The organism is Umezawaea beigongshangensis (assembly GCF_016464305.1).
In the GTDB taxonomy this organism is placed as follows: Bacteria; Actinomycetota; Actinomycetes; order Mycobacteriales; family Pseudonocardiaceae; genus Umezawaea_A; species Umezawaea_A beigongshangensis.
This window is the reverse complement of the sequence record NZ_JAEIOJ010000014.1, coordinates 1-97,722: the sequence shown is the minus strand read 5'-3', so window position 1 is coordinate 97,722 and position 97,722 is coordinate 1. Positions and strand designations below refer to the sequence as shown.

The 97,722-nt window shown below is 69.9% G+C and carries 97 protein-coding genes, 1 tRNA gene and 2 CRISPR repeat arrays; of the genes, 38 read left to right on the top strand and 60 right to left on the bottom strand.

Translation table 11 applies throughout. From position 1 onward, the window contains the following. Positions 1-136 precede the first annotated feature (136 nt). Genes msrB through IMZ35_RS26460 form a run of 3 tightly spaced genes read right to left on the bottom strand, consistent with a single transcriptional unit; the run spans position 137 to position 1,893 of the window. Entirely contained in the window at positions 137-559 is a 423-nt protein-coding gene (gene msrB / locus IMZ35_RS26470; RefSeq protein ID WP_199443905.1) for a peptide-methionine (R)-S-oxide reductase MsrB, read from the bottom strand. A gap of 53 nt (positions 560-612) precedes the next feature. Beyond that, a complete protein-coding gene (locus tag IMZ35_RS26465) occupies positions 613-921 on the bottom strand; it encodes a hypothetical protein (protein WP_199443904.1) in 309 nt (102 codons plus the stop codon). 21 nt (positions 922-942) lie between these two features. Continuing rightward, positions 943-1,893 (bottom strand): asparaginase, encoded by a 951-nt coding sequence (locus IMZ35_RS26460; RefSeq protein ID WP_199443903.1) that lies wholly within the window; start codon positions 1,891-1,893, stop codon positions 943-945. A gap of 75 nt (positions 1,894-1,968) precedes the next feature. Between IMZ35_RS26460 and IMZ35_RS26455 the strand changes: the two genes are divergently transcribed. After that, entirely contained in the window at positions 1,969-2,622 is a 654-nt protein-coding gene (locus IMZ35_RS26455; RefSeq protein WP_199443902.1) for a GntR family transcriptional regulator, read from the top strand. On the opposite strand, the gene IMZ35_RS26450 is transcribed toward IMZ35_RS26455, so the two are convergent. Genes IMZ35_RS26450 through IMZ35_RS26440 form a run of 3 tightly spaced genes read right to left on the bottom strand, consistent with a single transcriptional unit; the run spans position 2,606 to position 5,184 of the window. Next, complete coding sequence (locus tag IMZ35_RS26450) at positions 2,606-2,824, bottom strand: hypothetical protein (RefSeq protein ID WP_199443901.1); 219 nt, start codon at positions 2,822-2,824, stop codon at positions 2,606-2,608. The genes IMZ35_RS26455 and IMZ35_RS26450 overlap by 17 nt on opposite strands. Then, positions 2,821-3,990, bottom strand: coding sequence for an acyl-CoA dehydrogenase family protein (locus IMZ35_RS26445; RefSeq protein WP_199443900.1), 1,170 nt, complete (start codon positions 3,988-3,990; stop codon positions 2,821-2,823). The genes IMZ35_RS26450 and IMZ35_RS26445 overlap by 4 nt, the downstream gene beginning before the upstream one ends. Before the next feature lie 42 nt (positions 3,991-4,032). Further along, positions 4,033-5,184 (bottom strand): acyl-CoA dehydrogenase family protein, encoded by a 1,152-nt coding sequence (locus IMZ35_RS26440; protein WP_199443899.1) that lies wholly within the window; start codon positions 5,182-5,184, stop codon positions 4,033-4,035. Positions 5,185-5,260: 76 nt separating this feature from the next. Between IMZ35_RS26440 and IMZ35_RS26435 the strand changes: the two genes are divergently transcribed. Then, on the top strand, positions 5,261-5,902 hold the full coding sequence (locus tag IMZ35_RS26435; protein ID WP_199443898.1) for a TetR/AcrR family transcriptional regulator C-terminal domain-containing protein: 642 nt from the start codon (positions 5,261-5,263) through the stop codon (positions 5,900-5,902). Here the strand turns inward: IMZ35_RS26435 and IMZ35_RS26430 are convergent. Then, on the bottom strand, positions 5,864-6,079 hold the full coding sequence (locus IMZ35_RS26430; RefSeq protein WP_199443897.1) for a DUF2277 domain-containing protein: 216 nt from the start codon (positions 6,077-6,079) through the stop codon (positions 5,864-5,866). The genes IMZ35_RS26435 and IMZ35_RS26430 overlap by 39 nt on opposite strands. Positions 6,080-6,106: 27 nt before the next feature. Between IMZ35_RS26430 and ligD the strand changes: the two genes are divergently transcribed. After that, a complete protein-coding gene (gene ligD / locus IMZ35_RS26425) occupies positions 6,107-7,102 on the top strand; it encodes a non-homologous end-joining DNA ligase (RefSeq protein ID WP_199443896.1) in 996 nt (331 codons plus the stop codon). Between the two features lie 2 nt (positions 7,103-7,104). Here ligD and IMZ35_RS26420 read toward each other — a convergent pair whose 3' ends face one another. Further along, complete coding sequence (locus IMZ35_RS26420) at positions 7,105-7,593, bottom strand: NUDIX domain-containing protein (RefSeq protein ID WP_199443895.1); 489 nt, start codon at positions 7,591-7,593, stop codon at positions 7,105-7,107. Between the two features lie 208 nt (positions 7,594-7,801). Between IMZ35_RS26420 and IMZ35_RS26415 the strand changes: the two genes are divergently transcribed. The 3 genes from IMZ35_RS26415 to IMZ35_RS26405 all read left to right on the top strand — a co-directional run bounded on the left by IMZ35_RS26415 (position 7,802) and on the right by IMZ35_RS26405 (position 10,042). Further along, on the top strand, positions 7,802-8,461 hold the full coding sequence (locus IMZ35_RS26415) for a lytic polysaccharide monooxygenase auxiliary activity family 9 protein (RefSeq protein ID WP_199443894.1): 660 nt from the start codon (positions 7,802-7,804) through the stop codon (positions 8,459-8,461). Between the two features lie 493 nt (positions 8,462-8,954). Next, on the top strand, positions 8,955-9,167 hold the full coding sequence (locus IMZ35_RS26410; RefSeq protein ID WP_199443893.1) for a DUF8847 domain-containing protein: 213 nt from the start codon (positions 8,955-8,957) through the stop codon (positions 9,165-9,167). Positions 9,168-9,355: 188 nt separating this feature from the next. Further along, positions 9,356-10,042, top strand: coding sequence for a DUF6319 family protein (locus IMZ35_RS26405; RefSeq protein WP_199443892.1), 687 nt, complete (start codon positions 9,356-9,358; stop codon positions 10,040-10,042). 296 nt (positions 10,043-10,338) lie between these two features. Here the strand turns inward: IMZ35_RS26405 and IMZ35_RS26400 are convergent, their stop codons facing one another. From IMZ35_RS26400 to IMZ35_RS26375, 6 genes are all read right to left on the bottom strand, one after another. Then, positions 10,339-11,889: an alpha/beta hydrolase gene (locus IMZ35_RS26400; protein WP_199443891.1), complete on the bottom strand. Its 1,551-nt coding sequence runs from the start codon at positions 11,887-11,889 to the stop codon at positions 10,339-10,341. 80 nt (positions 11,890-11,969) lie between these two features. Continuing rightward, the gene (locus tag IMZ35_RS26395; RefSeq protein WP_199443890.1) at positions 11,970-13,055 is read right to left on the bottom strand and encodes an ATP-dependent DNA ligase; all 1,086 of its coding nucleotides are present in this window, start codon (positions 13,053-13,055) and stop codon (positions 11,970-11,972) included. Between the two features lie 238 nt (positions 13,056-13,293). Beyond that, positions 13,294-13,470: a hypothetical protein gene (locus tag IMZ35_RS26390; protein ID WP_199443889.1), complete on the bottom strand. Its 177-nt coding sequence runs from the start codon at positions 13,468-13,470 to the stop codon at positions 13,294-13,296. Positions 13,471-13,472: 2 nt separating this feature from the next. Beyond that, positions 13,473-13,679 (bottom strand): hypothetical protein, encoded by a 207-nt coding sequence (locus tag IMZ35_RS26385; RefSeq protein WP_199443888.1) that lies wholly within the window; start codon positions 13,677-13,679, stop codon positions 13,473-13,475. A 140-nt stretch (positions 13,680-13,819) separates the two neighbouring features. Next, a complete protein-coding gene (locus IMZ35_RS26380) occupies positions 13,820-14,383 on the bottom strand; it encodes an RNA polymerase sigma factor (RefSeq protein ID WP_307868820.1) in 564 nt (187 codons plus the stop codon). Positions 14,384-14,390: 7 nt separating this feature from the next. Beyond that, complete coding sequence (locus IMZ35_RS26375; RefSeq protein ID WP_199443941.1) at positions 14,391-15,149, bottom strand: pyrimidine reductase family protein; 759 nt, start codon at positions 15,147-15,149, stop codon at positions 14,391-14,393. Between the two features lie 39 nt (positions 15,150-15,188). Here IMZ35_RS26375 and zapE point away from each other — a divergent pair, with 39 nt between their 5' ends. From zapE to IMZ35_RS26360, 3 genes are all read left to right on the top strand, one after another. After that, positions 15,189-16,211, top strand: coding sequence for a cell division protein ZapE (gene zapE, locus IMZ35_RS26370; protein ID WP_199443887.1), 1,023 nt, complete (start codon positions 15,189-15,191; stop codon positions 16,209-16,211). A 114-nt stretch (positions 16,212-16,325) separates the two neighbouring features. After that, positions 16,326-16,571, top strand: coding sequence for a DUF3040 domain-containing protein (locus tag IMZ35_RS26365; RefSeq protein WP_199443886.1), 246 nt, complete (start codon positions 16,326-16,328; stop codon positions 16,569-16,571). A gap of 49 nt (positions 16,572-16,620) precedes the next feature. Continuing rightward, on the top strand, positions 16,621-18,243 hold the full coding sequence (locus IMZ35_RS26360) for an ABC-F family ATP-binding cassette domain-containing protein (protein WP_199443885.1): 1,623 nt from the start codon (positions 16,621-16,623) through the stop codon (positions 18,241-18,243). Between the two features lie 79 nt (positions 18,244-18,322). Here the strand turns inward: IMZ35_RS26360 and IMZ35_RS26355 are convergent, their stop codons facing one another. The 4 genes from IMZ35_RS26355 to rocD all read right to left on the bottom strand — a co-directional run bounded on the left by IMZ35_RS26355 (position 18,323) and on the right by rocD (position 22,633). Beyond that, positions 18,323-19,195 (bottom strand): NAD(P)H-hydrate dehydratase, encoded by an 873-nt coding sequence (locus tag IMZ35_RS26355; RefSeq protein WP_199443884.1) that lies wholly within the window; start codon positions 19,193-19,195, stop codon positions 18,323-18,325. After that, positions 19,173-19,910: a histidine phosphatase family protein gene (locus IMZ35_RS26350; protein ID WP_199443883.1), complete on the bottom strand. Its 738-nt coding sequence runs from the start codon at positions 19,908-19,910 to the stop codon at positions 19,173-19,175. The genes IMZ35_RS26355 and IMZ35_RS26350 overlap by 23 nt, the downstream gene beginning before the upstream one ends. Before the next feature lie 17 nt (positions 19,911-19,927). After that, positions 19,928-21,310 carry a DUF2252 domain-containing protein gene (locus IMZ35_RS26345; protein WP_199443882.1) on the bottom strand — a complete coding sequence of 461 codons (1,383 nt, stop codon included), beginning with the start codon at positions 21,308-21,310 and terminating at the stop codon, positions 19,928-19,930. 87 nt (positions 21,311-21,397) lie between these two features. Beyond that, positions 21,398-22,633 carry an ornithine--oxo-acid transaminase gene (rocD, locus tag IMZ35_RS26340; RefSeq protein ID WP_199443881.1) on the bottom strand — a complete coding sequence of 412 codons (1,236 nt, stop codon included), beginning with the start codon at positions 22,631-22,633 and terminating at the stop codon, positions 21,398-21,400. Between the two features lie 137 nt (positions 22,634-22,770). On the opposite strand from rocD, the gene IMZ35_RS26335 reads away from it, so the two are divergent. The 5 genes from IMZ35_RS26335 (at position 22,771) to IMZ35_RS26315 (ending at position 27,349) form a co-directional block, all read left to right on the top strand. Next, positions 22,771-23,637: a PPK2 family polyphosphate kinase gene (locus IMZ35_RS26335; RefSeq protein ID WP_438816899.1), complete on the top strand. Its 867-nt coding sequence runs from the start codon at positions 22,771-22,773 to the stop codon at positions 23,635-23,637. Between the two features lie 154 nt (positions 23,638-23,791). Next, positions 23,792-24,892 (top strand): lactonase family protein, encoded by a 1,101-nt coding sequence (locus tag IMZ35_RS26330; RefSeq protein WP_199443880.1) that lies wholly within the window; start codon positions 23,792-23,794, stop codon positions 24,890-24,892. A gap of 68 nt (positions 24,893-24,960) precedes the next feature. Continuing rightward, on the top strand, positions 24,961-25,764 hold the full coding sequence (locus tag IMZ35_RS26325; protein ID WP_307868817.1) for a HipA family kinase: 804 nt from the start codon (positions 24,961-24,963) through the stop codon (positions 25,762-25,764). Further along, positions 25,748-26,137: a DUF3037 domain-containing protein gene (locus IMZ35_RS26320; RefSeq protein WP_199443879.1), complete on the top strand. Its 390-nt coding sequence runs from the start codon at positions 25,748-25,750 to the stop codon at positions 26,135-26,137. Before IMZ35_RS26325 ends, IMZ35_RS26320 begins: the two co-directional genes overlap by 17 nt. 84 nt (positions 26,138-26,221) lie before the next feature. Continuing rightward, entirely contained in the window at positions 26,222-27,349 is a 1,128-nt protein-coding gene (locus IMZ35_RS26315) for an LCP family protein (RefSeq protein ID WP_229373280.1), read from the top strand. Positions 27,350-27,377: 28 nt separating this feature from the next. Here the strand turns inward: IMZ35_RS26315 and IMZ35_RS31565 are convergent, their stop codons facing one another. Beyond that, a complete protein-coding gene (locus IMZ35_RS31565) occupies positions 27,378-27,500 on the bottom strand; it encodes a hypothetical protein (RefSeq protein ID WP_267877279.1) in 123 nt (40 codons plus the stop codon). Positions 27,501-27,637: 137 nt separating this feature from the next. Continuing rightward, the gene (locus IMZ35_RS26310; RefSeq protein ID WP_199443878.1) at positions 27,638-28,432 is read right to left on the bottom strand and encodes an IS701 family transposase; all 795 of its coding nucleotides are present in this window, start codon (positions 28,430-28,432) and stop codon (positions 27,638-27,640) included. 604 nt (positions 28,433-29,036) lie between these two features. Between IMZ35_RS26310 and IMZ35_RS26305 the strand changes: the two genes are divergently transcribed. Beyond that, on the top strand, positions 29,037-29,204 hold the full coding sequence (locus tag IMZ35_RS26305; RefSeq protein WP_199443877.1) for a hypothetical protein: 168 nt from the start codon (positions 29,037-29,039) through the stop codon (positions 29,202-29,204). Between the two features lie 49 nt (positions 29,205-29,253). Here IMZ35_RS26305 and secA2 read toward each other — a convergent pair whose 3' ends face one another. Continuing rightward, a complete protein-coding gene (secA2, locus tag IMZ35_RS26300) occupies positions 29,254-31,578 on the bottom strand; it encodes an accessory Sec system translocase SecA2 (protein ID WP_199443876.1) in 2,325 nt (774 codons plus the stop codon). 47 nt (positions 31,579-31,625) lie between these two features. Then, positions 31,626-34,778: a carboxyl transferase domain-containing protein gene (locus IMZ35_RS26295; RefSeq protein WP_199443875.1), complete on the bottom strand. Its 3,153-nt coding sequence runs from the start codon at positions 34,776-34,778 to the stop codon at positions 31,626-31,628. 145 nt (positions 34,779-34,923) lie between these two features. On the opposite strand from IMZ35_RS26295, the gene IMZ35_RS26290 reads away from it, so the two are divergent. Further along, positions 34,924-35,709 carry a sporulation protein gene (locus IMZ35_RS26290; protein ID WP_199443874.1) on the top strand — a complete coding sequence of 262 codons (786 nt, stop codon included), beginning with the start codon at positions 34,924-34,926 and terminating at the stop codon, positions 35,707-35,709. Here IMZ35_RS26290 and IMZ35_RS26285 read toward each other — a convergent pair. Then, positions 35,706-36,293: a TetR/AcrR family transcriptional regulator gene (locus IMZ35_RS26285; protein ID WP_199443937.1), complete on the bottom strand. Its 588-nt coding sequence runs from the start codon at positions 36,291-36,293 to the stop codon at positions 35,706-35,708. The genes IMZ35_RS26290 and IMZ35_RS26285 overlap by 4 nt on opposite strands. A 188-nt stretch (positions 36,294-36,481) precedes the next feature. On the opposite strand from IMZ35_RS26285, the gene IMZ35_RS26280 reads away from it, so the two are divergent. From IMZ35_RS26280 to IMZ35_RS26270, 3 genes are read left to right on the top strand one after another with little or no spacing between them, the layout of a single operon-like run. Next, entirely contained in the window at positions 36,482-37,627 is a 1,146-nt protein-coding gene (locus IMZ35_RS26280; RefSeq protein WP_199443873.1) for an acyl-CoA dehydrogenase family protein, read from the top strand. 20 nt (positions 37,628-37,647) lie between these two features. Continuing rightward, on the top strand, positions 37,648-38,103 hold the full coding sequence (locus IMZ35_RS32335) for a Rossmann-fold NAD(P)-binding domain-containing protein (RefSeq protein ID WP_229373278.1): 456 nt from the start codon (positions 37,648-37,650) through the stop codon (positions 38,101-38,103). Continuing rightward, on the top strand, positions 38,100-38,684 hold the full coding sequence (locus IMZ35_RS26270; protein WP_307868814.1) for a TetR/AcrR family transcriptional regulator: 585 nt from the start codon (positions 38,100-38,102) through the stop codon (positions 38,682-38,684). Before IMZ35_RS32335 ends, IMZ35_RS26270 begins: the two co-directional genes overlap by 4 nt. A gap of 118 nt (positions 38,685-38,802) precedes the next feature. On the opposite strand, the gene IMZ35_RS26265 is transcribed toward IMZ35_RS26270, so the two are convergent. Then, positions 38,803-39,255: a MaoC family dehydratase gene (locus IMZ35_RS26265; RefSeq protein ID WP_199443872.1), complete on the bottom strand. Its 453-nt coding sequence runs from the start codon at positions 39,253-39,255 to the stop codon at positions 38,803-38,805. Positions 39,256-39,263: 8 nt separating this feature from the next. Beyond that, positions 39,264-40,025 (bottom strand): 3-oxoacyl-ACP reductase FabG, encoded by a 762-nt coding sequence (fabG, locus tag IMZ35_RS26260; protein WP_199443871.1) that lies wholly within the window; start codon positions 40,023-40,025, stop codon positions 39,264-39,266. 163 nt (positions 40,026-40,188) lie between these two features. On the opposite strand from fabG, the gene IMZ35_RS26255 reads away from it, so the two are divergent. Further along, positions 40,189-40,983, top strand: coding sequence for an SDR family oxidoreductase (locus IMZ35_RS26255; protein WP_199443870.1), 795 nt, complete (start codon positions 40,189-40,191; stop codon positions 40,981-40,983). A 4-nt stretch (positions 40,984-40,987) separates the two neighbouring features. After that, on the top strand, positions 40,988-41,947 hold the full coding sequence (locus tag IMZ35_RS26250) for a quinone oxidoreductase family protein (RefSeq protein WP_199443869.1): 960 nt from the start codon (positions 40,988-40,990) through the stop codon (positions 41,945-41,947). 60 nt (positions 41,948-42,007) lie between these two features. Here the strand turns inward: IMZ35_RS26250 and IMZ35_RS26245 are convergent, their stop codons facing one another. The 3 genes from IMZ35_RS26245 to IMZ35_RS26235 all read right to left on the bottom strand — a co-directional run bounded on the left by IMZ35_RS26245 (position 42,008) and on the right by IMZ35_RS26235 (position 44,289). Further along, positions 42,008-42,475 carry a DUF6319 family protein gene (locus tag IMZ35_RS26245; RefSeq protein WP_307868812.1) on the bottom strand — a complete coding sequence of 156 codons (468 nt, stop codon included), beginning with the start codon at positions 42,473-42,475 and terminating at the stop codon, positions 42,008-42,010. Positions 42,476-42,619: 144 nt separating this feature from the next. After that, positions 42,620-43,801 (bottom strand): cation:proton antiporter, encoded by a 1,182-nt coding sequence (locus IMZ35_RS26240; protein ID WP_199443868.1) that lies wholly within the window; start codon positions 43,799-43,801, stop codon positions 42,620-42,622. A gap of 5 nt (positions 43,802-43,806) precedes the next feature. Beyond that, on the bottom strand, positions 43,807-44,289 hold the full coding sequence (locus IMZ35_RS26235) for a cation:proton antiporter regulatory subunit (RefSeq protein ID WP_199443867.1): 483 nt from the start codon (positions 44,287-44,289) through the stop codon (positions 43,807-43,809). A 295-nt stretch (positions 44,290-44,584) separates the two neighbouring features. Here IMZ35_RS26235 and cmk point away from each other — a divergent pair, with 295 nt between their 5' ends. From cmk to IMZ35_RS26205, 6 genes are all read left to right on the top strand, one after another. Then, positions 44,585-45,316 carry a (d)CMP kinase gene (gene cmk / locus IMZ35_RS26230; RefSeq protein WP_199443866.1) on the top strand — a complete coding sequence of 244 codons (732 nt, stop codon included), beginning with the start codon at positions 44,585-44,587 and terminating at the stop codon, positions 45,314-45,316. Beyond that, positions 45,313-45,987: a lysophospholipid acyltransferase family protein gene (locus IMZ35_RS26225; protein WP_438816896.1), complete on the top strand. Its 675-nt coding sequence runs from the start codon at positions 45,313-45,315 to the stop codon at positions 45,985-45,987. The genes cmk and IMZ35_RS26225 overlap by 4 nt, the downstream gene beginning before the upstream one ends. Then, positions 45,984-47,390, top strand: coding sequence for a ribosome biogenesis GTPase Der (gene der / locus IMZ35_RS26220; RefSeq protein ID WP_199443865.1), 1,407 nt, complete (start codon positions 45,984-45,986; stop codon positions 47,388-47,390). Before IMZ35_RS26225 ends, der begins: the two co-directional genes overlap by 4 nt. Before the next feature lie 58 nt (positions 47,391-47,448). Next, a complete protein-coding gene (locus tag IMZ35_RS26215) occupies positions 47,449-48,105 on the top strand; it encodes a response regulator (RefSeq protein WP_199443864.1) in 657 nt (218 codons plus the stop codon). Between the two features lie 11 nt (positions 48,106-48,116). Beyond that, the gene (locus IMZ35_RS26210) at positions 48,117-49,241 is read left to right on the top strand and encodes a sensor histidine kinase (RefSeq protein ID WP_307868808.1); all 1,125 of its coding nucleotides are present in this window, start codon (positions 48,117-48,119) and stop codon (positions 49,239-49,241) included. Positions 49,242-49,426: 185 nt separating this feature from the next. After that, positions 49,427-49,500: transfer RNA gene (locus IMZ35_RS26205), tRNA-Pro, on the top strand. An 82-nt stretch (positions 49,501-49,582) separates the two neighbouring features. On the opposite strand, the gene IMZ35_RS26200 is transcribed toward IMZ35_RS26205, so the two are convergent. The 20 genes from IMZ35_RS26200 to IMZ35_RS26105 form a co-directional block, all read right to left on the bottom strand. Next, a complete protein-coding gene (locus IMZ35_RS26200) occupies positions 49,583-50,794 on the bottom strand; it encodes a tyrosine-type recombinase/integrase (RefSeq protein ID WP_199443862.1) in 1,212 nt (403 codons plus the stop codon). A gap of 358 nt (positions 50,795-51,152) precedes the next feature. Continuing rightward, a complete protein-coding gene (locus IMZ35_RS26195) occupies positions 51,153-52,700 on the bottom strand; it encodes a YfjI family protein (protein WP_199443861.1) in 1,548 nt (515 codons plus the stop codon). Between the two features lie 49 nt (positions 52,701-52,749). After that, on the bottom strand, positions 52,750-53,718 hold the full coding sequence (locus IMZ35_RS26190) for a bifunctional DNA primase/polymerase (protein ID WP_199443860.1): 969 nt from the start codon (positions 53,716-53,718) through the stop codon (positions 52,750-52,752). Next, complete coding sequence (locus IMZ35_RS26185; protein WP_199443859.1) at positions 53,715-53,951, bottom strand: hypothetical protein; 237 nt, start codon at positions 53,949-53,951, stop codon at positions 53,715-53,717. The genes IMZ35_RS26190 and IMZ35_RS26185 overlap by 4 nt, the downstream gene beginning before the upstream one ends. 23 nt (positions 53,952-53,974) lie before the next feature. Then, positions 53,975-55,678, bottom strand: a complete 1,704-nt coding sequence (locus IMZ35_RS26180; protein WP_199443858.1) for a DNA cytosine methyltransferase — start codon at positions 55,676-55,678, stop codon at positions 53,975-53,977. Further along, a complete protein-coding gene (locus tag IMZ35_RS26175; protein WP_307868805.1) occupies positions 55,678-56,304 on the bottom strand; it encodes a GGDEF domain-containing protein in 627 nt (208 codons plus the stop codon). Before IMZ35_RS26175 ends, IMZ35_RS26180 begins: the two co-directional genes overlap by 1 nt. A gap of 97 nt (positions 56,305-56,401) precedes the next feature. After that, positions 56,402-57,253 carry a hypothetical protein gene (locus IMZ35_RS26170; protein WP_199443857.1) on the bottom strand — a complete coding sequence of 284 codons (852 nt, stop codon included), beginning with the start codon at positions 57,251-57,253 and terminating at the stop codon, positions 56,402-56,404. 58 nt (positions 57,254-57,311) lie between these two features. Next, positions 57,312-57,806, bottom strand: a complete 495-nt coding sequence (locus IMZ35_RS26165; protein ID WP_199443856.1) for a zinc metalloprotease — start codon at positions 57,804-57,806, stop codon at positions 57,312-57,314. A gap of 46 nt (positions 57,807-57,852) precedes the next feature. Further along, a complete protein-coding gene (locus IMZ35_RS26160) occupies positions 57,853-58,341 on the bottom strand; it encodes a Pycsar system effector family protein (protein ID WP_199443855.1) in 489 nt (162 codons plus the stop codon). A 222-nt stretch (positions 58,342-58,563) separates the two neighbouring features. Continuing rightward, complete coding sequence (traB, locus tag IMZ35_RS26155; RefSeq protein WP_199443854.1) at positions 58,564-60,564, bottom strand: plasmid transfer protein TraB; 2,001 nt, start codon at positions 60,562-60,564, stop codon at positions 58,564-58,566. A 73-nt stretch (positions 60,565-60,637) separates the two neighbouring features. Then, on the bottom strand, positions 60,638-60,994 hold the full coding sequence (gene traA / locus IMZ35_RS26150; protein WP_199443853.1) for a plasmid transfer protein TraA: 357 nt from the start codon (positions 60,992-60,994) through the stop codon (positions 60,638-60,640). A 113-nt stretch (positions 60,995-61,107) separates the two neighbouring features. Further along, positions 61,108-61,980, bottom strand: coding sequence for a hypothetical protein (locus IMZ35_RS26145; RefSeq protein ID WP_199443852.1), 873 nt, complete (start codon positions 61,978-61,980; stop codon positions 61,108-61,110). Further along, positions 61,980-62,258, bottom strand: coding sequence for a hypothetical protein (locus IMZ35_RS26140; RefSeq protein WP_199443851.1), 279 nt, complete (start codon positions 62,256-62,258; stop codon positions 61,980-61,982). Before IMZ35_RS26140 ends, IMZ35_RS26145 begins: the two co-directional genes overlap by 1 nt. After that, positions 62,258-62,809: a hypothetical protein gene (locus IMZ35_RS26135; protein WP_199443850.1), complete on the bottom strand. Its 552-nt coding sequence runs from the start codon at positions 62,807-62,809 to the stop codon at positions 62,258-62,260. The genes IMZ35_RS26140 and IMZ35_RS26135 overlap by 1 nt, the downstream gene beginning before the upstream one ends. Next, entirely contained in the window at positions 62,809-63,258 is a 450-nt protein-coding gene (locus IMZ35_RS26130) for an RRQRL motif-containing zinc-binding protein (protein WP_199443849.1), read from the bottom strand. The genes IMZ35_RS26135 and IMZ35_RS26130 overlap by 1 nt, the downstream gene beginning before the upstream one ends. Further along, positions 63,255-63,656 (bottom strand): hypothetical protein, encoded by a 402-nt coding sequence (locus IMZ35_RS26125; protein WP_199443848.1) that lies wholly within the window; start codon positions 63,654-63,656, stop codon positions 63,255-63,257. The genes IMZ35_RS26130 and IMZ35_RS26125 overlap by 4 nt, the downstream gene beginning before the upstream one ends. Further along, a complete protein-coding gene (locus IMZ35_RS26120) occupies positions 63,656-63,949 on the bottom strand; it encodes a WhiB family transcriptional regulator (protein WP_199443847.1) in 294 nt (97 codons plus the stop codon). The genes IMZ35_RS26125 and IMZ35_RS26120 overlap by 1 nt, the downstream gene beginning before the upstream one ends. Next, a complete protein-coding gene (locus tag IMZ35_RS26115; RefSeq protein WP_229373277.1) occupies positions 63,949-64,176 on the bottom strand; it encodes a helix-turn-helix transcriptional regulator in 228 nt (75 codons plus the stop codon). The genes IMZ35_RS26120 and IMZ35_RS26115 overlap by 1 nt, the downstream gene beginning before the upstream one ends. Before the next feature lie 155 nt (positions 64,177-64,331). Next, positions 64,332-65,099 (bottom strand): GntR family transcriptional regulator, encoded by a 768-nt coding sequence (locus IMZ35_RS26110; RefSeq protein WP_199443846.1) that lies wholly within the window; start codon positions 65,097-65,099, stop codon positions 64,332-64,334. Between the two features lie 67 nt (positions 65,100-65,166). Continuing rightward, entirely contained in the window at positions 65,167-65,589 is a 423-nt protein-coding gene (locus IMZ35_RS26105; RefSeq protein ID WP_229373276.1) for a TIGR03668 family PPOX class F420-dependent oxidoreductase, read from the bottom strand. Positions 65,590-65,959: 370 nt separating this feature from the next. On the opposite strand from IMZ35_RS26105, the gene IMZ35_RS26100 reads away from it, so the two are divergent. Continuing rightward, the gene (locus IMZ35_RS26100) at positions 65,960-67,534 is read left to right on the top strand and encodes a DUF6119 family protein (protein WP_199443845.1); all 1,575 of its coding nucleotides are present in this window, start codon (positions 65,960-65,962) and stop codon (positions 67,532-67,534) included. Positions 67,535-68,223: 689 nt separating this feature from the next. Here the strand turns inward: IMZ35_RS26100 and IMZ35_RS26095 are convergent. Continuing rightward, complete coding sequence (locus IMZ35_RS26095; RefSeq protein ID WP_307868801.1) at positions 68,224-69,072, bottom strand: integrase core domain-containing protein; 849 nt, start codon at positions 69,070-69,072, stop codon at positions 68,224-68,226. A 353-nt stretch (positions 69,073-69,425) separates the two neighbouring features. Continuing rightward, positions 69,426-69,908 carry a hypothetical protein gene (locus tag IMZ35_RS26090; RefSeq protein ID WP_199443844.1) on the bottom strand — a complete coding sequence of 161 codons (483 nt, stop codon included), beginning with the start codon at positions 69,906-69,908 and terminating at the stop codon, positions 69,426-69,428. Positions 69,909-70,090: 182 nt separating this feature from the next. Between IMZ35_RS26090 and IMZ35_RS26085 the strand changes: the two genes are divergently transcribed. Continuing rightward, the gene (locus tag IMZ35_RS26085; protein ID WP_199443843.1) at positions 70,091-70,972 is read left to right on the top strand and encodes a hypothetical protein; all 882 of its coding nucleotides are present in this window, start codon (positions 70,091-70,093) and stop codon (positions 70,970-70,972) included. 124 nt (positions 70,973-71,096) lie between these two features. Here the strand turns inward: IMZ35_RS26085 and IMZ35_RS31125 are convergent, their stop codons facing one another. From IMZ35_RS31125 to IMZ35_RS31105, 9 genes are all read right to left on the bottom strand, one after another. Further along, positions 71,097-71,390, bottom strand: coding sequence for a hypothetical protein (locus IMZ35_RS31125; RefSeq protein ID WP_229373275.1), 294 nt, complete (start codon positions 71,388-71,390; stop codon positions 71,097-71,099). Positions 71,391-72,300: 910 nt separating this feature from the next. Continuing rightward, positions 72,301-74,361: an ATP-binding protein gene (locus IMZ35_RS31965; protein WP_199443842.1), complete on the bottom strand. Its 2,061-nt coding sequence runs from the start codon at positions 74,359-74,361 to the stop codon at positions 72,301-72,303. A gap of 373 nt (positions 74,362-74,734) precedes the next feature. Then, positions 74,735-75,091 (bottom strand): type II toxin-antitoxin system RelE family toxin, encoded by a 357-nt coding sequence (locus IMZ35_RS26070; protein WP_199443841.1) that lies wholly within the window; start codon positions 75,089-75,091, stop codon positions 74,735-74,737. After that, on the bottom strand, positions 75,088-75,576 hold the full coding sequence (locus IMZ35_RS26065) for a hypothetical protein (protein WP_199443840.1): 489 nt from the start codon (positions 75,574-75,576) through the stop codon (positions 75,088-75,090). Before IMZ35_RS26065 ends, IMZ35_RS26070 begins: the two co-directional genes overlap by 4 nt. A gap of 132 nt (positions 75,577-75,708) precedes the next feature. Continuing rightward, a complete protein-coding gene (locus IMZ35_RS26060; RefSeq protein ID WP_229373274.1) occupies positions 75,709-76,101 on the bottom strand; it encodes an integrase core domain-containing protein in 393 nt (130 codons plus the stop codon). 27 nt (positions 76,102-76,128) lie between these two features. Then, the gene (locus tag IMZ35_RS31115; RefSeq protein ID WP_229373273.1) at positions 76,129-76,779 is read right to left on the bottom strand and encodes a hypothetical protein; all 651 of its coding nucleotides are present in this window, start codon (positions 76,777-76,779) and stop codon (positions 76,129-76,131) included. Positions 76,780-77,210: 431 nt separating this feature from the next. Then, positions 77,211-78,656, bottom strand: coding sequence for an ATP-binding protein (locus tag IMZ35_RS26050; RefSeq protein ID WP_199443839.1), 1,446 nt, complete (start codon positions 78,654-78,656; stop codon positions 77,211-77,213). 98 nt (positions 78,657-78,754) lie between these two features. After that, positions 78,755-79,147 (bottom strand): integrase core domain-containing protein, encoded by a 393-nt coding sequence (locus IMZ35_RS26045; protein ID WP_229373272.1) that lies wholly within the window; start codon positions 79,145-79,147, stop codon positions 78,755-78,757. Further along, positions 79,036-79,824 (bottom strand): hypothetical protein, encoded by a 789-nt coding sequence (locus tag IMZ35_RS31105; RefSeq protein WP_229373356.1) that lies wholly within the window; start codon positions 79,822-79,824, stop codon positions 79,036-79,038. Before IMZ35_RS31105 ends, IMZ35_RS26045 begins: the two co-directional genes overlap by 112 nt. A gap of 95 nt (positions 79,825-79,919) precedes the next feature. Continuing rightward, positions 79,920-81,351: direct repeats of the CRISPR family, unit length 28 nt; unit sequence GGAAGACCCCCGCGTACGCGGGGACGAG. Positions 81,352-82,022: 671 nt separating this feature from the next. Between IMZ35_RS31105 and cas3 the strand changes: the two genes are divergently transcribed. From cas3 to cas2e, 8 genes are all read left to right on the top strand, one after another. Continuing rightward, entirely contained in the window at positions 82,023-84,929 is a 2,907-nt protein-coding gene (cas3, locus tag IMZ35_RS26035) for a CRISPR-associated helicase Cas3' (protein WP_307868797.1), read from the top strand. A gap of 385 nt (positions 84,930-85,314) precedes the next feature. Next, complete coding sequence (casA, locus tag IMZ35_RS26030; protein ID WP_438816898.1) at positions 85,315-86,991, top strand: type I-E CRISPR-associated protein Cse1/CasA; 1,677 nt, start codon at positions 85,315-85,317, stop codon at positions 86,989-86,991. A 1-nt stretch (position 86,992) separates the two neighbouring features. Next, positions 86,993-87,565, top strand: coding sequence for a type I-E CRISPR-associated protein Cse2/CasB (casB, locus tag IMZ35_RS26025; protein WP_199443836.1), 573 nt, complete (start codon positions 86,993-86,995; stop codon positions 87,563-87,565). Between the two features lie 53 nt (positions 87,566-87,618). After that, positions 87,619-88,752 (top strand): type I-E CRISPR-associated protein Cas7/Cse4/CasC, encoded by a 1,134-nt coding sequence (gene cas7e, locus IMZ35_RS26020; protein WP_199443835.1) that lies wholly within the window; start codon positions 87,619-87,621, stop codon positions 88,750-88,752. Continuing rightward, complete coding sequence (gene cas5e / locus IMZ35_RS26015) at positions 88,749-89,606, top strand: type I-E CRISPR-associated protein Cas5/CasD (RefSeq protein WP_199443834.1); 858 nt, start codon at positions 88,749-88,751, stop codon at positions 89,604-89,606. The genes cas7e and cas5e overlap by 4 nt, the downstream gene beginning before the upstream one ends. A 3-nt stretch (positions 89,607-89,609) precedes the next feature. Beyond that, on the top strand, positions 89,610-90,371 hold the full coding sequence (gene cas6e, locus IMZ35_RS26010) for a type I-E CRISPR-associated protein Cas6/Cse3/CasE (RefSeq protein ID WP_199443833.1): 762 nt from the start codon (positions 89,610-89,612) through the stop codon (positions 90,369-90,371). Beyond that, entirely contained in the window at positions 90,364-91,368 is a 1,005-nt protein-coding gene (cas1e, locus tag IMZ35_RS26005) for a type I-E CRISPR-associated endonuclease Cas1e (protein WP_199443832.1), read from the top strand. The genes cas6e and cas1e overlap by 8 nt, the downstream gene beginning before the upstream one ends. After that, positions 91,365-91,697, top strand: coding sequence for a type I-E CRISPR-associated endoribonuclease Cas2e (gene cas2e, locus IMZ35_RS26000; protein ID WP_199443831.1), 333 nt, complete (start codon positions 91,365-91,367; stop codon positions 91,695-91,697). Before cas1e ends, cas2e begins: the two co-directional genes overlap by 4 nt. Positions 91,698-91,725: 28 nt before the next feature. Further along, positions 91,726-93,034: direct repeats of the CRISPR family, unit length 28 nt; unit sequence CTCGTCCCCGCGCACGCGGGGGTCTTCC. 422 nt (positions 93,035-93,456) lie between these two features. On the opposite strand, the gene IMZ35_RS25995 is transcribed toward cas2e, so the two are convergent. After that, positions 93,457-94,332 carry a tyrosine-type recombinase/integrase gene (locus tag IMZ35_RS25995; protein WP_307868791.1) on the bottom strand — a complete coding sequence of 292 codons (876 nt, stop codon included), beginning with the start codon at positions 94,330-94,332 and terminating at the stop codon, positions 93,457-93,459. Between the two features lie 774 nt (positions 94,333-95,106). Here IMZ35_RS25995 and IMZ35_RS25990 point away from each other — a divergent pair. Then, positions 95,107-97,401 carry an NACHT domain-containing protein gene (locus IMZ35_RS25990; protein ID WP_199443830.1) on the top strand — a complete coding sequence of 765 codons (2,295 nt, stop codon included), beginning with the start codon at positions 95,107-95,109 and terminating at the stop codon, positions 97,399-97,401. Positions 97,402-97,722: the final 321 nt, after the last annotated feature.

Here is a 97,722-nt window from a genome sequence, read left to right as displayed (position 1 = left end):
CAATCTGTTGGGCCCCGCGCCCCCCCGCCCCCTGGGGGGTTGGGCGTTGATGTGGGGGTGGGTGGGGCGGGCGGCGGGCGGGCGCCTGTGCCCCGCCGCCCCCCCCCCCCCCCCCACGTCCGCGCGTCAGGACTCCTCAGGACTCCTCGACGAGCCTCAGCGAGATGGAGTTGATGCAGTAGCGCTGGTCGGTCGGGGTCGGGTAGCCCTCGCCCTCGAACACGTGACCCAGGTGGCTGTGGCAGTTCGCGCACAGCACCTCGGTGCGGACCATGCCGTGCGCCCGGTCCTCGCGCAGCACGACGCTCTCCGCCGCCAGCGGAGAGAAGAACGACGGCCAGCCGCAGTGCGACTCGAACTTGGTCTCGCTGCGGAACAACTCGGTACCGCAGGCCCGGCACTCGTAGACGCCGACCTTCTTGGTGTCGGTGTACTCGCCGACCCACGCCGGTTCGGTTCCGCCCTGGCGCAGCACGGCGTACTCCGTCGGGGTGAGCTCCTCACGCCACTCCTGGTCCGACCGGACGACCTTGGGGGTGGCGCCGACAACAGGTTCCATGCTTCAACGCTAATCCGAAATCCGCGCGTCGTCAGATCCTGGTGATCGAGCCCTCAGAGCAGCGCGCCGAGGATGTCGCCCAGCGCGAACCAGACGGTGACCAGCACGCCCAGCAGGATCAGCGCCACCACGAGCACCGCCATGAGCCGCCGGTGGCCGCTCGCGCGGTTCGCCGACTCGGCGAAGTCCCGCACGCCGTCCAGGTAGCCCTCGACGGTGAACCCGGGGCGCTGCCGCTCGATGCGGTCCAGGTGCTCGGCGAACGCCTTCGCCTCGGGGTCCGCCGGGTCGAGCCCGACGAGGTCGTCCGCGAAACGGCCCTGCGGTCCGCGAGGGCCTTCGTCGGGGGACTGGGTGGACATGGCGACCAATGTAACTCCGGATCAGCCCCTCAGGCTGGCCGCGGGACGCACCGCGCCCACCGCGCGACCGTGTCCGAGCACGGGAACCGTGGAGAGTTCCTCCACCGGGGTGACGTCCACGCCGAGCGCCCGCAGCGCGGCCACCACGACCACCGGCCGGGCCCGCGCGGAGCCGTCGGCGATCTTCACCGCGGCGGCCGAGCCGTTCGGCAGGCCGATCGCGTAGACGCCCTCCGCGCCGTCCTTGGCGACCGCGCCGGGCAGCCCGCCCATCAGCAGCGTCACGTCCCGGTCCGTGCCGCCGACCCAGCGGGGGTGCCCGCTCATGGCTTCGGCGATCCGCCGCTCCGGCCCGCCGGTCGCACCGGCGATGCGCCCGAACGCCCTGGCCAGACCCACCAGGCTGATGCCGAGCAGCGGTGCGCCGCAGCCGTCGACGCCGACCGCGCCGACCGGCTCGCCGGACAGCTCCTCCAGGGTGGCGGCGATGCCGCGCTGCAGCGGGTGCTCCACGTCGAGGTAGTCCTCGGTCGACCAGCCGTTGGCCACGCAGGTGGCGAGCATCGCGGCGTGCTTGCCCGAGCAGTTCATGTAGACCGGGGCCCTGCCGCGACCGGCGGCGAGGTGCGCGGCCAGCGCGGCCTCGCCGATGGGCAGGTCCGGCGTGCAGCGCAGGGCGTCCTCGCCGAGGCGGGCGCCCGCGAGGATCCGCCGCACGCCCTCGACGTGGAAGTCCTCGCCGGAGTGGCTGGCGCAGGACAGCGCGAGCAGTTCGCCGTCGAGGTCGAGGCCGAGCCGCAGCATCGCCAGCGCCTGCACGGGCTTGTTGGACGAGCGGGGGAACGCGACGTCGCCCGGCCTGCCCACCGACAGCGCGACGGCGCCCTCCGCGTCCAGGGCGACGACCGAGCCGTGGTGCACGGACTCCAGGAAATCGCCGCGCCAGACCTCGGCCACCACTTCGTGGACCACGTCGCCTCCTCTAAGCTGTCAACTGTCGACAGTCAACAACACGGTTCCGCCCGTTCGCCAGCACTGGAGACCCACGTGACACCTCCGCTGCACCTCAGCCTCGCCGGTCAGGCCGTGGAGGCGCTGCGCGAGCTCGTGCTCTCCGGGGAGATACCGGTGGGGGAGCGGGTCAACGAGGTCGAGCTGGCCCAGCGGCTCGGGATCAGCCGCGGTCCGCTGCGCGAGGCCATCCGCCACCTGGCCAGCGAGGGTCTGCTCGTCCTGGTCCCGCACCGCGGTGCCCGCGTTCCGGTGGCCGACGCCGACGAGGTGCGCGCGCTGTTCGAGCTGCGCACCGCCCTGGAGTGCGCGGCGGCCCAGCTCGCCGCCCAGCGGCGCACGGCCGCCGACGTGACCGCGCTGCACGAGGTCGTCGCCGAGTCTCGCCGCAGCCTCCGGGCCGGTGCGCGCTTCCCGCACCGCCTCGACCTGGCGTTCCACCGGACCCTGCTGGCGGCGGCCCGCAGCCCGCAGATCGCCGAGCAGGTGCGCCTGGTGCAGCAGCGGGTCGTGCTGCTGCGCACGACGCTCGACGAGGACCCGTCGCACCAGCACGCGTCGATGGACGACCACGACCGGTTGGTGGAGGCCGTCGAGGCGGGGGACGGCGGACTCGCGGCCGAGGCGATGCGGCTGCACCTCGCCAGGGTGTGCGCCCAGATGCTGGCGGCGGTCACCGCTCGGGGGTGAGCGGCCCCGCGACGGCGTCGCCGATCGCCGCGCGACCGTCCTCGCGCCACGCCGTCACCGCCAGCTCGTCGCCGTGCGGCACGGGCCGTGCGAACGCGGCGTCCGCGCCGTTCGTCCTGAGTGGACGGAGCAGGCCGAGCACCGTCCACGAGCGGTGGACCGGACCGGTCGCCCGGCCCACCGCGTCGAGCGGAACGGTCACCCGAGCGATCCGGTCACCTTCGCGTGTCCCTTGAGCAGGTTGCGGGCGATCGTGCGGCGCTGGATCTCGTCGGTCCCCTCGTAGATGCGCAGCAGCCGCAGTTCCCGGTACCAGCGCTCGACCGGCAGTTCGCGGGTGTAGCCCATGCCGCCGTGGATCTGGAGCACGCGGTCCACGATCTCGTTGGCCTTGACGCCGCCGTAGAGCTTCGCGATCGACTGCGCCTGCCGCGAGTCGGCGCCCTGGTCCACCAGCCACGCCGCGTGCAGCACCAGCCAGCGCAGCGCCTCGATCTCCACCGCGGAGTCGGCGAGCATCCACTGGATCGCCTGCCGCTCGGCGATGGGCTCGCCGAACGTCACGCGGTTCTTGGCGTGCTCGATCGCCATCTCCACGAGCCGTTCGCAGGAGCCGAGCGCACGGGCGGGCAGCAGGTAGCGGCCCTGACCGATCCACTGCATCGCCAGTTCGAAGCCGCGCCCGACCTCGCCGAGGACGTTCTCCTCCGGCACGCGCACCTCGTCGAACACCAGCGCCGCCGGACCCCACTCGCCCATGGTCGGGATCGGCTCTGACTTCCAGCCCATGTCCCGGTCGACCAGGAAGCAGGTGACGCCGCCGTTCGCGCCCCTCTCCCGGTCCGTCACCGCGAAGACCATCGTGAAGTCGGCCTCGTTGCCCTGGGTGATGAAGGTCTTCTCGCCGTTGATGATCCAGTCCGACCCGTCCTTGCGGGCGGAGGTGCGGATCGCCTTGGCGTCCGAACCCGCGCCGGGCTCGGTGATCGCGAAGCACGACACGCGGTCGCCGGCGATCGTCGGGCGCAGGTAGCGCTCCTTCTGCTCCTCGTTGCCGTGGAACAGGATGTTGTCGGCGGTGCCGCCGAAGCGGAACGGCACGAACGTGCGCCCCAGCTCGCCCTCCAGCAGCGCGGCCATCACCGCGCCCAGCCCCATGCCGCCGTGCTCCTCCGGCGTGAGCACGCCCCAGAACCCGGCGTCCTTCGCCTTGTGCTGGAGCTCCTTCAGCTCGTCGCGGGTGAGCCCCGGCTGCCCGGTGCGCTCGCGGCGCAGCACCTCGGGCTCCAGCGGGACGAGTTCACGGCGCACGAACGTGCGCACCCAGTCCCTGATCTCCCTCTGCTCCTCGTCGAGCGCGAAGTCCACGGTCGTTCCCCTCCCAGAATCGGCGTCGAGCGGCTGTACTCGTCAGGCGAAGGCGTTGATCCCGGTCAGCGCCCGGCCGATGAGCAACTTCTGGATCTGGCTGGTGCCCTCGTAGAGGGTGGTCACCCTGGTGTCCCGCAGGTACTTGCCGACGGGGTACTCGTCGACGTAGCCGTACCCGCCGAACACCTGGATGGCGTTGTTCGCCGCGCGCACCGCGGCCTCGCTGGCGAAGAGCTTCGCCATGGACGCCTCGGTGCGGAACGGCTCCCCGCGGTCGGCGAGGTCGGCGACGCGCCAGGTCAGCAGGCGTGCCGCGTCGGTCTCCACGGCCGTGTCGGCCAGGAGTTCCTGCACGAGCTGGAACCCGGCGATCGGCTTGCCGAACTGCTCGCGCTGCTTGGCGTGCTCCACGCTCGCCTCCAGCGCGCCGCGCGCGGCGCCGACGCACCCGGCGGCCACCGACATGCGCCCGAGGTCCAGCGCGGACATCGCGAGCCGGAACCCGCCGCCCTCCTCGCCGAGCCGCGCGGAGTCGGGCACGCGCACGCCGTCGAGCACCAGTTCGGCCGTCGCCTGGCCGCGCATCCCCAGCTTGCCGCGGATCTCGTGGGCCTGGAACCCGGCGCTGTCGGTGGGCACGAGGAAGGCGGTGATGCCCCGCGGGCCGGGGCCGCCGGTGCGCGCGAAGACCAGCGCGACGTCCGCCCACGTGCCGTTGGTGATGAAGATCTTCGTGCCGGTGATGATCCAGTCGTCGCCGTCGCGCTGCGCGCGGGTGATCAGCGACCCGGCGTCGGAGCCGGTGCCCGGCTCGGTGAGCCCGAAGCAGCCCACCGCCGTCCCCGCGCAGATGCCGGGCAGCCACCGCTGCTTCTGCTCCTCGGTGCCGTGCTTGAAGATCGTCTTGCCGACGAGGCCGAGCGAGACGGAGATGATGCCGCGCACGGAGGAGTCGCCGCGCGCGATCTCCTCCAGCACGATGCAGTAGGCGAGGTTGTCGCCACCGGAGCCGCCGTGGGCCTCGTCGATCCCGAGCCCGAGGAAGCCGACCTCGCCCAGCGCGGGGACCAGCGCGCGGTCGATCGCCTCGGCGCGGTCCCACTCCAGCGCGTGGGGGACGATCTTCTCCTCGGTGAACCGACGGGCGAGCTCCCGCAACTGCTCGTGCTCGTCGGAGATGCGCAGATCCACCGGCCAGACCTCCTAAACCGAACGGCGTTAGGTATAACGTAGGCTCGTCGCCGAACCGATGGCAAGGGGAGCGGACGTGCCGCGACCGACCATTCCGAAGCTGAGCGGCTCCCGCATCAGAAGCGCCGCTCTGCTCATCATCGACCGCGAGGGTCTCGACGGCCTGTCCATGCGCAGGCTGGCCCAGGAGCTGGGCGTCCGCGCACCCTCCCTCTACGGGCACGTCGCCACCAAGGACGACCTGCTCCAGGAGGTCGTCGACGAGGTGCTGGAGAAGGTCGACGTCTCCGGTTTCACCGGCGGCGACTGGCGTGGCGGCCTGCTCGACTGCGCGCGCTCCTACCGCGCGGCCCTGTCGGCGCACCCCAACATCGTGCCCTTCCTCGCCTACGGCCCCGCCCGCCGCGAGCACGCCCTGGCGCGGCTCGACGCCGTGCACGGCGGCCTGCTGGAGGCGGGCTGGCCCCGGCGGCACGCCACGATGATCGCCGCGTCGCTGATGTACCTGGTGTTCGGCGCGGCGCTGAGCTCGTTCCGCAGCGGCTTCTCCACCGACGAGTCCGTCTACCGCGACCGGTTCCCGCACCTGGACAAGGCGCACCTGCTGCCCGCCGTCGCCGACGAGCTGGACCGGGACAGCTTCGAGCTGGCGCTCACCGCGTTCGTGGACGGCCTGGAACTACTGAAGGCGTCCGCGAACCTCGATGGTCGCGAGTAGTTCGGCCGTCGCCGCGGCCACCGCCTCGACCGCCCGGTCGAACGCCTCCGCGTTGTGCTTCGCGGGGACGCGGAACCCGGAGATCTTGCGGACGTACTGGAGCGCGGCGGCGTGCACGTCCTGCTCCGTCGCCTCGTCCGCGAACGGCGGGCGGAGCGTCTTGATGCTTCGGCACATGCTCTGATTCTGCTCTAGTCTGCGCGGGTGGCACAGCACATCGAGCTGGAAGTCGGTGGCAGGGCGGTCCGCGTCTCCAGCCCGGACAAGCTCTACTTCCCCGACCGGGGCATCACCAAGCGCCAGGTCGTCGAGTACTACCTGAGCGTCGCCGATCCGCTCCTGAAGGTCCTGCGCGACCGGCCCACCACCCTCAAGCGCTACGTCGACGGCGTCACCGGCGAGGCGTTCTACCAGAAGCGCGTGCCCAAGAACGCTCCCGAGTACGTCGAGACCGCCCGCATCACGTTCCCGTCCGGCCGCACCGCCGACGAGGTCTGCCCGACCGAGCCCGCCGTCGTCGCGTGGGCCGCGAACCTCGGCACGTTCGACTTCCACCCGTGGCCGGTCCGCCGTCCGGACGTGGACCACCCCGACGAGCTGCGCGTCGACCTCGACCCCCAGCCCGGCACGGACTTCCGCGACGCCGTCCGCGTCGCCGGCGTGCTGCGCGAGGTCCTCGACTCGGCCGGTCTGGTGGGCTTTCCCAAGACTTCGGGTGGTCGTGGCGTGCACGTGTTCGTCCGCATCCGCCCGGAGTGGGACTTCGTGCAGGTCCGGCACGCGGTGATCGGCCTGGCCCGCGAGGTGGAGCGCAGGATGCCGACGCAGGTCACGACGTCGTGGTGGAAGGAGGAGCGCGGCGAGAAGGTCTTCATCGACTACAACCAGGCCGCCCGCGACCGCACCATCGCCTCGGCGTGGTCCGTGCGAGGCACGCCGCGCGCCACCGTGTCGACGCCCGTGACGTGGGACGACCTGGCCGCGGTCGACCCGGACGACTTCGACGTGCTGACCGCCCCGCAGTGGCTCGCCGAGCGCGGGGACGCCTGGGCGGACCTGGACGCGACGGCGCACGGCATCGAGCCGCTCCTGGAGTGGTACGCCCGCGACGGCCTCGGTGACCTGCCCTACCCGCCGGACCACCCGAAGATGCCCGGCGAGCCGTCGCGCGTGCAGCCGTCGAAGGCCCGCAAGCCGTAGGTCTACGGGTGGCGGGGCAGCCCGGCGTCGCACAGGACGAGCGTCCCGGAGCGCGCGGCGTGCAGCGCGGCGGTGATCCTGGCGTGCAACGTCGGCTTGAGCAGCGCCTCGGCCTCGGCGAGCGTGCTCAGGGCGACGGAGCGGACCTCGGGGTCGGTGGAGTCGATGCCGTCCACCTCGGTCTGCGCGATGACGCCGCCGTCGAACACGAAGGCCAGTCCCTCGGGCATGGCTCCGCTGGCCCGCACGTGGTCGATCACCAGCAGCGCGCCCAGCGGCCGGGAGATCCCCAGTTCTTCCTCGACCTCGCGGACCGCCGCCGTCCACGGGGCCTCTCCGGCCTCCACGGCTCCGCCGGGGATCTCCCACTGGGGCTTGTAGGTCGTCTCCACGAGCAGCACGCGGTCCCGCTCGTCGCGGAACAGCACGCCCGCCGAGGTCCGCTTGCGATCCAGGCCGGCGACGTACTCGGCGAGCGGCAGCAGGTCCACGGTCGGACAGGCTACTGGGCGGCCGTGCTGCACGAGGTGACCCCACGTGGAATGTCACCGACGGGTTCACACCGGGTGTCCGGCTCGCTACAGTGCTGACCTGGGAGCGCTCCCGAACAGTCCGCAACGACGCGCGACGTGTGCGTTCCGCCCGTTCGCGTTCCGCCGCCGGTGTGGAGAAGATCCGATCCGAAGACTGGCGGTGTTCATGTCCTTCTCACGCAGATCACCGGTGTTCCGCGTGCTGGCGGTGGCGGTGAGCGTGCTCGCGCTGCTGACCTCGGTCGTCGCGGGCAGCGCGTCCGCGCACGGCTCGGCCACCGATCCACCGGCGCGCAACTACGGGTGCCACCAGCGCTGGGGCAGCGATTTCCAGAACCCCGCGATGGCGACCAGGGACCCCATGTGCTGGCAGGCGTGGCAGGCCGATTCCAACGCCATGTGGAACTGGAACGGGCTGTACCGCGAGGGCGTCGCGGGCAACCACCAGGCGGCGATCCCCGACGGGCAGCTGTGCAGCGCCGGGCGCACGCAGAACGGGCGCTACGCCGCGATGGACAAGGTCGGTGCCTGGCAGGCCGTCACGAAGAGCACCAGTTTCACGGTCAACGTCCACGACCAGGCACTGCACGGCGCCGACTACTACCGGGTCTACGTGACCAGGCAGGGGTTCGACCCGACGACGCAGGCCCTGGGCTGGGGCAACCTGGAACTGCGGGCGCAGGTCGGCAGGACGGCTCCCGCGAACAACACCCAGATCAGCGTGACCGCGCCCGGACGCTCCGGGCGGCACATCGTCTACACGATCTGGCAGGCCAGTCACCTGGACCAGTCGTACTACTTCTGCAGTGACGTGATCTTCCAGTAGAACGCTCGGCAGGGCTCCGCGTCGACCGAGGAGGACGTCGGTCGGCGCGGAGCCCTGCCGTTCCTGCCGTGCGCGGCGCGGCCCCGCGGAGCCCACCTCCGGGTGAGCGCAGACGTGCGGCGCTTCGCCGACGGCTCGCTGCCCGCGCACGCGGTCGCCGACCGGTGTCCTCGTCGCTCGCGGTGACCGGGCCGCCCGCCGCGCCCCGCTGGACGCCCGCGGGTGCGACCTCGACGAGGCGCTGCCCCGCCAGCCGCCCGCGCACGCGCTGCCGCACCTCCGCGGCAACCACCTCCGGTACCCGCGGGAGACGCCGGAGCCCTCCGAACGGGCGCTCGCCGCACCGGCCGATCGGCGGTCCCGGTTCGGCTGAGCACGGGGCGGGTGTGGTGCCTGCGCCAACAGGATGGATGTCCGCGCTGATCAGAGCCCTGTGTCGGACGGACTCGTACCATGTACCGAGTCGGTGGATGTCGAAGAAGCGGAGGCCGGGATGACGGACACCTACGTGGTGCGGTTCGTCGGCGGGCCGCTCGACGGCCGGGTGGACTCGCTGGAGCGGGCGCCCGAGGATCCCAGGCCGACGATGACCCACGTGCACCTGCACAGCGGTCCCAAGATCGTGCACCACTACGACCTCCAGTACGCCGTCGAGTACGGCTGCGAGTACCACGTCCGGTCCGACGGCTCGGAGGACGACGCCTGAGTTCCGCGCACCGTCCACACCGGACGCGCGGTCGGCGCGAACGCTCAACCCGTGGTGCCTCAACGCTCAACTCGTGGTGCCCGAACGCTCAACTCGTGCGTTCTGAACGGCTACCGGGCGTGGAACTGTCGGTGTCGTAGGGCATGGTTCACGTCGACGGACGAAGGAACAGTCGACTGGAGGGACAGATGGCGAAGCAGAGCTCGTTGTCACCGCAGGATCTCGAACACCTGCGTGCGGAGCTCGCTGCGGGCCGCCCGCCGACCGTCTGGTTCACCACGGCCGCGGTCGGGGTCGAGGCGGGGAAGTCGGCGAAGGTGATCGCGTTCACCGAGCCGGAGGAGGGGGACTTCATCCAGGTCCGCCCCACCGGTTCGCGGGACGAGATCTCGTTCTCACCGGCCGAGCTGACGCTGGAGAAGCCGGTCCGCAAGAAGCCGGCGCCCGCGCCCGCGCCCGCGCCGGTGAAGCAGCCGGTGCGGGAGGAGACGGTCGTCGAGCACCCGTACGTCCCGGCCCCGCCGCCGGAACCGGTGCGCAAGCTCGCACCGGCGCCGCAGGCGGCGGCTCCCGCTCGCCCGGCTCGTCCGGTGGCGCGCAAGCAGCCGAAGTCGGCCGAGGTGACGGTGACGCTCAGCTCGACCGCGGACGGCGAGTGGACGGCGGACGTGACGCAGGGCACCAAGCGCACCGTGCGCGGGGCGTCGGTGCCCGCCTCCGCGGTCGCGCAGGCCGCGCGGCTGCTCCCGCCGGAGGTCGCCGAGGCGGTCGAGGCGGTGCTGAGCGCGGCGCGCGAGCAGCACCAGGCACGGGTGGAGCAGCTCCGGGCGGAACTGGAGGCGGCGCAGCGCGCGCTGGACGAGCTGTCCGGCTGACGCTGTGGCACCGCCGCGTTGGTTCGTGTTGATGGTTTGCCCGGGCGATCGGGTGACGAAGTCGTCAGGTCGCCTCACCGGGCGGACGGTGGAGGAGCTGAGCCGATCCGCTGACCTCACGGGAGAAGACCATCATGGCGGTATACGTGAAGATCGTGCAGAAGCCCGACCTGAGCGGGTGCGGCTGCTGTTCCGGCTGCACCGGCCCCGGTTGCGGGTGTTGCACGAGCTGCTGACGTGACGGAGCGGGGCGGCCCACCGCGCGGTGGGCCGCCCTCGTGCTCCGCCGCCGCCCATCAGGGCGGGCAGACCGTGCCGCTCTTCGGGGTCCGGCCGTCGGTGAGGAAGCCGCTCGCGGCCCGCGTGGCGCACTCGGACCGGGTCAGCGCGCCGTGCCCGCCGCCCTGCCAGCTCACCACGACGCCCTCGGGGAGCTGCTGCGCCGCCCGCTCGGTGCCCTGACCGGGCGTCACGGGGTCGTCTGCGGTGCTGAGCACGAGCACCGGGGGAGCGCTCGTGACCGGCTCGATCTTCGTCTGCACCGGCACCGGCCACGGCCCGCACACCAGGAGCTGCCGGGCGAACACCGCGCCGAACAGCGGGTGCTTGTCCGCCCAGTCCTCGCCGATCGTGGCCACCCGCTCGGGCGGGATGCGTGTCGCCGTGTCGTTGCACGTGGTCACGATGGTGGCGTCCAGGCGCGGCGGGTTGTCGTCCAGGTCCGTCACCAGCGGGGACATCAGGGCCAGCAGGCCGCTCGCGTCTCCGGAACCCGCCTTGCCGATGGCGTCGCCCAGCTCGGGCCAGTGCTCGCGGTCCGCCAGCCCGGTGAGCACGGCGTTCAGCACCGTGCCGGGGGTCAGGTCCAGCTCCTCGCCGCGCACCGGCGAGGAGCGCACCCGGTCCACGAGGCCCAGCAGCGCGGCCTTCGGGTCGGCGCCCAGCGAGCACGAGCGCACCACGCAGTCGCGCGCGAACGCGTCGAACGTCTTCTCCGCGGCCACCGCCCGCGCCTCGGCGGAGGCCATCACGTCGGTCGTCGGATCGGGCAGGCCGTCGAGGACCACTCGGCCGACGTGCTCGGGGAAGCGGCTCGCGTAGATCGTCAGCACCCGCGAGCCGTCGCCGAGACCGATCGCGTTGAGCCTGCTGACGCCCAGGTTGTCGCGCAGCCGGTCGAGGTCGGCCGCCGTGCGCCACGAGTCGAGCGCGGTCAGCCGGTTCTCCAGGTCGAGCACGCACTCCTGGCTCGCCTCGCCGACGGCGTCGAGCAGGTCGTCCTGCTGCGCGTCGGCGGGGTCGAACTCCAGGATGTCGGCGCGGGTCGCCGCCGGGACGCACTGCACGCCGTCGGACTTGCCGGTGCCGCGTCGGTCGAGACCGATCAGGGTGAACGCGTCGAGGAGCTCCGGCGGCAGCGAGGCGGCGAGGCGGGCGGCGCGCAGCGTGCCGGGCTCCCCACCGGGATCGCCGACCACGACCAGGGGCGTGCGGCCGTCGCCGACGCGCAGCAGTGCCAGGTTCAGCGTGCCCCGGCCCGGCCTGCTGGGGGAGTCGAGCACGACGGGCATCCGCGCGCACTCGTAGTCCTGGCCGCCGTCGGGTGCCCGGTCGCCCATGCGCAGCCGGGTGGTGTCCGTGCAGGGCGCCCAGGCGAGGCTGCCCTCCTGGTACTCCTCCAGCGGCGGGATCGGCTGCGTGCCGGACGGCGGTGCGGCCGTGGTCGGCCCGCCCTCGTCGCCGTGCACCGCGATCACCGGACGGGTCGAGGGCCCTGCGCTGCACGCGGTCGTCGCGGCGAGCGCCAGGACCGGCAGCAGCAGGGCGGCGCGACGGCGTCGCGACACGGCGGTCCTCGCTCTCGGTGCGGTGGGTTCTCCGCCGGAAGCGTCGCACGGACCAGGTGAGACTTCGGTGAGCGACCCGGTCAGCGGGCGGGTCTGACCTCGCCGCGCAGGACGGACTCCACGTCGTAGCGGGCGGGCTGGTCGAGCTGGTCGTAGCCGCACGACCGCGGTTCGCGGTCGGGCCGCCAGCGCGCGAACTGCCCGTTGTGCCGCAGCCGCGCGGGCTGCGCGCCCTCGGTCTGCGTGTAGCGGATCTCCACGACCCGCTCGGGACGCAGCGGCACCCACTCGGCGTGCTTGCCGCGCCACCGGTTGATCGCGCCGGGCAGCCGCCGCCCGTCCTCCGCGTGCTCGCCGATCCACGGGTGCTCGCCGTCGGTGATCAGCCCGGCCAGCTCGGCGGCCAGCGCCCTGCGCTCGGCGGCCGGGAACGACCCCACGACGCCGACGTGGTGCAGCACGCCGGCCTCGTCGTGCAGGCCGAGCAGCAGCGATCCCACGGCCGTGCCGGGCTCGGTGTCCTTGTGCCAGCGCAGCCCGGCCACGACGCAGTCGGCCGTGCGCGCGTGCTTGACCTTGATCATGGTGCGCTTGCCGGGCTCGTACGGCTCGGCCGCCGGCTTGCCGATCACGCCGTCGAGCCCGGCGCCCTCGAAGAGCTGGAACCACTCGGCCGCCACGGCCGGGTCGGTCGTGGCGGGGGTCAGGTGGACGGTGCCGCCCGGCTCGATCAGCCCGGTGAGCACCTCGCGCCGCGCCGTCGCGGGCTCGCCGAGCAGCACGCGGTCCCCGAGGGCGAGGACGTCGAACGCCACGAACGCCGCCGGCGACTGCGCCGACAGCAGCGCCACGCGGCTGGCGGCGGGGTGGATGCGCTCGGCCAGGGCGTCGAAGTCCAGCCGGTCGTCGCGCGCCACCACCAGCTCGCCGTCCAGGACCACGCGCTCGGGGAGCTGCCGCAGCACGGCCTGCACGACCTCGGGGAAGTAGCGGTTGAGCGGCTTGCCGCTGCGCGACTGGAGCACGACCTCGTCGCCGTCGCGGAACACCAGGCAGCGGAAGCCGTCCCACTTGGGCTCGAAGACCAGGCCGGGGTCGTCCAGCGGAATCGCGTCGACCGACGTGGCGAGCATGGGCTGCACGGGCGGGGTCAGCGGTAGCGGCACGCCCACATACTGCCCGTCGCCACCGACGGCCGCAGGCGAACCGCCGCACCGCCGCACCCGGTCGCGCAAGGCGACGGGGTGGCGCAGCGCCGGTGCGACCGACGGGTCCGCGTCCGCGCCGCGGCCGGACACCGCACGGTCGTGCCGCGCGCCGTCCGGAGGGTGGCGGGAACGCGGTCGGCCGCGCGGCGCACCAGCTCGGAACCGACCTCCGGCCGCCCGCGCTCCTCCCGGACGGTCACCGCTCGCGCTCTCGGCCGATCAGGTCGTTCAGGTCGAGCTGGCCGTCCAGGACCCGGCCCACGATCAGGCCGATGACTCCCACGGCGAGCGTGACGAAGAAGGCCGTGAAGCCGAACGTGGCGGCCAGGCCGAGGAGCAGCCCGGCCTGGACTCCCGTCTGGGTGACGTCCATCGTCAGCGCTCCTCTCCGTGCTCGGCCGCGACGCCGGACGTGACCGCCGTGCCCGCGCCGGAGATCTCGCGGGCCGCGGTTCCCGCGACCTCCCGCACCGCCGACGACGCGACGGTCGTCCTGCCCCGGCTCGTCTCGTCGGCGAGCCGGGAGGGCCCGGCCGGTCGCACGTCCGTCGACTCCGGTCTGATCACGCTGTTCTGCGCCACGGGGAGGTGTCCTTCCGGTCCTGCGCTCGGTGTGCACCGGGTCAGATGCGGCCAGTGGCCCGCATCTGTCGCAGCTTCACCCGAACGAGGGGTTTGGGGCACCGTTTCCCACGTCCCCGGCCCGGCCGTGGCGCGTCACCTCACCGCAGCTCCCGCAGCGTCGACAGCAGGGACGCCCTGGCCCGGTGCAGCCGCGAGTGCAGGGCGGGCACCGGGACGCCCAGCACCGCCGCCACCTCCTCGTAGCTCATGCCCTCCAGCTCGCGCAGCACCAGCGGCGCCCGCTGCGACGGCTCCAGCGTGGCGACGGCCCGCAGCACGATCTGCGAAGTCTCGTTGCGCACGGCCGAGCGCTCCGGCCCGTCGCCCGCGTCGGCCGCGGCCGCGTCGAGCACGGTGTCCAGGGGCACGGTGAGCCTGCGCCGGCGGACGTGCGCCAGCGCGGCGTTCGTCACCACCCGGTGAAGCCACGTCGACGCCGCCGCGTCGCCCCGGAACCGGCCCAGCCCGCGCCACACCGCCACCCACGCGTCCTGCACCACGTCCTCGGCCTCCACCGCGTCGCCGACGACGCGCAGGGCCACCCGGTGCATGCGCGGCGTGTGGCGGCGGACCAGCTCGTCGAACGCGGCGCGGTCACCGAGCGCCGCCGCGTCGAGCAGGACGGCGTCGGTGTCCTCGCGCCGCGCCGCCCCGGTGGTCACCGGCGGGTCACCGGGTCCGCCGGTAGCGCAGCATCAGCGCGCCGCCCACCTCGTCGTCCTCGTGGTGCAGGGCCGACTCCAGCCGCACGGTCCTCGGCACGTCGGGCAGCGGTCCGCGCGCGATGCGGCCCGAGTCGCCGCCGGCCAGCAGCGGGGCCAGCGTGAGGCACAGCTGGTCGACCAGGTCCGCGGCGATCAGCGCACCCAGCAGCTGCGGGCCGCCCTCGCAGTTCACCCGGCGCAGTCCGCGCTCGCCGAGCGCGCGCAGCGCCGCCGGGAGGTCGACGGTCTCCTCCCCGGCCACCACCACGTCGGCTCCGGCCGCGGCGAGCGCGTCGCGGCGCTCCCGCGGCGCGGCTTCCGAGGTCAGCACGATCGGCGGCACCGAGGTGTCGGCGATCAGGAGCGACTCCGGCGTCGGCGAGCAGCGCGCCGTGACCACGGCGATCGGCGGCACCGGCGACAGGCCGAGCCGCGCCCTGCGCTCCGCCCTGACCTCTCCCGCCCTCACTCCCCGGTACCCCTCGGCGAGCGCGGTCCCGGCACCGACCAGCACCACGTCGGCGAGGTCGCGGCCCAGTGCGAAGATCTTCTTGTCCGCGGCGTTGCCGAGCCCGGCCGACCGGCCGGCGACGCTCATCGCGCCGTCCAGGCTGGAGATGAAGTTGACCTGCACCCACGGCCGGTCCAGGTCGTCCGGGTAGTCGTAGAGACGCTCCAGGTCGGATGTGTCGGTGGTCTCAGCGCCGGGTGGTGGCCACAACATCTGCACGACCCCATCCCAGCACGCGGATAGGCTCTCGCCATGCCCGCCCCGCGACTGTCCGATCGAGATCCCCGGATCGGGGCGGACGAACTCGTCGACGCGATGGTGCCGCCGCCGCACTTCGACGCGGTCCGGTTCGACACCTACGTCCCCGACCCCGGCGAGCCCTCGCAGGCCGCAGCCGTCACCGCGTGCCGCGAGTTCGCCGGGCGGATCGCCGAGCAGGACGGTGGCCGGAGCTGGTGGGGCTCGCTGTTCTCCGGCTCGCGCTCGACCGGCGACGTGAAGCCCGGCCTGTACCTCGACGGCGGGTTCGGCGTCGGCAAGACCCACCTGCTCGCGTCCGTCTGGCACAGCGTGCCCGGCCCCAAGGCGTTCGGCACGTTCGTGGAGCTGACGAACCTGGTCGGCGCGCTCGGCTTCGCCGGGACCGTGCAGCGGTTGTCGGGGCACCGGCTGCTCGCGATCGACGAGTTCGAGCTGGACGACCCCGGCGACACGATGATCGTCGGCCGGTTGATCCGCGAGCTGACCGCGGCCGGGGTGTGCGTGGCCGCCACGTCCAACACGCTGCCCGACAAGCTGGGGGAGGGCCGCTTCGCCGCCGCGGACTTCCTGCGCGAGATCCAGTCGATGGCCGCGAAGTTCGACGTCGTGCGGGTCGACGGCCCCGACTACCGGCACCGCGGGCTTCCCGAGGCGCCCGCTCCGATGACCGACGAGGAACTGCTGGCCAGTGCCGAGAGCACGCCGGGATCGACCCTGGACGACTTCGACGACCTGTGCGCGAAGCTCGCGACGGTGCACCCCTCGAAGTACGGGCGTCTCGTGGACGGGGTGGAGCTGGTGCACCTGCGCGGGGTGCACGCCGCGGCGGATCAGAACGTGGCGCTGCGCCTGGTGGCGTTCGGCGACCGGCTCTACGACCGCGACGTGCCGGTGGCGGTGTCGGGCGAGCCGCTGTCGGCGCTGTTCACCGACGAGATGCTGCGCGGCGGGTACCGCAAGAAGTACCTGCGCGCCGTGTCGCGGCTCGTCGCCCTGTCCCGCGCCCGTGGCTGACGCCACCGGCCGCCGCCCCGGTGTTCCCGCCGTCGGCGGAATGTCGGAAGCGGGTGAATACCCGGCGGTCAGCGGGGGTATCCGCGACCAGAGCGACCCGGTAGGAGGACGTCGATGCTGAGTGAATCGGAACGCCAGAGCCTCTCGGAGATCGAACGGATGCTGGCCATGGAGGAACCGGCCCTGGCGCAGACGCTGGTGGTCGGTCGCCCGCACGGCTCGTGGCTGCACATCGCCCTGGCCGCCACCTTCGGTGTCCTGGGTGTCCTCCTGCTCGTCCTCGGTCCGGTCGGAGCCGCGCTGGCGTGCTTCGGGTGCGCGGCCGTGGCGATGCTGCTGCGCGGGTTCACCTGGACCTGACACGACGACGATTCGCTTTGTGGAGCCCGGACGGCGACCATGAGCCACCGTGGGTTTCCTCGAAGCGAACGGGCTGGCGTTCCGCCTGCCGGACGGCCGTGAACTGTTCCGGGACGTGTCGTTCAAGGTCGGCACCGGCACGGTGGTCGCCCTGGTGGGCGCCAACGGCGTCGGCAAGACGACGCTGCTGCGCATCCTCTCCGGCGAGCTGAAGTCGACGACCGGCAGCGTGCAGGTGGTCGGCGGGCTGGGGGTGATGCCGCAGTTCGTCGGATCGGTGCGGGACGAGAGCACCGTGCGCGACCTGCTGCTCGCCGTGGCCCCCGCCGCGCTGCGCCGTGCCGCCGCCGAGCTGGACGCGGCGGAGCTCGCGCTCATGGAGACCGACGACGAGCCCACCCAGATGCGCTACGCCGAGGCCCTCGCCGCGTGGGGCGAGCACGGCGGCTACGACGTCGAGGTGCTCTGGGACACCGTGACCGTCGCCGCGCTGGGCGTCCCCCACGACCGCGCCCGCTTCCGCGAGGTGCGGACCCTCTCCGGCGGAGAGCAGAAGCGGCTCGTGCTGGAGGCGCTGCTGCGCGGCCAGGAGCAGGTGCTGCTGCTCGACGAGCCGGACAACTACCTCGACGTCCCCGGCAAGCGCTGGCTGGAGGAGCGGCTCACGGCCACCGGCAAGGCCGTCCTGCTGGTCAGCCACGACCGCGAACTCCTCGCGACGGCGGCCACGCACGTCGTCACCGTCGAGGCGCACTCCGCGTGGGTGCACACCGGCTCCTTCGGCACCTGGCACGAGGCCAGGCGTGCCAGGATCGAACGCCTCGCCGAGCTGCACCGGCGCTGGGACGAGGAGCACGCGCGGTTGAAGGAGCTGGTCCGCACCCTCGGCGTCCAGGCCGCGATCAGCGAGGTCATGGCGCAGAAGTACCGGGTGATGCAGAACCGGCTGCGCAAGTACGAGGAGGCCGGTCCACCGCCGGAACTGCCGACCGACGAGAAGGTCGCGCCCCGGCTGCGCGGCGGGCGGACCGGCGTGCGCGCCGTCGTCTGCGAGGGCCTGGAGCTGACCGGGCTGATGAAGCCGTTCGACACCGAGATCTTCTTCGGCGACCGGGTCGCGGTGCTCGGCTCCAACGGCTCCGGCAAGAGCCACTTCCTGCGCCTGCTCGGCGGGTCGGCGGAGGTGGCGCACAGCGGCGTGTGCCGGTTGGGCGCCCGCGTCGTCCCCGGCCTGTTCGCGCAGACCCACCAGCACCCGGAGTGGGTCGGCCGCACGCTCGTGGACGTGCTGTGGCACGGCGAGGACGGGCGCAGGGGCCTGGACCGCGGCGCGGCGATGTCCGTGCTCGGCCGCTACGGCCTCGGCGTCACCGGTGACCAGCGCTTCGAGACGCTGTCGGGCGGGCAGCAGGCGCGGTTCCAGATCCTGCTGCTGGAGCTGTCGGGTGCGACGCTGCTGCTGCTCGACGAGCCGACGGACAACCTCGACCTCGCCTCGGCAGAGGCGTTGCAGGCCGCGCTGAACGAGTTCACCGGCACCGTCGTCGCGGTGACCCACGACCGCTGGTTCGCCAAGTCGTTCGACCGGTTCCTGCTGTTCCGCTCGGACGGCGTCGTGACCGAGGTCGCCGAGCCGGTCTGGGACGAGTCGCGCGTCGTGCGCGCCCGCTAGGGCGCGCTTCGGGAGTCTGCGTTCGGCGGGGGCCCGCCCGGCGCGGCCGGCCCCCGCCGCGGACTTCGTGGAGAACGGCCTAGAGCTGGAGCTCCACGAGCACGCCGGGGACCTCGTCCAGCAGTTCGCGCGCCAGGATGCCGCGCATCCCGGTGCGGGGGATGAGCCGCTGACCCGCCATCGCGTGCGCGTGGCCCGCCCAGCAGGCCGCCTGGGCGAGATCCGGTGAGCTGGCCAGGAAACCGCCGGTCAGCCCGGCCAGCACGTCGCCGCTGCCCGACGTGCCCAGGCCGGGGTGACCCGTGCCGTCGCGCCACGTCCGGCCGTCCGGGGCCGCCACCACGCCCATCAGGTTGACGGCCGCCCCGTAGCGCTCGGCGATCTCCAGCGCGGCCCCCACCAGGTCGTCCACCGGCTCGCCGGGGCGGTTCAGCAGGAACGCGGCCTCCGTCGTGTTGGGCGTCAGCACGATCCGCCCGGCCACCGGCTTCGCCAGCTCCGGGTGCGCGCTCACCGCGCCGAGGGCGAACGCGTCCAGCACCACCGAGGTCTCCCGGCCGATCTCGGGCAGCAGCCGCTCCAGCAGCGCCGCCGTCTCGTCGACCTCGGTCAGGCCGGGACCGATCACGACCGACCGCGCGTCCGGCAGCACGTCGGCGAGCACGTCGAGCGCCTCCGCCGAGACCGCGCCGGACTCCGTCTCCGGCAGCCCGAGGACCATCGCCTCCGGCACGGCCAGGCCCAGGGCGGAGGCGTGCCGCTCCACGACGGCCAGTTGCAGCGTGTTCGCGCCGGCCCGCAGCGCGCCGATCCCGCTGAGCAGCACCGCGCCCGGCACCTGCCGCGCCCCGCCCACCACGAGGACCGTGCCGCTGGGAGCCGACTCGTAGCGCCACTCGCGCAGCAGCGCCGGCGTCACGGGCGTCGGGTCAGGCCGATCGTGTGCTCTCATCTTCGCTCTCCGTCGGTCGGGTGCCGTGCTCGCGCAGGTGCTCCGCGCCGTGCTCGTTGGTGAGCCGGTAGCCGTCGCCGTCGCGCTCCCACTCCGTCAGCGACCCGTTGGCCACGACGGTGCGCCGCGCGATCTCCAGCAGTTCCGGCTCCGGAATCCCCTCCAGGAGGTAGCGCAGCAGGAACGCCGTCATCTCGTGGGCGAAGAAGAGCACCCGCTTCCCGCGGTGCTCGGCGCTGACGTCGCCCAGCAGCGCGCGCAGCCGCAGCGCCACGTCGGCCCACGACTCGCCGCCCGGCGGCCGGTAGTAGAACTTGCCCAGCCGCTGCTTGCGCACCAGCTCCTCGGGGTAGCGCGCGGCCACGCCTCCCGCGGTCAGCAGGTCGAGCACGCCGAGTTCGCGGTCGCGCAGCCGCTCGTCGACGACCACCACCGGGTCGACCCCCGGAGCCTCGGCCAGGGCGAGCCGCGCGGTGTCCGACGTGCGCCGGTAGGGCGACACCACGACCACGTCGGGGCGCAGCGCGGGGTCCAGCTCCGCGATCCAGCGGCCCACCGCCCGCGCCTGGTCCTCGCCCTGGTCCGACAGCGGCACGTCCGCGTCGCGGTCGGAGATGTCGATCACCTCGTGCCCCGCGGCCTCGGCCTCCTCCCTGGCCACGTTGCCCGTGCTCTCACCGTGTCTGATCAGTCCTACCCACCCGAGATCCGTCACGACGGGTGCATACCCGCTCAGTCCTCGATCAACGCCTGCAACCTGCCCGCGCGCACCGCCGCCACGAGTTCGGAGTGGTCGGCCTCGGTGCGGTCGGCGTAGTCCAGCGCGTACTTCGCGAACGCCTCGTCGAGGTCGGAGCCGTCGGCGTCGCAGTACCCGGCGAGCAGCCGCGGGTCGAGCGACCGGGTGTGGGCGCGGGCCAGCAGCGCGCCCGCGAAGCGCCCGTAGTCGTCGAGGCGGTCGTGCTCCAGCGTCGTGGCGTCGATCTCGCCCTTGCGGTTGCGGAACTGCCGCACGATGAACGGCCTGTCCTCGATCGTGGTCCAGCCCAGCAGGATGTCCGTCTCGGCCTGCACGAGGCGCGCGCCGTGCACGATGCGCTTGCCCTCGTGCTTGGCGGGAGCGACCCCGAGGTGCGGGGCGAGCGCCGAGGGCCTGGCCTCCTTCACCTGGAGCACCAGCGCCTCGTCGCCGTTGCCGTGCAGCAGGACCAGGTAGGCGCGCAGGCCGACGCTGCCGGTGCCCACCACGCGGAACGCCACGTCGGACACGCCGTAGCGCATGATGAGGTTGCGGCGCGACTCGCGGAGCGTGTCCACGTACCCCGGCAGCGCGCCGACGACCGCGTCGGCGGTCTCGTCGGTCACCCCGGTCAGCACCGGGGGATCGGTGACGAACCGCCACCGCTGGTCGGAGTCGCGGCGGGTCCACTTCGCCGCGACCCGCGCGCTGGTGTTGCGCCGCGCCTTGTCCGCGGCCTTCGCGAAGTCGTCGACCAGCGCCTTCGCCTTGACCCTGCTGAGCACCGACTGGTCGCCCAGCGCCGTCCACGAGTCGAGGAAGGGCTGTTTCGCGAGGTGCCGGATCGCGCCCCGGTAGGCGCGCACGGCGTCCTCGGCCGCGTCGCGGCAGCCCTTGTCGGACACACCGCCCTCGCGCCCGGCGAGCACGAGGCTCGTGACGAGCCGCTTGAGGTCCCACTCCCACGGGCCGGGCAGCGTCTCGTCGAAGTCGTTGACGTCCATGACGATCTGGCCCTCGGCCGTGCCGTAGAGGCCGAAGTTCGCGGCGTGCGCGTCCCCGCACAGCTGCGCGTCGAGACCGCTGCGGGGGCTCGCGGCGAGGTCGCCGGCCATGAGGCCGGCGGTGCCGCGGAAGAACGCGAAGGGCGAGGCGAGCATCCGGCCGACGCGCAGCGGAACCAGGTCGGGCAGCCGTCCGGCGTTGCTCGCCCGCACGTGCTCGACGATCGACGGCCGGTCGGCGGCCAGCCGCACGTGGCGGTGCTCCCGGTGGCTCACGTCCTCCCGCAGGGCCCGCCCGCGCGCCAGCACCTCCTCCGGCTCGACCCAGCGACCCAGCGCGGCCGCGACCCGCGCACGTCCTCGTTCACCCATGTGGACCATCATGCGCCACGCGGGCGGCTGACCGTGCGGAGTTGCGCGGCCCCGGCCTCCCGCGCGACCGAACGGTGCCCGGCCCGGTCAGCGGGCCAGCACGGCCGCGATGGCGTCGAGGCCGCGGTCCAGGTCCGCGCGGCCGACGACCAGCGGCGGAGCCACCCGCAGCGTGCGGTCCCTGGTCTCCTTGCACAGCACGCCCCGCGCCACCAGCGCCTCGGACGCCTGCCGTCCGGTGGGGCCGCCCGGCGCGATGTCGACCCCGGCCCACAGGCCGCGGCCGCGCACCTCGGACACGCCGCGGCCGACCAGCTCGCCGAGCCGGGCGTGCAGGTGCGTCCCCAGCTCGCGGGAGCGCTGGACCAGCTCGCCGCTGGACAGCAGCGCCACGACCGCGCGGCCGACCGCGCACGCCAGCGGGTTGCCGCCGAACGTCGAACCGTGCTCGCCCGGCCGCAGCACGCCCAGCACCGCGCGGCTGCCGACCACGGCGGACACCGGGACGATGCCGCCGCCGAGCGCCTTGCCCAGCGTGTAGAGGTCGGCGCGCACGCCGTCGTGGTCCAGGGCGAGCAGGTCGCCGGTGCGGCCCAGCCCGGACTGGATCTCGTCGGCGATCAGCAGCACGTTCGCGTCGTCGCACAGCCGCCGCACCCGCGCCAGGTAACCGGCCGGCGGCACGATCACGCCCGCCTCGCCCTGCACGGGCTCGATGAGCACGGCCGCGGTGCGCTCGGTGATCGCGGCGGCCAGCGCGTCGGCGTCGCCGTGGGGCACGATCCGGAAGCCGGGGGTGAACGGCCCGAAGTCGGCCCGCGCGGTCTCGTCGGTGGAGAAGGACACGATGGTCGTGGTGCGGCCGTGGAAGTTGGACCCGGTCACGACGATCTCGGCGGTGCCGTTCGGGACGCCCTTGACCCGGTGGGCCCACTTGCGGGCCACCTTGATCGCCGACTCGACGGCCTCGGCGCCGGAGTTCATCGGCAGCACCACCTCGGTGCCGGTGAGGGTGGCCAGCTCGCGGCAGAACAGGCCCAACTGGTCGTGGTGGAACGCGCGGCTGGTCAGCGTCACCCGGCCGAGCTGCTCCACGGCGGCGGCCACCAGCGCGGGGTGGCGGTGGCCGAAGTTCAGCGACGAGTAGCCGGACAGGAAGTCCAGGTACTCGCGGCCCTCGACGTCGGTCACCGACGAGCCCTCCGCGCTCGCGACGACCACGGGCAGGGGGTGGTAGTTGTGGGTGCTCCAGCGCTCGTCGAGCGCGATGTGCTCGGCCGTGCTGGTCGGGAGGTCCGCGTGGCGAGCGGCGGTGACGGTCATGTCCCCAAGGCTAGGGGGCCGGTGGCGTCGATTTCAGCCGCTAGCCGTTGCACCTGGGGCATCTTCGTTGCGCAGTTCGACGTTTGTCCGGTGATCCGTTGCGTACGGCGGCGCGGCGCGGTCCTCGTTAGGCTGCGCTGGTGTCCGAGCACCCCCCGTCCGTCCGCGACGCGCTGCGCGTCGATCCCGACTCCTCCGACCTCGCCGCGGTCGACCCGACCGCGTTCCCGGTCGGACCGACGTCGAAGTCCGCGGCGCGCGACGACCTCACGACCACCGGTGTCGAACTGGACGAACTCCAGGAGCGGCTCTACGCGGAGGGGGTGGCCGGTGGCGGTTCGCGCCGGGTGCTGCTGGTCCTGCAGGGCATGGACACCTCAGGCAAGGGCGGGACGATCCGGCACGTCGCCGGGCTGGTCAACCCGCACGGCCTGCGCGTCCACTCCTTCTCCCGGCCCACGCCGGAGGAGCTGCGGCACGACTTCCTGTGGCGGGTGCGCCGCGAGGTGCCGCCGCCGGGGTTCATCGGGATCTTCGACCGCTCGCACTACGAGGACGTGCTCGTGGCCCGCGTCGACTCGCTCGTGCCCGAGGACGTCTGGCGCGAGCGCTACGCCCTGATCAACGCCTTCGAGGCCGAGCTGGCCGAGGAGGGGACGACGGTGGTGAAGTGCCTGCTGCACATCTCGCCCGACGCGCAGCGCAAGCGGTTGCTGGCCCGGCTGGACGACCCGCACAAGCACTGGAAGTACGACCCGGCCGACCTCGACGCGCGCGGGAAGTGGTCGCGGTACCAGGAGGCCTACGCCGACGTGCTGCGCGAGTGCTCGTCCCCGGCGGCGCCCTGGTACGCGGTGCCGTCGGACCGCAAGTGGTACCGCAACTGGGCCGTGGGCCGCATCCTGCTGGAGACGCTGCGCGAGCTGGACCCGCGGTACCCGTCGGTGAGCTTCGACCCGATCGCCGAGAAGGGGCGGCTGCTGCACGCGGACCCGCTCGGGTGAGCGTCGCGCCGGGTGCGATCCCGGTCGCTCCCCTTGATCGGTTCGACGGTCTGGTCCAGTGTGGAGTTGCCGCGGGCGACTGACTGGAGGTACTGCTGTGGTGGTCAACAGGCGGCGGTTCATCGCGGCCACGGGTGCGGGAGTGGGAACGCTGATGATCGGAAGCACTGCCGGGACGACCGCCGTGAACGCGGCGGGCACGAGGACGAGCCGCGCCTACCTCGGCACCTACACGACGTGGGAGGGCGGCGGCACCGGCATCGGGATCGCCTCCTACGACACCGCGACCGGGGCGCTCACCGCCACCGGCGCGCTGGAGGGCGTGGTCAACCCGTCGTTCCTGGTCGAGTCGCCCGACGGGCGGCACCTCTACGCGGTCGGCGAGACCTCGGAGGGCACGGTCACGGCCGTCGCGGTCGCCGACGACGGCACGCTGAGCGTCGTCGGCACGCAGCCGACCGGCGGGGCCGACCCCTGCCACCTGACCCTGGACCCGAGCGGTCGGTTCCTGCTCGCCGCCAACTACTCGTCGGGCAGCGTGTCCGTGCACCCGCTGCGCGCCGACGGCGGGCTCGGCGAGCGCACGGACCTCGTGCGGCACAGCGGTTCCGGGCCGGACCCCGAGCGCCAGGAGGGGCCGCACGCCCACCAGGTGCTCCCCGACGTCGCCGGGCGGTACGTCGTGGCCGTGGACCTCGGCACCGACGAGGTGACCACCTACACCGTCGAGGACGCGGGCACGCTCACGACGACGAGCACGGCGGCGTTCCCCGCCGGGATGGGCCCCCGGCACCTCGCGTTCCACCCCGGCGGCGAGTTCGCCTACGTGGCGGGGGAACTGGACTCGACCGTCGTGACCGCCGCCTACGACCAGGCCACCGGCGTGCTCACGCCGGGGCGGGCCGTGAGCACGCTGCCGCCCGACGCGCCCGGCACCCCGCGCAACTACCCGGCCGAGGTCCTGGTGTCGCCGTGCGGCCGGTTCGTCCACGTCTCCAACCGCGGCCACGACAGCATCGCCCTCTTCGCGGTCGAGGAGGACGGCGCGGTGCTGCGGTTCGTCGAGACCGTGCCGGTGGGCGGCGCGTACCCCCGGCACCTCGCGCGCAGCGGCGACCTGCTGTTCGCCACCAACCAGAACTCCGGCACCGTCACGGTGTTCCGAGTGGACGGTGAGTCGGGCCGCCTGTCCCCGGCCGCACCGGCGTTCACCGCGCCCGTCCCGGTCTGCTTCGTCCCGGCGCGCAACGGCTGACCCGCGCACCGGACGCCGGTCGGACAACCGGTTGGCGTCCGGTGCTCGGTGGCGGCGATGATGCGCGGGTGGACATCCCAACACCGGCCTCCGCACTTCGCGAGGTGGAGGCCACCCGCTACGTGACACCGTTCCGCGAGGGCGGTTCCCTGCCGGGGCTCGTCGAGGCGGACGACCTCGGCATGTACGTGCTCAAGTTCCGCGGCGCGGGGCAGGGCGTCAAGGCGCTCGTCGCCGAGGTCGTCGTCGGCGAACTCGCGCGGCGGCTGGACTTCCGCGTCCCCGAGATCGTCCTGGCCGACCTCGACCCGGAACTGGCGCGGGCCGAGCCCGACCAGGAGGTGCAGGAGCTGCTGCGCGCCAGCGGCGGCCGCAACCTCGGCATCGACTACCTGCCCGGCTCCTTCGACTACAACCCGGTCGTGCGCGAACCCGGCACCGACCTCGCCACGCGGCTGCTGTGGCTGGACGCGCTCGTGCTCAACGTCGACCGCAGCTGGCGCAACCCGAACACGCTGCTGTGGCACCGCCAGGTCTGGCTCATCGACCACGGCGCGGCCCTGTACTTCCACCACCGCTGGGGCGCCGGCTGGACCCCGGCCGCGTCCTACCGCTGGGACGCCTCCGACCACCTGATGCTGCCGTTCGCCGGTCCGCTCGGCGAGGTGGACCGCGAGATGTCCGCGCGCGTCACGCCCGGTCTCGTGCGGGAGGTGCTCGCGCTCGTGCCGGACGAGTGGCTCGCGGCCGACGAGAACTTCTCCTCGGCCGCCGAGGTGCGCGACGCGTACGCGGCGTTCTTCGCCGCCCGCCTCGCCGGTTCCCGCGAGTGGGTCGACGCGCTGGAGGCCGCACGTGCCGCACGTGTTTGAGTACGCGCTCGTGCGGGCCGTGCCGCGCCAGGAGCGCGGCGAGTTCGTCAACGTCGGCGTCGTCGTCTACAGCGCGCCGCTGGACTTCCTCGGCGCTCGCACGCACGTCGACGAACGGCGGTTGCGCGCGCTCGACCCGCACCTGGACGTGGAACTGCTGGAGCGCAGTCTCGCCCTCTGGTGCTTGTCCTGCGACGGGGCGCCCGAGGCCGGTCCGGTGTCCAGGACCTCACGGGGACAACGTTTCCGCTGGTTGACCGCGCCGCGCAGCACCGTCGTGCAGACCTCGCCGACGCACACCGGCCTCACCGACGACCCCGAGGCCGAGCTCGACCGGTTGCTCCGGGCTCTCGTGCTGCTACCGGATGAGTAGTCTCCCGCACAACCGGGCACGCCGTGCCGCGTCCTTAGCAGCAGTTGCTCGAACGAGACGACGTCCAGATCGGGGATGGGGAGCATGAGCCCTGGGTACCAGCGCGGCCGCCAGCAGCAGGGGTATCCGCAGCAGCAACCGCAGCGCGGCGCTCCGCGCCCGACGCGGCAGATGCCGACTCCGCAGGGCTACGGGCAGGACTCCCGGGGCCGGGGCGGTCACGCCGACGCCCGCTCGTCGCGGCCCGGCGCCGCGCCCGCGCGGCGCAGGCGGCGTCCGGGACGCGTGATCCTGACCGTGCTGGTGGCGCTGCTGGTGGGCCTCGGCGCGCTGTGGATCTACGTCGACTCGTCGCTGACGAGGGTGGACGCCCTGCCCGAGTACGCCGAGCGGCCGGCGGACACGCCGGGCACCACGTGGCTGCTCGTCGGCTCCGACGCCCGCGACGACCTCACCGAGGAGCAGAAGGCGTCGCTCGCCACCGGTGACGCCGCGGGGCGCCGCACCGACACCATCATGCTGCTGCACGTGCCGGACGGCTCCGGGAAGTCCACGCTGGTCAGCATCCCGCGCGACTCCTACGTCGACATCCCAGGCAACGGGCGGAACAAGGTCAACGCGGCGTTCGCGTTCGGTGGCCCGCAGCTGCTCGCGCAGACCGTCGAGGGTGCCACCGGCCTGCGGGTGGACCGCTACGTGGAGGTCGGCTTCGGCGGGTTCGCCGACATCGTCGACGCCGTCGGCGGGGTCGACATGTGCATCGACGAGCCCCTGCAGGACCCGCTCGCCGGACTGGACCTCCAGGCGGGGTGCCAGGAGCTGGACGGCACGCAGGCGCTCGGCTTCGTCCGCACCCGCGCGTTCGCCACGGCGGACCTTCAGCGCGTGCAGAACCAGCGCGAGTTCCTCTCCGCCCTGTCGGAGAAGGCGACGAGCGTCAGCACCCTGATCAACCCGTTCCGCTCGGTGCCCCTGATGTTCGCCGCGACCGACGCCGTGTCGGTCGGTGACGACGAGCACCTGCACAACCTCGCCGGGCTGGTGTTCGGCATGGGAGGCGGCGTGAACACCGTGACGGTGCCGGTGGGCGGCACGCCGACGGTGGACGTGGGTTCGGTCGTGCAGTGGGACCGCGAGAAGGCCCTGCGCCTGTTCGAGGCGCTGGGACGCGACGAGGCCGTGCCGGAGGATCTGCTCCAGCAGCCGGGCTGATCAGCTCACCGCACGGGGCCGCCGGGTTCTAGTTGAGCTCGGCGGCCTTCTCCGGCGTCTGCTGGTCCGCGGTCGGCACGGCCTCCGCGGCGTTGTCCACGATGATCTCCAGCTCGCGCATCAGGTCGTCGTAGATCGGTGTCAGTGACATGTCGTAACCCCCTGCGAGTGTTCTGTCCCCCGTTCGGTCCAGTGAGAGTACTGGGACGGGGAGGCCGTCCTCCACCTGTTGCCAGATCTGCGTCCGATTACACCTGAAGTGGAACAGATCACACGTTCGCGGATCGCTCACCCGGCCCAGCGGGCCGCCAGCACGTAGGCCGAGGCGAGCATCGACAGCGTCACGTGGGTGTACCAGGCGCGGTAGGAGCGCATCCGGTGCTTGCCGCCCTGGCGGAAGCACTCCTGCGCGGCACGGCTCGCGCTCGCCACGTGCGCGAGGTCCGCCGCCGTCGAGCGGCGCGGGCCGTAGCAGACGAAGTGCGCGACGCCGGTGGCGTCGCGGCGGGCCAGCAGCCAGTGCCCCCGGCCGGGACGCCACTGCGACCTGATCAGGATGCGCACCCACTCGTCCCCGTCGGCGAAGCGGTGCCACCCGGAGGCGGGGACCGACGCCACCAGCTCCTCGGCGGTGTGGCGGTCGCCGCTGGTCGAGATGAGCACGTCCGACCCGGTGGTGCCCAGCACGTGCGGCACGTCGTGCTTCTCCAGCCACACGCGCAGGTGGTGCGCCCCGCCGTACTCCTCGCCCGCCGTCACCCAGCCGAACGGCACGCCGCTGTCGACGGCCCTGGCCAGCACGACCTGCGCCTGTTCCGGCCGCGTCGCGAACCCCACCTCGTCGGGGACCTCGGCCGCCCGGCACCGGGCGCGGTCGCGGATCAGCGCGGCGGGCAGGTGCAGCTCGCGGTCGATCAGGGCCGCGCCGCGCGAGGAGGTGTAGGCCAGGAACACCCCGGCCCGACCGTCCTCCGCGGTGCCGCCGTCACCGACGACCAGCACCGCGTCCGACGCACCCAGGTGCTCCACCACCAGCTGGCGCACCTCGACGGCGTCCCGGCCAGCACTCACATCGGTCGTCACACGCACATGATCCACAACAGGGAGTACGTGCCGGGGGGCAGGGTCGGCCCAACGCCCGCCGCGCGGATCGGCGGTCCGTCCCGAGTGGACGCCGCGCCCGTGCCCGCGCCGGACCGCGAGCACGTGCCGGTGCACGTGACAACAGGTGGTGCGCAGGCAGAAGAAAGGCGTTTCGCATTGTGTCGAACCCCGTCGGGTGACCACCATTACGGTTTTTCGGCCGCTCGTGGAATCATCGCCGCACTTCTGCCCGTGCTGCCCTCGTTCCGGTGGACGGTCACGTGGACGGGTGTTGTCGCTGTGCCACCGGTGTGACCGGCGCATCGTCCGCAATACCACTGACTCGGCGATCTACTTGCACCTCATCGGGGGGTTCGGCGTCGGACTGTCCGGACCGGATGATGACGCGTCGTAGTGCAATCAGCGGCAGTGCGGAACACAAGTTCGCACTCGCAGGGGATGGACTGCCGGGGGTCGGGGGGAGCACTCTTTCACGGTGATTGAGCAAAGGCGCTCGCCACTCCCCGAGGGGGAGTTGTCATTCATCCGCCGGGTCAAGCAGTTGGCTCAACGGGCGGAACGAACGGCGCACGACCGTTCCAACATGGTCGGTCCCCCGCCGTCTCAGGAACACCTCGACATCCTCGCCGAGATCCGCGCGCTGACGGAGTCCCACCTCGCGTCCGTGGAGCGGAGCCGGAACGGGCGGTCGACACCGGCCGAGGTGCCCGGCCCGGCCGCACCGCTGGACGGCCAGCGCCTGGTGCGCTGAGCCGTCGGCAGGTCCCGGCCCGCGTCGCGGACCGGGACCTGCCCCGAACTCAGCGCTTCCTGCGCACGAGGTTCACGATGCCCCTGATCGTCTCCTCCAGCCCGGAGCCGAACGGGTTGTCGCTGACCAGGTAGGTCCAGGTCGAACTGGGCCGCTTCACGCCGGCGCCCGCCAGGTCCAGGCCGTCGTCGCCGACCTTCGCCGACGTCAGCACGTCCTCGCTGAGGTCCCACGAGTCGGGAACGATGCGGTGGAACGCGGGGATGGCCTCGCGGTGGAACTCGTCGAGCGGGTTCTGCCGGCCGAGGGCGCGCAGGTGGATTCCCTCGCGGAGGTCGGTGAGGAACACCAGGTGCTCCGTCCACCGCTCGTCCAGCTGGAACAGCGCCACGACGCGGGCCGCCCGCACCAGCTCGTCGCGGCCGACCTTCTCCTCCAGCTCCTCGAACCGCTCCGGCAGCCGCTTGCTCAGCTCGTCGTACGCCAGCTCGGTGCGCAGCAGCTGGTCGCGGTGCTCCAGCACCAGCGTCCGCTGGTGCTCGATCAGCTTGTTGTAGCGCCAGGTGTTGCGGTGGATCTCCAGGTTCACGCCCTCGGCGACGCGCTGGGCGTGCTCCACGGTCGCGAGCGATCCGCTGTCGGTGACCCGGCCGGCGTCGTCCACTTCGGACGGCGACTCGACGTCGGGCGCGTACTGGCCGATCAGCTCGTCCTGGAGGCTCGCGAAGAAGACCGAGCCACCGGGATCGCCCTGCCGGCCGGCGCGTCCGCGCAGCTGGTCGTCCAGGCGGCTGCTGGAGTGCCTGCCGGACCCGATCACGTACAGACCGCCCAGCTCGGAGATCCGCTCGCGGTCGGCCTGGTCGTGCCCGCCCAGCCGGATGTCCGTGCCGCGGCCCGCCATCTGCGTCGACACCGTGATCCGCCCGTGCGATCCGGCGTCGGCGATGATCGCCGCCTCCTCGGCGTCGTTCTTCGCGTTCAGCACGACGCACTCCAGCCCGGCCTGGCCGAGCTTGCGGGACAGCCGCTCGGACTCGGCGACGTCGAGCGTGCCCACCAGGATCGGCCGGCCGGTCTCGTGGACCTCCACGATCTCGGCGACGATCGCCGCCTCCTTCTCCTCCAGCGTCCCGTAGAGCCGGGGTGCCTCGTCGACCCGCACGCACTCCTTGTTCGGCGGGATGACCAGCACCTCCAGCCCGTAGAACGTGCGCAGCTGCTCGGCGACGGCCACGGCCGTGCCGGTCATGCCGCACCGCACCGGGTAGCGGCTGAGCAGGGCCTGGACGGTCACGGAGTCGAGCACCTCGCCGCTGTCGGTGGCGGCCACCGACTCCTTCGCCTCGACCGCCGCCTGGAGACCGTCCGGCCAGCGCTGGAGCTGAGCGATGCGCCCGCGCGAGTCGTCGATCAGGTGCACCCGGCCGTCGCGGACGATGTAGTCCACGTCGCGGTGCAGCAGCGCTTCGGCGTGCAGCGCGATGTTCACCCTGCTCAGGGTGCTGGAGACGTGGTCGGGGGAGTAGAGGTCGATGTCGCCCAGCGCCCGCTCCACGGCCTCGCTGCCCGCGCCGGTGAGGTAGACGTTGCGCTCCTCGTCGTCGACCTCGTAGTGCAGGCCCTTGCGCAACCGGCGGATCAGGGCGGCCAGTTCGGGATCGGCGTGGTTGTCGGCCGTCGACCCGGCGAGGATCAGCGGGACGCGGGCCTCGTCGACCAGCACCGAGTCCGCCTCGTCGATGAGGGCGACCTCGGGCTCCGGCACCACCAGGGCGTCGGCGTCGGTGGCGAGCCGGTCGCGCAGGACGTCGAAGCCGATCTCGCTGACCGACGCGTAGGTGACCTCGCTGGCGTAGGCCGCGCGGCGCTCCTCTGGCGTGGAGTTCTCGCTGATCCAGCCGACGCTCACGCCGAGCAGGTCGTAGAGCGGACCCATCCACCCGGCGTCGCGCTGGGCGAGGTAGTCGTTGACCGAGACCACGTGGACCTTCTGCCCGCGCAGCGCGAACCCGGCGGCGGCGACGGCCCCCGCGAGGGTCTTGCCCTCACCGGTGGCCATCTCCACGACGTGACCCGACATCAGGCCGAGCGCGCCGAGCACCTGCACGTCGAACGGCCGCTGGCCGAGGGCGCGGTCGGCCGCCTCCCTGGCCAGGGCGCAGACCTCCACGCGCTCCGCGTCGCCGAACGCGTCCTTCTCGCGCACGGCCGTCGCAGCGGCGGTCAGCTCGGAGTCGCTCAGCTCCCGCAGCGCGTCCTCGCGCTCGTTCACCGAGGTCAGGAGTGCCTGGTAGGGGCCGAGGTCGGCCGAACCAGGCTTCTGGGCGAACCGCCGCGCCCGCTGCTTGAGGCGTGCCATGAGAGTGCTCATCACAAGCAGAACGTAACCCGACCCACATCAGTTCCGACACGAGCGGGTCACCGGACGTCCACGTGCGGACGCTTCTTGCCGCGCCGCCCCCGCCCCTCGCCCGGCGTCAGCGCGGTGGCGATCCAGCGGCGGGTCTCGGCGGGGTCGATCACGTCGTCGATCTCGAACGCCGAGGCCACGTTGAGCGCCTTCCCGTGCTCGTGGGCGGCGGCGACCATGCTCTCGAAGGTCGCCCGCCGCTCGTCCGGGTCCTCCACGGCCGCCAGTTCGCGGCGGTACCCGAGCGCCACCGCGCCCTCCACCCCCATCGGCCCGAACTCGCCGGTCGGCCAGGACACGGCGAACCGCGGGACGCCCAGCGCTCCTGCGGCCATCGCCTGCGCGCCCAGCCCGTAGGCCTTGCGCAGCACGACCAGCCCGAACGGCACGTCCAGGTTCGCCCCCGTGACGACCAGGCGGCTCAGCCGCCGCACGGTGGCGGTGCGCTCGGCGTCCGGCCCGACCAGGAACCCCGGTGTGTCGCACAGCGAGACCACCGGCAGGTCGAACGCGTCGCAGAGCGTCAGGAAGCGCGACGCCTTGTCGGCGGCGTCCGCGTCGATCGCGCCGCCGAGGTGGGCCGGGTCGTTGGCCAGCAGCCCCAGCGGCCGCCCCTGGACCCGGACGAGGGCCGTGACGATCCCGCGGCCGAAGGCGGGCCGCAGCTCCAGCACGGAGCCGGTGTCGGCGAGGACGTCGACCACCGCGCGCACGTCGTAGGCGCGCTTGCGGTTCTCCGGGACGGCGTGCCGCAGCAACCGCTGGTCCGCGCACTCCCACTCGTCCACCGGCCCGCCGAAGTAGGACAGGTACCTGCGGGCGACCGCGACGGCCTCGGCCTCGTCTGCCACGGCGACGTCGACCACGCCGTTGGGCACCTGCACGTCCACCGGGCCGATCTCCTCCGGGCGGAACTCGCCCAGCCCGCCGCCGGAGATCATCGCCGGACCGCCCATCCCGATGTTCGCGTCGGGGGTCGCGATGATCACGTCGCACGAGCCGAGCAGGACGGCGTTGCCCGCGAAGCAGCGTCCCGACACCACGCCGACGAGCGGGACCAGGCCGCTGAGCCGGGCGAAGGCGTGGAACGAGGTGCAGTCGAGCCAGCTCACGCCCGCGTGGTCGGTGTCGCCCGGCCGTCCGCCGCCGCCCTCGGCGAAGAGCACCACCGGCAGCCGCTCGCGCTCCGCGAGGTCGAACATCCGGTCCTTCTTGGCGTGGTTGCGCACCCCCTGCGTCCCGGCGAGCACGGTGTGGTCGTAGGAGGTCACGACGCAACGCCGGCCGTCGACCGCGCCGATCCCGGCGACCATCCCGTCCGCGGGCGTGCGGGTGATCAGCTCCTCCAGCGAGCGCCGCCGCCGTTGCGCCGCGACGGCCAGCGCGCCGAACTCCACGAAGCTGCCCTCGTCGCACAGGTCGGCCACGTTCTCCCGCGCGGTCCGCCTGCCGGCGGCGTGCCGCGCCGCGACGGCCTCGCCGCGCGCGGCGTCCAGGACGACCTCGTGCCGGGCCAGCACCTCCGCCAGGTCGGGCCGGATCTCGTCCGGGTCGGCCTCCGCGAGACCCGCCGGGGTGGCGGTGACGTCCTCGTCGGCGGGGTCGACGGTCACCAGGACGTCACCCGCGTCCACCACGTCGCCCACCGCGGCGGACAGTCCGCGCACCACGCCCGCCCGCCCGGCGGTGACGGCGTGGTGCATCTTCATCGCCTCCACCACCAGCAGTTCCGCACCGGCCGCGACGACGTCTCCCTCGGCGGCCTCCACCTGGACGACGGTTCCGCGCACGGGGGACGGCACGGCCGCGCCGCCGCCCCCGGCGACCGGTTCGGCCAGCGAGTCGGCCAGGGCGGTCGTCGTGCGCCCGGCGGCGACCTCCGGCACGGCCAGCAGGTCGCGCAGGAACGGGATGGTCGTCGGCACGCCCTCCACCACGAACTCGCCCAGCGCGCGGCGGGTGCGCGCCACCGCCGTGGCCAGGTCACCGGACGGCTCGTGCACGACGAGCTTCGCCAGCAGCGGGTCGAAGCGCACCCCGGCCTCGTAGCCGGGGAAGGCGTGCGTGTCGACCCGCACGCCGGGCCCGGTGGCGGGCTGGAACGCCGTCAGCACGCCGCCCGAGGTGAGACCGATCCGCGCCTGCACGGCCAGGCCGCGCTCCAGCGGCACCGGGTCCAGGCCCACGTCGGCCAGGCGCGCGCCCCCGGCGATCAGCAGTTGCGCGCGCACCAGGTCCACACCGGTGACCACCTCGGTGACGGTGTGCTCGACCTGCAACCGCGGGTTGGCCTCCAGGAACAGCACGCGTCCGTCGGCGGCGACGAGGAACTCCACCGTGCCGACGCCCTCGTAGCGCAGCGCGGAGCCGATCCGGGTGGCCGCGTCGCGCAGGGTCGAGCGGACGCCGTCGTCCAGCAGCGGTGCCGGGGCGATCTCCACCAGTTTCTGGTGTCCGCGCTGGAGGCTGCAGTCGCGGTCGCCGAGGCACACCACGTCGGTCCCGTCGCCGACGAGCTGCACCTCGACGTGCCGGGCGGGGGAGACGAGCTCCTCCAGGTGGACGGCGTCGTCGCCGAAGGACGTCAGCGCCTCGGCGCGGCACCGCTCGACCGCGGCGGCCAGGTCGTGCTCCGCGCGGACCACGCGCATCCCGCGTCCGCCACCGCCCGCGACGGCCTTGACCACCACCGCCCCGCCGGGTTCGAGCGAGGCCAGGAACTCCGCGGCGTCGTCGGCGGCGGCGGCGCCGACCGGGCCGGTGCCGCGCGGCACCGGCACCCCCAGCTCCGCGGCCAGCGCGCGGGCCGCCGTCTTGTCGCCCAGCCGGCGCAGCACCTCCTGACCCGGTCCGACGAGGACCAGTCCCGCGTCCGCGCACACCGCGGCGAAGGCGGCGTCCTCCGACAGGAACCCCCAGCCGGGGTGCACGGCGTCGCAGCCGGTCTCGCGCGCGACCGCCACCAGCCGGTCGCGGTCCAGGTACGGCGGCGGACCCTCGCCCGGCAGCGCCACCGCGACGTCGGCGAGCCGCACGTGCAGCGCGCCCGCGTCGTCGGCCGAGTGCACCGCGACCGTGCGCATCCCCAGGTCGGTGGCGGCGCGCAGCACGCGCACGGCGACCTCGCCGCGGTTGGCGACCAGGAGCGTGGACAGACCCATCGGCGGAACCTCCGAGCTGAGCGACCGCTCAGTACGTGACCGGAGCCGCATGGTCGCACCGCGCCCGGCGACGCGTCCAGGGGAACCACGGGGCCCGCCCGGACGTCCAGACGGGTGAAGGCAGCCAGCCGCCCAGGAGGATCTCGTGGTGTTCAAGAGGATGTTGCGCGCGTTCGGCGTCGGAGGTCCCACGGTGGACACGGTGCTCGCCAACCCGGCCGTGCGGCCGGGCGAGGTGCTCACCGGCGAGGTCCGCATCGCGGGCGGCGACCACCCGGCCGAGGTCGAGCACGTCGCCGTCGCGCTCGCGACGCGCGTGGAGATCGAGCACGGCGACGGCGAGTCCACCCGGATGCTGGAGTTCCAGCGCGCGATCGTCGCCGGACGCACCACGATCGCGCCGGGACAGCGGCTGGCCGTGCCCTTCAGCCTCCCCGTGCCCCCGGAGACGCCGCTGACGCACGTGGGCGGGCAACCGCTGCACGGCATGGTCCTCGGGCTGTCCACCGAGCTGTCGGTCACCGGCGCCGTCGACCCCGGCGACCACGACCCGGTGGCCGTGCACCCGCTGCCGTCGCAGGACCGCGTGCTCCAGGCGTTCTCCCAGCTGGGCTTCCGCTTCACCCGCGCGGACAACGAGCACGGCCGCATCCACGGCGTGTCGCAGCAGCTGCCGTTCTACCAGGAGATCGAGTTCTACCCGCCGCCGCAGTTCGCCGGACGCGTCAGCCAGGTCGAGCTGACGTTCGTCACCGACCCGCACGGGCTGGTCGTCGTCCTGGAGGCGGACCGCAGGGGCGGGCTGCTGCGCGCGGGCGGCGACAGCTTCGGGCACTTCCGCCTCACCCACGACGAGGCGGTGGCGGCCAACTGGCCCGCGATCGTCGACCAGTGGGTCTCGCAGGTCGCCGGGCGCAGGGGCCTCTTCTAGAGGTCGGGGGACGGTGCCGACGGCACCGTCCCCGGCTCGTCCCCGGCCGGCCGCAGCATCCGCAGCACGAGGTCGGCGTACAGCTCGCCGATCTCCTCCGGCGTGCGCCTGCCGTCCGGCCGGTACCAGCGCGCGACGTCGATGCACAGCGACAGCACGGCGAGGACCGCGCCGCCCACGTCCGGCACGTCGAACGCGCCGGACCGCACGCCCGCGCTGATCATGTCCCGCACCCGCGCCTCGATCCGGCGGCGCAGCAGCACCACCTCGGCGTGGTGCTCGGGGGACAGCGCTCCCAGCTCGTACTGCACGACGCGGGCCGTGGTGTGGAACTCGGCGTGCCAGCGGGCGAAGGACGCCACGGCCCTGGCGGTCCGCTCCACCGGGTCGGTCTCGCGGACCGCGTCCAGCACGCCCAGGGACAGCTCGTGGCCGATCAGGCTGATCTGGAAGAGCAGGTCCTCCTTGGAGCGGTAGTGGATGTAGACCGCGGCCGGGCTCATCCCGGCGAGGGAGGAGATGTCCCGCGTGGTGGTCGCGTGGTAGCCCTTGTCGGCGAACGCCTGCGTCGCGGCGATCAGCATCCGCCGCGCCGCGTCCGGGGTGATCCGGCTCCAGGTGCGCTCCAGCAGTTCGAACTCGCGCAGGGGGCCGCTGGTCGTGGTCACGAGGCTCCTCCCGGCGGTTGACAGGTCCGGAATCCTACTGCACGCTAAGCGCGCGCTCAGATCTAAGCAACCGCTTAGTCTGCGGTGAGACGAGGGGGGTTCCCGTGCAGCGGACGCTGTTCGACGCCGATCACCACGCGTTCCGCGAGACCGCGCGGGAGTTCGTGGAGCGCTCGGTCAAGCCCCACTACGAACGCTACGTGGAGCAGCGCTCCATCGACCGCGACCTGTGGCTGGAGGCGGGCAAGCAGGGCCTGCTCGGCCTGGAGGTGCCCGAGGAGCACGGCGGCAGCGGCGCTGGCGACTACCGCTTCAACGCCGTGCTCGGCGAGGAGCTGGCCAAGGTCAGCGCGGGCCTGTCCTCCTGCCTGGGCATCCACGCCGACGTCGTGGCCCCCTACCTCGTCGACCTGTGCACCGAGGAGCAGAAGCAGCGCTGGCTGCCCCGGTTCTGCTCCGGCGAGCTGACGACCGGCATCGGCATGACCGAGCCGTCCGGCGGCACCGACCTGGCCGCCCTGCGCAGCACCGCCGTGCGCGACGGCTCCGACTGGGTCCTCAACGGCTCCAAGACCTTCATCACCAACGGCTACTCCGCCGACATGGTCGTCGTGGCCGCCCGCACCAGCCCCGAGAAGGGGGCGAAGGGCATCACGCTGTTCGGCGTCGAGACCGGCATGAAGGGCTTCGAGCGCGGTCGCAAGCTCCACAAGGTCGGGCAGCCCGAGTCCGACACCGCCGAGCTGTTCTTCGACGACGTGCGCATCCCGGCCGAGAACGTCATCGGCGAGGTCGACCGCGGCTTCGTGTACATGATGGAGCGACTGCCGCAGGAGCGGCTCGGCGGCGCCGTCTCCAACCTGGCCCACGCCGCGCAGATCCTCGTCGAGACCGTCGAGTACGCCAAGGAGCGCAAGGCGTTCGGGCAGTCCATCGGTTCCTTCCAGCACAACAAGTTCCTGCTCGCCGAGCTGGTCACCAAGGTCGACGTCACGCAGGCGTTCGTCGACCAGTGCACGCTGGCCCACAGCAGGGGCGAGCTGACCGCCGTCGACGCCGCCAAGGCCAAGTGGTGGAGCGCCGAGGTGCAGAACGAGATCCTCGACCACTGCGTGCAGCTGCACGGCGGCTACGGCTACATGACCGAGTACCGCGTGGCCCGCGCCTGGACCGACGCCCGCGTCACCAAGATCTGGGCCGGCTCCAACGAGATCATGAAGGAGCTCATCGGCCGCGACCTCGGCCTGTAGCGACCTCGCACGAGAAGAGCGTGGTGGACGTGGGAGTGCCGGACCGGTTCCGGCTGGACCGCCGCCGCGTCGCCGCCGAGGCCGCCGCGTTCGGCACCGTCGACGCCGCCAGCGTCCTCGGCACCGTCCCGGGTGGACTGCCGCGGGCCGCCTGCTCGGCGTCCGAGGCGGCACTCCTGGGCCCGACCCGCGACCTGGCCGTGCGGGGGACGGGCCGCAAGAGCATCCGCGTCGACGCCGTCGCTCCGGGCTGCTTCGCCTCCGAGATGACCGACCAGCACCCCGGGGGGCCACCTCGACGCCCGCACCAGCGGCATCCCGTCGGGACGCGGCGGCGATCCCGAGGAGCCGGCGGCCGCCGTGGTCTTCCTGGCGAGCCCCGCGAGCGGCTGCGTCACCGGCGCGACGCCGGTGGTCGACGGCGGTGCCACGATCGTCTGATCAGGCCGTTCCGCCGGGTAGGATTCCGCGGGTGAGCGCACCTCGGACCGGTTCAGTGCCGGAGCGGCTGATCGCCGCCGCGACGGCGCTGTTCGCCGACAAGGGGTTCGACCGCGTCGCCGTGCAGGAGGTCGTGGACCGCGCCGGGGTCACCAAGGGCGCGATGTACCACTACTTCGGCTCCAAGGACGACCTGCTCGGCGAGATCTACGGCCGGGTGCTGCGGATGCAGGCCGAGCGGCTGGAGAAGATCGCCGACGGCGGCGGACCGGTCGCCGACCGGCTGCGCGACGCCGCGGCCGACGTGGTGGTCACGAGCATCGCCAACTTCGACCAGGCGCGGGTGTTCTTCCGCTCGGTCGACCACCTCGCGCAGGACAAGCAGCGCGAGGTCCGCGCCGAACGCCGCCGCTACCACGAGCGGTTCCGCGCCCTGATCGAGGAGGGCCAGGGCGCGGGCGTGTTCCGCGCCGACGTCTCCGCCGACCTCACCGTCCACTACTTCTTCGGCTCCGTGCACCACCTGGGCACCTGGTACGACTCCTCGGGAGCCCTCGACGCCGAGCAGGTGGGCGCGGGCTTCGCGGACCTGCTGCTGCGCAGCGTGCTGACGTAGGCCAGACGGGAACGCCGGAGGCGCGGCGGGGTCGACCCGCCGCGCCCCCGTCCACCTCCGCGCGCGAGTCGACCGCCGGCGCACCGCGGGTCGAGCGTCGGGGTGCCCCGCTCTCCGGTCAGGCGACCAGGAGGACCACCGTCTCGGCCACGCAGGCCGGCTTGGCGGCGTTCTCGATCTCCACCACCACCTTCACCACCGCCTGCTTGCCCTGCGGCACCTCGGTGACCTCCAGCAGCTCGGCGCCTGCTCTCACCCGAGAACCCACCGTCACGGGACTGGGGAAGCGGACCCTGTTCAGGCCGTAGTTCACGCCCATCGTCAGGTTCTCGACGGTGTAGACGTCCTTCACCAGCACCGGGATCAGCGACAGGGTCAGGTAGCCGTGGGCGACGGTCGCGCCGAACGGGCCCGTCGCCGCCTTCTCCGGGTCCACGTGGATCCACTGGTGATCACCGGTGGCGTCGGCGAAGAGGCCGATCTGCTCCTGGGTGATCTCGTGCCACGAGCCGAAGCCCAGGTGCTCGCCCCGGGCCGCGGCGTACTCGTCCAGGTTCTGGAAGACGCGCATGGTGCCCCTCAGTCCTTCGGTCCGCCGGCGACGTAGACGACCTGGCCGGACACGAAGCCCGCGCCCTCGCTCACGAGGAACGACACCGTGTGCGCGACGTCCTCGGGCTGGCCGACGCGCTGCACCGGGATCTGCTGCGCCGCGCCCCTCTTGAAGTCCTCGAAGTCGACGCCGACGCGCGCCGCCGTGGCGGCCGTCATCTCGGTGGCGATGAAGCCGGGCGCGACGGCGTTGACCGTCACGCCGAACTTGCCCAGCTCGATCGCGAGGGTCTTGGTGAAGCCCTGCAGGCCCGCCTTGGCCGCCGAGTAGTTCGCCTGACCGCGGTTGCCCAGCGCCGAGGTGCTGGACAGGTTGACGATCCGGCCCCACTTCTCCTGCGTCTGGAACTTCTGCACGGCCCTGCTCATCAGGAACGACCCGCGCAGGTGCACGTTCACGACCGCGTCCCAGTCGTCGTCGGTCATCTTGAACAGCAGGTTGTCGCGCAGGATGCCCGCGTTGTTGACCAGCACGGTCGGTGCGCCCAGCTCGTCGGCCACCCGCTGCACGGCGGCCTCGACCTGGTCGGACCTGCTCACGTCGAGCCCCACGGCCAGCGCCCGCCCGCCAGCGGCCCGGATCTTCTCCGCGGTCGCGGCCGTGCCGCTCTCGTCCAGGTCGAGCAGGGCGACGGCCAACCCGTCGTCGGCGAGGCGCGAAGCGACGGCGGCACCGATGCCACGGGCCGCGCCGGTGACGATGGCTACCCGCGAGGCAGTGTCAGCCACGGGATCCTCCTTGATCGTGGTGGACGCGCACGTACTGTGGACCTGAGCTAAGCAAGCGCTTAGAATTTACCGCGCGCCGGTGGAAGCGCGCCAGCTTGACGCGCACCGCCGTGGGCAGCACCATACCGACTGGTCGGAATGTTGGCGAGGGAGGATCGGTCCGGTGGGCGAAGGCAAGTACCGGGGCAAGGTCGCGCTGGTCACCGGCGCGGCGAACGGCATCGGCGCGGCGGTCTCCCGCCACCTCGCCGGTGGCGGGGCGCGCGTGGTGGTCGCCGACGTGGACGTCGAGAGCGGTCAGCGCGTCGCCGAGGAGATCGACGGCCTGTTCGTCCGCTGCGACGTGCGGGAGCTCGCCGACAACCGGGCCGCGGTGGACACCGCCGTCGCGGAGTTCGGCGGGCTGGACGTCGCGTTCCTCAACGCGGGCGTCGCCTCGGGCGTCGGCCTGGGCGACGACTTCGACGTCGAGCGCTACCGCCGCGCCACGGGGATCAACCTCGACGGCGTCGTCTACGGCGTGCACGCGGCACTTCCCGCCCTGCGGGCGCGCGGAGGCGGCGACGTCGTGGCGACGGCCAGCATGGCCGGTCTGATGCCGATGCCGATGGACCCCGTCTACGGCGCCAACAAGGCGGCCGTCGTCGGACTCGTCCGCGCGCTCGGCCCGGCGTACGCCGCCGAGAACATCAGGGTCAACGCCCTGTGCCCGACGTTCGCCGACACCGCCATCATCGGCGGCCTCAAGGACGCCCTGATCCAGGCGGGCATGCCGATCCTCGACGTCGCCGACGTCGTGGCCGCGTTCGAGGCGGTCCTGGCGGCCGGGGGCACCGGCGAGTGCTGGTACGTGCAGGCCGGACGTCCCAGCGAGCCCTTCGCCTTCCGCAACGCCCCCGGCCCGCGCGACCCGTCGGGCGAGCGCCTCCCCGTCACCGACCCCAGCCAGGAGGGCTGATCCAGTGCGTGCCATCCAGATCACCGAGTTCGGCGGCCCCGAGGTCCTGAACGAGGTGGAGCTGCCCGACCCGGTTCCCGGTGTCGGCGAGGTGCTGGTGGAGGTCTCCCGCGCCGGACTCAACTACGCCGACACGCACCAGGCCGAGAACTCCTACCTGGCGAAGCAGTCGCTGCCGATGATCCCCGGAAGCGAGGTCGTCGGAACGACGCCCGACGGCCGCCGGGTCGTGGCGATGACCACCGGCACCGGCGCGTACGCGCAGCGCACGGCCGTGCCGGAGGCGACCGCGTTCGAGGTGCCGGACGGCGTGGACGACGTCACCGCGCTGAGCCTGGTCGTGCAGGGCACGACCGCGTGGCTGCTGCTGCGCCGCAGCGCCCACCTGGAGGAGGGCGAGACGGTCGTCGTGCACGCCGCCGCGGGCGGGGTCGGGTCGCTGGCCGTGCAGCTCGCGAAGCGCTGGGGCGCCGGGCGCGTCATCGCCACCGCGAGCAGCGAGGAGAAGCGGCAGCTGGCGCTCGACCTCGGCGCGGACGTCGCGGTGGACTCCAGGACCGAGGACATGACCGACGCGCTGCGCGAGGCCAACGGCGGCCGCCGCGTCGACGTCGTGCTGGACATGACCGGCGGCGCCACCACCGACCAGAGCGTGCGGGCGCTCGCGCCGTTCGGCCGCCTCGTCTTCTACGGCATGGCCAGCCGCGAGCAGCCCCAGCCGGTCAAGCCGACCTCGTTGCTGCTGCACTCCGCCACCGTCACCGGGATGTGGCTGCCGCACGCCTACCGGCTGCCCGGCCGCGTCGTGCACCGCGCGATGGACGAGCTGTTCGGCCTCGTCCTCGACGGCGCGCTGCGCGCGGTGCCCGGCGGCGAGTACGGCATGGCGGAGGTGCGGCGCGCGCACGAGGACCTGAGGGCCCGGCGCACCAGCGGCAAGCTGGTCCTGGACCCCTCGCGCTGACCCGCAGGAACGGCGACGGCCCCGGAGTGCGAGCACTCCGGGGCCGTCGCGCGTCTGGTGTCAGTCCTCCAGCTCGGCCAGGGCCTGCTTCACCCTGGCCAGCTCGGCCTCCAGCTCCTCCATGCGGGTGCGGTGCTGCTCACGAGCGGCGTCGATGACGGCTTCGATACCGTCGAAGATGTCCTCGTGCAGCTCCTTGGCCGCCTTGGAGACCGCTGCCGCCGCGATCGGGAGCGCGGAGACGAGACGCTTCGTGCCGTGCACGAGGTCGGCCTGCCACTCGCCGTCGGCGGTGCCGGTGACCGTGAGCGTCAGCTCGACGGTCCTGGTCTTCTTGGCCGTGCTCTTGGCCCTGGTCTTCTTGGCGGGGGCGGGTGCCTCCGGTGCGGCCTCGGGAGCGGGCGTCGCCGCGTCCGCGACCGGGGTCGCCGACACCGGGGCGGCAGGAGCCTCCACGGGGTCAGCAGCCTTCACCGTCTCCACCGCGCCAGCCTGGTCGACCTGTTCCACGAGCGTGTCCGACTGCACGTCAATGGTTCCTCTCTGCGTGAACGGCTGGACCCCGCGACATCGTAGAACACGTGTTCGAACGCGAACCCGTGCCCCGGACCCGTCGCGGGGCCACGGCGCGGAATGCTATCCCGCTCCGCGGGGACCGGATCGCACGTCACGTCAGGCGGCGGCCGTGGCGTCGCGCCGCTTGCGCACCGCGTGCGCCAGCGGCTCCACCACGCGCGCCGCCACCGGACCGAGCACCGCCATGAGCAGCACGTAGGCCGTGGCCAGCGCCGCGAGCTTCCCGTCCACCGCACCCGACGCCACGGTCAGGCCCGCGATGACGATGGAGAACTCACCGCGCGCCACCAGCGCCGCACCCGCCCTGGCCCGGCCCAGGTTCGAGATGCCCTGCCGCTTGGCCGCCCACCAGCCCGTCGCGACCTTCGTCGCCGTCGTGATCACGGCCAGCGCCACCGCCGCGCCCAGCACGGGCGGGATCGACGCCGGATCGGTGTTCAGGCCGAACACCACGAAGAACATCGCCGCGAACAGGTCGCGCAGCGGCTCCAGGATGCGGGTGGCGTTCTCCGCCGTCGACCCGGAGATCGCGATGCCCAGCAGGAACGCGCCGACCGCCGCCGACACCTGCAGCTCCGAGGCCAGACCCGCGATGAGCAGCGCCGAACCGAGCAGCTTGAGCAGGAAGACCTCGGGGTCGGGACTGTCCACGACCGCCGAGACGTACTTGCCGAACCGCAGCGCGATCACCAGCACCACCGTGATCGCCAGCAGCGAGATGCCCACGGCGGTCAGGCCGCCCAGGAAGCTCACCCCGGCCAGCAGGGCCGTGAGGATCGGCAGGTAGACCGCCATCGCCAGGTCCTCGAAGACCAGCACCGACAGCACCACGGGCGTTTCCCGGTTGCCGAGCCGACCCAGGTCGCCCAGCACCTTCGCGATGATGCCGGAGGAGGAGATGTAGGTGACGCCGGCCATCGCCAGCGCGCCGACCGGGCCCCAGCCCAGCAGCAGGCCCGCTATCGCGCCCGGCGTCGCGTTGAGCGCGATGTCGACCAGACCGGCCGTCCACGACCGCTTCAGGCCGGTCACCAGTTCGGCCGCCGAGTACTCCAGCCCCAGCAGGAGCAGGAGCAGCACCACGCCGATCTCGCTGGCCAGGTGGGTGAACTCGTCGATCCCGTTCAACGGGACCAGGCCGCCGTGCCCGAAGGCCAGGCCGCCGATCAGGTAGAGGGGGATGGGCGAGACGCCGATCTTCCAGGCGATGCGGCCGAGCAGGCCCAAGCCGAAGAAGACCGCGCCCAGTTGGATCAGGGCGATCGTGGTGGAATGCACGTTGTTCAGGCACCGCCAAGGATGTCGGCTGCGGAGTCCAGTCCCTCCGCCGTGCCGACGACGACCACCAGGTCACCACCCGCGAAGACGAAGTCCGGACGGGGAGAGGGGTGCACCGTTCCGCCGCGCACGACGGCGACGACGGAGGCACCGGTGCGGGTGCGCAGAGCGGTGTCCCCGAGCGTGCGGCCGTCGAACTCCGAGCCGGGGACGACGGGGAGCTGCTTGGTCGAGATCCCGGTGACGTCGCTGTGCTCGTTGCGCAGGTGCGCCACGAGCTGAGGGGCGCCGAGCAGGCCGGCCAGCGTGCCCGCCTCCTCGGGAGACAGCGGTATCGACGCGGTGCACGCGTCCGGATCGTGCTGTTTCGACACGATCAGCTCGAACTTGCCGTCGCGGTAGGTGATCACCCCGACACGACGTCCCGAGCGGATCATGAAGTCCTGGCGGGTGCCGATCCCCGGTAGCGGCGTCACCTCGACGTTCACACGTCCGAGGGTAGCTCGAAGCGAGACGAACAGGATTATTCCCCCTGGCGAGGAGCCACCGGGATCACCCGGACGACGCGCCGGACGGGTGCGGTGCGCCGGGACCGCACCGCCCGCCGGACACCCCGCGGGAGCACCCGCCGCACGCCCGGTCCCCGCCGCGACTCCTGCTCGCCGACCTGGGGGTCCGGCCCCCGCGCACCGGGCGCGAACCCGCCGATTCGGGTTCCGGGCGCACCACCGGGCACAATGAGCGGCGGAAGTGTCGACGGTACGGTCCGAGGAGGATGTCGCGGTGGGACAGGGCGAGCTGCGCGGTGTGGTGGCTCTCGACGGACCGTCCGGCACCGGCAAGTCCTCGGCGGCCCGGCGCCTCGCGAGCGCGCTGGGCGCCAGCTACCTCGACACCGGCTCCATGTACCGGGCGATCACGCTCGCCGTGCTGCGCGCCGGGATCGACCCGGCCGACGCCCCCCGCGTCGCCGAGGCGGCCGCCGCTGCGCGCCTGGTAGTCGGCACCGACCCCGCCAAGCCGAGCACGTCGCTGGACCACGAGGACGTCGCGACCGAGATCCGCGGTCGCGAGGTCACCCTCGCCGTGTCCCCCGTGTCGGCGCACCCCGCTGTCCGCGAACTGCTGGTCGCCCAGCAGCGCCGCATCGTCGCCGAGGCGCTCGACGCGGTCGGCGGCATCGTCGTCGAGGGCCGCGACATCGGCACCGTCGTCGTGCCCGACGCCGAGCTGAAGGTGTACCTCACCGCGTCGGCCGACGCCCGCGCCCAGCGACGCACCCGCCAGGACTCCGCCGCCGGTCGCGCCGCCGACCTCGGCGCCACCCTCGCCGACGTGCAGCGCCGCGACACCCACGACTCGACCAGGGCCGTCTCCCCGCTGCGCGCGGCCGACGACGCCGTGGAGCTCGACACCACCTCCCTCGACCTCGCGGGCGTGCTGTCCGAGCTGCTCGCCCTGGTCGAGGAGCGCGGGCTGCGGGTGCTGCCCGAGCCCTCCGGCAGAACGACGTGACCGATCAGCTCCCTCCCGGCGCTTCACCGCGGTGGATGGACCTCGCGCGCTGGATCGCCAGGTACTCCCACCGGGTGTCGTTCCGCGTCCGGGCCACCGGCCTCGAACACGTCCCGCGCACCGGTGGGCTCCTCGTGGTGTCCAACCACAGCGCGGCCGTCGACGGCCAGGTCCTCGCGGTCGAACTGCCCCGCCGCATCGTCTTCCTCGTCAAGCGGGAGCTGTTCGTCGGCCCGATCGGCTGGTGCCTGCGCAAGCTCGGCCAGCTCCCCGTGCGCCGCGGTGAACCCGACCGCGCGCCCCTGTTCGAGGCGCTGCGCGTCCTCGCCGCCGGTGGCACCGTCGGGATCTTCCCCGAGGGCACCAGGGGAGCGGGTGACGTGATCTCCGTCCAGGACGGCGCCGCGTGGCTGGCCCGCCGCTCCGGAGCCACCGTCCTGCCCGTCGCCACCCGCGGCACGCGGCGTCCGCCCGGCGCCGGCCGCCGGTTCCGGCCCGTCGTCGACGTGCTCGTCGGCGAAACGTTCGAACTGCCCGCCGGGAAGGGAAAGCAGTCCCTCGGCGTTGCCTCTCTGATGGTGCGCGACCGGCTGGCCGCGCTCGTCGCAGAACTCGACCGCTCCCGCAGCGGTGTCATGACCAACGATCGTGTGAGTGGAGAAGGACGATGACGGAACTCGACGGCACGTGGACGGACGAGTCCGACTGGTCGTCCTTCACGGGCGACTCCGACGACGACGGTGACGCGGGCGCACCCCCGCAACCGGTGCTCGCCGTCGTGGGACGCCCCAACGTGGGCAAGTCCACCCTCGTCAACCGCATCCTCGGCCGCCGCGAGGCGGTCGTGCAGGACGTGCCCGGCGTGACCCGCGACCGGGTCGCCTACGACGCGCTGTGGAACGGCAAGAAGTTCACCGTGCTCGACACCGGCGGCTGGGAGCCCGACGCCACCGGCCTCCAGGGCGCCGTGGCCGCCCAGGCCGAGCTGGCGATGGCCGCCGCCGACGTCGTGATGCTCGTCGTCGACGCCACCGTCGGCGCGACCAGCACCGAGGAGGCCGTCGCGAAGGTCCTGCGGCGCTCCAAGCGCCCGGTGATCCTCGTGGCCAACAAGGTCGACGACGAGCGGCTGCTCGCCGAGACCGCGTCCCTGTGGTCGCTCGGCCTCGGTGAGCCCCACCCGGTCAGCGGCCTGCACGGCCGCGGCTCCGGCGACCTGCTCGACGTGGTCCTGTCGACCCTGCCGGACACCCCGCGCGACACGTTCGAGGCCAAGTCCGGCCCGCGCCGCGTCGCCCTCGTCGGCAAGCCCAACGTGGGCAAGTCCAGCCTCCTCAACCGCCTCACCGGCGAGGACCGCTCCGTCGTCGACCCGGTCGCCGGGACCACCGTCGACCCGGTCGACTCGCTCGTCGAGCTCGACGGCGACGTGTGGCGCTTCGTCGACACCGCGGGCCTGCGCAAGCGCGTGAACTTCGCCAGCGGCGCCGAGTACTACGCCTCCCTGCGCACCAAGGCGGCCATCGAGTCCGCCGAGGTCGCGATGGTCCTGCTCGACGCCAGCGAGCCCATCAGCGAGCAGGACCTGCGCGTGCTCACCATGGCCGTCGACGCCGGTCGCGCCATCGTCCTCGCGTTCAACAAGTGGGACCTCGTCGACGAGGACCGCCGCCACGAGATGGTCCGCGAGCTCGAACGCGGCCTCGTGCGCGTGCCGTGGGCGGAGAAGGTCAACATCTCCGCCCTCACCGGCCGGGCCGTGCGCAAGCTCGCCCCCGCGCTGCGCACCGCACTGGAGTCGTGGGACACCCGCGTGCCCACCGGCCGGCTCAACTCGTGGCTGTCCGACCTCATCGCCGCCACCCCGCCGCCCGTGCGCTCCGGCAAGCAGCCCAAGGTGCTCTTCGCGACGCAGGCCGCCACCAGGCCGCCGACGTTCGTGCTGTTCACCACCGGTTTCCTGGAGGCCGGGTACCGGCGCTTCATCGAGCGCAAGCTCCGCGAGGAGTTCGGCTTCGCCGGCTCGCCCGTGCGGATCTCGGTCAGGGTCAGGGAGAAGCGGGGCAAGAAGTAGCGCGTCGAGCGGCGCGACCCTCCTCCGGCCGCTAGTTTCGGTCGGGGAGGGAGGGCTCGTGGCCGTTCGACTGGTGCTCGCGGACGACGAGGCGCTGCTGCGCCGCGGCCTGCGCGTGCTCCTCCAGTCCGACGGCAGGGTCGAGGTCGTCGGCGAGGCCGGCGACGGCACCGAACTGCTCGACGTCGTGCGGCGGCACCGCCCCGACGTCGTCCTCGTCGACGTGCAGATGCCCGGCGTCGACGGCCTCGAGGCCCTGCGCCGGATGCGGTCCTGGCGCGACCCGCCGGTCGTCGCCGTCCTCACCACGTTCGACCTCGACGACTACGTCGCCTCCGCCCTCGACCTGGGAGCCCGCGGCTTCCTGCTCAAGGACGCCGAGCCGGACGCCCTCGTGCGCGCCGTGGTCGACCTCGCCGCGGGCGGCGCAGTCCTCGACCCCCGCATCGCCGCACGGCTGCTGCCGCGCCTGCGCGGAGCCGGGGGAGGACTGCGGCAGAACCACCTCCTGCAAGCGCTGAGCACCCGCGAGCGGCAGGTGCTGCTGCTCGTCGCCAGCGGCATGTCCAACAGCGCCATCGCCGCACGGCTGCGCCTGAGCGAGGCGACCGTGAAGAGCTACGTCTCCACCGTGCTCACCAAGCTGGGCGTGGAGAACCGCGTGCAGGCTGCGCTCGTGGCCCACCGCGTGAACGGCGAGGCCACGACGTGGTGACCGGCAGAGCCGTGGCGCGAGAGGTCCTGACCGTCGGGATCGCGGTCGCGACCGTGCTCCTCGTGCCCAGCGTCGCGTTCCCGTGGTCCCAGCCGTTCGCCCTCGTCGCCTGCGCGGCGCTGCCGCTGCGCCTGCGCTGGCCGTGGCTGGCCGCCCTGCTCTGCCTCCCCGCCGTGGCGGGAGGCGTCGGCTGGACCCCGTCCCTCGTGGCCCTCTACCGCGTGGGACGCACCGCGCGGCACGTGACCGCGACAGCGACCTGGGCGGCCACCGTGTCCGCCGCCGCGGCGGCCCCCGTGCTGCTGCTCCAGGACCTCCCCCCGAACACCGCGTTCCTGACCGTCCTGTTCACCACCGGAGCCGCCGCGGCCCCGGCGGTCCTGGGCGCCCTGGTCGCCACCCGCGAGGACCTCTCGGAGTGCCTGGCCGAGGTGCGCAGGGCGAAGGCGGCCGAGATCGAGGCGAGAGAGCAGATCGCCCGCGCGTCCGAGCGAACGCGCATCGGACGAGAGATCCACGACGCCGTGGGCCACCACGCCACCCTGATAGCGGTGGAGGCGGCCGCCCTGGCCGCCACGACCCGCGAGGAGCACACCAGGAGCGCCGCGCTGCGCGTCCGGGGCCTGGCGAAGGAGTCGTTGGCGGAGATGCGCACCGCGCTGGGACTGCTGAACGCGCCGGGGGACCCGGCGCAGGGGTACGAGGACCTGCCCAGCCTGGTGAACCGCGCGCGGGCGGCGGGCATGCCGGTAAAACTGGTGTCCACAGAGGACCTGTCCCTGTCGTCCGCTGTCGGCAGAGCGGCGTTCCGCGTGGTCCAGGAAGCGCTGACGAACGTGACGAGGCACGCTCCGGGAGCCGCCGTGACCGTCAAGGTCCTCAGGGCGGGCAACACCCTGGAGGTGTCGGTGGTGAACGGCCCGGCACCCGAGGACCCCGGCGCCGACACCGGCGGAGGCACGGGCCTGCACGGCCTGCACGAGCGCGTCCGCTCCCTGGGCGGCACGCTGAGAGCCGAGCCCCGCCCCGACGGGGGCTTCGCCGTGAACGCGGTCCTACCGGTTGGTAGTGCTTCGAAAGTTGGCGAGGGCGACTCGACTTTCGGCGGTGGTCCGGTCGACTCGGTGACCGCATAGTGGTGGGTGTCGGTCGGGAGTCTCGGGGGAGCGTGTCAGGCCGGAGGGGAAGCGGGGGCCCGTACGTGCGGGTCCCCGCTGTTCGTGCAGGTCAAGGTGGGTTGTGCGGTTTTGTGGGGGCCCGTGTCGGGGGTCGGTTGCGGGTGCGTTAAGCTGTTCACGCACACCACAACGGGGTGTGTGGCCGGGACGTGGCGCAGCTTGGTAGCGCACTTGACTGGGGGTCAAGGGGTCGCAGGTTCGAATCCTGTCGTCCCGACGGTCTGAAACAGCCCGCTGATCTAGCCATAATGGCAGGTCAGCGGGCTGTTTCGTGTTCAGGTGTCGATCTTGCTCATGATCTACACCACGCGTAGTTGTGGACCATCTGTGGACCGTTGCAGGTGTCGGGACAGCAGTTCGCCCGCGTCGGTGACCGATCGGCGGTCCGGGTGCAGGTACCGCTGCGTCGTGGTCAGCGACCCGTGTCCGGCGATGCGCTGGAGGTGGTGGACGGGCACGCCGGCGTCGGCCATCCACGTGAGCCCGGTGTGGCGCAGGTCGTGGCGGCGCAGCTGTTCGTAGCCGAGCTGGTTGACCACCTCATCCCAGTGGGTGGCGTCCCGCAGCACCGCCGTGCTGATGCGTCCGCCGCGGGGACCGGTGAACAGCCGCGCGTCGGCGGTCCCGTCCGTTTCGGCAATCCGGCGCTGTACGAGTTCGCGGATTTCCGCGACGATCGGCACCCGTCGGGCGCGTTTTCCCTTGGTGCCCTTGTCGATGAGACCGCCGGGGCCGCTGGTGGTCTGTCGTCGCACGTTCCACGTCCACTCGGTGGTGTCGAGGTCCTTCACGCGGCATCCGGAGACCTCGCCGATGCGGGCGGCTGTGCAGGCGGCGAACAGCACGACGTCGTGCCATCCCGCGTAGTTGTTGGTGGATCTGGCCACCAGGGCGTCGGCGAGGCGGGTGAGGGCGGCCCAGTCCGTCAGGGCGAGCGAGCGGGGGTCGTCGAGTTCGTCTTCGGCACGGGCGTACTCGCGTTGCCAGCCGGTGATCCGCGCCGGGTTCTTGTCGATGAGGTCGTCGCGCAATGCCTGTTCCATGACGCGCACGAGCACGGCGATGCTGTTCTTGACGACGGATCGCCCGTGCTCGTCGGCGATCCAGCTGTGCACCGCACGGTCCACCACGCCGTGGGTGACCATCTGGACGGGGATGTGCCCGATGGTGGGCACCACGCGCTTGCGCCATCCGGCCAGGTAGGGATCGGTGGTCTTGGCCTCCAGGCCACGCAGGGCGAGCGGCATGTTGGCGTTGCCGTACTCGGCGAGCGTCATGGTCCCCGCGGTGGGGTCGACTCCGCCGGCGGCGATCTGCCTCATGAGCACGATCCACGCCTCCGCCTGTTCCTCGGTGGCGCAGGACTCGGACGCGGTGTCACGGCGGCCGGTGGTGGGGTCCTTCCAGCGCACTCGGGCGCGGTAGGGCGTGGGGCGGTTCGGCAGGTGCTCGATGTCCGACGACAGGCGGACACCGAGGGGTGGGCGTCGGGGCTTGCTGGACGTGCTCACGGGGCCTGCCTCCTCAGGGGCTCCGCAGAATCCGCAGAATCCGCAGAATTCCCCTATAGACGTTGTTTGTGCTGGTCACGACGGTTTGGGGTGATCATGGAGTCGGCTCCGCAGAATCCCGCAGTATTCCGCAGAATTCGGGGTGCCGTGTTCGGCCGGTCACGGGCTGTGGTGGTGGGTGGTGCTCGTGACGGTCGTGGCGGGCTGGGCCTCGCGCGGGCGGGCGGCGCGGCGGGGTAATTCTGCGGAATATTGCGGAATTCTGCGGAATTGATCTTGTTTGGAGCTGCACCGTGCTTGACCTGCGAAAACGTGCCCGGCGGGGTAATTCTGCGGATTCTGCGGATTGTGCGGAGCCTCATGGGGTTCCCTCCGCGCGGTGGGTGGGGTGGGCGTAGTAGGTCGGGGAGGGGCGGCGGCCGGGGCCGGTGCGGTCGGGTGCGGGGGCGAGCTGGATGTGGCCGTGCTGTTCGAGGACTTCCAGGGCGGGGGTGAGGTCGGTGACCTTGCGGAACTGGCCGCGGTTGAGGGCGCTGAAGACCTCGCGGACGGTGAAGGAGGTGGGGCGGGTGCGCTTGATCCAGGTCAGCACCGTGCGGGCGGCTTCGACGGCGGGGTCGGCGCCCATGCGGTCGAAGGCGGCGAGGGCGTGGCCGGCGGCGTAGTCGGTGAGTTGCTTGGCGGCGGTGAAGGTGCTGGTGGTGATGGCTCCGGCCCAGGTGGTGGGGTTGTGGGCGAGGTGGAGCAGGGCGGCGATGCGGGCGGTGAGTCCGGCTTGTTTGCCGCCCCAGTCCCCCAGGTGTGCCCAGGAGCCGGTGTCGGGGTGGAGGCGGGGTTCGATTTCGTCTTGCAGGTCGGCCATGAGGTCGTCTGCGTCGGGTGTGAAGGGCAGGACGGCGGGGTCGGTCCAGTCGGCGAGTTCGCGCACGAGGGAGCGCAGCCGGGTGTCGTAGGCGTCGGCGACCGCGTCGGGGACGGCGGGTGGGCGGGACAGGCGGCTGCCGACGGTGTTGACGGGCAGAGAGAACATGATCCGGGCCAGCAGCCCGGTTCCCCGGAAGGTGTCGTTGGCGGCCAGGCCGTCGAGGATGGCGGGCTGCACGGTCAGGCCCAGGGTGATGGCGGGTTCCTCCACCGCGGTGGCCTCGCGGCCTTGGCGGTCGACTAGGTGCAGGTCTCCGGCGTGGCCTTTGAGGAAGACGTCGAGGTTGGGGGTGCCGGAGTAGCGCCCGGCGAGGGTGGCGAACAGGCCGCCTTCGGCTGAGAGGACGGCGATGCGTCCGCCGTGGTCGGCCAGCAGTGTGGCGACGGCTTCGGGTGTGGCGTCGTCGGCGATGAGGCGGGGTTTGATGGGGATGGCGGTGCGGTCGACTTCCATCGCGGCGTTCACGGCGGCTTCCAGCGCGCTGTCGCGGGAGTCGCGGTCGGCTGACAGCGCGGCCTTCTCCGCGCGTCCGGCCAGTTCCTCCGCCGCCCGGTGGGCGATGCGCGCGGCCTCGATCGCGACCTTGGCCTCGTCGACCAGTTCCCGCTCCACGGCGCGGATGGGTCGGGTCATGGCTTTGAACACCGCTGACTTGCGTGATGCCGGGGGCAGGACGACGACGGTGTAGAGGTTGACCGGTTCGTCCCAGCCGGGTCGGACCTGCACGCGGACCCGTCCGCCGGCGGCGGTGGACAGCGCGACGAGTGCGAGGCACCCGGCGAGGTCGGGCGGGGTTTGGGTGGCGTCGGCGACGGCGGCGACGTGGTCGGCGACCCAGTCGGGGAAGGCGTCGACCGGGAAGGCCGGGACGACCCGCCCGCCGCCCAGCGGCACCGGCGCCTCCCACTCGGGAGCGGGGGTGCCGCTGGTGTCGCCAGGGGTGGTGGTGGGGACGGCGTGCAGCGGGCGGGCGGTGGTCATGCTCGGGCCTTTCCGAGGATCGTGCCTGCGGCGTCATCGGCGGGGACGGTCATCGCGCAGCCCGGTGTGTCGGGACGGTGCGGGGGTCGCTGGCACCGATGCGCAGGCCGTTGGCGATGGTGCGGCGGATCTTGGATTCGGTGCAGTCGCAGCGGTTGTTGAGCATGTGGGCGGCGGCTGCGTAGAGGTGGGATTCGGCTGTACCCGAGGGCAGGGTTCCGGCGCCGACGAGTTGCCCGAGGGCGACCGCGGCGGCGAACAGGGTCCGGTCGTGCGCCCCTGGTTGAGCCGCTGCGACCCGGTCGCGCTCACCCCGAAGTGCTGCGTCCACGTAGGAGTTCATCCGCTCTGCGGGCGGCAGAACGGGCGCTGAGATGGCCGTGCGCGGCTTGGGAGTCAGTGCCTGGACCAACCAGGTGGGCAGTTCGGCAGGAGGCCGCTCATCCAAGATCGTGTAAGCGCCGTCGGGGGTGGTGGAGCCCGCGGCGACGACGTAGCCGCCGCCGGCGCGGGTGTCGACCTTCCACCCGAGTCCGCTGCCGGTGTCGCCCTCGGTGTTGCGCAGCTGCACACCGGGCGGTGCGGTGAAGTAGAGGTGTGAGCCGCCGCGGGCGGTGCGCACGGTGAACGTCTCCCACGGCACGGGTTTCCCGGCCTGCTCGCAGAGGCTGACGAACACGTCGTGCCCGTCGGCGATTCCCTCTCGGGTCCAGCCGGGGGTGGGCACGTCGGCGGGTGACTTCGGCGTGTCCAGGTCGACCACGACCAGTCCTGCCGGGCCGGTGGCGATGCCGATGTTGAACGCGGCGGTCGACCAGGCGCGGTGGATGCGGTCGGGGTCGGTGGTGGCGCGCTGCTCCCACCCGAGGTGTCCGGTCGTGCAGGGGCCGGTGCGGGGGCAGGACTTCTCGCCGTGCAGGGCGGGGATCTTGCTGCCGGGACGCAGCGGGAAGACGTGCCACCCTCGCGCGGCGGCGTCCAGAGCGGCGGCGAGCGCGGTCTTGGCGGTCTTGTTCATCGCGCACCTGCACTCATGCGACGGACTTGGCCGGGCAGGCGCTTGGCGGTGCAGATCAGGGCGGCGGCGAGCAGGTGCGCGGCGATGCGGGCGGCTTCGCGGGGTTGCAGTGCGACGTCGGCGCGACGGTCGGGGTCGTGGTAGGTCTCGACGTCGAGCCAGACGTTCCATCCGGCCCAGCCGGAGACGCTGACGCGGACATCGCCACCGGTAGCCGGTTCGGTGGTGGGCATGGTGGGTCTCCTCCGGATTGTGGTCAGAGCACGGCGGCGAGGGCGGTGGCGAGCCATTGGGCGACGTTGGAGCTGACGGCGTTTCCGGCCTGCATGGTCTGTTCGCCGCCGTTGCCCAGGACGGTGTAGGCGCGGGGGAAGCGTTGTGCGGCGAGGTGTTCGCGGGGCTTCAACATGCGGAAGCGGACGGCGTCGATGTCGACGGCGGGGTGCATCAGGCCGTGCTGTTCGCGGGTGGCCACCGTGGACACCGGTTCCCGGTCGGCGCGGTGGGGTTTCGCGCCGCGCCGGTAGGGGATGACGAGTGCGTGGTTGCCGCCGGTGGCGGTGATCGCGCCGAGCGGGGTGCCGACCGGCTTGACCTTGGAGGGGTCGTGTCCGCCGTAGTTCTTGACGTAGAACGCGCCGTCGGGCACGACCAGGCCGTGGTGACGCCCGCCCGCGGTCACGGTGGACAGCGGATGCTGGGTCGGGCGGGCGGTGGAGCCGCCGCCACGCAGTTCGGCGACGAACGGCGCGACGGCGATGCCGTCGCCGATCTTCGTGGTGCGCGAGGGCAGCGGGCGCTCGTCGACGAGGTAGGCGCGGGCGTCGTCGTGGTTGACGCTGACCATGACCGGCGGGCAGATGAGGGCTTCGGTGTCGCGGGTGGTGCGGGTGCGCATCGGAGTGTCGACAGAGCTGGGGGTGTCGTTCCAGGTGCCGCCGGCCGGGGACAGGAACGGCGGGACGGCCACGCCGTCGCCGGGGGTGCCGGTGCGAGCCATGACCGGTAATTCCAGGGCGGGCCAGGCGCGGACGTAGTCCGAGCCGGGGCGCTCCCAGGTGTTGCCGCCCGCCGCCGCGACGACGGGTTGGGCGAACATCGCCAGGCCGGTGCGGATGCGCCGCATGGTCTTCTCCGCCAGCGGGCGGGCGCGCTCCCCGATCAGGGTGCCCTGATCGGTCCAGTCGATCGCGGCGGCGGCCGGGAGGACGTAGGGCTCCACGATCGCGTGGCGGCAGGTGGTGTTGGGGCAGCGGTAGACGTACTGCTGCCCGTACTTGCCGATGCGGCGGCGGTCGGGGCGCTTCCAGGATTGCACGGCGGGTGCGGTCTGGTCGCACACCGCGCAGTGGGCCAAGGGGCGCGGGGCGACGTCGGGCAGCGCGATGCCCTTGCGGGTGAAGACCATGTACAACCTGTCGCGCCACTGCGGGGCGTGCGGGTTGGTCTCGTCGCCGATGTGCGCCGAGCTCACCGAGACGAACTGGACGTTGTAGCCGAGCTGGACCATGCCGCTGACCCACCAGTCGAACAGTTCCCAGTCGCTGGCCACGTTGGTCACGTTCTCGACGAGCACGGCCTTGTAGCGGTGCACCTCGGTGGCGCGGATGACGTCGTGGAACGTTGCCCGCGTCCGGTCCAGCCCGTCCGAGCTGGCCGTCCCTTCCTCGTTCGCGGACTGGAGCAGGTCGAGCTGCCCTCGGGTGCGCTTGCGTCCGCCGGCGGGGCTGATCTCGGTGCAGATCGGGGAGGCCCACAGCACGTCCGTGGTGGGCAGGCGGCGCATGTCGTAGTTGGACACGTCGGCGCACAGGTGCTCCGCGTCGCGGAAGTTCGCGGCGTGGGTCTCGATCGCGCGGTCCCAGTGGTTCGCGGCCAGCTTCAGCTGAAACCCGGCGGCGGTCAGACCGATGGAGGAGCCTCCGGCTCCGCAGAAGATGTCGGTGAAGGTCAGGCTCATCAGGCGCTCTCCGTCGCGTTCTCGGTGCCGGTGGCGCGGCGGCGCGGTGCGGCGGGGGTGGGCAGGGTGGAGACGTGGTGGGCGTGTTTGGCGGCGTACATGGCCGCGTCGGCTCCGGCCAGCAGTGTCGAGAGGTCGAACCGCGCGGCGGGCACGGTGTGCGCGCCGACGCTGGCGGAGACGGCCAGCACCCGGCCGTCGTGCCGCTGGACGAGGTGGAAGGCCAGGGCGCGGGCGATCTCGGCGGCCCGGTCGCGGGCGGCGGCGGAAGAGGTGGTGCGGCCCAGCCAGAGGGCGAACTCGTCGCCGTGCAGCCGGATCGGGACCTCTCCGGGGCGGGTGGTGGTGGTGAGGCGGTGGGCGACGGCGCGCAGGACGTCGTCGCCCGTGCGGTGGCCGTGGGTGTCGTTGATGGACTTGAACCGGTCGAGGTCCAGCAGCAGCAGTCCCACCCGCCCGTGACGTCGGCGGGTGCGGCGGGCGAGCAGGTCGAGCACGGCGCGGTTGGGCAGGCCGGTGAGGGGGTCGGTGTGCAGCTGCTTCCACAGGGCGGCGGCGATGGTGCTGGTGGTGATCCATCCGGTGGTGCTGGTGGCGGCGAGGATCACGGCGGTGGTGGTGTTCACGGTCGCTCGTTCTCCGATCCGGGGTGGTGGTGCGGGGGCGGCCGGGCCGGGTCACCGGCCGTCCCCGCACTGCTCGTGGGATGGGGCGAGGGGTGGGTCAGACGGGCTTGGCGGGCTCGTAGCCGCCGGTGCCCATGACGGGGCAGAGCTGGGTGCCGTCGCGGTGCGACCAGGCCGGGCGGCGGCGGGAGTTGCGCTGGGCCGGGGTGAGGTCGTCGGGGGTGTGCGCGAGTGCGGCTTCTCCGCACTCGGGGCACTTGCGCACGGCCAGGGCGCGGGCTTCCTGCGCGCGTCCGGCGAGGGTGGCCAGGGTGCGGCGTAAGGAGTGCGCGGTGCGCACGGCCTGGTAGGCGGCGTGTTCGGTGTCGCGGTGCGCGGTCTGCTCGGCGGGGGTGGTGGCCTGTTCGGCGAGGCGGTGGGCGGCGTTGCGGCACGCCTCGATCAGCGAGACGAGCCGGTCGGCGATGTGGGGCAGGGCGTGGGTGGTGGAGGCCAGGGCGATGGGGTCGGTGCCGGCGCGGTGCAGCCCGAGGTTTCCCGCCTGGGTCAGGGCGCGGTCGGCGACTTCCAGGTGGTCGCGGGCGGCGACGCCGGGTGAGGAGGTGACCGCGGCGGCGGCGCGGGCGTTCCAGGCCGCGGTGTGGGTCTCCACCAGGTGGGCGCGCAGTCCTTGCAGGGTGCGGGCGGCGGCGCGGGTGGCGAGGCGGGTGCCGTGGTGTGCCTCGCCGACGGCGGCGTCCTCGGTCTGCTCGGACATCCGCCGGGCGGAGGTGGTGCAGTTGGCGACCACCTGGGCCACGCCCTTGGCCACGCCGACGAGCGGGGCGATGGTGCCGGCCAGTCCGAGGGCGGTGGCGGTTTTGAGGGTGGCGTCGGCGTCGGACGCCCGGTTGAGGGCGGTGACGGCTTCGGTGAGGGCGTCTTGAACGTGGGTGTCGCGGGTGATCACGATGGTTCTCCTCTGTGGATGGTGAGACCGAGCCGGTCGGGGCGGGGTGGTGCGGTGGTCAGCGGGTGATGTGGCGCAGTTCGCGGTCGGTGCGCAGGCGGGCGGCGAGGTCGGCGATGTGGTCCCAGTGCCGGGCCACCAGCACCTCGGCGGCGCGCTGCACCACGTGCAGGGAGGGGCGCCGCTCGCGGGGGATGCGGTTGAGGCAGTCCTGGGCGTTGGGGATGTCGCCGGTGATGTCGCGGTCAATCTCGCTCGTGTGCGCGGCGGTGAGCAGGTCGTTGTGCTGCAACCACTGCCGCTCGCCGATCAGCCCGGCGAGGCTGGCCAGCGCGGCGCCGCGGAAGCCCTCGTCGTCGGCGGAGTGCTCCATGTGCGTCAGCCCGTCGGCGCCGCCGTCGGGGGTGAGGCGGATGTGGACGCTGATGACCCGGCCGTCGGTGCGCAGCGCGCCCACGGCGTGCGCGGCCTCGTGGTGGGCGATGCGGTTGAACACCGCGTCACGGGTGCGGATGTCGGGCGGTCGTGCTGTGGCGGTGTGCGGTGCGGACACGTCGTCCTCCTGGTGGTCGTGGACGGTGCAAGCAGGTGGGTGCGGGTCAGGCGAGGGGCAGGGCGAGCAGCAGCAGCGCCCCAGCGGTGAGCAGGCTGTTGACGGCGGTGCCGATGCGGTGGTGCTTGACCAGCGCGAGGCCGGAGAGCAGGACCAGGGCGCGGGCGCGGCGGGCGAGGACCACGGCGGGGTCGGTGAACTCCTCCAGCACCGCGACGGGGTCGTAGTGGTAGGTGGCCCAGCGGGGGAACCCGGCCGCGGTGGGGTTGCTGCTGATGCGGGAGCGCAGCACCAGCAGCAGCACGACCACCGCCACGCCGGCGGGCAACAGCGCCAGGTGCAGCAGCAGCACCGCGGGCGTGGCGATGTCGGCGGTGCGCGTCAGGGCGACGAGCCCGGCCAGGGCGGCACCGAACAGGCCCAGCAGCCCGGTGGCCTTGGTGTCGGCGCGGCGCAGTTCGTCGTGGACGTCGGCGAGTTCGGCGGTGAGGGTGTCGGCGGCGTGCTGGTCGGCGGGGATCGCGATGAAGTCCACGACCGTCTCCTCCACAGGTCGGTGACGCTGCGTAGCGTCAGATGGGTGTGCGGGGTCGCGCCGAGGACCTGGGAGTGGTCGTCAGCTTCTGTCAGAACGGTGGTGCGGATGCGGGTTTCGCGCGCGCACGCGTACGCGCGCACGTGCGCGCACGCGTTGGGCGGGAGTGCGGGGGTGTCTGACGTCAGGTGACGTCAGACGCGCCCATCACACCCGCGCCTGTCACGCTGCGTCACACAGGGGCAGGCGGTAGAGCGTGGCGTTGCCGTCGGTGCCCGCCTCGTGCAGGTGGCCCTCGCGGGCCAGGCCGGACAAGATCCCCGACAGCCACTGCCGGGTCCGCCCCAGCAGCTTCGGGTCGGGCAGGTCCCGCACCGTCAGCTCCGTGACGCCGCGCTCGGCGAGTTCCTCGATCGCGCTGCACACCATGGCGAGGGCTTCCTTGCGGGTCGGGCGCCCGCCGGGCAGGTCCATGTCGGGGTCCTCCGGCAGATCCATGTCCGGGTCGGCGTGCAGATCGGGGTCGGCGTCGGCCGGCAGCGGCTCGGGGTCGTCGTCGGCGGGGACCGGCATCCGGTCCAGGTCGCTGTGATCGGCCCGCTTCACCCGCGCACCAGAGGTCTTGGTGGCCACAGTGGATCCCTTCCCTTCACCGGTCGTGGTGGTGTTGCCGGGCTGTGCGGGCAGGCCGAGCAGCTCGGCGGTGAGGGTGTCCATCGCCGCGCGGACGCCGGCGTGCGCGTTGATGTCGGCGGTGCGCTGGGCGTCGGTGGCGGTGAAGGTGCGTGCCGGGATCGCGTAGCGGTCCTCGTCGACGTCGGGGCCTTCGAGGTAGTTGCAGCCGACCTGGCGGTTCTTCCACCGGTCTGGGCGGGCACCGGCGTCGATGACCTCATCGGAGAGGATCAGCCCGGCGTCGGCGATGTCGTTGACGCCGAAGCACAGCACCCCGTCGATCTGCGAGCGCACGTCGGTGCTCATCTGCCGGAAGCTGGGCTTCTGCAACGACAGCACCAGCGAGATCCCCGCCGAGCGGCACTCCTGAGCGATACGGGTCAGCGTGGCGGCGTCTTCCAGGACCCGGGTGGCCTCCTCGATCCACAGCACCAGGTAGGGCATCCCGTGCTCGGTGAACGCCTCGGGCACCCACTCGTCGTAACCCCACTTGCCCAGCTGGTCGGCCCGGCCGGTGATGGTGTCCGGGACGCGGTCCACCAGCCGCTGGCAGGCTTGCTGACCGGTGATGACGTGCGCGGAGTCGCCGAGGAAAGCCACGCTCTGCTCCCCCTTGGACGGGTCCAGCACCACGAGGTTGGCGTCACGGCGGGTGAGGATCTCCGTCCAGCAGTTCTTCGCCCCGCCGGTCTTGCCCGACCCCTTCATCCCGATCACGATCCACGTCGCGGCCTGCCGCTGTGTGGTCTTGTTGCCGGGAAAGAACATCCGCTCGGGCTCGTTGTCCTCGTACATCCCCGGCACCACCGGGGCCATGATCGAGCCACCCGGCGCGGACGGTCCAGGCCACGGCTGCGGCTTGCGCAGCACGTCGTTCGGGACGATCGCCATCGTGCCGCGCCGCAGGTCGTCGGGGTCGCCGGTGATCCGGACGGAGCCCTTGTGCAGGCCGAGGACTTGGGCGACCTTGTCGGCCTTCTCCTGCACGTCCTCGATGGACACCTCACCGGCGGGCAGTGCCAGCGGCACGGTCACCTTGTTCGGCGCCACCTGCGCCTCGCCGGTGCGGACGCGGGCGAGCTTGACCTTCTCGAACAGCCCGCCGCTTGCGTTGTCCTCGCCGCCTCGCAGGGCGCGGCGGATGTTCCACGACAGCGCCACCGCCGCACCCCCGTACAACCACAACCCCGCCAGCGGATTGGTCCAGGGAGCCTCGATCGCGCACGCCGTCATCCACCCGGTGGCCAGCAGACCGGTCGCGGTGGCGTGCACGCGGGTGATCGCCGACCGCGTACCGGCCGCCTTGTAGGCCAGGGCCGACAGGCCCGCACCGAGCAGCGTCAGCCCCGGCGTGACCCACGGCAGGTCCGGCGAGTCGGCCAGGTACAGGTGCGTGACAGCACCGGCGGGCCACGCCGCCACCATCGCCGCCCACTCCCCGGCGTACGGGGCGACGCGGGAGCCCCAGTAGTTGCGCGGGACGTAGTAGCCCATCGCCTTGTCGGTGTCCCCGCCGGTGACCGCGAGGTCGCTGTTGCGCTTGCCCATCTGCGTGGTTCCTTCCTGCTCGTCGGTACGTCTCGCGGTCACCCGGTACGGGGCCGATCGGTACGGGGGCGGGTCAGTCGTCGAACTGGAACTGGCGGCGCTGGTGGTTGCGGTTGCCCGCAGCAACCAGCTCGTCCACGTAGTGCTTGCGGAAGGCGAGGTAGGTCTTCACCACCGAGGTCTGCGCCACGACGATCGCGTCGGCGGCGGTGTGCAGGTGCCGGGCCACCAACTTGGCCCGCACACGGGAGTCCAGGCCGCCCATGTGGGGGTTGGCGGACTTGACGTACTTCAGCGCCGCTTCCAGCTCCTCCGCGCTGACGTGCAGCTCGGCGAACATCGGGCGCAGCACGTTGCGGGCGTTGCCGCAGTAGTCACGGATCTGCGAGGTGGAGAAGAACTCCGGCTCACCGAAGGTCAGCTCAGCCATCGGGGGTTCCTTCCAGGAGATGAGGGCGTGCTTCGAGCAGGGCCGGGGTTCCTGACCGACCGGGCGACGACACCCACCAGCAGCAGCGGGGGCGGGTGTCGCACCCTGGACGGTCAGGCCACCTCGACCACACGCAACGGCTGCACGACCTCGACCTCACCCGCGTCAACGTCGGTGTCGGCGGGGTCGGTGGCGAGCAGGCCGGTCTGCGCCAGCAGCTTGCGAGCACGGTCGACACCGCAACCCAGCTCACGGGCGGCGCGGCGTACCGGCACGGTGCCGTCCGCGTCGCGGGCGACCAGTTCGGGGTAGGACAGGATCGCCAGCAGTTCCTCATCGGCCCGTACCGGCTTCGGCGCGGTACGCGTACCGGACGTCACGGCCTTGCGGGCGCGGGTCGGCGTACCGGCAGGAGTACCGGTGCGCGTGGCCGTCGCCCGTACCGGCTTAGCGGTCTCGACCCGTTCGGTACGCACCACCGGGACGACCGGGGTGGGTACCGGTGCGGCGGTGGGAGGCGCGGCCGGTACGGGAGGCGCGGGCGGTGCCGGGGTCTCGGCGGAGACGGTGAGCGCGACGAGGTGGGAGAGCAGCCCGGCCAGCAGCACCGGCCCCGCACCCACCGCCACGGCCGCCAGGGTCGGCAGCGCGGGCTGCGGACGCCCCGCCTCGTCGAGCAGCGGCACGCCGTGGGCGTCGACCAGCACGGTGGTCAGGGCGTGCCAGGTGTTCAGGCCCAGTTCCATGCCACCGGCCAGCAGCAGCACCAGCCAGGCCCAGAACCGCACCGGGCCGGTGCCGTCGATGACGTAGTTCAGCGCCAGCAGCGTCGACAGCGCGAACACCGCCGCCAGCACCGCCCCGAATCCGGTGCCCAGCATCGGCGCGACCGCGGCGACCTCACCGTTGACCGTCAGCGCCAGCGCACCGCCCATCACCGCGAACAGCGCCACCTTCCGCCCCGACACCTTCGACGCGCCGGCCATCACCGCCTCCCCCGCCCACGCCTGGTGCGGCCGGTGGAGGTGATCTCCACCGGGCCGCGCCCGAGGGAGCGCAGGGTGCCGCGCACCCCGGTCCGCCACGCCGAGAGCACACCGAACAGGTACAGCCCCACCGCGGCGGTGATGCCGGGGAACCACCACGTGCCGTCCGGGGTGAGGAACCACGCCGCCAGCAGGATCACCGCGGGAGCGGCCAGCAGCCGCAGCAGCGCCCACGCCAGCACGAAGGGCAGCAGCGCCACCCGGATCAGCTGCCCCATCACGCCACCGCCGAACCCGCGCCGGCACCGCTGCCGCTGCCGTCCGAAGCGGCGGGCACGCGGACGTTGATCGCGCGGTGCTCGCAGTGCTCGCACCAGGCGTACTCGTAGACGCACTCCCCGTCGGCGCGCACGACCTGGTGACCGGAGATCCCCGGATGGCACAGGCACCGCTTCCAGCCGGTCAGGGTGTGCTCCCCGCGCTGGCAGCGCGGCGTGACGGTGCTGTGCTCGGCCTCGCCGCAGCGGCGGCAGTGCCGGGCCTGCGCCGGGCACGCCCCGGTCTCGTCGGCGGTGTGCTCCACCAGCAGCCCGTGACACCCGCAGCGCCGCCACACACCGGGGTCGTGCCCGTGCACGAGGCACACCTGCCGCGCCACGCAGCCCCCGCACAGCAGCGTCCCGTCCGGCGCCACCTTCCAGTCCATCGTGGCCAGGTGCTCCAGCGCGTCGCTCTCACAGGTGAAGTGCGGGTCCTCCACGTAGCTGTCGTCGGGTGCGGCCTGGCAGCGGTCGCACTCGACGACCACGCACAGAGTCATCTTCAGCATCAGGCAGCCCTCCTCACGGGCTCGAAGTCGTTGGTGTCGGTGGAGAAGCAGGCGGAGCACTGACGGCGCGGACCGCGCACGACGTGATCGGCCACCTGGTGGCAGGTGCGGCAGGTGCGGCGGGCACGCATCGCGGCGTCCAGCGACAGCACCCGCCCGGCGGTCATCGGCCGCACCGGCGCGGCCAGCGCCACCAGGAACAGCTCCGCCAGCTCCTCCCGCCGAAACGGCCAGCGGTGCCGGAACCACAACAGCGCCTGCGCGCCCTGCCCGTTGGGCCGCAACCCGGCCGCCCGCAACTGCCGCCTCGTTGCCAGCCCCGGCGGGACCGCGCCGGGGCGCCCGCGCCAGGCGAACACCAGCAGCCCGTCCTCGCGACCCCGGCAGAACGCGCCCTGCCCGTTCCACGGCAGCACCACCTCGCAGATCGGACGCGACAGGCCGCTCACGCCACAGCCTCCGCAGCATCCAGCGCGTCCAGCAGCGCCTGCGGCGAGATCAGCACCGGCAACGTCCAACCCGGCAGCGACAGCTCCAGCGCGGGAATCAACCGCACGATCTCCGCCAGCCCGCAGCAGTCCCACACCTCGACGTCGTCCCCGTCGACACGTGCCGTGGCCGTCAGCTTCCAGCCCGACGACAGTTCACTGATCTGCACCGAGGTACCCAGTGCCAGCGCCCACGTCGCCACCGCCCGCACCGGGCAGCCCAACGTGCGCAACTGCATCGACACCGGCGGACCGAACGAGGCGCTGTGATCCACACGCACGAACGCCACCTCCGGCGCACCGGGGTGCTCACCGAGCACACGGGCAGCGATCTCTAACCGCTCCACCAGGGCACTCATCACGCCACCGCCGCAACCGGCGCGACGGCCAGGGCAGCGGCACGGCGGGCGCGGATCATGTCCCGGCGCTCAGCCGCGGTGGTGGCGGCCACGATGCCGAACTGGTGACCGATTGGCCGCACCAGTTCGTTCTCCAGGCAGCCCACCAGCAGTGGGCAGGACCGGCAGATGCTCTTGGCACGGCTCTCCCGGAACTTGTGCTCTGCGCGGGACTCCGGCGTACGACCTGTCGCATCAGGTCGCGGACCGAACCACAGTTCCAGCTTGGTGTCCGTGCACGGAGGGGTGCTCATCAGGCCACCGCCGGCACGGCAGGGGCAGGCACCAGCGCAGCCTCCTGGCACGCCTTGATGTACTCACCGATCGCGTCCTCCGGGACGCGCAACGCACCCTTGCCGGTACCGATCTTCAGCGCCCGCAGGGCGCCGGACTCAATGGCCCGGTAGATCGTCGCGACAGAGACGTCCAGCATCTCCGCCACGGCCTTCACCCGGTGCATCCGGGTACCGTTGACCTGCATCGTTTGCTCCAAGCGTCCGATGTGTCGCCCCGGTGGTGTGCCAGCACCGCCGGGGCTCTTGCATGTGAACCCGCCAAACTTGGGTATGCAAGTGACAGTAGGGGTCTCAGCTTGGGTATGCAAGTGGTGCGATCAGGGCAACGAGAGTCGTTGCATTAGGGAACGTCGATCACGTACCTGAACGAGTACCGGTCTGTGGGCACGATCGAGTCGAGAAGCTCCAGTGCTCGCCCGTGGGAGTCATACGCAGTGCGAAGTACTCTCGCAACCGGTACGCCGTCCGGAATCCGCAGTGCCTTGGCCTCACTGGGCAGAGGGAGACGGATGTCTAGGTCTTCGATGAACTGCGTCACCCTGGTCCGAATCGGCCCATTCGGGTCCTCGATGACGCTGTGCACTCCGCCGCGGATGCGGCGCAGCTCAGCGACCGGCGTGCCCCGGAACAGCTCGGCAGGGTAGTAACCGTGGCAGAACTGCATCGGAGCGTCATCGACCACGAACAGGCGCTTGCGTGCGATGACTGGTGCTCCTTCAGGGAGTGCCAGGTGCTGCGCAACCTCTGGCGGCGCAGAGACCTCTTCGACGCTGAGCAGCCGCTGAGTCGCTGTACGTCCTTGGGACGCGGCCTCAGCGTTAAAGTTGCTGGTGCCGCTGGAGCGGTTGGTGCGGTAGTTGGCTCCGGTCAACAACATCTTCACATGAGGGCGTGGCCGTACGAACGCGCCACGCCCCTGTTCGGACACGACCAACCCTTCGGCGCGAAGCAAGGCGATCGCCTTACGTACAGTCGCTCGTGTAGTTGCGTGCTTCTCGGCGAGCTGGTTCTCCGAGGGAAGCTGCTGCTCAGGCTTGAGTTGCCCCCCAAGGATGTCCTCACGAAGCTGCTGTGCGATCCGTCTGAACGGCGGCAACGAGGATGTCATCGATCTTCCTGTCTCCTTGGGTATACAACCAAGGTTACGGGGAGTTCAGGCTTGACGTGAAGTGGGCTCAGCCCGAGTACGACCAGCCGGTCCACGTATGGATCTTGATTTGGATTACCGCTCCTACGAGCGGTATGTCTTGATACTGGACGTACTTATCGACCAACCACGATGCAAGTTCGTCATGATCTGCGCCCTCCTGAAGCACCTGGGCGATTCCGTCGGCACGCACCCACCATAGTTGTGACCAATCCAGGTCATTGTAAGCATCGGTCAATATAGAGATCTTCTGGTTTTCTATTATGTTTCGAATTCTCTTAAGATTTTTAGTACTTTTAGGTTTGTGATCGACGGCGATCGCTACTACATCATCCTTGTATGCAAAAGTAACCGGGACGATGTGCGGTTGCCTGTTATTGCCTGTTGTTGCTAACCTGGCTACTCTGCTGCCGGAAAAAGATCGTTTTGCCTGGGCTGTGGTCATTTTCATTGGACAATTTTAGCAAACTTCTCCCGCTTCGATCTTTATGCTCTGGTTGTCATTGATTTATATGGCTTAAATTTCAGGGTTGTGTAAACACTTTCGGTAAAGATGGTAGTTACTGTAAAAATGTGCGCCCCATCAATGCTGAATTGTCTGCGCCAGATGGTGGAGCTGATGGTGGCACAACTAGTCGTTCGAACTGCTCAAAGCGTTACTCTCATATGTCAACTTGTGTCCTCATCTTCCGGTTTTTGTGGAAGGAACCACTCGATCGGGTGACATCGGGGTTGCTGACTGTAACACCTGTTCGGTTGTGGCCGATCTTCAAGCAAGTGCTGACCCTGGTGGGTTGGAGTCTCAGCTGCTAGGAGATCCAATGCGAATTACGCTCTATCTTCTTCGTGAAGGTGTCGAGTTTTCTTCTGCAGCTCTTCGTGACGGCGATTCTTTTCAAGAAGTTCAGCTGCTTCCGGTGGATGATTTTGAATGGAAACTATTTGTTCTTCCCAGGTCGCCCAAAGAGCCGACTTGGGCTACTGCAGTACGGTCTTTGGTTATTAGCGAAGTTGCGCTAGATGAACTGCGTATTCAGTCAAGTGCAGGTGTGCTACTTGCCAGAGTGGATGGGCGAATATTTGCTCTGACGTTTAGCAGTGGCTTTCATGCCATTGCTGTCGAAAATCTTGAGCCGGGGTTTGGGCTGCGCGTAACCGCTAACGTGATCGCGTCTGATAAAGTCGTTAGCGCGGATACCAAAGGGTTTAGCAGCTCCTCTCGGAGTCAGAAGATAATTCTGCCATCAGCTAGCGAGTTGCATGAACTCGGAATTGAAACTTCTGAAGAGTGGGTAAAAAATCTGGGTGGTAAAGTTGTCGATGCTGATTTTGCATCCACTGCTGCCGGCGCGGATTCGCTGAGGCTTACGATCAAAGATTTCTCACTTCGAAAACTCCCCGAAAAGCTGAAGGAAATTTCAAAAGTTTATCAGGATGAAACCTACAAGAGTGCATTTGGGTTTCTTGACAATTTCACTCGTATCGACAAGCGTGATCCGCTCGTTGAACGGCTCGACGCGGCGGTTGAAAAAATGCTTAGAGCTGAAAGTGACGAGTTGGGCTTCGCTGCCCCTGACCCGTTTGAACATCTCGATGCAGATCACTATCAGATTCGCTATCGACGAAAAGTAGTGCTAGATGATTTGAATGCCGAGGATGTGTATGCAGCAATAAAAGAGTTTAACCTTCCAAAAAGTGCAGTTTGGATGCACCGCGTGATGGTCATTCCCTTGAAAGATGATGGGAATCCAGCTGATCGCGAATATAAATTGTACAACTATATACAGGCTGAAATTGAATTTCCGGGAGAAGGTAGATTCGCGCTGACCTCGGGGGTGTGGTTTCGTATAGCTGCCTCGTTCCTGGACGAGGTAAGAAATTTTGTCGGCGACATAGAAGATATATCCGATGATCTTGCGCTTGAACCATGGGACACAAAAGTGCTTAATGCGGATTCTGCCGAAGGTGAGTACAATACCTTCATTTGCAATAAACGCGGATACGTGCATCTAGATAAGAAGAACTTTCACTTCGGCAGATACGAAAAAGTGGAGATTTGTGATGCTTTGACTGCTGATAAAAAACTGCTCTGCGTGAAACGCGCTTCTCAATCGAGCACGCTATCTCATCTTTTCTCTCAAGCGAGCGTATCGGCTGCACTTATGAACGAGGCTGATTACAGAAACAAAGTTGTTGAGCATCTTGGTGGAGTCCTGGCGAACGCTAGCTTTGGTACTCATGCTGACTGGACATTCGTTTACGCCATTGCCACCAAAAAGCCTGGGCGGCTCGCAGATTCTTTGTTCTTTTTCAGTAAAGTGAACCTTTTTCGCCATGCAAAGATTATTCGATCATGCGGATTCAAGGTTGCTTTGGCGCGAATCGAGATAGTCTAGTTAAAACTTAGAAATTGCAAGCCGATGAACCTGTAAAAGTAGGTATAGTAACTGAAATCCTTAGTAATGTTGGTGCGGTCATGAATCGTGTAGATCTTTCTCCTGGCGCTTTAGTTGGGGTGTAAATACGCGGACGGTATTGTGAATAAGTTCTAAAGAATCTTCCGTAGTTTTTCTGAAGGCGCGCTGATGACTCGGAGTAAATGGTGTACGGTCACATGTTCGACGATCAAGTGACGTAGGCACGTGTGGACCACGTGTGGACCAGAAGCTCAGCGACAGCAGCAAAGCCAGCGACCGCGGTTCGGATCAGTGGGTGTCAGAAACTGTATTTCCCCAGGTAAACGGCTACCCAGACGTCCTGGGGGTCAAGGGGTCGCAGGTTCGAATCCTGTCGTCCCGACGGTCGAAGTACGGCGAAAGCCCAGGTCAGGGCCTTGGATCACTACGGTGAGACAAGGCCCTGATTGCATTTCCGGGCATGTCGTCTCACATTTTCTCACGAACGCTCGTATTGCTTCCTAACCGAGCAGCACGTCGAGCTGATCAGCGGCCTCTCTGAGGTGCTCGGCGTTGGGGTGGACGTAGACCCGCTTGGTGAAGCTCAGGTCCGCGTGGCCGGCCCAGGCGCTCACGATCACGTCCGGCACTCCTGACGTTGTGCTTGCCGAAAATGTCGTCCGTGCAGGTCAGGCGGCGTGATGGTACTCGTTGAGGATGTCTCCCAGTCGCGGTCGTCGGCGGATGTCGAGGTGGGTGAGGGTTGCTTGATCGGTGGCCGGTTGTGGCAGCGGCTGCAACGGTCGGGCGTTGGCGATACCTTGGTGGGGCCGGTGGGTGTTGTAGAAGTGCTCGTAGTGGCGTAGCGCGTGGAGCAGGTGCTGTTGGTTCCAGATGAGGGTGCGGTCGAGGAACTCGCGGCGGCAGCTACGGATCCAGCGTTCCATGATCGCGTTCATCCGCGGGATGCGGACTCCGCTGAGAACGACCTGGATGCTGGCGTCGGCGAGGATCTCGTCGAACAGAGCGGGGAACTTCCCGTCGCGGTCGCGGATCAGGAACCGCACGTGTTGGCCTTCGTCTTCGAGGTCCATGACGAGGTTTCTGGCGGCTTGGGTGACCCAGGATGCGGTGGGGTGTGCGGTGGCGCCCAGGACGCTGATCCGGCGGCTGGCGTGTTCGATGATCGCGAGTACGTACAGTCGGGTGCCGTTCAGGGTGGTGGTCTCGAAGAAGTCGCAGGCTAGGAGCGCGTCGGCCTGCGAGCAGAGGAAGGTCACCCAGGTTGTCGAGGTGCGTTCGGGTGCCGGGTCGATTCCGGCGTCTTTGAGGATTTGCCAGACGGTGGATGCTGCGATCTTGATGCCGAGTACGAGGAGTTCGCCGTGGATGCGGCGGTAGCCCCAGGCAGGATTCTCCCGCGCCAGACGCAGAACCAGGAGCCGGATGGAGCGGATGGTCCGTGGTCGGCCGGGCCGCTTGGGTCGGGATCTGGCCGCGTGGCGGCGTGTGATGAGGCCCCTGTGCCACCGCAGCACCGTGTCCGGCCGGACCAGTAGTCGGAGTCGACGAAGCGTGGCAGCCGGGAGTCGGTGCAGCAGGGCGGCGAGGAATGCCCGGTCGCCGGGGGAGAACCGCGGACGGGCGTCTCCGAGTTGGCGCTCCAGGACGGTGATCTGGTGCCGCAGCGCTAGGATCTCTGTCCTTGTCCCGGTCGCTTATCGGCAGCAAGCACAGCAAGGCGAACGCGTTGGTCACACCGAGGTAGGCCAGTCGGAGCAGCACGATCGGTCATCATGCCGTGCTGGTCGATGCCGCAGCGGATGGCAGCCGTGCCCCTGAGCGCCTCGGAACCCCAAGCGCTGTGCGTCCTCTACCTGCATGGATGAGGTTATCGGCAGGCACAGATCACGCGCACGTCATCTTCCTCGATCGGACGCTCCCCGTTGCCCTCCAGGATCCGACAACCTGTGTTCAAGGGGCCCAGGGTGAATCCCAGGTAGCTGGCGATGCGGGACGGCATCGCACGCGCACGGTAGAAAGCCCGGCGCCACGCCTCCACCTGCTGTTCCAACTTCTGCGGATGCTGCTGTCCCTGCCTGAGCAATGCTCGGATCGTGTCGAACAGCAGTGTGGTGTCATACCGCTTGCGATCAGCCTGGAAGAGGTTGTGCAGGGTCGAGTAGGCCGTGTATACCTCGTGCGATGGAATTCCGCGCTTGCGTCTTTCCGTCTCGACCATGCCGGGCAGGGCCCGAGGCCCCACATCAGCCCACACCCGCAGGGCCTGGAGGCGTTCAGCGAACTCCCGCAAAGATGCGGGTTCGTCAGGAATCGGGGGTTCGCCGAGCGGTGTCGATCCGTCGGATGTCACTACCGCCTCCTCCTTGAGTCCATCGCGATTCGTCTGCGCACCAGTATGCCGGACTGACGACGCGCTGATCGGGATTGATCGGGAAAGTTGGATCACTCTTCGATCTGCGGCATGCTGACCGGGTCCTCCTTCGGGCTCCACGTGCCGCCGAACGGTGCACACTGTGACGGATGGGTTGAACGATGCTCGCACACAAGGGAAAACTAGCTCTAGTCGGTGTGCTCCTGCTGATTATCGGGGCGTCTTTCGTCAGTATCACAGGATTGGCTGGCGTCGTGCCGCAGATGGAGGGGGGTGTGCTCTGGACGACCGCCGTCGTCATGATCGCCACACTTCCATTCATTCTCGTCAAATCGATGAACCTGGCACTGCTGACGGCACTCGGCGGTCGGGTTCCCAGTCCGGAGGAGTGGCGACGCCTCGAGCCGCTCAGTCGGGGCGTCGGTGGCGCCTCTGACTCCCGTCCGATCCTGATTACAAACCACGACGACGTATTCTCGGACATCGGGTTCCACGCCGTCACGGTGCCGCGCCTCGCCCTGGAGCGGTTGGACATTGATGAGTTGCAAGCACTGCTTGTTCAGCGGACGCGGCGGCAGGAGAACTTCATTGCACCGATTCTGGGGCTGTGCTTGTGGGCCGCGTTACCGATGATCTTGGGCATCGCGTTCACCTACCTGGTGTTCAAATTGGTGCGAGTCGTCGGCAAGGGGATGGGCGGAGTCGCTGACGGCTTGAAACCCAAAACGGAGTTCGGCGCCGGGGTGGGATTGCTGTTCTACCTGGTCGTGTTCGCCGCGTTCCTGGTCGCCTTGTTCGCGGGTATGGTGCTGCTCTACCAGGGATTGATCGCCCTGGTGGTCTTCGGGTTCGCAGCATGGATTTTCCGACGTGCGGACCTCGGAGTAACCGCTGATGTGGCCCGCCAAGGCTATGGTCCTGCGCTGTTGTCCGCTATAGCGGTGTTGGATGCCGCTGATGCACCGTCGACGATGCTGCACCAAATCTTCTGGCCGCGGGCTTCGTTCCGTGCACACTCATCGGAGATCAAGGTCTACCAATGACCTGTGTGTCAGGGAAGTCACTGATCGGTCAGGGGCTTCTCATTTCGGGATAGTGCTGTTCTGCTTGACGGGAATGCTGTCCACGAGGTCGAGTGGCGCGGGGTATTCGTCGGGAGATCTGTGCTTACCGAAAATGTCGTCCGTGCAGGTCAGGCGGCGCGCAGGTACTCGTTGAGGATGCTGCCGAGTTGTTGTCGTCGGTGGATGTCGAGTCGGGTGACCGCTGTTTGATTGGTGACGGCTGGTGGCAGCGTGCGCAGTGGTCGTGCGTTGTCGATGACTTGGTGGGGCGGTGGTTGTTGTAGAAGTGCTCGTACTCGTGCAGGGCGTGGAGTAGGTGTTGTTGGTTCCGGATGAGGGTGCGGTCGAGTAGTTCGCGTCGGCAGATGCGGATCCAGCGTTCCGTGATCGAGTTCATCCGCGGTATCCGGACGCCACTGAGGGCGATCTGGATGCCGGCGTCGGCGAGGACGGCGTCGAACAGTGCGGGGTACTTTCGTCGCGGTCGCGGATCAGGAATCGCGCGTGTCGGCCTGCGTCGCCGAGGTCCATGGCGAGGTTTCTGGCGGCTTGGGTGGCCCAGGTGGCGGTGGGGTGCGCGGTGGTGCCGAGGACGCGGATCCGGCGGCTGGTGTGCTCGATCACCGCGAGTACGTACAGTCGGGTGCCGCTCAACATGGAGTCTCGAAGAAGTCGCAGGCCAGGAGTGCGTCGGCCTGTGAGCGGAGGAAGGCCGACCAGGTCGTCGTGGTGCGTTCGGGTGCCGGGTCGATTCCGGCGTTCTTGAGGATCTGCCACACCGTGGACGCGGAGATCTTGATGCCGAGTAGGAGGAGTTCTCCGTGGATGCGGCGGTAGCCCAAGCGGGATTCTCCCGTGCCACTCGCAGCACCAGGAGTCGGATCGAGCGGATGGTCCGTGGTCGGCCGGGCCGCTTGGGACGGGATCTGGCGGCGTGGTGGGGCGCGAGGAGGTCGCGGTGCCATCGCAGCACCGTGTCCGGACGGACCAGCAGTCGAAGCCGATGAAGCGTGGCGGTCGGGAGGTGGTGCGGCAGCGCCGCGGGGAACGCCCGGTCGCCGGGAGAGAACCGTGGGCGGGCGTCTCCGAGTTGGCGTTCCAGGACCATGATCTGGTGCCGTAGCGCCAGGATCTCCGTAGTCTTTGTCCCGGTCGCTCATGGACAGCAGGCGCAGCAGCGCGAACGCGTCGGTCACGCCGAGGTAAACCAGTCGGAGCAGCACAGCCGGTCATCACGCCGTGCTGGTCGATACCACGGCGGACGCAGCCGTGCTGTGAGCGCTTCGAGGTCTTGGGTTCAAGCCCCCCTACCTGCATGGGTCATGTTTTCGGCAGGCACAAGGCCACGGGGGTGGCGAACTTGCCTGGGAGTAGCGCGCGGGGTGCAGGTTGGCGGTGGCTCGGTCGGGGTCGGGGAAGCGACCCATCCGGTGGTATAGGGATTGGGCTTCGGTCCAGGCCGCTCGAGCTTGGTCGTGTCTGTCCAGCGCGGCATGGGTGTGTGCCAGGTGGTTCAGGGTTTGTGCGGTCTGCCAGGTGCTGCCGCGGATGCGGAACGCGGTCAGTGCGTTGGTGTAGTGGGTGAGGGCTTCGAGGTGTCTGACGGCGCGGTGCCCGATGTGGCCGAGGTTGTTCTCGGTGTCGGCCAGACCGTCCGGGTCGTCGAGCTCGCGGTGCAGTGCCAGGGATGTCCGGCAGTGGGCACGGGCGGTGTCGTAGTCGCCCAAGCGGGCGGTGTACCAGCCGATCTGGTTGAAGCTGCGGGCCAGGGACACCGGTTCGTCCGCGGCGCAGAAGATTTCCAGGGCGCGGGTGGCGTGGTGTAGTGCTCGGTGATCGTCATCGCATTGGGACCAGGTGCGGGCCAGCTCGCGGTGGGCGTGGGCGTGCTGCACGGGATCCGGGCTCAGCGCGAGGGCCTGGTTCAGGTGGTGGGCGGCGGATTCGTAGTGGCCCAGTTCGTTGCACGCGCGGCCGAGGAAGCGGTGGGCACGGGTGCGGGCGTGCGGATCGGCGAGGTGGTCGGCTGCGGACAGGGCGGCCTGCCAGGTGGCCAGTTCGTCGTGGCGGAGGTCGCGTCGGCGGTGGAAGTCGTTGAGGCACCACGCCAGGTGCCATACTGCGGGATGATCGGCGACGAGCTGGGCTGACAGCAGGTTGGCGTGCTCGCGGTCGAACCACGCCTGTGCGGTGTCCAGGTCGTGCAACTCGACCGGCGGGTCACCGCGCCACGCCAGCGCAGGCCTGCTCGGGTTGGGCACGCGGTCGGCGGCGTGTGCCGCGGTGGTGTAGAAGTGGACCACCCGGGACAGTGCCTCGGCGCGGACGGACGCGGGAAGTCGAAGGCCGGTGGCGAAGGCGCGGACCAGGCCGTGCAGCGCGTAGCGGCTGTCAGGTCTGCGTTCGAGCAGGGACGCGTCGGTCAGGTCGTTGAGGAGCACGCGGGCTTCCCGGTGGGGCAGGTCGATAAGGCGTGCCGCGGCGGGCAGACCGATGTCGGGTCCGGGCGCGTGGGCGAGCAGGGCGAATGCGGTTCGCTGCGCGGCGGGCATCCTGCGCAGTGACCATGTCAGCACGGTGTCGTGGAGTTCGGGCATGTCGAGGTCGCGCAGTTCGGCGGCGAACTCGGTCAACGGCAGCTTAGGGTGCGTGCACGCGCCAGCGGCGACGATGCCCAGGGTGAGCGGGAAACCGGCGCACAGCCGCAACAGGTCGGCCACCGCAGTCGGTTCGACGGCAATCCGGCCGGCATCCAGTCGCCGGACCAGCACGGCATGGGCGTCATCGGATCCGAACACGTCCAGCGGCAGGTGCCGCGCGTCGTATCGAGTGATCAGGTCTTTGAGTCGTCGCCGGCTGGTGACCAGGACCGTGCACGTGTCGCAGCCGGGTAGTAGCGGCTCGACCTGTCGCGCATCGGCGGCGTTGTCCAGCACGATGAGTACCTGCTTGTCCGCCAGCAGGCTCCGGTACACGCTTGCCTGTGCGTCCAGGTCGACGGGTATGGCGTCGTGCGGTACACCGAGCGCGGCGAGGAACGCACGCAAGGCCCGTTCCGAGGCGAGTGCCCGACCCTCGGGACTGAACCCGCGCAGGTCCACGAACAACTGCCCATCCGGGAACCACTCGCGCCGCAGGTGCGCCCACCGGACGGCGAGCCAGGTCTTGCCGATGCCGCCCATGCCGACGATCACGTTCACCGGCGCGCGGCGGTCCAATACGGCCAGTTCGACGACCCGTCCGGCGAACGGGGCGGGTACTGCCGGAAGCTGGCACGGCACCACCGGCGCCGCCGGGTGAAAATGCGCGACACCGACTTGGACGACGTTCCCCACAGACTCCGCGGCCACTCGGTTGCGCACGTCCACCCGATGAGTCTCCACCTCAGATTCTCCGCGCACTCCGTAGAAGTGCGGGACCGCTGCCGAAGATCGACGCGCTCGAGCGAGTCGGCCCGGTGGTGAATGGGCGCCGCACGCCTACCGGCGCAACACATCGCCTGGGGCCTGCGCAGTCCGCAATTCCCAAGCTCTGCCCTGCGCACGCCTTGAACCCGCGTGGGTGCGGGTGCCAAAGTTGGCTGCGCAGCTCTGATCTGCGAATTGAAGTACCACAGCTTTAACTGTCGATCAAGCGGTGTCGGTGTTGCAGTTGTCGCGACTATGGCTGTCTTGCTCCCGGAGACGACTTGGTCACTTGATTGCGCTCAACTGCGCGATGTCCGTGTGCGACGTTTAAGTTCTACTCGGTGGCTTTGGGATGGGCACCTGCGTACTGCACCCATACGGTGTGCTTGTCGGCGTCCAGCAGGTACCAGATGCGGTCGCCGCCGGTGACCTCGATCTGCCAGCGGGGCAGGGTCTTCCCGTTGTGCATGCCGTGGGCGAGGCTGCCTTTGAGTTGGTGGTGGCGGTTGGTCGGCTTGCCAGGACCCGGGCCTGGGTCGTTGCGCATGGTCTCCCAGGCCTGGCGCAGGTTGCCCGATGCTCGGGTTTCGAGGTCCTGCCAGCCCTTGACCGCTTCGGTGGTGCAGTAGCGGATGCGCCACTCGTCCCCGATGGTGGGCGGGGCGACAGGATCGCCTTTCTTCGGACTCACGCGGTGGCTGCTCCCGGTGCGGGGACGTCACCGAGGTCTTCGCCGTCCTGGCGGAGGATCGCGAGGAGTCGTGGGTCGGCGTGGACTTCGGCGGTGTGCTGCCACTGGCTGATGAGTTGCGTGACCGGGGCCGGGGTGCCCAGCGAGTCGGCGGCTTGCAGGGTGTCGACGAGTTCGACGACGAATGCCTGCATGTCCTCGCGCGGCAGGAATCGTACCCAGGGGAAGGCCGTGGGCATCACGTCGGTCACCAGGTCCCGGACGCTCTCGCTGTGCTGCATCAGCGCCACGAAGAGGGCGGTGGTGGTCGAGACGACCTCGCGGACCTCCTGTGCCCTGCTGGCCGTGGTGAGGACCAGGTCCTCCTCGTCGCCGCGGCGGTGCACGAGCAGTGTCCGGCTCGGCGACTCCTGGAGCTTGCGGACGGAGTCGGCCGGCTTGTTCGACAGATCGCTGAAGTTGATCTCTGACGCAGCGATGGACATAGTTGCAAAGTACCTTAAAACTCGCAGTGGTGCCAGATTGTTGCGTCCGTGGCTGCGGAAGTGGCCGTCACGGCTCTGGCCTGCTGCAGCGTTGGGGGGTTCCAAAAGTCATCCATGTGGCCTGACCTGCGGTTAGGCGGCTGTGGGTTCGTACTCGTTGATGAGGCCGCCGAGGACGGGTCGGCGGCGTATCGACGTGTAGCTAGGCTTTGCGGTCGGGTGGTCTGGTTGTGGTGGGGCGAGTTGTAGGGCTTGGTGTGGTCGTCGGTGGTTGTAGTGGACCGCGTAGCGCTGCAGCACTGTTCTCAGGTGGTGTTCGTTGATGATGAGCAGGCGATCGGTGACTTCGCGTCTGACGGTGCCGACGAACCGTTCGGCGTAAGCGTTGGCTCGTGGACACCGTGGTGGAATCTTCACGACCTGGATGCCGGCGCCGGCGAGGACGGCGTCGAATGAGGTGGTGAACTGGCCGGCCCGGTCTCGGATGAGGAACCGGAAGTCGTCTGCCTGGTCGCCGAGGTCCATCAGTAGGTTGCGGGCTTGTTGTGTTGTTCAAGGGCCGTCTGGATCCGTGGTGGTGCCGAGGATGCGGACGTAGCGGGTGGCGATGTCCATCACGAAGAACACGTAGACCCGCTTGAGGGTGACGGCGCAGTCGGCGTGGAAGAAGTCGCACGCCAGCACGCTCGCGACCTGCGCTCGGAGGAACCGTCGCCAGGAGATGTCGGTGTCGCGCTGGGGCGCGGGCGGTACCCGCAGGCGCTTGAGCACGCGGCGGACCGTTGAAGCGCCTACCCGGTGGCCGAGCTTGAGCAGCTCACCTTGGATCCTGCGGTAGCCCCAGCCAGCGTTCTCCCGGGCCATCCGCTGGATCAACGCCACGACGATGTCGTCGGTCGGTGGGCGGCCGGTGCGGTGGGGGTAGGTCCACTTCTTCGCGACCAGGCGCCGGTGCCATCGCAGGACGGTGCCCGGCGTCACCAAACGGTGCTCGTACAGCAGCCGGGGGAGTCGGCGCACCAGCGCGGCGAGCACCGCTCGGTCGGCCCACTCCAGCCGCGGGCGGGGGTTGCTGCGGCGCAGTACGGCGACTTCGTACCGCAGCGCCAGCATCTCGGCGTCCTTGGCCGCCGATGACCGGCCGAGCAGGACCAACCAGCCAACGAGCCGGACGAAGATCAGGTACAGCAGTCGTAACGCCACGCCTTGCGATCATGCCTCTACAGCCCATGATGCGCGATCACCGCAGCTCAGCGCTCAGGTGCAGAGTTGTGGAACCCCACAGGTGGCGGTTCTCCCGTCGCAGCCTCGCGAGCTCCTCGCGTTCGTCGGTGGTCAACCCGTCGGCTCGGGTGCCAGCGTCGCGTTCGGCCTGCACGACCCACTGCCGCACCGCGGTCTCGGTCAGGTCGAAGTCCTACGCGACCTGACCCACCGATCGGTCACCCCGCGAGCACAGCTCCACGATCTCGACCTTGAACGCCGCGGTGAACGACCGCCGAGGCCGCCGCTTCTTCCTGCCCATGGGCTCCATGATGGAACAACCCTCCGGGGACACGCGTCCCCTGATCTCGGATGTCCGCCAAAACGGGTCAAGCCCACACGCACTCAAGCGGCGCAGTCTGCCGGACTGTTCAGCCAGTCTTCCAGCAGTCCATGATCTCTTGCGGTCCCCATACGAGGTCGGCGTCGTCGGTGTCGATGTCCGTGCCGGACAGGGACACGACGGCCATGCCGGAGCGGCCTGTCTCGTAGCCGGGGACGTGGTTGGCGGAGTGGCGGAGTGTTTCGAGGTCGTGACGGTCGAACGCGCTGCCGATCCACTTGATCGACCCGGCGAAGTCGATGCGGCTGGCGACGGGGGAGCGGTCGGCTCCGACGAGGTCGACTTCGGGGTTGTGCTGTCGGTTCCACCAGCCGCCTACCGCGGTGGTGTCGAGCCAGGGCAGTTGGCCGGCTTGTCCGGCGAGTTCCAGTGCTTCGCGGATGAGTGGTTCGACGGCGCGTCCGCGCCAGCTGGTCCATTGGCGTTGCAGGATGCGGGTGCCGATGTGGGGGCGTCCGCGGCGGGCTTGTTCCTGGACGGCGCGTCCGATGGGCAGGTAGAAGCGCAGGTTGCTGTCGGCGATCCGGTAGAGAGCTGGTTTGCCGGGCTTGGTGGATAGCGGGTGGTCCACCGCCAGGACTCGTTTCTCCTCGGTGAGTCGGCGCAGCAGCGGTGACAGTGTTCCGGAGGGGATGTGTCCCTGGTTGCTTCCGGCGGTGGCGGCGATGTTGGCGTGGGTGCGGTTGTCCCCGCCGATCGATTCCACGGCGCGGTGGGCCTGGTCGGGTGAGGGGAACTCGGCCAGCAGGGAGGACTCGGGCACGCCGAACAGGGGCGCGGCCGGGTCGTCGCATTCCCCGCGCAGGAAGTCGGCCGGTGGCATGGCGTGGGGCCAGCTGCGGATGATGCCGGGCAGTCCGCCGGTGACGAGGTGGGCGTCGATGGCGTCCGCCGCGTCCAGGCCGAGGGCCTGTCCGGTCTCGGCGGGGTTGAGCGGTCCGAGCACGAGGTTGTCCGCACGTCCGTAGAAGGGGCGGTCGTAGGCGGTGAGGCGTTCCATCATGTGCAGGTCGCTGCCCAGCAGCACCAGCAACGCAGGGCGCCGTGACCACAGCCGGTCCCACGCGGTCTGCAACGCGCCGTCGAAGACCTCGTCCTGTTCGGCCAACCACGGCAACTCGTCGAGCACCACGACCGCCGGGGTGTCCGGCAGCGTCGCGCCCAGGACGCGGAACGCGTCGGGCCATCCGCCGGTGACCCCGGTGGGCGGACCTGCCTGTCCGGCGGCCAGGGACGAGTCGGCGAGTTCGGAGAAGAAGGCGGTGATCGACTCGACCGATGACGCGCCCTTGGTGGCGGCGAAGTAGAAGTAGGGGACGTCGGCCCGGTCGCAGAACTCCTGGACCAGTCGGGACTTGCCCACTTGCCGTCGTCCGCGGATGGCGATCGCGGCCCCTTCCCGTGAGGTGATCACCCGGTCGAGGCGCTTGCGCAAGAGGCGCAGCTCGGCCTGTCTGCCCACGAAACCCGACATGGCCATCAATATAGACGTGATCTACGTAGATTGCATCTACTTTTATTGGGGAAGCGGTTGTGGGGTGCCGATAGTCGGCCACGTGGTCTGACCTGCGGTTAGGCGGCTGCGTGTTCGTACTCGTTGATCAGGCCGTCGAGGACTGGTCGGCGATGTATCGACGTGCAGCTCGGCTCTACTGCTGGCCTATCCGGTCGTGGTGGTGCGAGCTGGAGTGCTCGGTGGGGCTGGCGGTGGGTGTAGTGGGATGCGTAGCGGTCCAGCACCGTCCGCAGGTGGCGTTGGTTGATGATGAGCAGTCGGTCAGTGACTTCGCGTCGGACGGTCCCGACGAACCGCTCGGCGTGGGCGTTGGCTCGCGGGCATCGTGGTGGGATCTTCACGACCTGAATGCCGGTGGCGGAGAAGACCGCGTCGAACGAGGCGGTGAACTGACCGGCCCGGTCGCGGATGAGGAACCGGAAGCTGTCGGCCTGGCCGTCGAGGTCCATGAGCAGGTTGCGGGCTTGTTAGGTGGTCCATGCCCCGTCGGGGTTGGTGGTGGTGCCGAGGATGTGGACGTAGCGGTGGCGACTTCCATCACGAAGAAGACGTACACGCGTTTGAGGGTGACGGCGCAGTCGACGTGGAAGAAGTCGCAGGCCAACATGCTCGTGGCCTGGGCGCGGAGGAACCGTCGCCATGACATGTCGGTGTCACGCTGGGGTGCGGGCGGTATTCGCAGGCGCTTGAGCACGCGGCGAACCGTTGAGGCGGCTACCCGGTGGCCGAGCTTGAGCAGTTCGCCCTGGATCCTGCGGTAGCCCCAGCCGGTGTTCTCCCGTGCCATTCGTTCGATCAACGCCACGACGATGTCGTCGACCGGCGGTCGGCCGGTGCGGTTCGGGGAGGTCCACTTCCTCGCGACCAGGCGTCGATGCCATCGCAGGATGGTGCCCGGTGTCACCAACCGGTGCTCGCGCAGCCGTCGGGGGAATCGGCGAACCAACGCGGCGAGCACCGCACGATCGGCCCACTCCAGCCGCGGACCTGGGTTGGTTCGTCGCAGCACGGCGATCTCATGCCGCAGTACCAGCAGCTCGACGTTCTTGGCCGCGGAGGACCGGCCGAGCAGAACCAACCAGTCACCGAGCCGGACGAAGATCAGGTACAGCAGTCGTAACGCCACACCTCACGATCATGCCCTGGAGGTCCAGCATGCGCGATCGTCGCAGCTCAACATGCCAGTGCAGAGTTCTGGCACCCCACAGCGCCGGAGGCCGTGGAAGACCCCCGCGTACGCGGGGACGAGTCCAGCGCTGGCTCCTACGACGGCGGCACTCGCGGAAGACCCCCGCGTACGCGGGGACGAGCACCGGCAGCAGCAGCTGTCGATCCGGGCGGCGGGAAGACCCCCGCGTACGCGGGGACGAGATCGACGTGGGCGACGTCGGGTAGCGCGAGCAGGGAAGACCCCCGCGTACGCGGGGACGAGGACCGCGTAGCCGAGGGTGGGGAACTCGCCCGTGGAAGACCCCCGCGTACGCGGGGACGAGGAGGCAACCCCCGAAACCAGCACCGACCCCATCGGGAAGACCCCCGCGTACGCGGGGACGAGTACGGGGTGCAGCCAAGCACCCTGACCAGCATAGGAAGACCCCCGCGTACGCGGGGACGAGTCGATCGGTGTTTCCCATCTCGTACTGCGACACGGAAGACCCCCGCGTACGCGGGGACGAGCACGTCAAGGGCTGGACGGACATCCAGGCGACGGGAAGACCCCCGCGTACGCGGGGACGAGGCCGAGTTCACAGGCGGCACCGGGGCCACCACGGGAAGACCCCCGCGTACGCGGGGACGAGACCGACGCGGCGCTCGCAGCCCAGCACGCCCAGGGAAGACCCCCGCGTACGCGGGGACGAGTCGACCAGCCGACCGGCCACGGTCCACCCGAGGGGAAGACCCCCGCGTACGCGGGGACGAGAGCCCCTCCCACGCGGAGGGGGTGCTCGTCCCGGGAAGACCCCCGCGTACGCGGGGACGAGGGGCCCCTGGGCCGTGCGTGGTGCGTGACGCGGGGAAGACCCCCGCGTACGCGGGGACGAGATCACGGCCACAGTCGGTCACCTCCTCTCTACGGGAAGACCCCCGCGTACGCGGGGACGAGACCCACACCCGCTCGCCGACGCCCAGCGCGCGGGGAAGACCCCCGCGTACGCGGGGACGAGGAGATGCATCGCGACGAGATCATGGATCGCATCGGAAGACCCCCGCGTACGCGGGGACGAGGTGGCGAACGACGCGGCCATCCCGCCTCACCCCGGAAGACCCCCGCGTACGCGGGGACGAGAGCCGCGAGTTCACCGCGGGCGTGACGCTCGGGGGAAGACCCCCGCGTACGCGGGGACGAGCGTCCCCACCCAGCCGCGGGGGACCCGATGAGCGGAAGACCCCCGCGTACGCGGGGACGAGACGAGGGCGCGGCGTCTGGCCGCGGTGAGCTCGGGAAGACCCCCGCGTACGCGGGGACGAGGCCGACCGGGCCCGTGAGGGCATCGGCGGCGACGGAAGACCCCCGCGTACGCGGGGACGAGCCGCGCCTGCAGGTACACCAGGCGTTCCTCGACGGAAGACCCCCGCGTACGCGGGGACGAGGAACGCGCACGGGCCTCCTCAGGGTCCACACGGGGAAGACCCCCGCGTACGCGGGGACGAGGCTCGCTGAGCTGCGGTTTCTGAATGTTCACAGTGTTTTTGATTCACTGTGTTTCAGGGCTTCCTGGTGGGGGTGGGGGCATGATCGGTGGAGGCGGGAGGACAGGACGCGGCCATTGTGGTCCACGGGTGCCAGCAGTTGTGGCTGGCGTACGGACGGTCCATCCTTGCTCGACTCCGCGCTCGTGGGGATCTTCCGAGCGCGGTGAGATCATGAGCAAGCCTGTCGAGTTCGATCTCGTGCAGGTGGGGGATCTTCGGGGGCGAGCACGACCGCGTAATGCTGAGATTTTGGCTTGTCCTTGACAATCTGAGTCTTTCTGGTCGCGCCGGGGTGACCGGCAGTGACGTCATCGCCGTCCGACGTTCGCGCCGCAAGTGACATGGCCCTGTTGTCTCATGCGGCGTCTTCGCTGGTGAACGGCTTTAGGGTAGCGATGTGCATGGCCCGACGTTGCTCGCAGTCATGCCTTTAGTCCATCTAATGTCAGCTTATCGTCTTGAAGGTCGGCTTCGTTCTGGAACGGTGCGTGACTCGACCAGGTGGTGTCGTCGGGGCGGGTCTCCCGAGTGGGGTGAGGGGCTTGAGTTCGCCGCTCGTCCGGTCTTGTCGGTGACTCTCGCTACTCTGCGTCCGAGCTGTTGCCGAAGCCTTCGAGGAGACGGATCAGAGTGGTCAGCGCTGCTGTCATCGCTGAGAACCTGGGCTGTGATGCCCAGACCTGTGCTCGACTTGGTGCGCTGTGGGGTAAATCCCGCAAAAATGCGGGAGGGACCATGAACCTGGTCGTCTCCCACCTTTTTGACACAGCCGCAGTGGCGGAGTTGCTCTGGGACCACTTCCTCGCGAACTCGACCCGCGAACTGCTGGACCGGGTCTCGGGTGGGCGTGGGCGGGTGTTCTTCGCGTGGCTGTGCGGAATTCACGACTGCGGAAAGGCGACGCCTGCGTTCCAGGTCCTCGACCGTGAGGGGGCTGCGAGAGTGCTGGGTGCGGGTTTGTCCTGGTCGGCGGCGGTTCGTCCCGGCATGGGGTGGCGTCACGACAAGGCCGGGGCTCGGCTGCTGATGGACCAGTTGGCCGACGCCGGGTGGTCGCAGGACCCGGTGGAGTGGGTGTGGCCGTTGATCGGCGGCCACCACGGGGTCTTCCCGAGGCGCCGCCAGGTGTGCGGGCCCAAGTCGCGCGGTGACGGGCAGGGGCGTGGTGTCGCCTGGTCGCAGGTCCAGCGTGCGCTGGTCGACGTGTTCACCCGCGCGGTCGGCTTCACCGACCTCGCCTCGGCCGAACCGGTGCACACGCCCGCGCGAGCTGAGCAGTTGCAGTTGAGCGGACTGATCGTCATGGCGGATTGGATCGCCAGCGACGCGCGCTACTTCACCGGAATCGATGATCTCGCCGGGGTCAGCATGGACGGTGCGCGGGAGCGGGCCGGCAGAGCGTGGCAGGCGCTGCGGCTTCGTGGCGGCTGGGGGGCGCTGAGCGAGCCTGGCGGGGACGTGGTGTCGGCCCGCTTCGGGCGTTCGGCACGGCCCTTCCAGCGCGACGTCGTCGCGCTGGCGCGGCAGATGCCGACTCCCGGTCTGCTGATCAGCGAGGCGCCGATGGGGGAGGGCAAGACCGAGGCGGCGTTGGCTGCCGCGGAGGTGCTGGCGGCCAGGTTCGGCGCTGACGGGGTGTTCGTGGGCATGCCGACCCAGGCGACCTGCGACCCGATGTTCACCAGGGTGCGAGAGTGGGTCGCTGCGGTGGCGCCCGGTCTGCAGGAGCACGTCGTGCTGCTGCACGGCAAGCGCGACTTCAACGCCGAGTGGAAGAAGATGATCGGCGCGGCCGGTGCCGAGGCGGATCCGGACGACTGGTTCCGCGGTGTGGGTGAGGACCAGTACGGCATGTCCTCCGACGAGGACGACTGCTGCTCCGACAGCGAGGGCTCTGACGCCTCGGGGCCGGCTCAGTGGCTGCTGGGCCGTCTGCGTGGCCTGCTCGCGCCGGTGGTGGTGGGCACCGTCGATCAGCTCCTGCACGCCGCCACGTGCACCAAGCACGTGATGCTGCGCATGGCAGGGCTGGTCGGCAAGGTCGTGGTGCTCGACGAGGTGCACGCCGCCGACGTCTACATGTCCCAGTTCCTGCTCGAGGCGCTGCGCTGGCTGGGGCAGGCCCGGGTGCCGGTGATCCTGCTGTCGGCGACCCTGCCGACGAGTCAGCGCCGGGACCTGGTCGAGGCGTACGTGACCGGTGCCCGCGGCGGTGAACCGACCCAGCTGCCCGATCTGCCGCCGGCCACCGGTTATCCCAACACCACCACCGCCTGCGTCGCCGACGGCGAGCCCCTGGTGACGGTCACCTCCTCGGCGGGCTGGCGCACCTCTCGTCCCGTCCGGCTGTCGACGCTGACCGAAACCAAAGCGGGCGCGGGGGAGTTCCCCGAGCTGACGGCGTTGCTGGAGGAACGGCTCAGCGGTGGCGGATGCGTTCTGATCATCCGCAACGACGTGCAGCGCGCGCAGGACACCTACCGGTGGCTGAGGAGCAGCTTCGGCGAGGACGTGCGGTTGCTGCACGGCAGATTCGCCGTCGAACCCCGTGCCACCCGCACGACGGAGTGCCTGGACCTGCTCGGCGCACCCCGCTCAGACGGACCCGACAGGCCCACCCGGATGATCCTGGTCGCCACGCAACTGGCCGAGCAGTCCTTCGACGTCGACGCGGACCTGCTGATTTCCGACCTCGCCCCAATCGACCTTCTGCTGCAGCGGATCGGCCGGCTGCACCGGCACCACCGCGGCGACCGTCCGGCAGCGCTGGAGCAGCCCTCCGTCGTCATCACCGGCGTCGACCGCGACGACAGCACCGCACCGAGCTTCCCCGGAAGCAGCGAAGCCATCTACGGCCGCTACCTGCTGCTGCGCACCGCGGCTCTGGTCTTCGAAGCCGCCGATGGCCGCGCCTGGTCGGTGCCAGCCGACGTTCCACCACTGGTGGAGGCGGTGTACTCCGAAACCGACAGTGCCCGCACGCCGTGGCCGGACGAGGAGACGACGGCCCGCGACACCTGGGTCGGCAGCGAACGCACGCGCGCTGAGACGGCCGCGCAGTACCTGCTGTCGGCTCACGGCCAGTGGTCGGCACCCACACTCGCCGGACTGCACTACGCCCACGTCGCCGACGCGCAGGAACAGACCCGGCTCGACGCCCTCGTGCGCGACGGCGAGGAATCCACCGAGGTCGTCCTGCTGCGGCAGAGCGGGCACGGGTACAGCACCTACCGCGGAGTGCGCATCGGCACGCACGGCGAACGCGGCCCCGAACTGCTCGACGACGTCCTCGCCGGCACCGTCCGCCTTCCCGCCGGCCTCACCCCCGCCGCCCTGGACAAGCTCAAGCCCTTGCCCGAGTGGGGACGCCACCCCTGGCTCAAACACACCCGAGCCCTGGTGCTGCCCGAGGACGGCACACCGACCGACCTCGGCAATCGACTGGTCTCCTACGACCACGATCTCGGGCTCGTCGTGCGACGAGGCGAAGGAGGTCGACACGGCCACCCCCGCACAGCGGGGACGACGCCCACCTGAGCACCAGCTACGGAAGACCCCTGATGACCAGGGACGACCGGCCGCGCCGACCGCCATCAGACTAACCGGTCGACGCAGGCCGACGGCACCCGCTCACGGTAATGCACTAGTTAGCACTAGCTAGTTCACTCCTGCTACGGTGTGAAGAGTGCTCCTTCGCACCGTGAAGGTCCGTGTCTGTGGTCGGAGGTCAACGTGTTGATCGGCTCGCTGGTCGCTGCCGGCCTTCTACCGCTGATCTACCGCGGCCTGGTCGTCGTGATCGCCTTCAAACTCGCATCTCGTAGCGATGCGGCAGTGGTCGCCTCGTTCGCCGATGCGGTGGACGTGTGTCTTCGAGGACATCGACGTCGAGACCGGCTCGCTGAGCCGCACGACAGAGGAAATGAGGAGGATGAACCTTCTAGACGATCCGTGGATCCCGGTCCGGATCGATGATCATCACACAGAGTTGTCCGGCCGCGACGCCGTCCTGCGGTCCGCGGAGATCCAGCAGTTGGACGTGGACGTCCCCACGATGCTTCCGGTCCTGCTCCGGCAGTTCCTGCTGCCGCTGGTGATGGACGCGATGGGTGCACCGCGCTCGGCCGCTGAGTGGCAGCGCTGGATGCGGGCCTTCACCGACGGTTCGCTGTTGCATTCCGACGAGCGGCTGGAAGCCGACGGCCGCGTTCGGGACGAGTGGGCGAGCACCCGGCGGGCGGCGCTGCTCGGCTACTTCACCGAGCACCACGACCGGTTCGAGCTGTTCCACCCCGTGTACCCGTTCGCGCAGGTGGCGGGTCTGCGCACGGCCAAGGACGACACCAAGTCCGTGTCGTTGCTGATCCCCTCGATCGCCTCGGGCAACAACGTGCCGTTGTTCTCCGGCCGCACGGGCGACGATCCGTTGCCGCTGCGCCCCGCGGAGGCCGCTCGCTGGTTGCTGCACGCGCACTGCTGGGACACCGCGGCGATCAAGACCGGCGCCAAGGGCGACGAGCAGGTCAAGGGCGGCAAGACCACGGGCAACCCGACCGGCCCCCTGGGGCAGCTGGGAATGGTTCTTCCCGTGGGACGCACACTGGCCGAAACCGTGGTGCTGAACCTGCCGATCCTCCACGACGGCCTGTCCGAGGACGACCGACCGCAGTGGCGGCGCGCACCGTGGACACCCGCGTGGCGATCGGCGCACGCGACCGGGCCGCTGCAGCTGCTGACGTGGCAGTCGCGACGCATCCGGTTGCACACCGCCGACACCCCCGACGGCACACGGGTGACCTCGGTGGTCGTGGCGGCGGGGGACAGGCTGCTGCAGACACCGCCGTTCGAGCCGCACACGACGTGGAACGCCGACCAGAAGCCCAAGAGCGGCGCCCCACCGCTGCGACCGCGGCGTCACATGTCCGGCCGGTCGGCCTGGCGGGGCCTGGACGCCCTGCTGGCCCTGGGCGAGGGCACCACCAAGGTCGTCACCAGCGGGCAGGTCGAACTCCTCGCCGAAGTCCTCGACCAGGACTACCCGCTGCGGGTGCTCACCGTCGGGATCGAGTACGGAAACCAGTCGGCCGTGGTGGAGAACGTCATCGCCGACTCGATCCCGCTCCCGGTCGCCGCGCTGCGGGAGATCACCGTGCGCGACGCGATCGTCCAGATCGCGGAGCAGGCCGACCGCCTGGCCCGAGCGCTGAACATGCTCTCGGCCGACCTGCGACGCGCATCCGGAGCCGACCCGCTGCCGTGGGATCAGGGGCAGCGCCCCGGAGACAGGGTGCTGCACGCACTGGACAAGACCACCCGCCGCGCGCTGGCCAAGCTCCAGACCCGCTACGACCACGACGCCGTGGACGCCGTGCGCGCCGCGTGGGAACAGGTGGCGTGGCGTGCCGCGTTCGAGGTGGCCGAGCCGCTGCTGAACAACGCCTCCCCACGCCAGTTCGCCGGCGTCACCGAGACGATCAAGGGCAAGGACGTCACGCACTGCTCACCCCGCGCCGAGTCGTCCTTCCGCACGAACGTCGCCCAGATCCTGCCACTGGCCGCGGCCACCCTCCGCCGCCGCAACTCCGATCCGGAGAGCTGACATGCCCGAACCCGAACGCCGTGACAGCTGGTACTGGGAGAAGAACACCGACGACCAAGGCCGCTGGAAGCACGCGAAGGACACACCATCCGGACAGGACCTGGCCGCGCTGCGCCGGGGCTTGGGCAGACCTGCCGGTTCCGTCCCGCAGATGTGGCCCTTCTACCAGGCGGTCGTCCCCGATGAGCACTCACCGCGACTGGTCGCCGAACACGTGGCGCTGAGCCTGTACGGGCTGCACCAGCAGTCCAAGTCGACGTCCATGCACCGGCCGGGTGTCGGACTGGGCACGGCACTGCGTGACTTGAGCAGGAAGGAGAGCGTCAGCGAAGCGGCCGTCACCCGCCGCTTCAACGCTGCCGCGACCGCCACCAGCACCGACGAACTCGTCGCCCACCTGCGCGGACTGATCACCCAGCTGCGCACGCACACCATCGCGCTGGACTACTCGCGCTTGTGGCGCGACCTTCTCACCTGGTCCTTCCCCGACGGCCCCGGCCAGGTGAGGCGGCGCTGGGGCATGCAGTTCCACGCCTGGCAGTCCACCGACGGCGACAAAAAACCATCCGCCTGACCCGAACACCAGCTCCTCTCCCGAGACCTCTCATTCCTGTTTGGAGTACGACCGTGCCCGACAACCGCTACCTCGACGTCCACGTGCTGCAGACCGTGCCGCCCTCGAACCTGAACCGGGACGACGCCGGCAGCCCCAAGCAGGCCATCTACGGCGGCGCCCGCCGATCGCGGGTGTCCTCGCAGGCGTGGAAGCGCGCCACGCGCACCGCCTTCGCCGACCGGGTCCCGAAGGCCGACCTGGCCACCCGCACCAAGCAGATCTCGGGCCTGCTCTCCACGCGCCTGGCCGCGCTGCCCGGTGTGACCGTCGAGGACGCCACCCGCATCAGCAACGCGCTGCTCAAGCCGCTGGGCATCAAGCCCAGCAAGAAGAACGCCGAACAGACCTCCTACCTGTTGTTCTTCGGCCGCCCCCAGCTCGACGACATCACCCGCACCGTGCAGGACCGCATCGGGGAACTGGCCGGACTCGACGACGAGGCGCTGGACAAGGCCGCCGCCGAGGTCGACGTCAAGGCGATCCTGGGCACCGGCCACCCGGTCGACGTGGCGCTGTTCGGCCGCATGGTCGCCGACATCCCCAACCTCAACGTCGACGCCGCCTGCCAGGTCGCCCACGCCATCTCCACCCACCCGGTCGAGATCGAGTTCGACTACTACACCGCCGTCGACGACGAGAACACCCGCGAGAACACCGGCGCCGGGATGATCGGCACCATCGAGTTCAACTCCGCCACCCTCTACCGCTACGCCACCCTGGGACTGACCCAGCTGGAGACCAACCTCGGCGGCACCGACGCCGTTCCCGACGCGGTGGAGCTGTTCGTCGACAGCTTCGTGCGCTCCATGCCCTCCGGGCACGGCAACTCCTTCGCCCACCGCACCCTGCCCAGCCTCGTGCTGGTCGTCGCACGCGAGGACCAGCCGGTCAACCTGGTCTCCGCGTTCGAAGAGCCGGTGAACTCCCGCACCGGCGTGCTGGACAAGTCGGTGTCCCGACTGGCCGCCGAGCTGACCAGCGCGACCCAGAACTGGGGACTGCGCCCCGTCCGCACCCTGGCCTGCTACAACAGCACCACCGACGGCCTGGACAGCGCCTTCGGCGCTTCACAGCCCTTCCCCGACCTCCTGGCCGACCTCAAGCGGTTCACCGCCGACTGGCTGGCCGGAGAGCAGACCCGATGACCACCCCTCCCACCCCCGCCTCTGCCGCGGCGGCACCGCCGGCAGCGGCCGACACCGCGGTGCTGCTGCTGCGGCTCGCCGCGCCCCTGCAGTCCTGGGGCAGCACCAGCACGTTCAACCGCCGCGAGACCGCAGACCGGCCCACCAAGTCCGGTGTCATCGGCCTGCTCGCCGCCGCCCAGGGACGAACCCGCACCGACCCCATCACCGACCTGGGCGCGCTGTCACTGGGAGTGCGCGTCGACCAGGCCGGCACCGTGCTGCGCGACTACCACACCAGCAGCGACTACCGCGGCGTCCCGCTGCCCTCGGCGTCGCTGACCGCCAAAGGCGCCCAGAAGCCGACCAGCCCCGCCAAACACACCCACATCACCCAGCGCTTCTACCTGCAGGACGCGATCTTCCTCGCCGCCGTCTCCGGCCCGCGCGACCTGATCGACACCCTGCGCCACGCCCTCACCCACCCCGCGTTCCCCCTCGCCCTGGGACGCCGCTCGTGCGTCCCGACCCAACCACTGCTGCTCGAGGACCACACCCACACCACCATCACCGCAGCACTGCGCGAGACCCCCTGGCTGGTGTCGAAGCACACCAGAGACCAGCTCCGCAAGCGAGGCACCCTCGCCCCGATCGTCACCCTGCCCACCACCACCGACATCTCACCGGCCGACGACAGCGCCGACGACGGCACGGGCACCACCGACGTCGAACACGACCACCCCGTCTCCTTCGCCCCCCTCACCCGAAGTCGCACGACCCGCGCTGTGCGCCACGGCTGGGTCGACATCCCCACCGGCAAAGCCGGCACCGCCGACAACACCGATCACGATCCGTTCGCACTGCTGGAGTGGTGACCTGTGACGTACCTGTCCCGTATCCGACTCAATCCCCTGCGCGTCAAGGGCCGAGACTTCGTGCGCAACCCGCGCACACTGCATGGCGCCGTCATGGGAGGCTTCCCCGACCCACCGCGCGACGGCCGCGTCCTGTGGCGCCTGGACACCCGCGACCAGCGCATCGAACTGCTCGTGCTCAGCCCCGCCCGGCCCGACTGGTCCCACATCGTCGAACAAGCAGGCTGGCCCGACGCAGACGGCGACCACGTCCTCGTCCGCGACTACACACCCGTGCTGGGCCACCTGGCCACCGGCCGCGAGTTCGCCTTCCGCCTCACCGCCAACCCGGTCCAGTCCACCCCCACCCCCGACAAGCGCACCGAGTCCCAGACCGAGCGCCACGGAGCAGACCAGCCCCGACGCGGGTTCCGCCTGGCCCACCGCACCGCCGCCCACCAGCTCGACTGGCTGCTGCGCCGCACGGACAACTGGGGGTTCACCATCCCCACCGCCCGCACCGACACCCCCGCCCCCGGCATGACACCCGACCCCGGCGCCAGCGACCCGCACGAGGTCCGCATCGTCAACACCACCCGCCACGCCATCTCCAAAAAGGGCATGCGCCACCCCGTCACCATGCAGGCCATCACCTTCGAAGGCCGACTCGCCATCACCGACCCCGACAAGCTGCGCACCACGATGCTCACCGGCATCGGCCCCAACAAGGCCTACGGATGCGGCCTGCTCACCCTCGCACCCCTGCGAGGCACCCCGCATGCCTGACATGTGGTGGCAGGCCCACCCCCACGACCTGCACCGGGTCGTCGACCGCGTCTCCAGCGTCTACGCCGAACGCACCCACGTCGACCGCGACGACAACGCCATCGTCCTGATCAACAAAGAACGCACCGTCCGCGTCCCCGCCGCCATGATCGCCGTCGTCCTGCTCGGCCCCGGCACCCGCATCACCCACGCCGCGATGCGCCTGCTCGGCGACTCCGGCACCGCCGTGTGCTGGGTCGGCCAGCACGGCGTGCGCATGTACGCCAGCGGACAAGGCGCCAGCCGCGGCACCCACCTGCTCATGCGCCAAGCCTGGCTGGTCACCCGCACCGCCGAACGCCTCGCCGTGGCCCGCCGCATGTACGCCATGCGCTTCCCCGGCGAAGACGTCTCCACCCTCACCATGCAGCAACTCCGCGGCCGCGAAGGAACCCGCGTCAAGAAGCTCTACCAACAGCACTCCCAACGCACCGGAGTCCCCTGGACCCGCCGCGAGTACAAGGCGGGCGACGCCTTCGCCGCCGGAGACGACGTCAACCGCGTCCTATCCGCCGCCCACTCCGCCCTCTACGGCATCTGCCACGCCGTCATCGCCGGACTCGGCGCCAGCCCAGGACTCGGTTTCGTCCACACCGGATCCGCCACCTCCTTCGTCATGGACATCGCCGACCTCTACAAAGCAGAACTCACCATCCCACTGGCCTTCGACCTCACCGCCCAAGGACTCGTCGAAGAACGCGACGCCCGCACAGCCCTGCGCGACCGCATCGTCGAAACCCGACTGCTGCACCGCATCGTCACCGACATCAAGAACCTCCTGCTGCCAGAGGGCGAACAACTCCTCGACCACGACGCCAGCGAACTGTGGGACGACGAACTCGGCGCCGTGTCCAGCGGTGTCAACTGGGCCTCCGACCCCGACACGCCACCCGGCGAGCATCTGCTGATCATCGGCCCCGAGTTCGACGACACCCAACCCGCGAAGGTGGAGTTTTGACCGTCGTCGTCCTCATCGCCGCACCCGAAGGGCTCCGCGGCCACCTCACCCGCTGGATGGTCGAAGTCTCCGCCGGCGTCTTCGTCGGCACACCCAGCCGCCGCGTCCGCGACCGACTCTGGGAACTGCTCTCCGAACGCATCCGAGACGGCCAAGCCGTCATGACCGAACCAGCCGACAACGAACAGGGCTGGACCGTCCGCACCGCCGGGCACGACCGCTGGTACCCCGTGGACTACGACGGCCTCGTCCTGTCCGCCCGACTCCGCCGACCAAGACCTAACAGCCGCCAAGAAGCCCTCAAACGCAGTGAATCAGAAACACTGTGACCATTCACAAAACCGCAGATCAGTAAGCCTCGTCCCCGCGCACGCGGGGGTCTTCCGTCCGCACGAGACTGGCGCACCCCCGCGGTGGGCTCGTCCCCGCGCACGCGGGGGTCTTCCCGCCGTGGTCGAGGTCGACGAGGTCGAGATCGTCTCGTCCCCGCGCACGCGGGGGTCTTCCCCCCGCACCTCCGCCGCCCAGGGCGTCGGTGTCCTCGTCCCCGCGCACGCGGGGGTCTTCCCCGACTGCCGGGCTGGCCGGGGACGCTCCCCTCCTCGTCCCCGCGCACGCGGGGGTCTTCCGCGGTCCGGACCGAGCAGCTGCGCCGCGCCACCCTCGTCCCCGCGCACGCGGGGGTCTTCCTTCGTCTGCGCCAACACGGCCGACGTGGACGAGCTCGTCCCCGCGCACGCGGGGGTCTTCCCCGGCCGTGTCCGGCGTGTGGACCGGATCCGTGCTCGTCCCCGCGCACGCGGGGGTCTTCCCACCGGCGACACGACGCCGGACACCGCGCCCGTCTCGTCCCCGCGCACGCGGGGGTCTTCCCGACAACCTCAACCTCCGCATCGCCGAAAACTCCTCGTCCCCGCGCACGCGGGGGTCTTCCCCTACAGGGTTCGGCGGAGAGATCGGAGAGCACCTCGTCCCCGCGCACGCGGGGGTCTTCCTTGCGCCTCGATCCGGGCGCGGTCGGTGGGCTTCTCGTCCCCGCGCACGCGGGGGTCTTCCCTCGCGCAGCGACAGCCGCGGGAACGCGTCGTCCTCGTCCCCGCGCACGCGGGGGTCTTCCTGCGGATCAGCAGCGCGTCGGGCACGAGCTCGTCTCGTCCCCGCGCACGCGGGGGTCTTCCCGGCCGTTTCGGTCAGCCCGAGAGGTAGGTCCACTCGTCCCCGCGCACGCGGGGGTCTTCCCCGGGCGACCGCGTGCGCCTCGTGCTGCACGTGCTCGTCCCCGCGCACGCGGGGGTCTTCCACTGGTCTGCGTCGGCACCCAGTCACCTCCTGTCTCGTCCCCGCGCACGCGGGGGTCTTCCGTCCGGGTGCCCGCCCCCGGTCACCGGCAGGGCCTCGTCCCCGCGCACGCGGGGGTCTTCCGTGCCTCGTCCGGCTCCCCCACGCCCCCAGCTCCTCGTCCCCGCGCACGCGGGGGTCTTCCGCCCGTGTAGACGTGGACGGAGACGCCGTCGCGCTCGTCCCCGCGCACGCGGGGGTCTTCCGACCACACGAGACTGGCGCACCCCCGCGGTGGGCTCGTCCCCGCGCACGCGGGGGTCTTCCCTGCTCGACACCATGGTGGAGCTCAGCTCGACGCTCGTCCCCGCGCACGCGGGGGGTTTCCCCTGGAGAACACGTCTGATAACCCCGAGCCGATCTCGTCACCGCGCGGGGGTCTTCCAGCAGATTCTCCCTGTACACGCGGGGCTTCCCGCGTTCGCGCTGAAGTGGCCCGGTCGGACGGTGGATGTACGACTGCGGTTTGCTTCCTGGGCAGTGGTTCTCGGCAGGGAAGGAGGAGCGGATGAGGAGGCGTCGGTCTGCCAGAGATGACGTGAACATGCGTCAAGTGACGTCAACTGTGCCGAGGCAGCTCATAAAGAGGACGTTTCCGCAGGTCAGGACATGTTTTAGACGTGTCTGGGGGTCAAGGGGTCACAGGTTCGAATCCTGTCGTCCCGACGGTCTGAATCAGCCCTGCTGAGCAAGGTGTAACGCCTGGTAAACAAGGCTTTTTCGTGTCCGGTGGTCGATCTGGGGCATGATCTACATGAGGCACAGTTGTGGACCACTTGTGGGCCGTTGCAGGTGTTTCGACAGCAGATTACCCGCGTCGGTGACCGATCGACGGTCGGGATGCAGGTACCTCTGCGTCGTCAGTGAGCCGTGACCGGCGATCTTCTGCAGATGGTGGACCGGCACTCCGGCATCGGCCATCCACGTCAGACCGGTGTGCCGCAGGTCGTGACGGCGTAGGTGCTCGTACCCGAGCTTGCTCACGACTTCATCCCAATGGGTCGCATCGCGCAGAACGGCCATGGAAATCCGGCCTCCCCGCGGACCGACGAACAGCCGCGCGTCCTCGGTTCCATCCGTCGCGCTGATCCGGCGTTCCACGAGTTCGCGAATCTCCCTAATGATCGGCACATGGCGAGCACGTTTTCCCTTCGTGCCCTTGTCGATCAGCCCGCCCGGACCGTTGGTGGTCTGGTGACGGACATTCCACGTCCACTCACTGGCTTTAATGTCCTTCACCCGGCAAACGGACACCTCGCTGATACGCGCCGCGGTGCACGCAGCGAACAGCACAACATCGCGCCACCCCTCGTACTCGTCGGCGGAGCGGGACACCAACGCGTCAGCAAGCCGAGTCAGCACCCGCCAATCTACCAGCGCGAGCGACCCCGGGTCGTCCAACTCGTCCTCAGCACTGGCGTACTCCCGCTGCCACCCGGTGATCCGGGCGGGATTCCGGTCGATGATCTCGTCCCGCAACGCCTGCTCCATCACACGGACCAGTACTGCGATGCTGTTCTTCACCGTCGACCTGCCGCACTCGTCGGCGATCCACGCGTGCACCGCGCGGTCAACGACGCCATAACTGACCATCTGGACAGCAACGTGCCCGATGGTCGGGATCACGCGCTTTCGCCACCCGGCCAGGTAGGGATCGGTCGTCGGCCTCCAACCCTCGGAGCGCCAACGCCATGTTGACGTTGCCGTAGGCGGCAAGCGTCATCGTTCCCGCGGTCGGATCCACCCCCGCCTGCTGCTGCCTGCTTCATCGAGTCGATCCAGGCTTGAGCCTGGTCTTCGGTCTCGCACGACTCAGACATAGAGCATCGGCGCCGCGTTTCGGGGTCGGTCCGTCGGATGCGGGCGCGGTAGGGAGTGGGGCGGTGCGGCATGTACTCGATGTCGTCGGCCACCTTGACGCCGATCGGAGAAGTTGGGGCTCGAACGCATCCCGCAGCGCCTACTGGCCGTGGACTGGGCTCCGAACAATAGTGAAGGTGACAAAGTCCTTTGGTTGTTTGATTGCAGAGCGATCGGTGACGGCGAGCAGAAAATTAAGCTTGACCGTTCTGACCTGTATCAAATGAAATGGGTACCAGCGTCAGAGATTGGCAATTATTTGATTGCTAGGCTGGCTCGACGAGTTGTGCATGCCTGTTATTCACATAGTCAAGGCCGCGTCATTTGTCTTGAGTACGGGCTTCCTGCAGGAATTGACGAGGGCATGTCGCAATCCGGTGTCCGATAGGGGAATTATGGGTTGTCGAGAGAGGCGGATTAAATGTTGCGCACCTAATAATAGGTGGTGAAATTTCTGCGCTGCCTACTAAAATCACTCGAACGAGTGAATCTAATTTGTAGCATTGATAAAGGTTCTTCTAACGGGTAAGGTGTTATCTCGTGGTAAAAGATCCGAGCCAAGAAGAAGATCAAGTATTTGAGGATGAAGTTCGACGCTTTGCGCGCCTTCTGTACCCAGGAAATGAATCGCGTGGCGCTCAAATGATTGATGACAAGGAGAGAGATGCAGTATTTGTTACAGATGACTTTGCAATAGCCATCGAGGCGACCAGGTCCACAAAGAAGGAAAAAGCGAAAAAAGACGGAACTAAGTTGAGAGATATTGTCTTGATGCTTAGCCGTCAATATCCGGATAAGGCAGTTAGAGGGTTTTTTATTACAGAGCAAGAGCCATCGGCGCATCAGAGGGAAGCTGTCGCCAAGATATCTCCGCAAATTTCTGTTATGAGTTTCTCGGTGTATCAGCATAAATTGATTGACTCAGGCAGATACATAAGTGATCGGAAAAACTACCCCTTTGGCAGCGCGCTGGATCCTTTTACTCAAAAACCGCAAATCCGAGACCGGTACATCCCGATTGGGCTTGCTGAGCTGCCAGATAAGAAAATTTCAAAAAGTGTCGATGAAATTCAGACTGAATTAAAATCTGGGCGCATTGTGGCTCTGTTGGGTGAGTTTGGCGCTGGCAAGAGTATGACAATGCGTCAGATATTTCTAAATCTCTCCAAAGACTTACTCGCGGCTCGAAGTAGTATTTTTCCAGTATATCTAAATCTGCGTGATCACAATGGTCAAAGTGATCCGTCAGAGGCTTTGTTTAGGCATTGTACTCGTGTCGGCTTTGAGCACGACAAGCAATTGGTTAGGGCATGGCGCGCAGGTCAAACTATAGTTTTACTGGATGGATTCGACGAGATATCGTCCCCCGTCTACCCCGGTACGATAAACTCCCTTGAGACAGTAAGAAGGAGAACTGTAACTCTAGTTCGAAATTTTATAGATCAAACTCCTCACGGGACTGGGGTTATGGTTGCCGGAAGGCAACATTATTTTGATAGTAACTCCGAGATGACGCGCGCATTAGGTCTCCCTAAAGATGCGCTTATGTTAAGTGCTTCTGACCTGACCCTAGATCAGGTGCGTGAACTGCTATCATTTCGCGAAAAAAAAGATAGTTTTCCTGCGTGGATCCCTCCTCGACCTCTTCTGGTCGCGCATCTTGCAAGTCGTGACGTGTTGAAAGACCTTGATGGAAAACAATTTGCTAATATCTCCGACGTTGACCGGGCTGCTGGCTGGGACCATCTGATTGGCGTTATTAGCAATCGTGAAGCTCGCCTCGGATTCGAAGTAGATGGAACTGCTGTCCGTATGATTCTGGAACGCCTTGCGTCTATGGCTAGATCTACAGCAAGCGGACTCGGGCCACTAAAATTTGATGAGCTGGTCAATGCATTCAAAATGGTCAGTAATGATTTTCCTGACCAGGAGTCTTTTGTTCTACTTCAGCGCCTAGCCACTTTGCAAGTTTATGAGCCGGATAAAAATACTCGTACATTTATTGATGACGATCTCGCGGATGCACTTCGGGTAGGGGATGTTATCCGCTACGTCGAATGGCCAATTAGAAATCAGCACGAGCACCTTCTGGGAATTCAAACGCCTTTGGGGAACCTTGGTCAAGAGGTTTTGCGACATCTTTTTAAGGACAGGGATATTGCGATTGGCGCGCTAAAAAATGCATTGAAAAAATCAGTTCTTATAGATGACCGCCTGCAAGTGATTTCCGCAGATCTAGTGCAACTACTCCTGCAAATGGGAGAATCGATTGATGTAGATGTGGCACTAACTTCACTTTTTTTCCCATCTCTTACCATGTCGGGATCAACATCTGCTGAAAGGGTCACGCTTTCAGATTGCATCATCCAGGAGTTGGACGTTACGGAAATATCGGATATCACCAAGTTGCCGCTCATGTATAACTGTGAAATCGAGGTTATGTCTGGCGTCTCTGGTCTGGATGCTTTTTCTCAGGAGAGGCTGCATGGCTGTAATATTGGAGCTTTTTCGGATAGTTCGGAAAACTCGACAGCGATCCTTTCGCTTCCAATTGACGATCTTCATCGAGTTATTTTGACGATCCTGCAGAAGCTCTTCATGAAAAGTGGTAAGGGGCGACGGGAGCTTGCCTTTTATCGGGGAGGGCTCACGGAAAACCAAAGATCTTTGGTGCCAAGTGCACTTGAGAAGTTGCAAACAGAATCTTTTGCTTGGAAGGAACGTCACCGTGGCACGATACTTTGGTCGCCTAATCGATCCATGGCTGATCGTGTCATGAAAATGCTATCCGCTCCATCTCTAAGTGATGACCCGCTTTTGAAGGTAAAGAAATAAATACTTGAGGGCGGCAATCTTATGCATTTTCATTACATGAATCTACAGTAGCAGACTTTTGTTTGTCCGATCCTGATGGTCTTTTGCGGACCTAGTGGCGAGTAGGTCGGACGAGCATATGTGGAGAGGAGTGCATTTCAGGCGCTTGACGGTCGATCAAGTAGCGCAGTGCCCGTGGACCAAGTGTGGACCAGAAACTCAGCAACAGTAGCAAAACCTGAGGATTTGGCCTACGTGAGCGAGCCTTAGAGCCGGTCTCACGTGGCGGTGACGGTGCTGGGATGATGTGGTGCCGTGGTCGATCAGTTGTCGTCGCGGTTG

Bases quoted from the DNA above. Each gene is read 5' to 3' on its own strand.
- msrB (WP_199443905.1), bottom strand. From the start codon at position 559: ATGGAACCTGTTGTCGGCGCCACCCCCAAGGTCGTCCGGTCGGACCAG.
- IMZ35_RS26465 (WP_199443904.1), bottom strand. From the start codon at position 921: ATGTCCACCCAGTCCCCCGACGAAGGCCCTCGCGGACCGCAGGGCCGT.
- IMZ35_RS26430 (WP_199443897.1), bottom strand. From the start codon at position 6,079: ATGTGCCGAAGCATCAAGACGCTCCGCCCGCCGTTCGCGGACGAGGCG.
- IMZ35_RS26415 (WP_199443894.1), top strand. From the start codon at position 7,802: ATGTCCTTCTCACGCAGATCACCGGTGTTCCGCGTGCTGGCGGTGGCG.
- IMZ35_RS26410 (WP_199443893.1), top strand. From the start codon at position 8,955: ATGACGGACACCTACGTGGTGCGGTTCGTCGGCGGGCCGCTCGACGGC.
- IMZ35_RS26405 (WP_199443892.1), top strand. From the start codon at position 9,356: ATGGCGAAGCAGAGCTCGTTGTCACCGCAGGATCTCGAACACCTGCGT.
- IMZ35_RS26390 (WP_199443889.1), bottom strand. From the start codon at position 13,470: ATGGACGTCACCCAGACGGGAGTCCAGGCCGGGCTGCTCCTCGGCCTG.
- IMZ35_RS26375 (WP_199443941.1), bottom strand. From the start codon at position 15,149: ATGTTGTGGCCACCACCCGGCGCTGAGACCACCGACACATCCGACCTG.
- zapE (WP_199443887.1), top strand. From the start codon at position 15,189: ATGCCCGCCCCGCGACTGTCCGATCGAGATCCCCGGATCGGGGCGGAC.
- IMZ35_RS26365 (WP_199443886.1), top strand. From the start codon at position 16,326: ATGCTGAGTGAATCGGAACGCCAGAGCCTCTCGGAGATCGAACGGATG.
- IMZ35_RS26355 (WP_199443884.1), bottom strand. From the start codon at position 19,195: ATGAGAGCACACGATCGGCCTGACCCGACGCCCGTGACGCCGGCGCTG.
- IMZ35_RS26345 (WP_199443882.1), bottom strand. From the start codon at position 21,310: ATGGGTGAACGAGGACGTGCGCGGGTCGCGGCCGCGCTGGGTCGCTGG.
- rocD (WP_199443881.1), bottom strand. From the start codon at position 22,633: ATGACCGTCACCGCCGCTCGCCACGCGGACCTCCCGACCAGCACGGCC.
- IMZ35_RS26330 (WP_199443880.1), top strand. From the start codon at position 23,792: ATGATCGGAAGCACTGCCGGGACGACCGCCGTGAACGCGGCGGGCACG.
- IMZ35_RS26315 (WP_229373280.1), top strand. From the start codon at position 26,222: ATGAGCCCTGGGTACCAGCGCGGCCGCCAGCAGCAGGGGTATCCGCAG.
- IMZ35_RS31565 (WP_267877279.1), bottom strand. From the start codon at position 27,500: ATGTCACTGACACCGATCTACGACGACCTGATGCGCGAGCTGGAGATC.
- IMZ35_RS26305 (WP_199443877.1), top strand. From the start codon at position 29,037: ATGGTCGGTCCCCCGCCGTCTCAGGAACACCTCGACATCCTCGCCGAG.
- secA2 (WP_199443876.1), bottom strand. From the start codon at position 31,578: ATGAGCACTCTCATGGCACGCCTCAAGCAGCGGGCGCGGCGGTTCGCC.
- IMZ35_RS26295 (WP_199443875.1), bottom strand. From the start codon at position 34,778: ATGGGTCTGTCCACGCTCCTGGTCGCCAACCGCGGCGAGGTCGCCGTG.
- IMZ35_RS26285 (WP_199443937.1), bottom strand. From the start codon at position 36,293: ATGCTGATCGCCGCGACGCAGGCGTTCGCCGACAAGGGCTACCACGCG.
- IMZ35_RS26265 (WP_199443872.1), bottom strand. From the start codon at position 39,255: ATGCGCGTCTTCCAGAACCTGGACGAGTACGCCGCGGCCCGGGGCGAG.
- der (WP_199443865.1), top strand. From the start codon at position 45,984: ATGACGGAACTCGACGGCACGTGGACGGACGAGTCCGACTGGTCGTCC.
- IMZ35_RS26195 (WP_199443861.1), bottom strand. From the start codon at position 52,700: ATGACCACCGCCCGCCCGCTGCACGCCGTCCCCACCACCACCCCTGGC.
- IMZ35_RS26190 (WP_199443860.1), bottom strand. From the start codon at position 53,718: ATGAACAAGACCGCCAAGACCGCGCTCGCCGCCGCTCTGGACGCCGCC.
- IMZ35_RS26185 (WP_199443859.1), bottom strand. From the start codon at position 53,951: ATGCCCACCACCGAACCGGCTACCGGTGGCGATGTCCGCGTCAGCGTC.
- IMZ35_RS26180 (WP_199443858.1), bottom strand. From the start codon at position 55,678: ATGAGCCTGACCTTCACCGACATCTTCTGCGGAGCCGGAGGCTCCTCC.
- traB (WP_199443854.1), bottom strand. From the start codon at position 60,564: ATGGGCAAGCGCAACAGCGACCTCGCGGTCACCGGCGGGGACACCGAC.
- traA (WP_199443853.1), bottom strand. From the start codon at position 60,994: ATGGCTGAGCTGACCTTCGGTGAGCCGGAGTTCTTCTCCACCTCGCAG.
- IMZ35_RS26145 (WP_199443852.1), bottom strand. From the start codon at position 61,980: ATGGCCGGCGCGTCGAAGGTGTCGGGGCGGAAGGTGGCGCTGTTCGCG.
- IMZ35_RS26140 (WP_199443851.1), bottom strand. From the start codon at position 62,258: ATGGGGCAGCTGATCCGGGTGGCGCTGCTGCCCTTCGTGCTGGCGTGG.
- IMZ35_RS26135 (WP_199443850.1), bottom strand. From the start codon at position 62,809: ATGCTGAAGATGACTCTGTGCGTGGTCGTCGAGTGCGACCGCTGCCAG.
- IMZ35_RS26125 (WP_199443848.1), bottom strand. From the start codon at position 63,656: ATGAGTGCCCTGGTGGAGCGGTTAGAGATCGCTGCCCGTGTGCTCGGT.
- IMZ35_RS26120 (WP_199443847.1), bottom strand. From the start codon at position 63,949: ATGAGCACCCCTCCGTGCACGGACACCAAGCTGGAACTGTGGTTCGGT.
- IMZ35_RS26115 (WP_229373277.1), bottom strand. From the start codon at position 64,176: ATGCAGGTCAACGGTACCCGGATGCACCGGGTGAAGGCCGTGGCGGAG.
- IMZ35_RS26110 (WP_199443846.1), bottom strand. From the start codon at position 65,099: ATGACATCCTCGTTGCCGCCGTTCAGACGGATCGCACAGCAGCTTCGT.
- IMZ35_RS26105 (WP_229373276.1), bottom strand. From the start codon at position 65,589: ATGAAAATGACCACAGCCCAGGCAAAACGATCTTTTTCCGGCAGCAGA.
- IMZ35_RS26100 (WP_199443845.1), top strand. From the start codon at position 65,960: ATGCGAATTACGCTCTATCTTCTTCGTGAAGGTGTCGAGTTTTCTTCT.
- IMZ35_RS26085 (WP_199443843.1), top strand. From the start codon at position 70,091: ATGCTCGCACACAAGGGAAAACTAGCTCTAGTCGGTGTGCTCCTGCTG.
- IMZ35_RS31125 (WP_229373275.1), bottom strand. From the start codon at position 71,390: ATGAACTCGATCACGGAACGCTGGATCCGCATCTGCCGACGCGAACTA.
- IMZ35_RS26065 (WP_199443840.1), bottom strand. From the start codon at position 75,576: ATGTCCATCGCTGCGTCAGAGATCAACTTCAGCGATCTGTCGAACAAG.
- IMZ35_RS26060 (WP_229373274.1), bottom strand. From the start codon at position 76,101: ATGGACCTCGGCGACCAGGCAGACGACTTCCGGTTCCTCATCCGAGAC.
- IMZ35_RS26050 (WP_199443839.1), bottom strand. From the start codon at position 78,656: ATGTCGGGTTTCGTGGGCAGACAGGCCGAGCTGCGCCTCTTGCGCAAG.
- IMZ35_RS26045 (WP_229373272.1), bottom strand. From the start codon at position 79,147: ATGGACCTCGACGGCCAGGCCGACAGCTTCCGGTTCCTCATCCGCGAC.
- casA (WP_438816898.1), top strand. From the start codon at position 85,315: ATGAGGAGGATGAACCTTCTAGACGATCCGTGGATCCCGGTCCGGATC.
- casB (WP_199443836.1), top strand. From the start codon at position 86,993: ATGCCCGAACCCGAACGCCGTGACAGCTGGTACTGGGAGAAGAACACC.
- cas5e (WP_199443834.1), top strand. From the start codon at position 88,749: ATGACCACCCCTCCCACCCCCGCCTCTGCCGCGGCGGCACCGCCGGCA.
- cas1e (WP_199443832.1), top strand. From the start codon at position 90,364: ATGCCTGACATGTGGTGGCAGGCCCACCCCCACGACCTGCACCGGGTC.